Origin of the sequence: Paractinoplanes atraurantiacus, from assembly GCF_900215205.1 — a bacterium.
In the GTDB taxonomy this organism is placed as follows: Bacteria; Actinomycetota; Actinomycetes; order Mycobacteriales; family Micromonosporaceae; genus Actinoplanes; species Actinoplanes atraurantiacus.
This window is the reverse complement of record NZ_OBDY01000001.1, coordinates 128,181-243,523: the sequence shown is the minus strand read 5'-3', so window position 1 is coordinate 243,523 and position 115,343 is coordinate 128,181. Positions and strand designations below refer to the sequence as shown.

Sequence of the window (115,343 nt, the reverse complement as noted above, 5' to 3'; positions counted from 1 at the left end):
CCGCGAGCGCGTCCGCCGTGGATCGCACATCGTGCACACGGACGCCCCAGGCCCCGGCGGCGACCGCCAGCAGGGACGTGGCCAGCGTGGCCGCCTCACGCTCCTCGACCGGGCGGGGCGTGCCGTCCGGCCCGGCCAGCAGGCGCCCGAGATAGGTCTTGCGGCTGGCCGCGAACAGGACCGGGTAGCCGAGGCCGATGAGGACGTCGAGGTGGGCGCTGAGGGCCCAGTTGTGCTCGGCCTTCTTGGCGAAGCCGAGACCGGGGTCGAGAATGATCTGTCCGGGCGCGACGCCGGCCGCGAGCGCCTCGTCCACCCGCTGGAGCAACTCGTCGCGCACCTCGGCCACCACATCGGTGTAGGTGGCCAATTCATTCATGTGCCGCGAGTGGCCGCGCCAGTGCATCAGAATGAGAGGACAGCCGGCCTCGGCGGCCACCCGGGTCATCGCCGGGTCGGCGAGCCCGCCCGAGACGTCGTTGATCACGGCGGCGCCGGCCTCCAGCGCCGCCTCGGCCACGGCCGCCCGCGTGGTGTCGATGCTGATCAGCACCCCGGCCGCGGCCAGCTCCTTGATCACCGGGACCACCCGCGCGATCTCGGTCGGCGCGTCCACCCGCTCCGCGCCCGGGCGTGTCGACTCGCCGCCGATGTCCACGATGTCCGCGCCGGCGTTCCGGAGATCCAACCCGTGCGCAACTGCGAACTCCTCGTCCGTGTATTTCCCACCGTCCGAGAACGAGTCCGGCGTGACGTTGAGGACCCCCATCACGACCGGGTGATCCACATTCATCAGGCGGTGGCCCGCGACCTGCGATTCCGTCGGCTGAGTCGTCACAGGACGAGGGTACGGCGGGCGGTCTTGTCGCACGTGCGTACGATGGACCGTGACTCATTTTCACGCACGCCATCACCTTGCGTAACGTTTGAGACGCTTGTAGCCAAGAAGTGCGAGCCGTACTCTTCGGAACTGGGCATCATTGAAGGAACCGGAGAGAGCAGACGAGCATGGCACTGCCCGAACGGCTCATTCGACGCGCAGGGTCGTCCAGAGCCAGCGATGGTGCACGATATGGGCGTTGCCGTGAGGCTTCACAACTGCAGCGTGCCCGAAACCCCCTAGCCGGGCACGGGGAGGTTTACCGATGATCGCCACTGAGCTCGCCACGCAGGCCGCGGCCTTGCTCCATCAGGCCACACTCGCCGCGCCCGAACCCAAGGGCATCGACACCAATGGCGTCGTCAAGTTCTTCGCCAGCAACATCGCGCCGATCCTGCTCGCGGTGCTCGGCGTGATCTTCATTGGACGCGCCAGCCGGGGCGAGATCTCCAAGGTGCTGACCAGCTCGGCGATCGCCATCGTGGGCCTGGCCTTCATCGCCGGCGCGGCCACCCTGTTCTTCGTCGGCGACTTCCTCATCGATCTGATCTTCAGCTGAGATGCGGCTTCGCACCGACGACGACATCTACCGGGCGCGGCTGCTCTACCTCGGCCCCCCGGGATACACCCTGCCCGTCCACCTGCCCTACGCCCAGTACGGCATGTTCGTGGCGCTGGTGCCCTTGTTCATGCTCCTGCACTACCTGATGACCTTCAAGTTCGACGCGTTCCCCGCCTGGGAGATCGCGCTGGCGATGGTCACGACGTCGTACGTGTTCCGGCACGTCGACCCCGACCGTCCCGCCCGGGTCGTCATCCGCACCGCGCTCACCGACTGGCGCCGCACCCGCGAGCCGGCCGACGAGCGGCGCGATCCGCGTCTTGTCGCCACTCGCATCCGGGTTCGGGAGGAGTTGGTATGACCAGTTCCATCGCGCTCTTCCACGGAGTCGGCGCATGACCGGACCGATTCCGCCCGGGCATCCCCGCGCGGCAGCCCAGCGGCCGGGCATGCAGAGTAACGGTGTGCGTTCGGACCACTACGCTTCGCCAGATTCCCCGGACGAGGGGGTGGAAGACCTCGTCGCCGCGCCGGGCCACGGCGGGGTGGGCGTCTTCCAGCCGCCTCAGCCCGTACGGCCGCGGAGCTCCGCCGTCGACACCACGCTCGACATCGACTCGCCGTTCCTCGACCTGTTCGGCGGGGTGGGCGCGCCGGCTCCCGCCCAGAGCACTCCGGCGAGTGAATCCCGCACGATTCCCGACGACGGCGCCGAGTTCGACTTCGGCTTCGACTTCGACGACCGGCCGGCGAACGGCTTCGGCCCGCCCCCGGTCACCGACCCGGAGCCACCGCAGGCCGCCGCGACCCCCGCGCCGCCGATCCCGTCGCGCCCGATCTCCTCACCGCCGACCTCGCAGCCGGTCTCGTCCCCGCCCGTCTCGTCGCGGCCGGTCTCGTCCCCGCCCGTCTCATCGCGGCCGGACTCCTCCGCGCCAGTCTCATCGCGGCCGGTCTCGTCGCCGCCTGAGTCGGCTCGGCCGGTTTCGTCGCCGCCTGAGTCGGCTCGGCCGGTCTCGTCACCGCCCGAATCGGCGCGGCCGGTCTCGTCACCGCCGATCTCGTCGCCTTCCGCTTCACGGCCAGTCTCCGCGCAGCCCGTCTCGTCGCAGCCGGACTCCACGCCTCCGGCCTTCCCCCCGTCGGCCTACTCGCCGCCCGACTCGCTGCCGTCGGCTCCCTCGCGGCCGGACTCCACGCCGTCGGCTTACTCGCCGACTGACTCCTCACGGTCGGCCTACCCGCAGGCTGAACCCTCGTCGTCGGCTTACTCGCCGGATGAGCCCTCGCGGTCGAGCTACTCGCCGACTGAATCCCCGCGGTCGGGCTACTCGCCGGCTGAGTCCTCGCCGGCGGCCTACCGGCAGACCGAAGCCTCGCGGTCGGCCTATCAGCCCGTGCCGGTCGAGCCTGGTGTCGTGCCGGTGGACGGTCCGCCCGTACCCGCGCCGCCGTCCGATTTCGATCAGGGTGAGGCCGGTGCCTGGGGTGTGCCGGAGCCGGTGTCGCCGTACAGCCGGGCGCCCGTCGGGCCGCAGGCCGACTTCTTCGAGTCGACCGGTGACCTGAGCGACGACGACTGGCCCGACTTCGACAACTGGCCGGCGTCGCCGCAGGTCGGCGCGGCCGCCCCGCCCGCCACCGAGCCGGTGCCGGCGCCGCCGGTGTCGACGCCACCGCTCTGGCAGACCGTCGGCAGCTCCGGTCTTCCGCCGGTGCGCGACCGCCGGAGCTCGGCGAACCCGGATGCACTCCCCGAGACGTACACCCAAGAAGCGCAAGAAGCCGCACTCCCCGTGCCCGCGCAGGAGAAAGCCCCCGCCAAGCGCAAGGAGAAGTCCCCGGCCAAGCGCAAGAAGGAGCCCAGGAACCTGCCCGTCCGGCAGGAGAAGAAGGCACGCCCGGCGCCGCTGCGGCCGCACAAGCTGAAGTTCAACGACCGTGACCCGGCCATGGAGCTGGAGATCAGCGAGATCGCCGGTCACCTGACCTTCACGCAGAGCACGGTCACCGCCTGGTACTCGCTGCCCGAGGTGCGGTGGGCCTTCCGGCCCGACGCCGAGCGCGAGGCGCTGCTCAGCGCCATCTCCGAGCAGTACGCGGGCCTGGCCGGGTTCCGCCTGCACCTGCGCCGCACCAACCGGCCCTTCCCGGCCGACGAGTGGGCCCGCACGGTCGACTCGTTCACCGCGAAACCGCTGCCCGACGTGCGCGGCGGCACCAGCTGGTCCGACCATCTCGTGGCGGCCCAGCGGCACCTGCTCTCGGTCAACCACGCCGAAGGGCAGACCTATCTGGGTGTGACCTTCGCGCGGCGCTCGCTGGGCGACACGTTCTCCGAGCGCATCCTGCGGATCTTCGGACGTGGCACGTCCGACAGCGAAAGGCGCAAGCTCGGTCGTACGGTCGAGCAGTTCGACGAAGTTCTCAATGCATTCGGCATGCGCGGGCGGCGGGTCACCCCGCAGGAGCTGGAATGGCTCCTGTTCCGCTCGGTCGCGCTGTGCATGTCGCCGCCCGGGCCGCTCTCGCCGGTCACCAACGGGCAGTGGGACACCGGCGACCTGCTCGCGCTGACCGAGCAGGTGGAGCGCTACCGCACGCCGTACGGCTCCACGGTGAAGCTGGTCAACCGCATGACCGGCGAAGAGCGGCACGTGGCCGTGCTCTCCGTCGGCCGGATGGAACCGCTGGAGATCCCCGAGAAGCACGAGCCGTGGCTGCACTTCCACGAGCGGCTGCCGTGGCCCATGGAGATCTCCTCGCGCATCGACATCCTCGGCTCCGGCAGCTCGTTCAAAAACCTCGAGCACCGGCTGCGCATGATCCGGTCGCAGCAGCTCGACTACGCCGAGCACGGCATCGACGCCCCGCCCGAGCTGGAGCGCCTGGCCAAGCGCGCGCTGGTGATCGGCGACGAGATGACCACCGGCCTGCCGGTCGAGTCGGCCCGCGCACACGGCTGGCACCGCATCGCCGTCGGCGGCGCCACCCGCGAGGAATGCCTGGAAAGGGCCCGGCGGCTCATCCAGCTCTACTCCCGCGAAATGCGGATCTCGCTGCAGCACCCGAAGAACCAGGACCAGCTGGCTCGTGAGTTCATCCCGGGCGAGCCGATCGCCAACACCGGCTACGTCCGGCGGATGCCGGTCAAACTGCTGGCGGCGGCCCTGCCACAGGCGGCGTCGACGGTCGGCGACCGGCGGGGCGACCTGATCGGGCGTACGGCCGGAACCTGCCGCCGGCCCGTCTTCCTCGACCTGCACTTCCCGATGGAGGTCAGGGAGCGCTCCGGCCTCGGCGTGTTCGTAGCCGAGCCCGGCGGTGGAAAGTCGACGCTGATGGGCGCGCTCGGCTATCTGAACGCCCGCCGCGGCGTGCAGGTCACCCTGCTCGACCCGTCCGGCCCGCTGGCCCGGCTGTGCCAGATGCCCGAGCTGCGGCCGTACTCGCGGGTGCTCAACCTGACCGGTTCTGAACAGGGCACGCTGGCGCCGTACGCGCTGATCCCGACGCCGGTCCGCTCCGAGTTCGCCACCGGGCCCGGAGGCGACCGCGAATACGAGATCGCGGTCTCCAACGCGCGGGCCGAACGCCGCATGCTGGTGCAGGACATCTGCTCGATGCTGGTGCCGCCGCAGGTGGCCAAGGAGGCGTCGACCGCGACCCTGCTGAGGCACGCGGTGCGCCAGGTGCCGGCCGAGGAGACATCCACGCTGGACGACGTGGTCCGCACCCTGCAAGGCCTGGACGACGACGAGGGCAAGGAACTGGCCAACCTGCTCCTGGACACGGCCGAGATGCCGCTGGCCCTGCTGTTCTTCGGCTCGCCGCCGCAGCACCTGCTGGGGGCGGACGCGGCGCTGACGGTCATCACGATGGCCGGGCTGCGCCTGCCCGACCTGAAGATCGAGCGCGAGTACTGGTCGGCGGAGGAGTCGCTGGCCCTGCCGATGCTGCACACGGCCCACCGCCTGGCGGTGCGGCGCTGCTACGGCGGGTCGATGTCGTCACGCAAGATGGTGGGACTGGACGAGGCGCACTTCATGGAGGGGTGGCGCTCCGGCCGCTCGTTCCTGGTGCGCCTGGCCCGTGACTCCCGGAAGTGGAACCTGGCGGCGCTGGTGGCGTCGCAGAACCCGCGCGACATCCTGGGGCTGGACGTGCAGAACCTGGTGTCGACAGTGTTCGTGGGGCGCATCGCGGAGGACCAGGAGATCGCGTCGGAGGCGCTGCGCCTGCTCCGGGTGCCGGTGCACGACGGGTACGAGGCGACGCTAGCCTCACTGTCGCAAGTGGACACTTCGTCGTCGACGAGGCTCGGTTTCCGCGAGTTCGTGATGCGCGACGTGGACGGGCGCGTGCAGAAGGTCCGGGTCGACGTTTCGTACGTCGAGGGGCTGCTGGAACACCTGGATACGACGCCGACGGCCGCGAAGGCGCCACCGACGGCCATTCCGATGTCGCCGTCCGACCTGGAGGCTTGAGATGGTGCGGCGGGGATTGGCGCTGCTGCTGACGATGTTCGTGGTCGTCGTGGCGTCGATCGTATGGGCGGTCGCCCCGCCGGCGGCGTCGGCCGCTCCGGCTGGGGTGCCTATGAAGGCGCCGGGCGGCGCTTGCAGCGTCGAGGAGTGGCAACAGGACATCCCCGGCTGCGTGAAGCGGCTGAACGAGGTGGGGTCTGCTCGTGCACAGTGCCTGAACCCACCCACTCCCAGTACTCCGGATTCCGGCCTTGCCGGGTGGTTCGCTGAGCGTCCCGAGTCGTCGACCAAACCCGGCCCGCAGGGCATCTACAGCCAATACGGCTACGCCGGATATAGCTATACGACTTACGACCTCGATAGCGGGTGTGCCTCAACACTCGTCGACCCCGACTACAAGTTCGAGACCACTATCGCCAACGGCGAATTCATGATTGCAACAGCGGTCATCGGCGCGTCGAACGCCTTGCGTGAAAGGGCTTGGGATCCGGCATCGCTGTGGGGATGGGCCGACCCGCTGGTCGATCAGGCGACCAAGGCCGTCTACGAGAAGGTCTTCAGCGTCTTCGGCGTCGTCACGCTGGCCGTGGTCGGCATCTATCTGATCTGGCGCTCTCGCCAGGCCGAAATGGGAGCAGCTACCACCACAGCGGGATGGGCCATCCTTGTGATGGTCGCCGTGACCGCTATCGCCTCTTGGCCGGTCAAGTCTGCCAATATCGCCGATCAAAGCCTCATCACGACACTCAGCGTTGTGCATGACGCAGTGGGGCCGCGCGCGCAGGACACCCCTGCCGGAAAGTGTGACGACCCGACCCCCGGCGCGTGCGATGACAACCGGCCACCCGCGGTGCGCGCCAGCGACACAGTCACCGAGACGATGCTGTACCGCAACTGGCTTCGAGGCATTCTTGGCTCAGCAGACAGCGAAACGGCCCAGAAATACGGCCGCGCGCTCTATGACGCTCGCTCGCTGACCTGGGACGAGGCGCAGAAGATCCGTGACAACCCGCAGACCCGCGAGGGCACGCTCAACGGCAAACGGGCTCAGTGGGAGAAGGTCGCCGAGCAGATCAAGCAAGAGGACCCGGAAGCTTACGAATATCTGCAGGGCGTCAACGGGATGGACCGCATCGGCGCCGGATTCATCGCAGTACTGGCGGCGGTCCTGTTCGCGATGTTCGACCTCACCGCGTCGCTTCTGGTTCTCTTGGGCTTCCTTGTCTTCCGCTGGGCGGTGATCGCGGCTCCCATCCTGGGCACCATCGGTCTCCTGCGTCCGGCGAGCGCGGGTATCAAGCGACTCGGTAATGCCGTCGTGGCGGCGGTGTTCAACATCCTCATCTTCGGCACGGGTGCGGCGATCTATCTCTTCGCCGTCGACATGATCATGAGTACGGTCAGTCTTCCGGGCTGGCTTCAAGTGGTCCTGGTCTGGCTCTGCGGCGTGGCGGGATGGCTGCTTCTCCGTCCCTACCGCCGGATCACGCAACTCGGCGGCCGCGACGGCGCGCGCACGATCGCCACAGGTTCCTGGACCCGGAACTTCTTCCGCGACATGCGGGAGGCGGCGAAGACCGAGTCCGCCGACGGCGACAATCGTCAGGTCGTCGGCAAGGACGGCCGCAACGTGTACGTCGATCAGACGAACCTTCGGCCCGAAGCCCGGCTGGAAGATCCGGCGCACGGCGCCGCGAGCCGTGGTGACCTGGCTCCGGTCACCGCTGGATCCTCCGGGAGGCGCAACGGCGGTCCGACCCGGCCGGACGGTACCGAGTCGGTCCGTGACACTGCTGAGGCACCGGCGCCGGAGGCGAGCGCCACCGGCAAGAAGGACAAGACCACCGCATCGCGATCCCGGTCGACGTCCACCTGGACGGAGCCGGAGGAGGCCGAACGGCCGGCGTCCTTCGCGATCTACCGGCCGGAGACCGGCACCACCGCGCCGGAGCCGGCGCCGCCGGCTACCCCGCGGGTGCGCACCGAGGCGAAGTGATCACATGCCCCGCTCCCTGGAACTCGGTCTGAACCGGATCTTCCGGTCGCGTTGGGGCGTCGCCATCGTTCTCGCGGTCATCGTCCTGGCGATCGTCGGGCTGGGTCGCTTGTTCGCCGGCGACGGCGACGACTCGCAACCGCCGTTGGGCGCCGGTTCGCCCGCGCCGGCGGTCAGCATCGACCCGTCCGAGGACGACAGCATCATCGACACGGCACCACCGCCGAAACCATCCACCAGTCCCGGCCGAGCCCAGCCCGAGGCCGTGGCCTACGCCTTCGCCTCGGCCTGGGCCGACCACCAGAACATCACCCCGAAGGCCTGGCGCGACAAGCTGCTGCCGAACGCCACCAAGAAGCTGGCGAACGAGCTCGCGGGTGTGGATCCGGCCGGCGTGCCGGCCGACCGCGTCCTCGGCCGGCCGAGCCTCGTGCCGGTCGGCGCCACCGTCGTGAACGCGGTCGTCACGATGGACTCCGGCAAGCTCAGCCTCCGCCTGATCTCGCCGAACGGCCAATGGCTCGTCGACGCTGTCGACTGGGAATCGGCGTGAGCGTTCCGCGACGCCGAAAGATCGTCCTTCTCGTCGCCCTGGTGGCGACGCTTGTTTTGCTGTGCTGCGGCGGCAGCGTCACCGCCCTGCTGGTCGGTGGCCTCACCGACGAGGGCAACAAACTGAACATGGCGATGGGCTGCGGTAAGGGCGGGCCGGTCGACCCCGACTCGAAGCTCCCCCGGGTGCGGCCTTACGGCGCCACGCAGATGCGCAACGCGGCAGTCATCATCAACGTCGGCGCTGACCTGAAGATGCCGCCGCGGGCCTGGGTCATCGCGATCGCCACGGCCATGCAGGAGTCGCGGCTCTCCAACCTCGGCAACCTCGGCGCGCGAAACGACCACGACTCGCTGGGCCTCTTCCAGCAGCGACCGAGCACCGGCTGGGGAACACCGGCCCAGGTCATGGACCCGGTCTACGCGGCCACGAAGTTCTACCAGAAGCTCAAGACCGTTCCCGGCTGGGAGACGATGGCGCTGACCGAGGCCGCCCAGAAGGTGCAGATCAGCGCGTATCCCGACGCCTACGCCAAGCACGAGCCGCTCGCCACCCAGATCGTGAACCAGTTGGCCGACGGCGCGGCGAACGCGGTGGGCGGCTCGGTCGCCATGGTGTGCGCCTCCGCCGGCCAGATCGCCGCCTCCGGCTGGACCCTGCCGGTCAGCGCGGTCGTCGGGTCAGGCTTCCGCAGCGCGTCGCGCCCGAACCACCAGGGCGTGGACCTGATCATCGGCCGGTACACGCCGATCGAGGCCGCAGCGAGCGGCATCGTCTCGAAGGTCAAGTGCGACGAAGACCACAGTGGACGCCAGACGTGCAACTCCGACGGCTATCCGGGTAAGGGCGGCTGTGGCTGGATGGTCGAGATTCAGCACGCGGGGAACGTCATGACGCGGTACTGCCACATGGTGCAGCGGCCGTTCGTCAAGGAGGGACAGGAAGTGACGGCGGGAGAGATCATCGGCCGCGTCGGCACGAGCGGCAACTCCTCCGGTCCTCACCTGCATTTCGAGGTGCACCTCAACAACGACCGGTCCAGCGCGGGCGCCATCGATCCCGTAGCGTTCATGCGATCGCAGGGAGCACCGCTGGGAGGTGCGGGATGATCGGCGGACCGATGCCCGATCCCTTTGCCGTCCCCGACGGCTCGCTGGAAGCGCCGCGGCCGATAGTGCCCACCCCAGCGGCGATGAGCGGGTCGTTGCGGGGCAAGCGCGTCCTGGTCGGACTGCCCGGCCACGGCTGGCGGGGCGACCTCCGGTCGGACGAGAAGGTCGTGCAGGGCAGCCGCACCTATGTGCCGGTCATGCAGGAAGGCGAGTGGTACCGGGCCGAGTCGGAGCAGACCGAGGTGTTCGCCCCGTTGATCCCGGTCGAGCGGGTCTGGATCGAGGATTACGGCATCAGCGGTCTGACGCCGGTCGCTACGGATGTGACGTCGAAGCTGGTGTCTCTCGACGAGCCGTCCCGGCGGAGCCCGGTCAAGGCCCTCGACTCGGCACGCCTCACGGGCCTACGGGTCGTCCGGATGCTCGACTCCGGCAACGAACAACGCGACCTCCGAGCCGTCACCGAGATGCACACGAACAACGACGGAGACATCTGCGTGCGAGTCGCTCCCGAGCTGGAGTGGTATCGCTGGGCGTGGAGCGGCCGCACGCCACGGACTCTCGAGGTACCAGTGCATATGCTCTGGCTGGAGTGAGGATCAGCCGCTCTTAGTGGCGCTACAGACTCGCCATCCATCAGCGTCCACCAGGCCGAACGACCAGGCTTCCTTCCGCCGGCTCACCGCGTTCCCGTTGGAGAACCCAGCGATGGTGAGATCTGCCGTGACCGACTTATGCGTTGCATCGCCGTCAGTCACGACCAAACTGCTCCAACTCGCGGACACCTTCACATCGAAGTTCTGTTCCCGGCTCACCATCTCCGCCCGAAGGCTCGAGATGGCGGCCAAGTCGGCGTTCGCCGTGCAGGTGTAAAGCGCGGCCTCGTTGTCGTCCCGGTTGATCAAGTAGGCGCGGAGGAAATTGTCGACGACTGCGTCTGGGGCCGCCCGGTCGATTTTGGTTTCCTCGTCGTAGAGGAGGACGGCGACTCCTACGCCTCCCAGGCACAACAGGGCGAGGATGCCCGCGGCCACCGCCAACCACAACCGCCGGCGGGGGTTTCGTGGGTTTCGGGGCTTCTCGGGAGCCGCCGGGGCCGCTCCCCCGTCCGGCTGCTGGGGCAGCTCGGGCGGTGGCATTGCTCCGGTCGCGGGCTCCTGCGGCTGCACACATACGACAGTAGTGCCTCCTCACTCGTATCCGCCCTCTCGGCTACCGAGTGGCACAAGCCTCGCGACTCGGGCAGCGACCGTGCACCGGGAACGCGATGGCCGGTCCGCTCTGGGATAAGTTTTATCCGCACACACAGGAGGTGAGAGCGGTGTCTGATCCGGCTTCGCGGGCCCGTCAGGCTGCCGCTCTGCACCGGCAGGCGGCCGCCGTCGCCGATGCCGCCACCGCCGTGCTCGATGGTGACGGCGTGGCCATGCCCGATCCGCTCGAGCAGCACCGGCTTGTCGAGGAGCTGCGGATCGCCGCCGCCGCCCTCGCGCCGGGCTGGCTCGGCGCGCCCCTCGAGGCCCAGTCGCTCAACACCCCCCTCGGCGGGGTCTACCCGCCCCAGTTCGTGCGTCTCGGTGCCGCTCAGCCGCTCGACGACGCCCAGTTTCCCGCCCTGGTGCCTCTTCTCGGCACCGGCCATCTGACGATCGACGCCACCGCCACCGACGCTCGGGTCTTCGGGCTTCTCCGGTCTCTGCTCGTGCGTCTTCTCGCCGCCGCCCCCGCCGGGTCTCTTCTCGTGCGGGCCGTCGACGGTGTCGGGGGCGGCGAGGTTTTCGCGCCCTTCGCCGCTCTGCGTGACGCGGGTCTGATGTCGCCTCCGGCCACCGACCGGCAGGGTTTGCGTGATGTGCTCGCCGAGGCCGAGAAATGGCTGCGCCCGGGCCGTGGTGTGGCCCCCCGGCGCAGCCGGCGTGACCGGATGATGCTGGTCGTCGTGGCCAGCCTGCCCGAGCTGACCGAGGGTGAGGAGCTGCGCCGCATCGCGGCTCTCGCCCAGCAGGGCCCCGATTCCGGCCTTCATCTCATTGTCGCCGGGTGGCCGCCGCCTCCGCTCACCGCCGAGACCACGCAGGCGCCCTTACCCCGTACTACAATGGTCTCGGTCCGTAATCCTTATGCCGTCATCGGTGATCCGCCCGGCGCCACCTACGGGTCGATTCCCAGCGTGTCGTGGCTGAACGCCCCGGTCTTCCTCGACGAGGACCCGCCGGCCCATCTGGTCGAGGCCGTCTGCCGTGAGCTGGCCGCCCATTCGGCCGCCGCCTCGCGCGTGACCTTGTCCGATCTGTTGCCCGAGCCGGGTGATCAGCTGTGGGCGGGTGACGCCGCCGAGGGGTTGAGCACCGTGGTCGGCCACGACGGGGAGACCCCGCTGGTGCTGCGGTTCAACGACCTCACTCCGCACTGGATGGTCGGCGGCCGTTCCGGCGCCGGCAAGACCGCCTTCCTGGTCAACGTTCTTTACGGGCTCGGCGCCCGGTACAGCCCGGCCGAGCTTTCGCTCTACCTGCTCGACTTCAAGGAGGGCGTCACCTTCGCCGAGTTCGTGCCGACCCGGCGCGACCGCACCTGGCTGCCGCATGCCCGGGCCGTCGGTGTCGAGGCCGACCGGGAGTACGGCCTGGCCGTGCTCCGCGAGCTCGACGCCGAGATGACGCGGCGGTCGGCGGCCTTGGAGGAGGCCGGCGTGTCCCGTTTCGCCGAGCTGAGGCTGGGCCGCATCCTCTGTGTCATCGACGAGTTCCCGGTGCTTCTCGCCGGCGCCGATCCGGTGGCGACCGAGGCCGCCGCCCTTCTCGACTCGCTGACCCGCCGGGGCCGTTCCTGCGGCATCCACCTGATCCTGGCCAGCCAGAGCGTGCAGGTCCACGGCCCGCGCGACTTCTTCGGCCAGTTCCCGGTGCGCATCGCGTTGCCGGGCGGCGGCGACGTTCTGGAGCCGGCTAATGATTCCGCGGCGGGCCTGCCGCTGGGCACCGCCGTGGTCAACACGGCCGGTGGTCTGGGCGGCCCGAGGGGCGCGACCCGGGGTCACGAGCGGGTGGTCCGCTTCCCCGACCCGCACGCCGACGAGGAGCTGCTCAGCGACCTGCGGCACAAGCTGTGGGGCGCCCGCGACCCCGAGGCGCAGCCGCCTCGTGTCTTCGCCGGCTACGCGTCTCAGCATCTCGCCGACGACCCCACCTACCGGGCCGCCCTGGCCGGTCGCGCGCTGCGGCCCGCCGCCCTGGTCGGCCGGGCGCTCGACGTCAATCTGTCCACTGCCGCGTTCCCGTTCGACGCTTCGCCGGGGCGCCATCTGGCCGTCTTCGGCACGCAGGCGGCCGGTTCCGAGGTGCTCGACGCGGCCGCCCGCAGTGTGGCGGCCTGTCACCAACCCCGTACCACCAGGTTTGTCATCGCCTCGCTGGTCGCCGAGGGTGACCGGCTCGCCGAGGCCCTGGCCGCCGAGATCGGCCATCGGCAGGAGGTCGTGCGGGTGGACGCGGCCGGCTTGGCCGCCGAGCTCGACCCCAGCCGGCCCGGCTACCGCGTGGTCTTCGGCATGGACGCGACGCCGCACAACGGTCTGCCCGGCCTGCGGGGTCTGCTGCGCGACGGTCCCGGCCAGGGCGCGCATCTGTTGTCCTGGTGGCGTGATCCGCGCCGGCTGGCCGAGGAGGCCGACGAGATCGCCGGTCTGCTCTTCCTGAACGTTCCCGCGGCCGAGGTGGCGGCGATGGTGGGGCGCCCGCTGGAGTGGCAGCCGCGCCCCAACCGGGCTCTGCTGCACGACCGCCACGCCGACCGGACGGTGACGCTGGTGCCCTTCCTCGAACCGGACGGGGACGAGTCGTGACCGATCAGCAGACCAACGCGATTCCGGCCCAGTCGTCTCCGCCGGCGCCGGGCCCGTGGGCCGACTATCTGGCCGCCGCGCAACGTCTCGACGCGGTCCGGCGGGCGGCCAGCTCGGCTTCGGGCGAGCATCAGGCCGCGGCTTCGGCCGCGAGTCAAGAGCTTTCGGTGGTACGCACGCAGCTCGCTCACCAGCAGGCGCGTCTGGGCGGGGAGCTCGGCGTCCCCCTGACCGAGCTCCAGCCGACCCAGGCCGACCTCGACGTGGCCGCCCAGGCCGTGGCCGGCGGGCCGGCCGCTGCCCTGGCCGCCCTGCAGCAGGCCCGGCGGACGGCGGACACCGCCGAGGCGCTGCTGTCCGGCCCGGCGCCGAGCCGGCCGTGGCGCCCGTGGGCGCGCAACCTGCTGGTGTACGGGCCGTTCGCGGTGGTGGTGCTGATCGTGCAGATCGCGCTGTACCTGGTGGCTCCGCCGGGTTCGGTGTCGAACCTCGCGCTGCTGTGTGGCCTGAGCATGCCGCTGGTGGCGTTCGGGCTGGGCTGGGCGACGATCGGCTTCGTGTGGGGCGGCGGGTCGGAGAGCGTCGACCGCACCCCCATCGTCGGCGCGATCGCCTGCCTGACCCCGGTGCTGCTGACCTGCATGGGCGTCGGCCTGGCGTCGTTCTTCAACTGAACCAGCCCGGCACGTCGACCGGGAAGGTCGGGCCGGACACGACCGTACGCAGCGACGACTCGATCAGCTCGACGCGGTCCGCGCCCAGCTCGGTCACCCAGCGGGCGCGCAGATCGTCGAAGATCTCGGCTGACTGGGCCAGCGAGTCGATGCCGCGCGGGGTGAGCCGGAGGAGTTTGCGCCGGGCGTCGGCCGGGTCGTCGACCCGTTCCACGTAGCCGAGGGCTTCCAGCCGGTCGACGGTCTTGCCCGCGGCCTGTTTGGAGACTCCGAGGCGGCGCCCGACCTCGCTGGCCGAGGCGCCCCGCACCCCGATCGCCTGCATCGCGAAGCCGTAGGCGGGCCGCACGTCGGGGTGCCCGCGCCGGGCGAGCTCGGCGTGCAGGTCGTCGATGAGCGTGCGGAAGCCGGCGAACAGCAGCAGCGGCAGCTCGTAGCCTTCAGCCATTGGCAAACTCGACAACCTGGTTTACTGTTTCGACAACCACGTTGTCGATTCTACCGGAGTCATGATGTTCGCTCAGCACACCCTCGAATCCGCTCCGGCCGCGTCCCGGCCCTTGATGGAGTCCATTCCAGGCCCACTGCCGCCCGTGGTGGGGCGGCTCGCCGAGTCGCCCGAGATGCTCGGCGGATTCCTGCACGCCAGCCACCTCTTCGAGGCGAGCACGCTCGACCCGCTCGCGCGGGAGGTGGTGGTCATGACCATCGCGGCGCGCAACGACTGCGGGATCTGCCTCGCGATGCACACCGGCCGCCTGCGGAAGCTGGGCGCCGGATCGGAGCTCATCACCGCGTTGCGGGAGCAGCGCGCCCTGGCCGACCCGCGGCTGGAGGCGCTGCGGGCCTTCACGCTGGAGGTGCTGGCCACGGCCGGCGACACCCCGGTCGACGATTTCCTGGCCGCCGGCTACACGCGGCGCAACGCGCTCGAGGTGGTGCTGGGCATCGGGACGTACACGATGTCGACCCTGGCCAACCGGATGGTCGGCGCGCGTTGATCAGCGCGCGTTGATCAGGGCCATGGCCTCGGCCCGGATCTTGGCGTCGGTCTGGAAGGCCCCGCGGACGGCCGAGGTGACCGTGCGGGCGCCGACCTTGCGGATGCCGCGCATCTCCATGCACAGGTGCTCGCACTCGAGGACGACTATCGCGCCGCGGGCGTCGAGCTTGCTCATCAGGAGATCGGCTATCTGCGACGTGAGGCGCTCCTGCACCTGCGGGCGCCGGGCGTAGACCTCGACCAGGCGGGCCAGCTTGGAGAGGCCGGTGATCCGGCCGTGCGTGCCGGGAACGTAGCCGATGTGCGCCACGCCCTTGAAGGGGAGCAGGTGGTGCTCGCACATGCTCATCACTTCGATGTCGCGGACGAGAACCAGCTCTTCGTGGTCGGCCTCGAAGGTGGTCTTCAGAACCTGGGCCGGGTCGACGCGCAGGCCGGCGAAGAGCTCGGCGTAGGCGCGGGCGACCCGGGCCGGGGTGCGTTCCAGCCCGTCACGGTCCGGGTCCTCACCGATCGCGATGAGGATCTCCCGGACCGCCTTCTCGATCCGCCCGAGGTCGACGGACTGCTCGACCGGGGTACCGGTGAGCTTTCCGTCGACCAGGCGGGCGGCGAGATAGTCGAGGGCGTCGTCGTCGCTGATCAGTTGCTGCCTTCCGGGGCGCTGCCGTTCGGGTTGGAGCCGATGGCAGCCTGGCCGTCCGCCACGGCCTGAGCCTTGAGCTTCTCGCGCTCGGCCGGGGTGAGCACCGGGGGCGCCTCGGACGGCATGCGCTTGCCGAAGCCGTTGAACGGCGACATCGGCGGGCGCTTGACGACCCGGGCACAGATCCGGTCCATGTCCTCGCGGGTGATGGTCTCCTTCTCCATCAGCTCGAGGACCATGCTGTCGAGCACGTCGCGGTACTCGACCAGGATCTCCCACGCCTCGTCGTGCGCCAGCTCGATGAGCGCGCGCACCTCGGCGTCGATGTCGGCCGCGACCGAATCGGAGTAGTCCCGCTCGTGGCCCATGTTGCGGCCCATGAACGGCTCGTCGCCGCTCGTGCCGTACTTGACCGCGCCGAGCTTGGAGCTCATGCCGTACTGCGTGACCATGGCCCGGGCCAGACCGGACGCCTTCTCGATGTCGTTGCCGGCGCCGGTGGTGGGCTCGTGGAAGACGAGCTCCTCGGCGGCCCGGCCACCCAGCGCGTAGGCCAGGGTGTCGATCATCTCGGCACGGGTCTGCGTGTACTTGTCCTCGGTCGGCAGCACCAGCGTGTGGCCCAGCGAACGGCCGCGCGGAAGGATCGTCACCTTGTGCACCGGGGCGGAGTGCGGCAGCGCGTACGCCACCAGCGCGTGTCCACCCTCGTGGTAGGCGGTGATCTTCTTCTCGTTGTCGCTCATCGCCCGGGTGCGCCGCTCGGGGCCGGCGATGACCCGGTCGATCGACTCCTCGAGGAACTCGTTGGAGATCGCCCGCTTCTCGTTACGGGCGGTCAGCAGCGCGGCCTCGTTGATGACGTTGGCCAGGTCGGCGCCCGAGAAGCCGGGCGTGCGGCGGGCCACCGAGTCGAGGTCGACGTCGGGCGTGAACGGCTTGCCCTTGGCGTGCACGCGGAGGATCTGCTTGCGGCCCTCCATGTCCGGGTTGTCGACCGCGATCTGCCGGTCGAAACGGCCGGGGCGCAGCAGCGCCGGGTCGAGGATGTCGGGCCGGTTGGTGGCCGCGATCAGGATGACCCCGCCCTTGGTGTCGAAGCCGTCCATCTCGACGAGCAGCTGGTTGAGCGTCTGCTCGCGCTCGTCGTGACCGCCGCCCATGCCGGCGCCGCGGTGACGGCCGACGGCGTCGATCTCGTCGACGAAGACGATCGCCGGCGCGTTGGACTTGGCCTGCTCGAACAGGTCGCGGACACGGCTGGCGCCGACACCGACGAACATCTCGACGAAGTCGGAGCCGGAGATGGAGTAGAACGGCACACCGGCCTCGCCGGCGACCGCGCGGGCCAGCAGCGTCTTACCGGTTCCGGGCGGGCCGAACAGCAGCACACCCTTCGGGATCTTGGCGCCGAGAGCCTGGTACTTCGCCGGGTTCTGCAGGAAGTCCTTGATCTCGTGGAGCTCCTGGACCGCTTCCTCGGCGCCGGCGACGTCGGCGAACGTGGTCTTCGGCGTGTCCTTGGTGATCATCTTCGCCTTGGACTTGCCGAAGTTGAGCACCCGCGAGCCGCCACCCTGCATCTGCGACATGAACAGCAGCAGCAGGATCACCAGGATGGCGATCGGCAGCAGGTTGATCAGCAGGCTGAAGAGGATGTTGTCGCCCGAGACCGTGGCGTCGACGGTGCCGGTGATCCGGCCCGCCGTCTTGGCCTCGTTGACCTCGTTCCAGATGGTCTGCGTGACCTCGTACGGGTACTGGGTCTCGATCTTGTCAGTGGTCTTGCCGTCGAATCGCTCCGGCGAAGCGAGGTCGATCTGGAGCGTCTGCTCCTTGTCCTTCTGAACGACCTTCTTGATGCCGGGCTGATTGAGGCGCTCGAGCGCCACCGAGGTATCTACGCGCTGGTAGCTCGGACCACTGGTGAAGAACGAGCTCAGCGCAATCACGCCGATGATCACCAGAATGATCCAGACCACCGGGCGGCGGAAGAAACGCGTACGTTCCATACTGTTGTCGGGCGCCAAGCGCCCGGACCCTCCTGATCGGCGTCCTGGTCACCTCAACGGTGCCGCCCACCGGCGGCTGCCGGGAGCCTTACCCCGCCTGATGACGGTGAATCATCCCGGCCCTCCGGCGCTTGTGACACTGCGCCTTCGGTCACTCGACGGTACACCGTGGGTGCCGGTTGCGAACCCGTGAGCCCGCTGGCCCGACACCTCCCGGCCCTCGCCTGTTCAGCGAGGTTTCGGAGCAAAACCGCCCATAAAGACGGATTTCTGAGAAGACGCTGAGAAACGGTTCAGCTACGGGCGTAGACCTCGGGCCGCAGTACACCGACGTACGGCAACTCGCGGTAGCGCTCGGCGAAGTCCAGGCCGTAGCCGACCACGAACTCGTTCGGGATGTCGAAGCCCACGTACTTCACCGGGACCTGCACCTTGACCGCGTCCGGCTTGCGGAACAACGCGACCACCTCGACGCTCGCCGCCGAGCGCGACTGGAGGTATTTCATCAGCCACGACAGCGTCAGACCGGAGTCGACGATGTCCTCGACCACGACCACGTGCCGGCCGGTGATGTCCCGGTCGAGGTCCTTGAGGATGCGCACCACACCGGAGGTAGTGGTGCCCTGACCGTAGGAGGAGACCGCCATGAACTCCATCTCGGTGGAGGGCCCGTGGTGGCCGAGCGCCCGCGCGAAGTCGGCCATGAACATGACCGCGCCCTTGAGCACGCAGACGAGCAGGATGCCGCCCTCCGCGTCCGCGTGGTCCGCGGAGACCTGCTTCGCCAACTCGGCGATCTTTTCCCGGATCTGCTCCTCAGAGATGATCACGTGGTCGATGTCGGCGTCGTACCAGGAGCCATCAGCCATGGCACCAGCGTGCCGCATGAAGGTTGCCGCCCGCCGCACGGGGCGGCGATCAACTCGGACGGAACCGCTGGAAAACACCCAGTTCGGGTCGGTAGTACCGGCGAATCGGACATGGCGAGTGACGACTCTCACAGGAGGTCAGGGCACTCGAACGAGTGCTCCGTGGTCGCGAGCCACCTGAATGCCGCCGGGGAGGTGCACCGGCCCCTGACCCCGCCAGGCGACGACGAGCGCGTCGAGCGCCTCCACGTGCCGGTGCGAGAGCGCTCCGCCGGGCGCGCCGAGCCGCAGCGCCCAGGAGTGCAGCACCCGCTTGCGGATCGCCGGCATCAGCCCCGAGAGCGCCTCCACGACCATTTCGCCGGAAAAGTCCGCCGCGATCGCGTCCAGCGCCTCATTGTCCTGCCCGATTTGTCCAGCCGACCGGGCCAGACTGGCCACCACGGCCGGACCCAGAGCCTCGACCAGCGCGGGAAGCGCCGACCCCCGGACACGGGACCGGGCATACGCAGGATCCGAATTGTGTGGGTCCTCCCAGGGCACCAGCCCCAGGGCCGCACACGCCTTCCGCGTATCGGCCCGCGCCACATCCAGCAGCGGCCGCAGGAAGATCCCCTTCACGGCCGGCATCCCCGACAGCCCGCGCGGCCCGGCCCCCCGGGCCAGCGCCAGGAGAACAGTCTCGGCCTGGTCGTCGCGGGTGTGCCCGAGCAGCACCGCCACCGCACCATGCCGTCGCGCCGCCGCCGTCAGGGCCTCATACCGAGCCGTACGTGCCGCCGCCTCCGGCCCACCCGGTCGCCCCTCGACCGACACGGTGGCCACTTCCACCGGGACAAATCCGGATTTTTCAGCCCATAGAGCTACGTCGGTCGCCCGCTCGGCCGACCCCTGTTGCAACCCGTGATCGACGGTCACCAGCCCCACGGACGCGCCGACAAAACGAGCGGCGGCCGCCAAGGCCAGCGAATCCGCCCCACCCGAGCAGGCCACCAGGACCAGCCCGCCGGCCGGCAGGGCCCGCCGCACGGCGAGCCGCACCGCCGCCACCGAGGGCGCGATCCGCGCCACCTACCCCCCGATCGCCGGCTGCGAGCCGTGCACCCGGGTCACCCACGCGTCCGGGTCGCCCAGCTCGTCGAGCCGGGGCAGCGTGAGCGGCGAGTCGAAGATCTTGTTGAAGCCCTCCATGCCGACCCGCTCGACCACGCCGTGCACGAACTTGCGGCCCTCCGCGTACTGCCGCATCTTGACCTCGATGCCGAGCAGGCGGCGGATCGCCTTTTCCAACGGGTTGCCGCTCTCGCGGCGCCGGTTGAACTTGGCCCGGATCGACTCGACGCTCGGGATGACGTCGGGCCCGACACCGTCCATCACGAACTCGGCATGCCCCTCGAGCAGCGTCATCAGCGCGGTCAGCCGGTCGAGCACCGCTTTCTGCCCCGGTGTCTGCACGATGTCGAGCACCGACGAGCGCGACTCGGGGTCGCGCAGCGCGTCGGAGAGGGTGGCCACGCCGCGCCGCATGCGCTCGAGGATGTGCTCGGTGCTCTGCGAGGCGTCGACGAAGGCCTGCACCTCGCCCAGGAAGTAGCTGCGCATCCACGGCACGGCCGTGAACTGGGTGCGGTGGGTGACCTCGTGCAGGCAGACCCAGAGCCGGAAGTCGCGCGGGTCGGCGCCGAGCTTGCGCTCGACGTCGACGATGTTCGGCGCGTTCAGCAGCAGCTGGCCGGGGTTGCCGGAGAACACCTCGTACTGCCCCAGCACGCGACCGGACAGATAGGCCAGGATCGTGCCGGCCTGCACGCCGGTGACCCGCGAGCCGATCGCGTCGGCCAGCCCGCCCGGCTGTTTGTCGCCGGAGAGCCGGGTGACCAGCGGGATGATCACCTGTTTGAGGCCCTCGATGTTGGTCGCCGCCCAGTCCTTGCGGTCGACCACCCGTACCGGAGGAACCTCGACCTGCGAAGTCAGCCCCGTGTAGGCGGCCACGTGGCCGGCCGCCTCGTCGGTGAGCGCCCGTAGCTCGGAGACCACCGCCATCGCATCGTCGTAGGAGACCGCGGGCCCGGATTTCGACAGCGCGCCAGCGGTCGCGGCGGCCAGATCCCAATCAACGAACTGCGCCATGCACCCCACCGTACCCGCGGATTTCCAGCACAGACCTCAGGTGAAACCCCCCATCCGACCACCCCACCGCCGCCCTTGACCGGACTAAAGGCCTTCTGGCTAGCACCCACAAGTGACGAGACGTGCGGGCACCCGATCCAGCGCCGCCCGGGCCGTCACCGCGTTCCCCGACCCGCTGGCCATGATCGCGAAGACGAGCAGCCGCCCGTCCTGGGTGGTCACCACTCCGGCCATCGTGTTGACCCCGCTCAGCGTGCCCGTCTTGGCCCGTACGACTCCTTGGCCTATCTGATTGGTCTTCGGCGCCACGAAGCGCTTGGTCATGGTCCCCGACCAGCCCGCCACCGGCAGCCCTCCGAAGACGCTGCTCAACGCCGGCTGCTGACCGCTCGCCGCCAGTGACAACAGCGAGGTCAGCATGGTCGGGCTGATCCCGTTGTTCCGGGAGAGGCCGCTCGCGTCGTACAGATCGGCCTCCTCACCCGGAAGCCCCAGGTCGTCCATCTTCTTCACGATCGCGTCGGTGGCGCCGTCGAACGTCGCCGGCTGCCCCGCCGCGAGCGCCACCTGCCGGCCGAGCACGTCGGCCATGGTGTTGTCGCTCTGCTCCAGCATCCAGTCGGTGAGCTGCACCATCGGCGGCGACTGCACCACACCCAGCTGCTGCCCCGCCGCGGGCGCCTTGCCCCTCTTCACGGTCGACGCCGACACCCCGAGCTGCTTGGCGAACGCCTTGCCGGCCGCGATCGCCGGATCCGGATAGCGCGGATCCCCGCCGAACTCGTTGTGCACCGGCTTGATCCGCCCCGCGTTGGTCATCAGCGACTGGATCCGCGACACCTGCCCACCAGGAGAGATGTCGGAGGGATCCCATCCGGTAGCCGTCTCCGGCCCACTGAACAAAGACGTATCGATGGTCACCTTGGTCGGCTTGACCGCACCCAGCGCCTTCTTCACCTGAGCCGCCAGCTGATCGAGCCGGGCGGCCCCCGGGAACTGCCCCTTGGCCCCCACCGACAGCGACGGATCCCCACCACCGACCAGCACGACCTCACCCGGCGCACTCCCCGCCACGGCCCGGGTGCTCAACCGGAACGCCGGCCCCCGCGCCGACAGCACAGCCGCCGCCGTCAGCAGCTTCGTTGTAGAAGCCGGCGTGGTCATGGTGTCCGCGTTGCGCGCGTAGAGCACCTCATCCGAGGCCACATCCAGCACCCGCACGTGCACCTTGTTACCGAGCGCCGCCGACCCCACCAGCGGATCGAGCGCCTTCTTCACCCCCGCCGCGGTCAGCGCCGTACCCCCACCGTTGGCCGCCGCCAACACCGGCGTAGGCGCCGCTTCAGCCGTAGGCCCCGGCGTCGTGGGCGCCACCGTCGCTTCGGCCCCCAGCCATCCCTCGACCGGCCCAGGCCGAACAATCCCGACAAATCCCGCGGCTACGGCCAAAATTACAAAGACCGCCAAGACCCATTTTGTACGCGTCCTCCGACCACTACCGGGCTCTTCGAGGCGAGGTCCGTCGCTGGTCCCGGCCGTAGCGCCCGCTGCGGGCGGACGCGCGGGGTCACGCACAAAGGCCTTCGCACCGTCCCCACCCGCAGGCGGGTCGACCTCGCCAAGCTCCCCACCGGCAGCCACATGCGAGGCAAGGTCAACGGTCTCCCCACCCAAACGGGCGCCACCAGCATCGACGACCTGCGTGACGTCCGCCCCCTCCGACGCCGCCCCGCCGTAGACAGCACCTCCGGCCCCTTGCCCACCCTGCCCGCCGTAGACGGCACCCCCAGGCGCCTGCCCAGCAGCATCAGCGCCCGGCCGAGCCAGCCCACCTTGCCTCACCCCGTCGGCGGTCGACCGGGAGCCACCCGGCGCCTGCTCCCCTTGCCCGGCACCACCAGACGGGGTCGCGCCGTAAACGCCACCAGAAGTCTTTCCACCCTGGGCGACACTGTCCGAAGCCTGCCCGCCCCGAGCCACGCCACCCGGACGACCAGCCTCCAACGACCGGCCGGAACCCGCAGCCCCAGCCCCACCGCCCGAACCCGCCGGACCGAAACCGCCAGCACCGCCCGCTTGGACCGAACCTGCCGGCCCTGAGCCGCCCGGGCCGGCGCCGCCGGCTTGGCTCGCGCTGCCGTAGACGCCCGCTTCCGAAGGCCGCTGGGACGAGGCCTTTGCCGGTCCGCCGTAGACGCTGCCGGCCGGAGGCATTGCACCCTGACCAGCGCCGCCGGGTCCGTGATCACTTTCCGGCCGTACTGCGGCGCCGCGCTCGTCCGACGGCTGGCCCGAAGCGGCCCTTGATCCACCATTCGCAGGCGCAGGCCCGCCGTAGACAGCACCGGCGTTGGCGCCGGAGCCGCCTTCGGCCTGGCCTGCTCCGCCGCGCGCGGGTGAGGCGGCTTGCGGGCCGGATCCACCATCCGCACGAGCGGGACTGCCGTAGACCCCGCCGGCCGGCGAAGCACCGGAAGGCTGCGGCCCCTGACCGCCGCCCCCACGAGCGTCGTCCTGCGAGATCAGGTCGCCGAGAGCCTGAGCCGCACTACCAAAGACGCCGGCACCCGCCGACTGCCCGCCGCCTGCCGGGGCCGGCTCGCCGTAGAGATTCGACCGCGGACCGGATGGGATCTCCGGCCCGGCAGATGGCCGCTGATCGCCGGCCGATCCCGATCCGGCACTACCCGCCCGGTGCTCTGGGCCATCAGGCCGTCGCCCACCCTGCCCCTGCCCCGAACTGCCGTAGACGCCACCCGCAGGCCGCCCTGAAACGCCCGGGTCAGACGTCGGAGGCTGCCCCGAAGCTCCCTGGCCAGCGGAGGAAGGCTGCCCAAAAGCTCCTCGGGCAGAAGAGGAAGGCTGCCCAGCGACACCAGAGCCGGATGCAGAGGGCTGCCCAGCAACACCAAAGCTAGGTGCGGAGGGCTGTCCGGCAACACCACGGCCGGGCTCGGGAGACGGACCCACGACGCCGCGGTCGGGCGCTGAAGTCTTTTCAGCTGCGCCAGGACCGGTCCCCGGGGTCTGCTCGGCAGTGCCTTTTCCGGAACCGCCGCCATAGGTGACGCCGCGGGCGCTCTGGCCTTCGGCTGGTTGCGCCGGCCTTCCGTAGAAGCCGCCGGCCTGGGCTTCCGCCGGCATTTGTCCGCCGGTCTGCCCTTGCTCGCCCCGGCCTTGACCGTGGCCGGCATCGCCCGGCACGGGTGCACCCTGTGGGGGCGTGCTGGACGGACCACCCTGCTCGGGCGCACGGCCACCCGGCGATTCGGGCTGCCGGGCAGCGCTCTCTGGGCCGGAGCGACCAGCGGTGCCCGGCGGAGAAGATGCGTGCCCATACACATTTCCGGTTTGGGCCGGGGCCTGAGGTCCAGACGGCGTCGGCTTGCCCGGTGCCGTCGACCGAGCGTCTGGGGCTCGTTCGCCCTGCCCAGCCCGGTCGGCGTTCCCCGAACCGCCCGGCCGCTCGGACGGACCCTGGTCACCCGCGGTCGCCACCTGCTCGAACCAGCCACGATCCGCGTCAGCCGACGGCCTTCCCGGGCCGGCCCCACCCGGCTGCGGTCCAGCTAAAGAGCCGTCCGGCTGCCGACCCGCCAAGCCACCGGACCGCCCAGCCGCCGAGCCGCCAGGCTGACCGGGCTGAACCGGCTGACCGGGCTGAACCGGCTGACCAGGCATAGAGGCCACAGAACGGCCAGGCGCGGAGGACGACGAAGGGCCAGACGTGGCGCCCGCAGCAGGGCCAGGCGTGAAAGAGACCGAAGGACCAGGCGCGGAGCCCGCAGCAGGCGCAGACGAAGAAGAGGCCGAAGGGCCAGGCTCGGAGGACGACGAAGGACCAGGCGCGGAGCCCGCAGCAGGGCCAGGTGTGGAGGCCACCGAAGGGCCAAGGGCGGAGGACGGTGCGCCGATGGGTGGGGTGTCGGGCGTCTGGTCGGCGGCAGGAGCGGTGGGTGCGGGCTGGGGCTGGTCATGCGGGTGCACCTGTCGATCTTCCGACTCGGTGCTGGGTGCGTGGGGTTCTTGTCGTATATCCGGCGCGGGCTCCGCCCGTACTGGTGAATGGGTGTCGGAATTGGCGGTCTGGGGGGATAAATGGGGACTAAGTGAGACATTGGGACTGCCGTTATCGGCATTGTCCTTCGGAGTGGGCGAAGTGACGTTGCCGCCCTCCGTCGACGGGTTACCGTTTTTCTGGTCGTCATGCGACCCGGACACGCCGTCATGCCGGGGACCGTCGTGTGAGTCTTGCCTCCCCACGAGCCCCTCCTAGTACGCGGCGTCGGACTTAGGGGAGACTAGCGACATCCGGCACACCGTTGCGCGCGGATCCTGTCCGCCCGCCGGACCGGTCTTCTCTTCAGCGGGCGAACAAGGGAGCAGATAAATGGATTTCGACGTATTGGTTGAGATCCCCAAGGGCCAGCGCAACAAGTACGAGGTCGACCACAAGACGGGTCGCATCCGGCTGGACCGGACGCTCTTCACCGCGACGCAGTACCCGGCCGACTACGGCTTCATCGAGGGCACCCTGGGCCAGGACGGTGACCCCCTGGACGCGCTCGTGCTGGTGCAGGAGCCGACCTTCCCCGGCTGCCTGATCCGGGCCCGGGCGATCGGCATGTACCGCATGACCGACGAGAAGGGCCGCGACGACAAGGTCCTCTGCGTGCCGTTCGAGGACCCGCGTCAGGAGCACCTGCGCGACATCCACCACCTGGGCGAGTTCGACCGGATGGAGATCCAGCACTTCTTCACGGTCTACAAGGACCTGGAGCCCGGCAAGTCGGTCGAGGGCGCCACCTGGACCGGCCGTGTCGAGGCCGAGGAGGAGATCCTGGCCTCCTTCAAGCGGGCCGAGGCCGCCGAGGCCGAGGGCCACGAGCACTGAGAAGACCTGAGAGGAGCGGCCGCGTCGATCGACGCGGCCGCTTTTCACAGGCTGATGTTGCCGACCGCGTCGTACAGGCCCACCACCGCGCACGCCACGGGAATCACCGACACCACCACCAGGGTGTCCAGCAGATCCGCGGCGCGGCCCAGATAGGGCGAGGGCGGCTTGCGGGAGTACGTCGCCCCGGCCACCACCGTGATCAGGGCGAGCGCCAGCGCGGCCGCGGTCACCCCGAGCAGCATCGCCGGGCCGGCCCCGCGCAGCAGGTCGGCGCCGAGCGCACCCACGCCGGCCAGCCCGCCCACGACCAGCGGCACCCGCTGGCGCAGCGTCACGAACAGCCGAGAGCGCAGCAGTAGCGCCGCCGCCGACACCGCGATCAGGATTCGGGCCGAGAGCGTGCCGGCCACGGCCAGCACCCCGAACGCCGCCACCGCGAGCACCGCGTGCCCGAGCAGCATGCCCGCCAGCAGTTCCTCGGTGCGGGTCACGGCCGCGAAGACGGTCGCCCGGTCGGGGCGGTCCCGCGCCGTGTCGAGCGAGATCGCGCCGGTGAAGCCCTCGGACGCGTCGGTGCCGGTCGGCAGCGTGACCGGCGGCGTGGGCATCTTGCCGAAGCGGATCGCCAGCAGGGGCAGCGCGCCGATGCCGCAGACCAGCGCCGAGATCAGCACCGCGGCCGCGCCCGCGGCGTCGGTGACCATGGCGACCAGCGCGGTCAGCGCGCCGAACAGCCCGACCACCCCGCCCGCCGTGAACAGGCGCAGCGACGACGCCACACCCACACCGCCGAGCGCCGCGATCAGCAGCAGCGCCACCGAGCCGGCCAGCAGTTCGGAGCCGCCGAGCCAGGGCAGCAGCCCGAACACGCCGACCCGGTCGTCGGTGGCGACGAGGGCCGCGCCGCCCGCGAACGCGTACGGCATCGCATAGGCACCCAGTGCGGCGCCGGCGCGTGCGTCCCCGTACGCCCGGGAAGCAGTCACCCCGGCCAGCGCGAGGATCACCGCGAGCCCGAGCCCCACATAGGCCGCGCCCGGCCAGCCGGGACCGGCCGCCAGGACCGCGACCAGACCGACCGCCAGCAGCACCCCGGCCGCGACCAGCGTGGCGGTGCGGGTGGAGGCCGGCGTCCAGGAGCTGCCGCGGCGGCGGGCGCCCTCGGCGATCGCCTCGACCACGTCGTCGTATTCGAGCTCGGGCCACTCGTCGTGGGCCGGTACGAGATGGAGCACCTCGCCGTCGCGTACGCCCTGGGGGAAAAGACCTTGGGTGGTGGCCAGCGCGACCCCGTCGGTGCGCCGCAGCACCCACCCACCGTGTTTCTCGCCGTCGTCGGCGAGGCCCTCGCCGGCGTGGCGGAGCACCTCGGGCAGCAGTTCGGCGAGCGCCACGTGCTCGGGCAGCGCGACGTCGATGCGGCGCTGGGGAGCGCTGATGGTGACGCGAGCCAACCCGATACTCATGATCGTCGACTCCCGAAAAAGAGATGAATGCGCCAGCTAGCCGACTTTACCTACGATGGGCCACAACGGGGGCGTACACCAATGTGGACGAAAAGGACATAAAGCGGCATGAGTACGGTGGTGATCAAACGGTCGGCACGGCGTCCGGCGCCGGAGATACCGACCGGGGAGATCGCTGTCGAGCCGCCACCCGAGATCCCGCAACAGGCCGGCGGGCGCTGGCAGCAGGCCATGATGGCGCTGCCCATGCTCGGCGGCTCGGTCGCCATGGCGATGATGATGGGCCAGGGCCGCGGCGGCGCGTACTCCTATGTGATCGGTGGCCTGTTCGGCATCTCCTCGATCGCCATGCTGACCACCAGCTTCGGCGCCGGCGGCTCGCCCAAGAAGGCCGAGATGATGGCCGCCCGCCGCGAATACCTGCGCCACCTGGCCGGGCTGCGCCGGCGCGTCCGCGAGACCGCTGACATGCAGCGCAAAGGCCTGCTCTACCGCCATCCCGACCCCGGCCAGCTCTGGTCGACGGCCAACAGCCACCGGGTCTGGGAGCGGCGCACCAGCGATCCCGACTTCGGAGTCGTACGGCTCGCGGTCGGCCCCCAGACGCTGGCCACGCCCCTGATCCCGCCGGTCACCCGGCCGCTCGACGAGCTCGAGCCGATGACCGCGGGCGCGCTGCGGCGCTTCCTCGACGCGTACTCGGTGGTCCCCGATCTGCCGGTGGCGGCCTCCCTGCGCGGCTTCGCCCGGGTCTTCCTGCGCGGCGACAAGACGGTGCACGACCTGACCCGGGCCGTGATCTGCCAGCTCGCCACCTTCCACGCGCCCGACGACCTGATCGTCGCCGTCTGCGCCGGCCCCGAGCGCCGGGCCGAGTGGGAGTGGATCAAATGGCTCCCGCACAACCTGCACCCGTCGCGCACCGACGCGCTGGGCCACGTGCGGCTGGTCGCCAGCTCCGGGCCCGACCTGGAAAAGCTGCTCGAGGACGTGATCGGCAACCGGCCACGGTTCAACCCGATGGGCTCGAGCATCAGCAGCCCGCACGTGGTGATCGTCCTCGACGGCGCCGACCTGCGCGGCGCGACCCAGCTCGACGACGGCATCGACGGGGTGACCGTGCTCGACCTCGACGAGCAGCCGCCGCGCCTGCTCGACCGGTCGCTGCTGGTGCTCGAGGTCGCCCGCGCCGGCGGCCGGCGGCTGCTCAACACCTATTCGATGGAGCACGAGGCCGAGGTCGGCACGCCCGACCGGCTCAGCGTCGAGCAGGCCGAGGCGGTCGCCCGCCGGTTGTCACCGCTGCGGCTGGCCGCGATGTCGAAGTCGTCGGACACCCCGCTCGCGACCGAGATGGGCCTGGCCGACCTGCTCGGCATCGGCGATCCCGAGACGTTCAGCGTGGCCCGGGCCTGGATGCCGCGGCCCAACCGCGACAAGCTGCGGGTGCCGATCGGCGTGGGCGCGGACGGCAGCCCGATCGAGCTCGACCTCAAGGAGTCGGCTCAGGACGGCATGGGCCCGCACGGCCTGCTCATCGGCGCCACCGGATCCGGCAAGAGCGAATTGCTGCGTACGCTCGTGCTGGCCCTCGCCACCACACACTCCTCCGAGACGCTGAACTTCGTCCTGATCGACTTCAAGGGCGGCGCCACCTTCGCCTCACTCGACCGGCTGCCGCACACCGCCGCCGTGATCACCAACCTGGCCGACGAGCTGCCGCTGGTCGACCGCATGGTGGACGCGATCGACGGCGAGATGGTCCGGCGGCAGGAGGTGCTGCGCAAGGCCGGCAACTACGCCAGCCTGCGCGACTACGAGAAAGCCCGCGCCGGCGGGGCCGCGCTCCCGCCGCTGCCGTCGCTGCTGGTCATCTGCGACGAGTTCTCCGAGCTGCTCTCGGCCAAGCCCGACTTCATCGACCTGTTCGTCCAGATCGGACGGCTGGGCCGCTCGCTCGGCGTCCATCTGCTGCTGGCCAGCCAGCGGCTCGAGGAGGGACGGCTGCGCGGGCTCGACACCCATCTGTCCTATCGGGTGGGTCTGCGGACCTTCTCGGCGCTGGAGTCACGCGCGGTCCTCGGCGTCCCCGACGCGTACGAGCTGCCGCGTTCGCCCGGGCACGGCTATCTGAAGTTCGGCACGGAGCCTTTGCTGCGCTTCAAGGCGGCGTACGTCTCGGGGCCGTTGCGCAAAGCGGGCGCCCGCACCGCGCCGGGTGGCGCCGGTGCCGACCCGCAGGTGCTGGCGTACACGACCCGCTACATTCCGGCGCCGAAGCCGGTGAAGCCGGTCGAGCCGCAACCCGAGCTGACCCCGGCCGGCGAGAGCGTGCTCGACGTGATGGTCGACCGGCTCGGCGGCCAGGGCCCCCCGGCCCACCAGGTCTGGCTGCCGCCGCTCACCCAGTCGGTAGCGCTCGACGAGCTACTCGGCCCGGTCGTCGCCGACCCGGTCCGCGGCCTCGCGTTCGCCAACCCCGAGCTGCACGGCGCCCTGCAGGTGCCGATCGCGCTGGTCGACCGCCCGCGCGAGCAGGTGCGCGAGGTGATGTGGCTCCAGCTGTCGGGCGCGGCCGGTCACGTGGCCGTGGTCGGCTCGACGCTGAGCGGCAAGTCGACCGCGCTGCGCTCGATGATCTGCGGGCTGGCCCTGACACACACCCCGGCCGAGGTGCAGGTCTACTGCCTCGACTTCGGCGGCGGCTCGCTGGGCACGCTGCGCGATCTCCCGCACGTCGGCGGCGTGGCGGGCCGTCTCGACACGGTGGGCGTCCGGCGTACGGTCGGTGAGGTGTCCACTCTGCTCGCCGAGCGGGAGGCGCGCTTCGCGAGCCTGGGCATCGACTCGATGGCGTCGTACCGCCGCCGGCGGGCCAACCCGGCCAACCCGAGCGCCGACGACGACCCCTTCGGCGACGTCTTCCTGGTCGTCGACGGCTGGTCCACCGTACGCAAGGAGTTCGAAGAGCTCGATCCGGTCATCACCGACATCGCCACCCGCGGTCTCTCCTACGGCATCCACGTGGTCGCGGCGAGCTCGCGGTGGATGGACTTCCGGCCCGGCATCCGCGACCTGTTCGGCTCCCGGGTCGAGCTGCGGCTCGGCGACCCCAGCGACTCGTCGATCAACCGGCGGGCCGCGATGACCGTGCCCGAAAAGCCCGGCCGCGGCATCAAGGAGCACCCGACCGACAAGAACAAGGCGCTGCACCTTCTTACTGTGCGGCCTCAGCTGTCGACGATGGCCGACACGAGCGACCTGGTGAAGGAGATCGCCACCAACTGGCACGGGCCGAGCGCGCCGAAGGTGCGCCTGCTGCCGGCCCTCGTGCCGTACGCCGATCTCGGCGCCGAGAACGGCACCGGCCTGCGCATGCCGATCGGCCTGGCCGAGACCGACCTGCGGCCCGTCGAGATCGACTTCGCCTCCGACCCGCACTTCCTGCTCTTCGGCGACGCCGAGTGCGGCAAGTCGACCTTCCTGCGCACCCTGGCCACCACGATCACCCAGCGGCTCGCGCCTGAACAGGCCCGGATCATCCTGGTCGACTACCGGCGCAGCCTGATGGACCTGCCTGAGTCGGAACACCGCATCGGGTACGGCATCCAGGCGCCCAAGACCCTGGAGCTGATGCAGTCGGTGGCCGGATACATGGAACGCCGGCTGCCCGGTCCGGACGTGACCGCCCAGCAGCTGCGCGAGCGTTCCTGGTGGACCGGGCCCGAGCTGTTCGTGCTGGTCGACGACTACGACCTGGTGGTGGCCGGCCCGACCAACCCGCTCACGCCACTGCTCGAATATCTGCCGCAGGCCCGCGACATCGGCCTGCACCTGATCCTCACCCGGCGGGCCGGCGGCGCCAGCCGCTCGCTCTACGAGCCGGTGATCCAGCGGCTGCGCGAGCTGTCGGCGCCCGGCCTGGTGATGTCCGGCCCGTCCGATGAGGGCCCGCTGATCGGCCCGATCCGGCCGGCGCTGATGCCACCGGGGCGTGGGCGTTTGCTCACGCGGCGTGAGGGAGTGCGCCTGATCCAGCTGGCGCACCTGCCTCCGTACTGAGCCGACCCGGGAATTAACAGACTGACGGTGCGACTGACATCGACCGATCGCGACCAACGGGCGCGGTTTCGGAGTAATCTGCATCGACCGTCCGGACCGAGAATGGCGATGCGACCGTGAGCGTTGCGAGCAGGAAGTCATGGCGTGCACCCGTGCGTGCGCGCCGGCTGCTGGCCGCCGCCGTCGCCGGGGTCTTCGCGCTGGGCCTCCCGGCCACGCCCGCCCACGCCGAGCCGGCCCCGCTGCTCTCCGATTCGGTGCGCGACGACGAGTGGCACCTGGAGACGCTCGACGTCCCCGACGCGTGGACCTATGCCGACGGTTCCGGCGTCACCGTGGCCGTCATCGACTCCGGCGTCGACGCCACCCACCCCGACCTCCAGGGCCAGGTCCTGCCCGGCCACGACTTCGTCGACCCGCAGGGTGACGGCGACAGCGACCTGGTCGGTCACGGCACCACGGTCTCGGCCATCATCGCCGGCCGCAACGACGATCAGAACGGCGTCGTCGGCATTGCGCCCAAAGCCAAGATTCTTCCGGTACGGGTCCTGGACGAGCAGAACCGCTACGACGACGCCCTGATCGTCGCGCGCGGCGTGCGCTGGGCGGTCGACCACGGCGCTCGCGTCATCAACCTCTCGCTGGGCGGCAACGGCAGCAGCGCCGCCCTGGCCGCCGCCCTCGACTACGCGTTCGCCAAGGACGTCGTGGTGATCGCCTGCACGGGCAACACGAGCGCCTCGTCCGGCACCGACGTGTGGTACCCGGCGCGCGAGCCCGGCGTGCTGGCCGTGGCCGGCACCGAGCGTGATGGCACGTCGCTCTGGTCGGGTTCGATCACCGGCCGGGAAACGGTGGTCACCGCGCCCGCCACCCAGCTGGTCGGCGCCCGCGCCGGCGGCACGTACTGGAAGGTCCAGGGCACCAGCTTCGCCGCGCCGATGGTCTCGGCGACGGCCGCCCTGATCCGCTCGCGCTGGCCCGAGATGCCGGCCGGCGAGGTCATCAACCGCATCATCCGCACGGCGAAGGACCTGGGCGCTCCCGGCCGCGACGCCACCTTCGGCTACGGCATGGTCAACCCGGTGGCCGCCCTGACCGCCTCGCTGCCGGCCGTGCTCGACAACCCGCTCGACACCAACCCGTCGCCCGGCGTCGCCCGCTTCGGCAGCGCCCCGGTCCCCGGCCAGGCCCAGTCGGCCCCCGACGCCCTGACCCCGCTGACCCCGCGCGCCGACGGTCCCGAGTCCGGCGGCGGCGCCGCCCCGATCATCGCCACCCCGGTCTCGTCCCACCACAACTGGTGGGCCGCCGCGATCCTCTTCGTCGTCTCGGCGGTCGCCGCCCTGCTGACGATCCGCCGCTTCGCCGGCACAACCTGACACAGCGAACCCGTCCAGAAAGCAACGCCGCCACAGCTGAGCCGCTCACCGAGCGTCGCTTCGGCGTCGGGCATGGCCGATGACGAGACCATCAGCGCGTTGAGCGGGTCCAGCGCGCGTGCCCTAGGTCTAAAACTGCCGGACCTTGTTGACACTTTCGGGTCTCCTATCCATAGGAGATTTCGTGCCTCCATCGCTGGAACAGAAGCAGGAAGTCACCGGCAACGTCGCCCGGACCTGCCGCTACTACGGCATCAGCCGGCCGACCTTCTACAAATGGCAACGCCGCTACCAAGATGAGGGCCTCGCCGGCCTGCGAGACCGTTCGAGCGCGCCGCATCATTGCCCGAACGCCACCCACGCCGACATCGTGCACAAGATCGTCTACCTGCGGCAGAACTACCACTTCGGCCCAGTCAAGATTCAGATGTACCTGAAGCGGTACCACGACATCACGATCACCAGCTCCGCGATCTACAACATCCTGGTCCGCCTCGGCCTCAACCGGCTGCCCGCCTCCCAGCGCTACACCAGCCGCGAGAAACGCTGGAAGCGCTACGAAAAGCCACTTCCCGGCCACCGGCTCCAGGCCGACCTCAAGTTCATCGACTACGTCCCGCAACGCCTGCCGTTTCGCGTCGAGGTCATCCAGACCGACAACGGCACCGAGTTCCAAACCGAGTTCCACCGGCACGTGCTCGACAAAGGCATCGCGCACACCTACATCAAACCCGCATCCCGCACCTCAACGGCAAGGTGGAGCGCTCGCACCGCATCGACGCCGAAGAGTTCTACCGCATGCTGGACGGCGTCGTCATCGACGACAAGCTGCGTGAATGGGAGGATTACTACAACTACCACCGCCCGCACGGCGCCCTGGACGGTCAGACGCCCTACGAACGCCTTAAGCAGAAGACTCAGACCCAGGTGTAAACGATCTCCGGCAGTTGCACACCTAGGGAACCCGGCTGCGGTCAGGACCTCCAGCTTCCGCGCGGCGGCTCGCCCCCGATGAAGAGACGCTCGACGATGCCGTCGACCAGCGCTTCTTTCTCGGTACGCAGTGATACCGGGCCCGGCGGATCGCCGGGATCCGGCCAGTCTTCGACCGGCGGGGTCTGTTCTTTCGGCTCGGCTGGGACTGCCAGAGGTCGCCTGACCCGCCGCGGTAGGTCAGGCACAGTGGGCCGGGCGCAGTGGATCAGACGCAAATGGGTCAGGCGCAGTGGCTCAGGCGCGGTGGGTCAGGCGCAGTCGCCGGTCTTGACGCCTCGGGTGCGGCTGACGCCGGCTGAGGCGACCGGGGCGGCCTCGGCCGCGGTGAGGGCGAATCCCGTGTTCTTGTCGTCGGCCGCGGCCGCGAAGATCACGCCGACGACCTGGCCGCCGGGGTTGATCAGGGGGCCGCCGGAGTTGCCGCTGCGCACCAGCGAGCGGATCGTGTAGATCTCGCGGGTCACGTCGCGGGCCTCGTAGATGTCGGGGCCGGTGATGTCGCCGACGTCGCGCACCCGGGCCGACTGGGCGTCGTACGGGCCGTCCTGCGGATAGCCGAGGACGATCGCGCTGGCCCCGGTGGCCGCCTGCTTCTTGACGAACGGCATCACCGGCGCGCTCAGGCCCGGCACGTAGAGCACCGCCAGGTCGCGCTCGGGGTCGTAGACGACCACCGTCGCGTCCTCGCGCCGCCCGTTGACCTCGACCGTGACGTCGCGGGTGCCGGCCACCACGTGCGCGTTGGTCATGACGCGCTCGTTGGAGTAGACGAAACCGGAGCCCTCGATGCGCCGGGAGCAGCTCGGCGCCGTACCCAGAACCTTGATGACCGATCTTTTGCTCTTCTGCACGACGGCCGATTTCTTCAGCGCCGGGTCGGGCGCCGCCACCTCCCGGGCCTGCGTGCGGGCCAGGCCGCCGAAGACGTCGGGGAAGCCGTTGGTGTTCAGGGTCTCGCTCAGCGCCGAGGACAGGTCCTGCACCTGCTCGGGCATCAGGTCGTTGACGCCGCGCAGGATCGCGCTGTTGCGGACCTCCCGGTTGAGACCCTCGAACGGGGTGGTGCTCAGCGGCACCGCGATCAGCCAGGCCACGACCAGCACCGACAGCAGCGAGATGACCGCGCCGCCGGCGTCGTCGACCATCTGCAACGGCTTGTTGGTGATGGCCTGGCGCAGCCTTATCCCGACCCAGCCGGCCAGGGTCAGGCCGAGCACCGCCAGCGCGAAGATGACCACCAGGGAGACGACGAGGCGGGCCCAGTCGTCGGTGAACCGTTCGGCGATCAGCGGGCCCAGCTGGAGGCCGATCAGCATGCCGCTGAAGAAACCGCCGAGCGAGAGCGCGCCGATGACGAAACCCTGGCGGTAACCGCTGATCGCGAAGACCAGCATGAGCACGATCAGGAGTACATCGACCACGGGCACTCACTCAGGGTAGAGGCGCTGGGCCAGCACGGACTCACGGCAGAACCTCGTCCGGCCCGCCGGCCCGGGTGGCCGGCACCGGGGCCGCCGCGTCCGGCAGGTCGAGGAGAGCTCCCGGCTCCCACGGTTTCGTCCAGCCACCCATGTCGAGCAACGTCGAGATCACCCCTGCCGTGAAGCCCCAGACCAGCATCCCCCTGACCTGGAAGGCCGGGCCGACCCAGCCGCTGGGATGCCGCACCCGGATACGGTTCGCGGGGTCGACCAGTTCACCGATGGGCAACCTCGCCACATGGGCGACCTCGGCCGGCTGGCGCGGGCAGACCGGGTGGGGGTGGCGCCACCAGGCCAGGACCGGGGTCACCACGAAGCCGCTGACCGGGATGTAGAGCTCGGGCAGCTCGCCCAGCACCTCGGCCGTGGACGGGTCGAGCCCGACCTCCTCGTTGGCCTCGCGCAGCGCGGTGGCCGCGGCGTCGGCGTCCTCGGGGTCGGTGCCGCCGCCGGGGAAGGCGACCTGCCCGGCGTGGTTGCGCATGGTGGCGGCCCGCTGGAGGACCAGCAGGTCGGGCCCGTCGGGTCCCTCGCCGAACAGGACCAGGACCGCGCTGGGCCGGCCGACTCCGGCGGGCGCGCGCAGGGGCGTGAAGTCTTCGGTGCGGGCGTCGGCGACGCGGGAGAGCAGCGGGTCGAACCAGGACGGGAGATCGGCGGGGATCACAGGGCCACCTTCACGTCGAACAGCTTGTCGACCTGCTCGGCCAGGGTTTCAGCGTCCAGGGGAAGGATGTGCATGGTCGACTTGCCGTCGGCGTCAAGAAAGACGGTGACCGGCAGGTTGATGCGCTCCAGCTTGTGCACCAGTTCCTGGTCGGCGTCGAACAGGGTCGGCATCGTGACGCCCTTGCCGGAGGCGAAGTCGGCCCCGTCGGAGCGGCTGTCACCGGTGTCGACACCGATCACCGTCACCTTCCCCGAGTCGGACAGCTTCTGCATGACCGGCAGCTCGGCCCGGCAGGGACCGCACCAGGACGCCCACATGTTGATCACCGCGGGGCCCTTCAAGGAGCGCAGCGATACCGGCGAGTCCCCGGTGAAGCAGGGCAGGCTCAGGTCGGGCAGATCGTTGGGGGACGCCGCGCCGGTCAGTTGGGAGCAGTCATCGAAAGGGGAGGCCACATCGTCGCCGCCGCAGGCGGCGGTGACGGCCAGCAGCAGCACGATCAGCGGCGCCGCCAGCAGGCGCGGGAGCCTCACGGCACGTCCGGGGCGGTCACCGCGGCCGCCGGCACGAGGTCGGGGTCGACGCCGGCCGCGACCGCCAGCTCCCGGGCGCGCGGGCCTTTGAGCAGTTTGGCCGCGGGCGCGGCCTCGGTCGGCCCGGTGCCGTAGGACGGGCACATGGTGGCCAGGGTGCAGGCGCCGCAGGCCGGCTTGCGGGAGTGGCAGACGCGGCGGCCGTGGAAGATCACCCGGTGCGACAGCATGGTCCAGTCGCGTTTCTCGATCAGGTCGGCCACCTGAAACTCGATCTTGACCGGGTCTTCTTCCTGCACCCAGCCGAAGCGGTTGGTCAGCCGCCGGAAGTGGGTGTCGACGGTGATGCCGGGGACCCCGAAGGCGTTGCCCAGGATCACGTTCGCCGTCTTGCGCCCGATGCCGGGCAGCGACACGAGGTCATCGAGCTTGTTGGGCAGCACGCCGTCGTAGCGCTCGACGAGCGCGTTGCCCAGCTTGATCAGCGAGTCGGTCTTGGCCCGGAAGAAACCGGTCGGGCGCAGCGTCTCCTCGAGCCGGGCCCGGTCGGCCGACGCGTAGTCGGCCGGCGTCCGGTACTGCGCGAACAGCCCGGGCGTCACCTGGTTGACCCGCACGTCGGTGGTCTGCGCGGACAGGACGGTCGCGACCGCGAGCTCGAGCGGGTTGGTGAAGTCGAGCTCGCAGTGCGCGTCGGGGTGTGTCTCGGCGAGGACCCGGGCCATCTTGCGCGCCCGCCTCTTGCGCCCGATGGGCGTCTCCCCCGCGAACCGCTTGACCGACCGCACCACCAGATCCACCGCTAAAGAGTACGTCGCCCGTCACCCCGCGGGCTTGATCGTGCCGTCCTCGCCGATGCTCGCCGCCGTCGCGCCGAAGTCGGCCTTGCTGAGCTGGGCGACCATCTTGCGGCTCTGCTCGTTCGCGGTGTCCCGGGTCGGCAGGCCGTTGCTGTTCATGTACGAGGAGAACAGCTTCCCACCCGCGTAGGAGCCGTCCTTGCCAAGCGTCACCTGCAGGATCGCGCCGTACTTGAGCACGCCGGTCCGGCTCAGCGTCTTGCCGCCGCCGGCGAAGTTGCCCAGGCTGTAGGCGATCAGCTTGCCCTTGTAGAACTCCATACCCCGCAGCACGTGCGGCCCGTGGGCGATGATGACGTCGGCCCCGGCGTCGATCATGGCGTGGCTGAACTTGATCGGGTCGCCCCGGCTCTCGCCGAAGAAGATCTCGGTGCCCGGCTTGACGTGCGTCTTCTCGGCGCCCTCGGCGCCCAGGTGGGCCTGCACGACGACCAGGTCGGCCTCGCCCTTGGCCTTCTCGACGAGCGCCGCCGCCCCCTCGACGTCGTTCAGGTTGTTCAGGCCCGTGTACGGCGCGAAGCCGACGACAGCGACCTTGACGCCCTTGACGTCGACGACGGTGATCTCCTCGGAGTTGCCGGTCGCCTTGATGCCGGCCTCGTCGAGGGCGGCCCTCGTGTTGGCCGCGCCCTTGGCGCCGAAGTCCTTGGCGTGGTTGTTCGCCGTGTTGACGAGGTCGAAGCCGGCGTCCTTGAGGTGCTGGACGTACGACGGCGGCGAGCGGAACGCGAAGCAGTTGCCCGAGCCGGGCCCGCACTTGGACGTGCCGGTGTCCTCGGTCAGTGGCTGCTCGAGGTTGCCCATGACCAGATCGGAGGCGAGGCTCGCCTTCACCGAGTCGAAGAAGCCCTCGCCGTTGTTCGGCGGCATCTTGCTCGGGGCGTTGCTCATCATGATGTCGCCGGTCGCGGAGAGTGTGATGGTGTCTTCCGCCACGACCTGACCCGACTCGGTGGTGGGCGCCGGCTTGCCTGAGGCGGGCGCCGCGACGGCTCCGGGCTGCTGCCATTTCGAGTCGGCGGAACCGTCGTCGCGATTCGCGAATGCGACACTTCCGGCAGCTATACCGGCCAGCGCCGCCAGGACAATCGTGATTGTCAGGACAGGGCGGCCGAAAAGACCCTGCCTTCGATGCGGGGGGTGGGAATTCATCGACCGCGACGATACCTTCGGGTTGCTACGCGGACGACCCGTCGAATGGCTCGTCGTCGCCCACCTGAAGCGACGAAATGCACAGCCCGTCACGGTCGGAACGGTTACCCTGCGGTATTCAGATCGAGGGGTGCCCGCCCGATTCCCGCCCGCGTGCGCCTAGACTGATCGAGCGCAGGCGTTGCGCGTGTTCGGAGGTGCGCAGATGGATGAGGTACTGGCGCGCAGCGGAATCTTCCAGGGTGTTGACCCGGAGGCGGCCGAGGCGCTCGCCAAGGAGATGGACACGGTCGAAGTCCGTAAGGGCGACGTCCTGTTCAACGAGGGCGAGGCCGGTGACAGCCTGTACATCGTGCTGTCCGGCAAGATCAAACTGGGACGCCGTGCCGCGGACGGCCGGCAGAACCTGGTTTCGATCATGGGCCCCTCCGACATGGTCGGCGAGCTGTCCCTGTTCGACCCCGGTCCCCGCACGGCCACCGCGACCGCGGTGACCGATGCCCGGCTGGCCCGGCTCAAGAAGACGTCGCTCCGCCCGTGGCTCAACAACCGCCCGGAGATCGCCGAGCAGCTCCTGCGGGTGCTGGCCCGTCGTCTGCGGCGCACGAACGACGCGCTGGCCGACCTGATCTTCACGGACGTGCCCGGCCGCGTGGCGAAAAACCTGCTCCAGATGGCCGGTCGTTTCGGCACCCGCGACGGCGGTGTGCTGCGTGTCACCCACGACCTCACCCAGGAGGAGCTGGCCCAGCTGGTCGGCGCGTCCCGCGAGACGGTGAACAAGGCCCTGGCCGACTTCGCCTCCCGCGCCTGGCTGCGGCTCGACGGCAAGAGCGTCATCATTCTCGACCCCGAGCGTCTCGCTCGACGGGCTCGGGTCTAACAGCGGCGTGAACTTCGAGGGGCTGCCCATCGGGCAGCCCCTCAAACGCGTGCATAACCCCTGAAAAGGCTACAAAGCCGCGGCTTTCGCATCCGTGTCGCACCCGCTCGACCACTCGTTGTGGAGGTGGTCGAGAGGCACCGGCGGATACGAGAGGCGCGGCTTTGAACATGGCAGGGGTTCCATCGTGACCGTGCTGGACACTGCCCTCGACGCGCGCACCCCCGGCTACCTCGAGGGCTGCGGCACCGCCACGGACCGGCTGGCCCGGCTCGAGGCCGCGCTGGAGGAGGCCCGGGCCGGCGGCGGCGAACGGGCGGTCACCCGCCACCACGCGCGCGGCAAGCTGCTGCCCCGCGAGCGCATCGAGATGCTGCTCGACCAGGACGGCCCGTTCCTCGAGCTCTCGCCCGTGGCCGGCTGGGGCACCGAGTTCCCGGTCGGCGCCGGCGTGGTCACCGGCATCGGCGCGGTCGAGGGCGTCGAATGCATGATCATCGCCACCGATCCCACCGTCGACGGTGGACCGGTGAACCCGTACGCCGTCGAGAAGATCCGCCGGGCCGCGCGGATCGCCTCGTGCAATCGGCTGCCGCTGGTGAACCTCGTCGAGTCGGCCGCCGAGACCGCGCCCGGCGGCCCGCAGCCGCGCGGCGGCATCGCCCGTGACCTGAGCCGCCTGGCCGCCGACCGGGTGCCCGCGATCTGCGTGGTCTTCGGCCCGGCCGAGGGGATCGCCGCTTATCTGCCCGCACTCTCCGATTACACGATCACGGTCAAGCCGCAGCCGGCCCGGGCCACCAAGGACGTCGCCGATCAGCTGGCCGAGGACGAGCGGGACGGGCTGCGCCTGGCCCGGCAGTGCGTGCGCCGGCTCAACTGGCGCAAGCGCGGCCCGCGCCCGCGCAGCTTCCCGCCGATCGAGCCCAAGTACGACGCCGAGGACCTGCTCGCCCTCACCACCCTCTACGACCCCCGGGAACTGCTCGCCCGCATCCTGGACGGCAGCGACTTCGACGAGTTCAAGCCCGCGGTCGGCACCGCCCTGCTGGCCGGCTGGGGCGAGCTGCACGGCTACCCGGTCGGCGTGCTGGCCGCCTCGGGCGCGCCGCACACCCCGGCCGAGACCCAGAAGGCCGTGCACTTCATCCAGCTCGCCAACGCCACCGACACGTCGCTGCTGCTGATTCAGCACGACGAGACCGCCGAGTCGTTCGGCCCGGGCGAGATCGACGCGCTCGCGCACTCCACAGTGCCGCTGTTCGCCCTCAACAGCGGCCGCACCGGTGACCCCCGCTTCGCGTTCAGCTGGCCGGCCGACGGCCCGGTGGCGAACGGCGACGACGACGGCACCATCGACCCCCGCGACACGCGTACCGTCCTCGGACTCTGCCTCTCCGCCGCGCACAGCGCGGCCGTCGAGGGCGCCGGGCACATCGGCGTGTTCCGACCCGGAAAGGTAGACCAGTGATCCGACGTCTTCTGGTGGCCGACCGTGGTGAGATCGCCCGCCGGGTGTTCGCCACCTGCCGCCTCGTCGGCATCGAGACGGTCGCCGTCTACTCCGACGCCGATTCCGACGCGCCGCACGTCGGGGAGGCGGACTACGCCGTACGCCTCGATGGCGGCACGCCCCGGTCGTCGTACCTGCGCGGCGATCTGATCATCACCGCCGCCCAGCGCTCGGGGGCGAACGCCATCCACCCCGGCAACGGCGAGCTGGCCGAGGATCCCGACTTCGCCTCGGCCGTGGCCGACGCCGGCATGATCTGGGTCGGCGCGCCGGCCAAGACGCTCGGCATCCTGCGCAGCAAGACCGAGACGAAGGCGCTGGTGGCCGAGGCCCGGGTGCCGGTCCTGCCGAGCTACACCGACCCGGCCCAGGTGCCCGGCTTCCCGGTGCTGATCAAGCCGGACACCGGCAACGGCGGCACCGGCCTGCGCGTGGTGCGCGACGCGACCACGCTGGCCGAGGCGATCGCCTCGACCCGCCGCGAGGTGGGCAGCGAGGTCTACTGCGAGCCGTACGTCGAGGACGTGCGCCACATCGAGGTGCCGATCCTGGCCGACGAGCACGGCGCGGTGGTGCCGTTCGGCGAGCGCGAGTGCTCGATCCAGCGCCGCTACCAGAAGATCGTCGAGGAGACGCCGTCGCCGGCCGTCGACCCGGGGCTGCGCGAGGAGCTGTGCCGGGCCGCGATCGTCGCCGTGCGCGCCCTAGGCTACGTCGGCGCGGGCGCGGTCGAGTTCCTGCTCGACGCGCGCGGCGACTTCTGGTTCATGGAGCTCACCCCGACGTTGCAGGCCGACCACGCGGTCACCGAGTGCGTCTCCGGCTACGACCTGGTCCGCCTCCAACTGCTGGTCTCCGAGGGCGGCAGCCTGCCGATGCCGGGCCCGCCGCCGATCCGCGGGCACGCCATCGAGGTGCGCGTGTGCGCCGAGGACCCGGCGTACGCCTGGCTCCCGGCCACCGGCACGCTGCACCGCTTCGCCGTGCCGGACGTGGCGAGCCGGTTCCGCCCGCTGCCCGCGCCCGGCCTGCGGCTGGACGCCGGCGTCGAGGACGGCTCGGTGATCGCCGCCCACCAGGACTCGACGCTGGCCAAGCTGGTGGCCTGGGCGCCGACCCGGCAGGAGGCGGCGCGGATGCTGGCCTCCGCGCTGACCCGCTCGCAGATCCACGGCGTGGCCACCAACCGCGATCTTCTGGTACGGGCTCTGCGGCACCACGCCTTCCGCACGGGCGACGTGGACACCGGCTTCCTCGACCGGCGCCCGGAGGTGTTCGCCCCGCTCCTGTCGGCGGTCGACGCCGTACGGCTGTCGTGCCTGGCCTCGGCCCTGGCCGGAGCCGCGGCCCGCCGCGCCGAGGCCGCCGTCCTCGCGGCCGTGCCGTCCGGATGGCGCAACGTGCCCTCGGGCTCGCAGACGGCCGTCTACGACGGACCGGCCGGCCCGGTCGAGGTCGGCTACCGGATGAACCGGCACGGCGAGCTGGCCGGCTGGTGGGTGCGCACGGTGGACCCGGAGGAACTCGACCTGGCCGGGCTGGGCCAGGCCCCGGTGGTCGCCGACTATCCGGAGACCGTGGTCGTGCGGGCCGGCGACGAGCAGGTCGTGCTCGACGTCAATGGCATCCGGCTGACCTTCAACGTGCACCGGGTGGGCGAGGTCTCGTACGTGGACAGCCCGGAGGGCTCGGTGGCGCTGCGGGAGCTGTCGCGCTTCCCGCTCCCGGCGCCCGACGCGGTGGAGGGCTCGCTGATCGCCCCGCTGCCCGGCGCCGTCCGCCGGGTGCTGGTCGTGCCCGGTCAGCGGGTGCGCGCCGGGGAGCTGCTGCTCACCCTGGAGGCGATGAAGCTGGAGCATCCGGTGCACGCGCCCAGCGCCGGGGTGGTGGCGTCGCTGCCGGTGCACCCGGGCACCGAGGTGGACACCGGCGAGCTGTTAGCGGTCCTCGCTCCCGAGTAGGCCGAACAGCCACTTGCGCTTGGTCTGCTTGACGGTGCGCACGGTCGGCGTCTCGTCGCCGTGCGAATATCGCGGCGGCGGGATGTGCTGCGACGGGCCGTCGAGCTGCACGGCGGTGAGCAGGTCGCGCAGCTGCCGTGCGGTCGGCCGCGAGTTGGGGTCGTTGGCCATGCCGTAGCGCAGCACCTGGGTGAGCTGGGGCGGCACGCCGGGCAGGTCGGGGATGGGCTGGTGGAACAGGTCCATCAGGGTGATCAGGCTGGGGCTGCGGTCGCCGTCCCAGCGCGGCGGGCGACCGCGCATCACCGCGTAGAGGGTGGCGCAGAGCGCGTAGACGTCGACCGCGTCGGACGGGTCGTCGTGCCGGAACATCTCGGGCGGCGCGTAGGCCGGGGTGAGCACCTCGAGGGTGACCGACGAGTCGCGCATCTCGCCCAGCACGGCCAGGCCGAAGTCGGCCAGCACGGCCGAGTTGAACTCGGAGTAGAGGATGTTGGCCGGCTTCACGTCGCGGTGCAGCACGCCGTTGGCGTGCGAGTGGATCAGCGCGTCCGAGATCTTGATGCCGAGGTCGCGGGCCTCCTCGGCGTCGAGCGGGGCCCGGCGCATCCGGTCCAGGTACGACCCGTCGCACAGCTCCATGATCAGGTAGGGGTGCTGGTCGACGGTGACGCCGACGTCGAAGAGGTCGACCACGTGCGGATGGGACGACATCTTGCCCGCGGCGCGCGCCTCGCGGAGGAAGCGGGCCTGGTCGCGGTCGCTCTCGAGGCGGCGATTTTCCACCTTGATGGCGACCTCACGGCCGACCGAGTCCTGCATCGCCCGATAGACGGTCGCGTATCCCCCACGGGCCATGACCGACAATCCGGACATGCCGGGCACGTACGGGACCGGCAGTGCTCCGCGAGGTGTCTCGGTCATGAGTCTGAAAATATCCCAGAGGGCCCGGAGATCATCCGGGCACGTCGGACGCGTACGCGACAGTTTCCGGCGGAGGCGGCTCCGAGCCCGCCGACGTGAGCGCGTCCCGCAGATCCTCGGCCGCGCAGCGCTCACTCGTCTGCTCGGTCGAGGACGCCAGCCGGACCGCTTCCTCGGCCGCCTCCCGCGCCTCGTCGTAGCGCTGGGCCGCGGCCAGCACCCGGGCGTGCACCATCGCGGCCAGCACGCCGCTGCGCACGTCCTCGGCCGGCACCTCGCGGGCCCGGCCGATCCACGTCATCGCCGTCTCGACACGGCCGTCGGTCAGCAGCGCCCCCGCGTACGAGGCCAGGGCGTGCCGCCGCGAGAAGAGCAGCGACGGCGTGCCGGTGTCGGTGGCGATCGGCGCCAGCAGGCCGATCGCGGTCGCCGCGTCACCCGCCCGCAGCCGCGCCTCGGCCAGCAGCACCCGCGGGCCGACCTGGGCCGGCGCCAGCGGGTTGTGCGGCTCGACCGCGGTCATCACCCGGCGCGCGTCGGCCTCGGCCTGCGCCAGGTCGCCGCGGTGGATGGCCACGAAGCCGCGCAGCGTGCCGGCCATGCCGAGCAGCAGCGGGTGACCGGTCTTGTCGGCGTACCCGAGCGCGTCGGTCAACAGGTCGAAGGCGTGGTCGAACTCGCCGAGCCCGCGGGCGATCGCACCCCGTACGACCAGGGCCAGACCCCGGCCCCAGTCGTCGGCCACCGCGTTGAAGTCCCGATAGGCCCGGCGGGCCTCGCCGTCGGCCTCGGCCAGTTCGCCGAGCTCAGCCGCCGCGTACGCCTCCACGGCCCGCAGCGTGCCCACCGCCCAGCCCTCGCCGACCCGGTCGCCGAACGGCAGGAAGACCCGGGCCAGCCGCCGCGACTCCTGCAGGCGCCCGGCCAGCAGCCGGGCGAACGCCGTGGTGCCGCGCAGCCAGGACCGGCCCACCGGGTCGCCCAGCTCGGCGAAGAGCCGCGCCGCCCGGCCGAGCACGGCGTCCGTACCGGCGAAGTCACCTCGGGTCGTGGTCACCCAGGCCAGGTTCTGCAGGGCCCAGGCCTGGCCGTGCCGGTCGCCGGCGGCCAGCGTGACCTGGTAGGCCGCGGCGAACCGGCTGCTGGCCTGGCTGAGCCGCCCGGCCAGGAAGTCGGCCATGCCGAGCCGGCGCATCGCGTTCGCCCGCTCCGGCAGCAGCTCGGCCTCGGTGGCGACCTCGAGCGCCTCCTGCCAGACCGCCACCGCCTTGTTCGTGTCGCCCAGCGCCTCGTGGGCGCGGCCGACCACGAGCAGCGCCTCGGCCTTGCTGACCGGCTCGTCCCCGGCGCTCACGGCGATCTTCTCGCCGTACTCCAGCGCCTCCTCGGCCCGGCCCAGCCGCAGCAGGGCCCGGGCGTAGACGAGCTGGTCGGGCAGGGGCAGCACGCCGTCGGGCTCGAGGTGGGCGGCGCGCTCCGCGTACTCGATCGAGGCGCCGGGCTCGATGTTGGCCAGCGCCCGCCGGGCCATCCGGCCCAGCGCGGCCACACCCAGCGGCGCCACGTCACGCACGGCCGCGTCGGGCCGCAGGCGCACCGCGTCGGCCAGGTCGACCGCGCACTCGGCGTGGGTGGCCACGAACGCGTCCCGCTCGTTGTCGTTCAGGCTGAGCCGGCTCGCGCTGTCGTAGCCGAGCCGGTCGATCGCCTCGGGCGCCGCCCAGTTGGCCAGATAAGCGTGCCGGTCGGCCAGGTCGGCCTTGCCGATGCCGGAGTAGGCGGCCTCGCGCATCAGCGGGGTCGTGAAGGCGTAGCCGCCGCGGACCCGGTGCAGCATGCGGCGCTGGAGCAGCTCGTCGACCGAGCGCTCGAGCTCGACCGCGGCCACCGCGCCGGGCCGGGCGTCGCTGGCCGCCCGGCGCTCGCGCAGCGCCTCGACCACACCCGAGGGCACGGTGTCGCCGACGACGGCCGCGTCGCGCAGCACCGACCGCGGCTCCGGCGGCAGCGCGTCGATGCGGGCCGCCAGCACCGCGGCCAGGTCGCGGGAGAGCAGCTGCCGGCCGAGCGAGCCGTCGGCCAGCATCCATTTGCCGGCCGCATTGGCCCCGACGGCCGGGGTGAGCGCGCCCCGCTCCATCAGCAGCGTGACCATCTCGGCCAGATAGAACGGGTTGCCCTGTGCCGTGGCGAGCAGCCGGTCGGTGTCGGGCTGCGGCAGCTTGCCGCCGTTGAGATAGGAGGTGAGCAGCCGGGACGCGTCCGCGCCGCGCAGCGGCGGCAGCGTGTGCACCTCGGCGTCGGCCAGCCGGGTCAGCGCGCCGGCCGTGCGCACCAGCTCGGGCCGGCCGAGCAGCAGCACCACCACCGGGCCGTCGAGCAGCGACAGGGTGCGCCCGAGCGCGTCCACGGTCGACGCCGTGGCGTCGTGCAGGTCGTCGACGATGACCACCAGCGGGGTCTCGGCGGCCAGGGCGGAGAGCAGCTCGGCGACCGCGGTCGAGATCGCGTCGGCGTCGAGCCGCTTGGTGGGCTGCCAGTCGGCGCTGGCCGCGGGCCCGACCGGGTTGGCCGGCGCCTCGCCGTAGCCGAGCAGGGCCAGCAGCCGGTCGATGTCGAGCCGGACCGGATCTCCGTCGCGGCCCAGCCGGTTGGCCAGCTTGCGCAGGCGCTCCTCGACGACCGTGCGGCCGACCGTGGAGACCACGTCCTTGGGCAGGCCGACCGACTTGCGCACCAGGTCGGCCAGGGGCGCGAACCGGCGGCGCTCGCCGAACGCGCGGCACCGCACCCGCAGCACCCGGGCCCCGGCGTGCGCCGCGTACCGCCCGTTGCCGACGTCGTAGCCGGCCGCGAGCCGCTTGACCTCGCCCGCGAAGCGGGACTTGCCGATGCCGGCCTCGGCCGTCATCACCATGACCCGCGGCGTGCCGGCGTCGATCGCCTCGGCCAGCCGGCCGGCCACCCGGCCGAGCTCGGTCTCGCGGCCGACGAACGGCGCCTCGTCGCCCAGGCCCGAGCGGGTGCCGGGCGCGTCGTGCAGGCCGAGCAGCTCGAACGCGGGCACCGGCTCGCGCTTGCCCTTGAGCCGCAGCGGGCGCAGCTGCCGCCAGGAGGCGATGTGCCGGGTGCCGCCGCTGGTCCGTGAGCCGGCGTAGACGGCGCCGACCGCGGCCGCGTCGGCCAGCCGGGCCGCCGTGTTCACGGTGTCGCCGATGACGGTGTATTCGATGCCGGCCTGCATGCCGGCGACCACCTCGCCGGTGTTGAGGCCGACCCGCAGGCCGAGGGGGGCGCCACCACCGCGCTCGTCGTCCAGCACCCGCCGGACGGCCCGCTGCATGCTCAACGCGGCGCGCACCGCGCGCTCGGCGTCGTCCTCGTGCGCCACCGGGGCGCCGAAGACCGCCATGATGCCGTCGCCGGTGAGCTTGTCGACGTGGCCGCCGAACGTCTTCACCGCGCCGGCCAGGGCGGCCAGCACCCGGTCGGTGACCGCGCCGACCCGTTCCGGGTCGAGGTCCTCCGACCAGGAGGTGAAGTCGGACAGGTCGCCGAAGAGCACGGTCACGATGCGCCGCTCGGCCGCGGGCAGGGTCGCCGCGGCCGGCAGAGCGGCGCCGCAGTTGTGGCAGAAGCGGGCGCCTGGAACGGCGACGGTTCCACACACAGGACAGGTCACAGCCGATCCAACCCGCCTGCGAGTGTTCCTGATTCCCGGTTTTTGTGATTGAGGTAATCGAGTTGGGCCGCGGCCGACCAGACCGCCGCGAACCGGACGGCCGGATCGATGTCGGGATAGACCAGGTCGACCACCTGCTCGGGCGTCTCGGCGTCGGCTCGCATCGCCGCCGTGACCTGCGCCAACCGCTCCTCGCGGTGGGACAGGTATTCCCGGGCGATCAGCGCCACGTCGTCCCGCGCCGGCCCGTGACCGGGCAACATCAGGAATTTCTCGTACGAGCTGAGGCGTCGGAGACTCGACAGATATCTACCGAGGTCACCGTCGGGGTGCGCCACCACTGTCGTGCCGCGGCCCAGGATCGTGTCGCCGGTGAAGACCGCCTCGCCGTTGACCACGAAGCTGACCGAGTCGGCCGTGTGGCCCGGCGTGGCCAGCACCTCGACGTCGAGGCCGTCGACGGCCAGCCGCCCGTCGCTGATCATCGGCTCGGCCGGTATCGCGTGGACCGGGTCGGCCGCCAGCACCGGTGTCCCGCCGAGCATCTCGGACAGCCGGGCCGCACCCTCGACATGGTCATGGTGACCGTGAGTAATCAGAATCGCCTGAAACGGACCGTGACCGGCGATGCGGGACAGGTGTCCCTCGTCCAGCGGGCCGGGGTCGATCACGATGCCGCGGGTCTCGCCGGGCGCGCGCAGCACCCACGTGTTCGTGCCGTCCAGCGTCATCGGGCCCGGGTTGGGCGCGCGTAACAGCGTCACCCACCCCGGCAGGCCGTTCGGCGCAGCACCCCCCATGCGCGAAATCCTACGTCGCGCATGGGGTGAACGGAGAGGACCGGATGTGCGATCTCAGTGCCCGCTCAGGTTACGGATAGCAACCAGAAAGGCTGAGAGATCACGTTTTGTTAGCCGGTAGTGCTACTCGGCCAACTCGACGATGACCTCGACCTCGACCGGCGCGTTCAGCGGCAGCTCGGACACGCCGACCGCGCTGCGGGCGTGCCGGCCCTGCTCGCCGAAGACGTCACCGAACAGGTTCGAGGCCCCGTTGATGACACCCGGCTGACCAGTGAAACCGGGCGCCGACGCGACGAAGCCGGTCACCTTCACGACCTTGCCGACCCGGCCCAGGCCGACGAGCGACTCGATCGCGGCGAGGGCGTTCAGCGCGCAGAGCCGGGCCAGCTCGGTGCCCTGCTCGGCCGTGACCTCGGCGCCGACCTTCCCCTCGTACGGCAGCTTGCCCTCGACCAGCGGAAGCTGCCCGGAGACGTAGACGTAGTTGCCCGTTTGCACCGCCGGGACGTAGGACGCCAGCGGCGGCACGACCGTCGGCAGGGTCAAACCCAACTCGGCGAGCTTGGCGTACGCGTCCACGCCGCCCTCGCCGGCGATCGGCAGCGTCACGACTTCTCCCGTTTCATGTAGGCCACCAACTGGTCCGGGTTGGGCCCCGGAACGACCTGAACCAGTTCCCAGCCGTCCTCGCCCCAGTTGTCGAGGATCTGCTTGGTCGCGTGGACCAGCAGAGGCACGGTCACGTACTCCCACTTCGGCATGGCTGCCACTCCCCTGATCGTCGGTACCGCGCCCAGCTTAGGGCCCACGATCGTGCCGTTTTGACTAGGCTGAGCAAGCCGGACACGTCACATCACGGAGGGCGACATGACGCACCCGCAGGGCGGTCAGCCGGGGCACCCCGAGCCGTCGCCGGTGCCCACGCCCGACCCCGAGCCGCCGCAGCCCATTCCGCCGGACGAGCCGATTCCGACGCCCGAGCCGCCACACCTCTCTTCTTCCTCTGACTTCATCGACGCGGCTCCCGGCCCCGCCGAGCCGGAGTGGCCGCCGCCCGGCGCCTACGCCGGTGAGGCCGCCTCCCACGAGCAGACCCAGGTCATCCCGGCCGCCGCCGGCTGGCAGGCGCCGCCGCCGACCTCGCCGTGGCACGCCCAGCACGAGGCGCCCGGCGAGTGGCAGACCACCCCGCCCGAGCATCTCGCCTATCAGCACTCCGTGCTGCCCGCCGCGCCACCCGAGCCCATCTGGGCCGGCCCGCCGCAGCAGCCGAGGTCGCGCAAGGGCGCTCTGTGGGTCTCGGTCGCCCTGGCCGGCACGCTGTTGCTCTGCGGCGGCGGCGCCGTCTCGGCGTATTTTCTGCTCCGCGACGCCGACAACCCGGGCTCACCCGACGCGGCGACCGCTGTCGACCGCTTCCTGACCGCCGTCTACAGCCAGCAGGACGCGGCCGCCGCCGACGACCTGGTCTGCCGCGAGGCCCGCGACAAGCAGAAGATCGCCGAGCGGGTCGACGACATCAAGGCGTACGCCGCCGGTTATCAGGAGCCGGTGTTCCGCTGGGCCGAGCCCACCGTGTCCGGCGACGGCGACGACCGCGCCACGGTTGCGGTGCAGGTCACCATGTCGACCGCCGACGAGAAGACCGCCGCCCAGGACCTGCGGTTCACCGTGATCCGCAAGACCGGCTGGCTGGTCTGCGAGGTCACCGGCTGACAGGCCCCCGTTACCGTTGACAGCATGGGCGAGCGAGTGAGCAGGTGGCCGGCGCGGCTGCACGTGGTGACCGGCAAGGGCGGCACGGGCAAGACCAGCGTGGCCGCGGCCCTGGCCCTGGGCCTGGCCGCGGGCGGCAAGCGCACGCTGCTGGTCGAGGTCGAGGGCCGGCAGGGCATCGCCCAGCTCTTCGAGACCGAGCCGCTGCCGTACAAGGAGCTGCGGATCGCCAAGGTCGCGGGCGGCGGCGAGGTGCGTGCGCTGGCCGTCGATCCCGAGGAGGCCCTCCTCGAATATCTCGACATGTTCTACCACCTGGGCGCGGCCGGGCGGGCGCTGCGCAAGGTGGGCGCCATCGACTTCGCCACCACCATCGCCCCGGGCCTGCGTGACGTCCTGCTCACCGGCAAGGTGAAAGAGGCCACCACCCGGTCCCAGGACGGCAAGCGGGCGTACGACGCCGTGGTCCTCGACGCCCCGCCGACCGGCCGCATCGGCCGCTTCCTCAACGTCACCGCCGAGACGGCCAAGCTGGCCAAGGTCGGCCCGATCAAGACCCAGAGCGACAGCGTGGCCGCCCTGCTGCGCTCGCCCATCTCCTCGGTGCACGTCGTGACGCTGCTCGAGGAGATGCCGGTGCAGGAGACGCTCGACGCGGTCGCCGAGCTCAAGGCCCTGCGCATCCCGGTCGGCCGGATCATCCTCAACGCCACCCGCCCCGCCCTGGTGACCGCCGGGCGGGTGACCAAGGCCGAGCTCAAGCGCGGCCTGGCCGAGGCCGGGCTGCCCACCGACGCGGCCACCGTGACCGGCCTGGCCACCGAGGTGAAGGACTACCTCACCCGCCAGGAGCTGGAGGAGACGCTGCGGGCCGAGCTCACCGAGACCGGGCTGCCCCTGGTCGAGCTGCCCCTGCTGCCGCGCGGCGTCGATCAGGCCGGGCTCGACGAGCTGGCCGCGGCCCTGATGCGCGCGTGATGGGGGCCGGGACACAGTCGCCGTCCGCGGGATCAAGTACGGACTACTCTGGAGTAGTGGGTGAGGTGCTGGACGTCGACGGTCTGCTCGCCGATCCGGCCATCCGGATCGTGGTCTGCTGCGGCGCCGGCGGGGTGGGCAAGACGACCACCGCGGCCGCCATCGGCCTGCGGGCGGCCGAGGTGCACGGCCGCCGCACCGTCGTGCTCACCATCGACCCGGCCCGGCGGCTGGCCCAGTCGATGGGCCTCAGCGAGCTCGACAACACGCCCCGCCAGGTCAAGGGCATCGACGGCGAGAACGGCGGCGAGCTGCACGCCATGATGCTCGACATGAAGCGCACCTTCGACGAGGTGGTGCAGCAGCACACCACGCCGCAGCGCGCCGCGGAGATCTTCGCAAACCCGTTCTACCAGGCCATGAGCTCGACCTTCGCCGGCACGCAGGAATACATGGCGATGGAGAAACTGGGCCAGCTGCGGTCGGCCGACGAGTGGGACCTCATCGTGGTCGACACCCCGCCGTCACGCTCGGCCCTCGACTTCCTCGACGCTCCGGCCCGGCTCTCCCGGTTCCTCGACGGCCGCATGCTGCGCATGTTGCTGGCGCCGGCCCGCTCCGGCGGCCGCAGCATGTTCAGCCTGGTCACCGCGTCTTTCGGGCTTTTCTCCCGTACGGTGCAGAAGGTCCTGGGCGCCCAGTTGCTCACTGATCTGTCGGGCTTCGTGGCCGCGCTCGACTCGATGTTCGGCGGCTTCCGGCAGCGCGCCGACGAGACGTACCGCATCCTGCAAGATCCGCAGACCGCGTTCCTGCTGGTCGCGGCCCCGGAGCGGGACGCCGTGCGCGAGGCGGCGTACTTCGCCGAGCGCCTGGTGGCCGAGCGGATGCCGCTGGCCGGGCTGGTGCTCAACCGGATGCACCGTTCCGAGGTGACCGGCCTGCCGGCCGAGGAGAGCGAGGCCGCCGCCGACGAGCTCGACGCCGCCGGCGAGAACCAGCTGACCGCCGGCGCCCTGCGGATCCACGCCAACCTCGTCCGCCAGACCGAGCGTGAGCAGCGCGTGGCCGCCACCTTCACCGACGCTTTCCCGGCCGTTCCGGCGGTGTCGGTCACGGCGCAGCCCGCCGACGTTCATGACGTCGACGGGCTGCGGACGATCGGCGCGCTTCTCGCCTAGCTGGTTTTCCCTGCTAGCGGGTCGGGACCAGCACCTTGTCGGCGCCCTTGTCCTTCATCGCGGCCTCGAACATCTTGCGCCAGCTCGCCACGTGCGGGTGGCGGCGCAGCAGCGCCCGCCTCTCCCGTTCGGTCATTCCTCCCCAGACGCCGAACTCGATCCGGTTGTCCAGGGCATCGGCGAGGCATTCGTAGCGAACCGGGCAGCTGCGGCAGATCCTCTTCGCCACGTTCTGCTCGGCGCCCTGCACGAAAAGCGCGTCAGGGTCGCCACTCTGACACGCGGCCATGCTGGGCCAGTCGCTGATCATCCCCATCTGTAAACGTCCCCCCTAGCGTTACCCCCCTGACGTCCGCGGGGCGTGTGTCCCCCTGAGCCACGCGGACGTCGTGCGATTAGCTCGCCGGACCATCATGCTCTGTAGTTGGGCGATTACGCAACGTTGTCCCTCAAATACGTACAGCCCGGCGCTTCCGGGCAAAGGCCGCGAAGCCTACTTCACAAATGCCCACGAAAGATCCCCCGTTAGGGCAGACTGATTCTCGGCGATCCGTGACTCTCTCGACGTGTGGTCACGTGCGCTCCTCGCGTACCCTGCTTCGGGTGACCTCCTGGATGCGCAGACGCGATCACAACATCTTCGCCAATGCGACCTCGTTGCTGATCTGCGGTTTACTCGCCGGCGTCGTCGTCGCGGCCGCGGCCTTCCCGGCCGCCGCCATGTCCGGACTGGCCGCCAAGGCCGGCGGCGAGACGTTCGCGCAACTGCCCAGCGAGATCAAAGACTTCAGCTCCCCGCAGATCACCCGCATCTACGCCCGCGACGGGCGGACGCAGATCTCGCAGTTCTACGACGAGTTCCGCAGCGATGTCCCGATCAAGGACATCTCGAAGTTCATGCGCGACGCGATCGTGGCCGCCGAGGACCGGGAGTTCTACAACCACAACGGCGTCGACCTCAAGGGCGTCGCCCGCGCGTTCGTCAACAACAGCGGCAAGTCCGAGTCCAAGCAGGGCGCGTCGACCATCACGATGCAGTACGTGCGCCTCTCGCTGGCCTACTCGGCGACCAACCCGCAGGAGGTCGTCGACGCCACCAAGGACACGCCGAAGCGCAAGGTCAACGAGATGAAGTACGCGCTGCAGGTGGAGAAGGAGCTGTCGAAAGACCAGATCCTCGAGCGCTACCTCAACATCGCGCCCTTCGGCAACCAGGCGTACGGCGTCTACGCGGCCAGCCAGGTCTACTTCAACAAGAAGCCCAAGGACCTGACGATCGGCCAGGCGGCCATGCTGGCCGGCATGGTCAAGGCGCCGACCAGCTTCAACCCGACGAGTGCCGAGGGCTACCCGCAGATCCGCGACCGCCGGAACGACTACATCATCCCCGGCATGGTCGAGGCGGGCTCGATCACCCAGGCCCAGGCCGACAAGGCGGTCAAGGAAGCCATCCCGCGCAAGGTCAGGCCGATCAGCAACGGCTGCGTCTCGGTCGCCAACAACAACTGGGGCTTCTTCTGCGACTACTTCTACCGGTGGTGGATGAGCCAGGAGTCGTTCGGAGCGACGACGTACGACCGTGAGCGCCGGCTGAAGAGCGGCGGCTACCGCATCGTCACGACGATGGACGTCAAGGGCACGGCGGACGCCCGCAAGCGCATCTCCGAGCACATCTCGCTCAACAACAAGAACGCTCTGCTGATCTCCGGCATCGAGCCCGGCAACGGCAAGGTCCGCGTCCTGTCGGCCAACCGGCGCTACAAGCTCGACGACCCGTCCAAGCCGCAGAACCCGCTGTCCTCGGACAAGAAGAAGGCGAAGAAGGGCGTACGGGCGACGTACCCGAACACGACCAACCCGCTGCTCTCCGGCGGTGGCGACATCAGCGGCTACCAGGCCGGCTCGGTGTTCAAGATGTTCACGATGGTCGCGGCGCTGGAAAAGGGCTACCCGCTGGCGTACCCGATCAAGGCGGAGAAACGCTACAAGTCGGGCTACATCATCGACTCGGGCAACGACTCGGCCTGCCCCGGCACCCACTTCTGGTGCCCGAGCAACTCCGGTGGCGGCGGCGAGGGCGTCTACAACATGTGGACCGCCTTCGGTAAGTCCATCAACACGTACTTCGTGCCGCTGGAGGAGAGGGTCGGCGCCGAGAACGTGGTCGCCGTGGCCAAGCGGTTCGGCGTGCAGTTCCGGGTCAAGCAGGACGCCGACTTCGCCAACAACGCGGTCTCGGCCAACCAGTGGGGCGCCTTCACCCTGGGTGTGTCGGCGTCGACGCCGCTCGACATGGCCAACGCCTTCGCCGTCCTGCCCGGCGACGGCATGCACTGCGAGCCCACCCCGATCGAGCAGATCACCACGCAGTCCGGCGAGAAACTCGACATCGGCAAGCCGCGCTGCATCCGGGCGACCAGCCCCGACGTCGCCCGGGCCACGCTCGACGCGACCCGCTGCCCGGTCGGCGACTCGGCCCAGCTGGGCAACTGCAACGGCGCCACGGCCCGCGCGGTGAAGTCGACGGTGAAGCACCCGGTCTTCGGCAAGACCGGAACGACCGACAGCGACAAGACGGCGGCCCTGATCGCCGGCACGACGAAGCTGGTCGTGGCGGGCTATCTGGTCAACCCCGACTGGCCCCAGCACACCGACCGGATGAGCCACGACGTGGTCAACCCGGCCGTCTACGAAACGCTGGCCGACTACATGAAGGGCAAGCCGAAGGAGCAGTTCAAGGTCCCCGGCAGCAAGAAGATCGCCGAGGGTGACCAGCGCTCCATCCCCCGCGTCACCTGCCAGTCCATCGACGACGCCAAGGACGAGATCGAGTCGGCCGGCTTCGACGCGGTGGTCGGCAACGACGTCGAGTCCGACTGCCCCAAGGGCACGGCGGCCGGCACCGACCCCGGCGGCCGCACCATCAAGGGCGGCGTTGTCGTCATCGAGGTGAGCAAGGGCAAGGCCGCACAGACCCCTCCGAGCGGCGCCCCGCCGGGCGGCAACAACCCGAAGCCGCCACCGGGCCGCCGCTGACGCCCCACTGAACGGGCGGGACTTCCTCCGGGACGTCCCGCCCGTATCTTTTTGCGCATGCCCCGCGTCCTGGTCACCGGAATGTCCGGCACCGGCAAGTCGACGGCCCTGACCCTGCTGGCCGCCCGCGGCCACCACACCGTCGACACCGACACCGACGAGTGGAGCGAATGGTCCGGCGACGACTGGATCTGGCGCTCCGGCCGCATCACGGAGCTGCTGACCACCACACCCGACGTCTTCGTGGCCGGCTGCAAGTCCAACCAGGGCCGCTTCTACCCACTGTTCGACCACATCGTCCTGCTGAGCGCCCCCGCCGCCGTCCTGCTGGCCCGCGTGGAGACGAGAACAACCAACCCGTACGGTAAAACGCCCGCCGACCGAGCCGAGATCCTCACCAACCTCGCCACTGTCGAGCCCTTGCTCCGAGCCACCGCCACGGCCGAGATCGACGCCACCCAGCCGGCCGCCGAAGTGGCCCGCCGCCTGGAGGCCCTGACCACCATGCGGTGATCAGCCCTTCGCCCGGGCACACCGTCAATCGCGGCGACGGGCGAGCGCCGGCCGGTGCACTCTGATCCAGGCCTCGATGTCGGCGATCCGCCACACCCGCCCCCGAACGAGCTCGTCGTAGGGCTTAGGCCAGTCCGGCCGCAGCGCCAACTGATCCACCCGCTGACGATTGACCCCACCCAGCCGAACCCGGATCTCGGCCACGCCCATCAGATGCCTAGTCATGAAGCCACTTTACAAACGACTACTATAAAAGTCATCGCCGCACGTGTGTCAATCCCGCGTAAGTGGGTCTCGTGGCCGCGACTACATCGAGTGCCACCACCGACCACCCGCCGCACCTCACAGACGCGGTCGAGACCTCACTGGCGGAAAACGAACGCCGAGAGACGATCAACGACGCGGGATCAGACGGTCTGCCGCAACGTAGCCCACTGCGCAGAGAGTGCCCACAGCCATGATCGCGCAGAGCCTGGCCGTATTGTCCGTGCTTTCGATTGCGCTGCGCGCCGTCTTACTCAGCTCCACCACGGCTGCTGAACTCAAGGCACTGGCCACCCGTCAGACTCCCCTCTCGCTGCCCGCGAAGTCTATCGAGCAACGCCGAGGGAAGGCCTTTGCCACCGCAGCGGGCCAGGCAGCGCATGGGATCCTGCCCCTGTCCGGGTGAGACCCAAAGGAACCGCTTGACGGCTCACTCGCGCGTTCACGACCGGCAGCTGCAACAGGTGCGGCGTGCGGTTGACGACCTGGTCGGAGCCGTGTCTCGGTCTGCGGGGTTCGCAGGTGAACGTCCTCGACAGGCTGCTGCCCGCGCTGTGAGCGCGCCACGGCCCGGAATCTTCCCTGAGATGGTGTCCGAAATGAATCAGGCCCGGTAACCGTTTCCGGTTACCGGGCCTGCAACTACTTGGTCGGGGTGGCCGGATTTGAACCGACGGCCTCTTCGTCCCGAACGAAGCGCGCTACCAAGCTGCGCCACACCCCGAGCTGCCAGGAAATACTATCCGACGCCTCGCCGGACGCGAAATCGGTATCCCCTGAAGCGTAAAACCGCAGGTCAGCGCGGTATGAGAGTGAGCAGTGAGGCCTCGGGGCGGCAGGCGAAGCGGATCGGGGCGGTCGGGTGGGTGCCCAGGCCGGCCGAAACGTGGAGCCAGGCGTCGGAGCCGGGCCAGCGGTGCAGGCCCTTCGCCATCGAGGTGGGCAGGTCGCAGTTGGTGGTGAGCGCGCCGTAGAACGGGACGCACACCTGACCGCCGTGCGTGTGCCCGGCCAGCAGCAGCTCGAAGCCGTCGGCGGCCATGGCGTCCAGGACGCGCGAGGCGGGGGTGTGGGTGACGCCCAGGTGCAGATCGGCGCCGGTGGAGATCGGGCCGGCCACGGACGGGTAGTCGTCGCGGTCGACGTGCGGGTCGTCGACGCCGGCCAGCTCGATCGAGCGGCCGCCCGCCTTCTGGACCGTACGGGCGTTGTTGAGGTCGGCCCAGCCCGCGTCGACCAGGGCCGCCCGCAGGTCCTCGGTGGGCAGGTCGACGCCCTGGACGTATTCGCGCTCCGGCATCAGATATTCGAGCGGGTTCTTCCACCGGGGGCCGCGGTAGTCGTTGGAGCCGAAGACGAACGCGCCCGGCACCTCCAGCAGCGGGTCGAGCGCTCGCAGCACACCGGGAACAGCGGCGGGGTCCGCCATGTTGTCGCCGGTGACGATCACCAAGTCGGGGTCGGTGCCGCCCAGCGCGGCCACCCACGCCTGCTTGCGTCGCTGGTCGGGCATCATGTGCAGGTCCGAGAGGTGCAGGATCCGCAGCGGCTCGGCGTCCGGTTCGAGCACCGGCACGTCGAAGCGCCGCAGCGTGAACAGGTTGCGTTCGACCAGCGAGGCATAGGCGAAGGTCGCGGCGCCCGCGGCGGCCACCCCCGCGCCCAGGGCGATAAAGGAGCGCTTACGCATGACCGAAAGAGTAGTTTCTCCGTCCATGGGAACGCTGAAGGACCGCCTGAACGATGACCTGCACGCCGCGATGAAGGGCCGCGACGAGCTGACCACCTCCACGCTGCGCATGGCGCTGGCCGCCGTCCGCAACGCCGAGGTCGCCGGCACCGAGGCCCGATCCCTCACCGACGACGAGGTCCTCGCGGTCCTGACCCGGGAGACCAAGAAGCGCCGCGAGGCGGCCACCGCGTTCGCTGACGCGGGCCGGGCCGAGCAGGCGTCCAAGGAGCGTTCCGAGGGTGAGGTGCTGGAGCGCTACCTGCCGAAACAGCTCACCGACGACGAGATCGCGAGCCTGGTCCGCGACGCCTTGGCGGCCGGCGGCTTCAGCGGTAAGGCCCAGATGGGCCCGGCGATGAAGGCCGCGCAGGCCGCCGTCGCGGGCCGGGCCGAGGGCGGCCGGGTCGCGGCGGAGGTCCGGCGTCAGCTGGGCTAGACCCATTGAGGTGTACGCATGGAGGGGCCCCACCACGGGGCCCCTTCCGTGTTTCCCGGCGTGCCCTTGGTCACTTCGAGGTTGGCACGGACCCGGGCATGACATCTGCGGTAGTCGTTTGTAAAGTGGCTCCATGACTAGGCACTTGATGGGGATAGCGGAGATACGGGCCCGGATGGGCGGCATCACCCGCCAGCGCGTCTATCAGCTGGCTCTCCGCCCGGACTGGCCGAAGCCCTACGACGAGCTCGTCCAGGGCCGGGTCTGGCGCATCGCCGACATCGAGGCCTGGATAACGGCGAACCGTCCAGCGTTGGCCGGACCTCGGGCCGGCCGCGGGGATTGACGGCCCCATCCGAGCGGGCGTTTCACCAGGGCGTGCAGGAGCCGGCCTCGAGTCGGTGCCTCGGCCACGCTGCTGCCTGAGCGAGGTCAGGGTCACGTGGGCCGACGGCGCGATGGAGATCCCTACGATCGGGACGACCATCGCGGTCGGTGACTGAAGCGGGCGGTGGCGGGTCTCAAGTCGGCGCGTGAGGAGCCGATCGGTTCCGGGTAACGCCGACACCCGGGAGACGAAGTCGATGACCTGCTCCAACTGTGGCTCGACGGCCATTCAGCCGAACGGCTACTGCGCCACCTGCGGCCGGCCCGCTGCCGCACCACAGGCGGGGTGGGCCGCGCCCGACCCGACCGCGGGATACAACTACGGGCCGCCGGTCGGCCAGTACGCGCCGGGAGGAGACTCGCCGCCCTACACGCCGCCCGCTGCGGACCCGCCGCCATACGCGCCACCAGCCGCTGACCTACCGCCGCCATACGCGCCGCCCGCCGCTGATCCTCCGCCGCCATACGCGCCGCCCGGCGCTAGCCTGCCGCCGCCGTACGCGCCGTCTGGCGGTGCGCTGCCGCCGCCTGGCGGTGACTGCCGCCGCCGCCTGGCGGTGCACTGCCGCCGCCGCCTGGCGGTGCGCTGCCGCCGCCGGTTGCCGGGCCGCCGATGGGGGCGCCGCCGCCGGGGGCTCCGTATGCGCCGGCGGGGCACCAGCCGGGTGGAGCGCCGTATGTCAATGCCGCTCAGCCGCCCTACGGAATGCCGCAGAACGGGCCCTATGGGGCTCCGCCGCCTTACAACCCCTATCCGCCCATGCCGCCCAAGGCGGCCGGCAACAACTTCAGCATTGCCGCGTTCGTGCTGGCAGGGGTCGGGTTTCTTCTCATTCCGCTGCTAGGCGTTCTTGGGGTGGTCTTCGGCGCGGTGGCTCTGCGGCGCGGGGAGCGGCTCGGCAAGCTGGGCCTCATCATCGCCGTCGTGGGCACTGTGCTCGGTTTTGTGGCCAGCGCCGTCGTCCGTCTTCTTTGAACGGGTAACCCCGTTAGAGCGCGAGCTGCGGCCGGACCGGCACCGCGGTGACCGCCGGGCCCACGCTGCGGCCCGGCAGTTGCTGCTGGGGGACCGCGTAGGGGCCGAGCATCGACTCGATGGCGGGTGCGATGGCCGGGCGGTCGTTGAGCTGGATGAGCCGGGCGGCGCGGGCCAGCGAACCGGTCTCGCCGTCGCGGAAGCCCTCGCGGTAGCCCTTCTCGTAGCGCTCGCCGCGGCCGAGGGCTCGGCCGAGGGCGAAGCACGTGGAGCCGGCCAGGGCGAGCAGGAAGAGCAGCGCGAAGGGTGTCACCGTTATTTTCCTTCCGGGGCTTATGTACTAATTAGCCGAAAAGTACCCCTCAAGGATCCCGCATGCGGTAGAGCGGTGATCAAGTACGCCAACGGGTGAAGATCAACCCAGTACGGCGATCGATGCGCGCAGCAGTTTGGCCGGCACCTCGGCCGCGTCAGTCGGGCGGCACAGGTGGTAACCCTGTCCATATCCGCAGCCCAGGCGCCTCAGGGCGGCGAGCTGGGCGGCGTTCTCGATGCCCTCGGCCACCACCCGCAGGCCCAGGATCTGCGCAAGTTCCACGATCGTGCGCACCAGGGCCAGATCCTCGCCGGTGAGTTCGGCCCGCGCGATGAAGGCCCGGTCGATCTTGAGTTCGTCGACCGGGAGCTCGCGCAGGTAGGCCAGCGACGAATACCCCGTACCGAAATCGTCGATGGAAAGCTGCACCCCCAGCCCGCGCAACTGATGCAGGGCCGCCTTGCCCAGGTCGGGCTCGCTCATCAGCACCGACTCGGTCAGCTCCAGAGTCACCGCGCTCGACGGCAGGCCGGCGATGGCCAGCGCCTTCATCACGTTGTCGGCGAAGCGCGGATGGACCAGCTGATGGCCCGACACGTTGACGTTGAGCCCCAGGTCGGGGAAGTCGCGCCGCCAGCGGGCGACCTGCACCGCGCTCGTCTCCAGGGCCCACTGGCCGATGTCGATGATCAGCCCGAACTCCTCGGCGATCGGGATGAAGTCGACCGGCGAGACGAACCCGCGGGTCGGGCTGTACCAGCGGATCAGCGCCTCGGCGCCGACCGGCTTGCCGTCCGCGAGCCGGATCAGCGGCTGATATTGCAGGCGGAACTCGCCGTCGCGCAGCGCCCGCTGGAGGTCGCCGCGCAGGCTGAGGTGATCGAGCGCCTCGGCGTGCATGTACGGCTGGTAGGCCAGCACCCGGCCCGGTCCGTCCTTCTTCGCCCGGTACATCGCCACGTCCGCGTTGTGCAGCAGCTCCTCCGGCTTCAGGGCCGCCTCGCGGGAGACCGCGACCCCGACGCTGGCCCCGATGAAGATCTCGCGGCCGGCCACCCGGAACGGCTCCTTGACCGCGGCCACGATCCGCTCGCCGATCAGCGTCGCCGTCTCCACCGGCGAGTCGTGCAGCAGCGCCGCGAACTCGTCGCCGCCGAGCCGGGCGATCGTGTCGCTCGCCCGCACGCAGCCGCGCAGCCGGCGGGCCACCAGCGCGAGCAGCTGGTCGCCGGCCTCGTGGCCAAGGCTGTCGTTCACCGCCTTGAACCGGTCCAGGTCGACGAAGAGCACGCTGGTCGGGTCCTCCTCGGTCGCCCGCGAGGCCAGCACCCGGTGGAGGATGGTCAGGAACAGCGCCCGGTTGGGCAGGCCGGTGACCGGGTCGTGGTGGGCCTCGCGGACCGCCTCGACCGTGCGGGCGTCGGTCAGGGCCAGGCTCACCTGCTGGGCGAACGCGGCCAGCTGGTCGCGCCGCTCGGTGTTCTCGTCGGTCACCCCGCAGAGCAGGGCCACCAGGCAGCCGGCCATCTCGCCGGTGACCCGCACCGGGGCGGCGATCATCTGGCCGCGCGCGTCGGCCCGGACGAGAGCCGATCCTCCCGCCATGGCCGCCCGGGCCAGGCCCTCCGGCGGTGTCACGCCGCCACCCGAGGTCGAGGCGATCGTGAGCCGGCGCTCCTGGCCGCCCTCGGCCAGCAGCAACGTCACCGTGGCCCCGCCCAGCAGATCGGCCGCGCCGCCGGTCACCGCGTCCAGGATCTCCGGGAGCGGCCGCCGGGCCGAGATCCCCCGCTGGATCGTCAGCAGCGTCTCCACGAGCCGCTGACGGGTCTGCGCGGAGGTCGCCTGTCGCTCCTTCTCGGCGCGCAGGTGCCGTTCCGCGGCCAGCACCCGGATGCTGCGCAGCGCCAGGCCCAGCACCTGGCCCATGCCCTGCAGCATCTGCCGCTCCTCGGGCGCGAACGGCTCGGCCAGCCGGGCCACCACGAGCGCCTCGCCGGCCTGGTCGCCCAGCGGGTTCGCGACCGCGTGCAGCTCACCCACGTTCGGCACGACGAGCATCGGCTGACCGGCGGCGACCTCCAGGACGCCCGCTTCCGGCACAACCCTTCCGAAGCCGTACGCACCGTGCACGCCACCCTCGCGCACGACGGCGCCCACCTCGGCGTCGACCATCTCGGCGGCCCGCTCGACCGCGTTCGCGATGGCCGACGTCTCGTCCTCGGCCGCGTTGACCGCGGTGAAGTATTCGGTGAGCTGATGCGTCGACCAGGCCAGCATGGCTCAGGCCAGGGCGAGGGTGACGAGGGTCAGATGGTGCATGCCGAGCGCACCGCGCACCCGCGCGATCTCGCCGAGCGTGTAGAGGCCGGCGTACGGGGCGTCGCCCAGGGCCGCGTGCATCGCCCGCATCTCGGCGTCGAGCCCGCCCTCGATCAGCCCGGCCCGGCGGCCGCCGCAGTCGAAGGCGATCACGCCGAGCGGCGGCAGCGGCTCGAGCTGGGCCACCGCCTCGGCGCAGGACTGGGTGGTGCCGTCCAGCAGCGCCTGCCGGTCGCCCTCCATCAGCCAGACCAGCGCGCCCTGCGGCACGTCGGCCGTGCCCCACACCGAGCGTTCGGCGTCGTCCCCGGCGTGGATCACCCGGATGTCCTCGCCGCTGCGCCGGGAGAGCCCGAGCGGCTGCAACTGCCGTCCCCGGTCGAAGAACTCCTCGGCCGAGCCGTCGAAGTCGTTGCGCCGAAGCAGCACGTCCAGCGCCGGCTCCCCGTCGAGCTGGTAGATGTGCGGGCCGTGGCTCCTGGTGACGACCATGGGCGGTTCGGTGCGCCGCCAGCCGTGGGCGACGCCGACGCCGATCGGGCCGTCGGAGCCGAGCCCGAGACCGATGACGGCCCCGCTCAGCACCTCGTCGCCGTAGAACTGGAAGGTCTGCTTGAACTGCCGGTCGTCGGCCGAGAACCCGCCGACCAGCGGAACCGTGGCCCCGAGGGCCGAGTAGGCGCCCCGGACGATCTCGTGCGGGCGCCCGGAGAGGCCCTCGCAGAGCAGGATCAGGGCCTGATGCTCGTCCTGCAGGTGGTGGGCGGCCTCGGCCGCCGCGGCGCCGGCCGCCCGCGGGTCGGACGGGTTGATCGGTGCGACCTTCACGCGCACGGTGAAGCCGTCGCCGCCGAGGGCCGCGACCGACACGCCGCCGTCGGTCACCCCGGCGCTGCCCAGCTCGCCCATCGTGGTGCAGCCGACGATCTCGGCCGCCGGCCCGGCCTCGGCCCGCACGGCGGCCAGCAGGGCCGGCAGATCGTGGCTCGCGGAGGCGAAGACGAAGACCGCCTTGGCCGTACGCCCGCCCACAGCCGCGTGGGCCGCCTCGGCGCCCGCCTTGGCGGAGTCGGGGGCGCCACTCTGGCCCACGCCGAACCAACGGTGCGGGTTGATCTGCATGATCCTCTGATCGGCACCATTTGTCGGTTGCTGAGTGGTTGCTTGTGGGGTGCTGTCGTCCGCCCCCGGCGGGCCTGACAGGCTAGTCCCTTGTGAGTGACTCTGACCTTGCGCGGCAGGTCCGCGCCGTGAGCCGGCTGACCGGTGAGTTCGTCCTGCGCTCGGGCCGGACCGCGACCGAGTACTTCGACAAGTACCAGTTCGAGGCCGACCCGGTGCTGCTCGACAAGCTGGCCGAGCAGATGGCCGTGCTGATCCCCGAGGGCACCGAGGTGCTGGCCGGTCTCGAGATGGGCGGCATCGCCGTGGTGACCGCGGTGGCCCGGCACGCCGGCCTGCCCACGGCCTTCGTTCGCAAGCAGGCCAAGCAGTACGGCACGGCGCGGCTGGCCGAGGGCGCGGAGGTGGCCGGCCGGCGGGTGCTGGTGGTCGAGGACGTGGTGACCTCGGGCGGCCAGGTCGTCATCTCGACGAACGAGCTGCGCAAACTGGGCGCGCACGTCGACCACGCGCTGTGCGTGATCGACCGGCAGGAGGGCGGCTCCGAGGCGCTGGCGGCCGACGGCATCACGCTGCGCGCGCTGCTGACCCGGGCCGACCTGGAAGCCGCCGCCTAGATCGATCGGTGCCGCCGGGTTACTTGGAGAGCTCGGCGGCCAGCATCTCGGCGATCTGCACGGTGTTGAGGGCGGCGCCCTTGCGCATGTTGTCGCCGGTGACGAAGAGGTCGAGCGCCCGCGGGTCGTCCATGGCCCGCCGGATGCGGCCCACCCAGGACGGGTCGGTGCCGACCGCGTCGATCGGCATCGGGAACTCGCCCGCCTCGGGGTCGTCGACCAGGATCACCCCGGGCGCGTTGCGCAGCGCCTGGCGGGCGCCCTCGGCGTCGACCTCGGAGCCGAAGACGGCGTGCACCGCGATCGAGTGGCCGGTCACCACCGGGACGCGCACGCAGGTGGCCGACACCTTCAGCGCCGGCAGCTCCAGGATCTTGCGGGACTCGTTGCGCAGCTTGAGCTCCTCGGACGACCAGCCGAGCGCCTCGAACGCGCCCGACCAGGGCACCACGTTCAGCGCCAGCGGCGCCGAGAACGGCCCGAGATCGTCGCCCACGGCCTGGCGCACGTTGCCCGGCCGGGAGCCGAGCAGCCGGTCGCCGGCGACCTTGCTGAGCTGGTCGTGCAGGGTGTCCACGCCGAACTGACCGGCGCCCGAGGCCGCCTGATAAGAGGCCAGGACGAGCTCGCGCAGGCCGTACTCGCGGTGCAGCGGGGCGATCGCCATGATCATCGCCATCACCGTGCAGTTGGCGTTCGACACGATGTTGCGCGGGCGGTGGCGCAGCGCCTCGGGGTTGACCTCGGGCACCACCAGCGGGACGTCGGGCTCCATGCGGAACGCGGCCGAGTTGTCGACCACGGTCACGCCGCGGGCCGCGACGATCGGCGCCCACTCGAGCGACACGTCGTCGGGCACGTCGAACATCGCGACGTCGACGCCGTCGAACACCTCAGGGGTGAGCTCGGCGACCGTGAGCTGATCCCCGCGACAGCTCAGCTGCTTGCCGGCCGACCGCGCCGAGGCGATCAGCCGGATCTCACCCCAGACGTTGCGCCGGGAGGAGAGCAGCTCGAGCATGACCGTACCGACGGAGCCGGTGGCTCCGACGACGGCGAGCGTGGGCTGCGCCATGGCAGGCGTCTTACCGGCCGGTGCCCGCGTAGACCACCGCCTGCTCGCCGCCGCCCAGTTCGAACTGGTCGTGCACGGCGCGGACCGCGGTGTCGAGGTCGCTGTCACGGCAGACCACGGAGACCCTGATCTCCGACGTGGAGATCATCTCGATGTTGACGCCGGCCTCGCCGATGCAGGCGAAGAAGGAGGCCGCGACCCCCGGGTGCGAGCGCATGCCGGCGCCGATCAGCGAGACCTTGCCCACGTGGTCGTCGAAGAGAAGGCTCTTGAACTTGACCTTCGCCTTGATCTTGTCGAGGGCGGCCATCGCGGTCGTGCCGTCGGCCTTGGGCAGCGTGAACGAGATGTCGGTGCGCCCGGTGCCCTCGGTCGACACGTTCTGCACGATCATGTCGATGTTGATCTCGGCCTCGGCCACCGTGTTGAAGATGTGGCCGGCCGCGCCGGGCTCGTCCGGCACCCCCACGATCGTGATCTTGGCTTCACTCCGGTCGTGTGCGACGCCGGTGATGAGCGCTTGTTCCACGGAAGGGTCCTCCATCGATCCGGTGACCATGGTGCCGGGCTTGTGGGAATACGACGAGCGTACGTGGACGGGCACCTTGAAACGGCGCGCGTACTCCACGCATCGCAACATCAGCACTTTCGCCCCGCCCGCGGCGAGCTCGAGCATCTCCTCGTACGTGATCTGCTTGATGTGCTGTGCGTCCGGGACGATCCGGGGGTCGGCCGTGAAGACGCCGTCCACGTCGGTGTAGATCTCGCACACGTCAGCGTGCAGGGCGGCGGCGAGCGCCACCGCCGTCGTGTCGGAACCGCCGCGGCCGAGCGTGGTGATGTCCTTGGTGTCCTGCGAGACGCCCTGGAAGCCGGCCACGATCGCGATCGCGCCCTCGTCGAGCGCGCTGCGCAGACGGCCGGGCGTCACGTCGATGATCCGGGCCTTGCCGTGCGTCGAGGTGGTCAGCACGCCGGCCTGCGATCCCGTGTAGGACCGGGCCTCGTAGCCGAGGTTGTGGATGGCCATCGCCAGCAGCGCCATCGAGATGCGCTCGCCCGAGGTGAGCAGCATGTCGAGCTCGCGGCCGGGCGGCAGCGGGCTCACCTGGTTGGCGAGGTCCATCAGCTCGTCGGTGGTGTCACCCATCGCGGAGACCACGACGACGACGTCGTCACCGGCCTTGCGGGCGGCGACGATCCGCTCGGCGACCCGCTTGATCCGCTCGGCGGTCGCGACGGACGAGCCCCCGTATTTCTGCACCACCAGTGCCACGGCGATCCAATCCTTGGCGTACGAACAATCGCCACCACAGTAGCCGTGAGCGGCTCGGCCGCCGACAGGCGATCCCAGAATCCGGCGGGGCGCGGCCGGGGACACGCACGACACGCCGACGTGCGGACGAAGCGATACGGCCGTTGGAGGCGAGAATGTCTCGGTGCGCCCTCGCTTGATGCCTCTGTCCGCCGCCGTCCTGCTCATGACGGCCGTCGGCGCGTGCAGTGACGCCGCGGGCGGCACCACCACACCCACACCGTCGGCCTCGGCGCCGCCCGCGGCCACCGGCACCCCGGACGCCCGGGCCGCGCTGGCCGGACGGGCCGCCGCGGCCATGGACAAGGCGTACGCGGCGCTCTACACCCTGGACCAGGGCGGCGGAAAGGTCCGCAACGTCGTCGCCACGGTCGGCGCCGACGGCACGTGGAAGGTGGACGTCGGCGGCGGGGCGCTGGGCGGCACGGCCGACGTGTCGCTCGTCTCGATCTCCACCGGCGTCTATCAGTGCACCATCTCCTCGGCCACCAACCCGATCACACCGACCTGCGTCAAGCTCGCCGACGCGGGCAAGCGGGTGCCCAAGGAGTACGACCTCGAGGTGCAGCGGCTCTTCCGGCAGTGGCTGAGCGTCTTCACCGACCGCCAGGCGGCGATCGCGGTGACCGAGGTGCAGCCGCTGGCCGGCGCCAAGGGCGACTGCTTCTCGGTCGACTCGACCGCCGCGTCGCTGGCCGACCCGGTCGACATCGGCATCTACTGCTACTCCACCGACGGTGTGCTGACCGCGGCCCGGGTCGGATTCGGCGTGCTCAAGGTGGTCAGCGAGTCGACCGGGCCGGCGACCGTGCAGCTGCCCGGCGCCGTGGTGGCCGGGCCGCCGATGAGCCTCGACGCGCCGCCGCCGGTGACGCAGCCGGTCACGCCGCCCTCGCTCGCGCCGTCGGCGTGACTTCCCACGATCCGGGCGTCTTGCTGGCCACCCCGATGACGAGCGCGTAACGTCGCTACCGACATGTGGCAGGCGTTCCTTCTTCTTCGCTGCCGCGACGAGGCCCCATCCCAGGCCGGCACCTCGTCGCGGAGTTGACGCGCGCCGCCTTCCTCGCCTCGCCCTCTTAGGAGCAGTTCCACATGTCCGAGTCCAGCCCCTTCGCGTCGCAGCGTGCCAGCAAGATGCCGTTCGAGCGCTACGTGCCGTACGAGAAGCAATTCGCCGTTGATCTGAACGACCGGCAGTGGCCGGCCCAGCACGTCGCGGCCGCCCCGCGCTGGTGTGCCGTCGATCTGCGCGACGGCAACCAGGCCCTGATCGACCCGATGTCGCCCGAGCGCAAGCGGCGGATGTTCATGCTGCTGGTCCAGATGGGCTACAAGGAGATCGAGGTCGGCTTCCCGGCCGCCAGCCAGACCGACTACGACTTCGTCCGCCAGCTCATCGAGCAGGACCTGATCCCCGACGACGTCACCATCCAGGTGCTGGTGCAGTGCCGTGAGCACCTGATCGACCGCACGTTCGAGTCGATCCGCGGCGCCAAGCGCGCGATCGTGCACTTCTACAACTCGACGTCCACTCTGCAGCGCCGGGTCGTCTTCGGCCTGGACAAGGACGGCATCACCGACATCGCCACCACCGGCGCGCGGCTGTGCCAGAAGTACGCCGAGATCCACACCCCGGACACCGAGATCTTCTACGAGTACTCGCCGGAGTCCTACACGGGCACCGAGCTGGAGTACGCGCTGGAGATCTGCTCGGCCGTGATCGACGTGATCGACCCCACGCCGGACCGTCCGCTGATCATCAACCTGCCGGCCACTGTCGAGATGGCCACCCCGAACGTCTACGCCGACTCGATCGAGTGGATGCACCGCAACCTGCCCCGGCGCGAGTCGGTCGTGCTGTCGCTGCACCCGCACAACGACCGCGGCACCGCGGTCGCCGCGGCCGAGCTGGGCCTGCTGGCCGGTGCCGACCGCATCGAGGGCTGCCTGTTCGGCAACGGCGAGCGCACCGGCAACGTCGACCTGGTCACGCTGGGCCTCAACCTGTTCTCGCAGGGCATCGACCCGATGATCAATTTCTCCGACATCGACGAGATCAAGCGCGCCGTCGAGTACTGCAACCAGCTGCCCGTGCACGAGCGCCACCCGTACGTGGGCGACCTGGTCTACACCGCCTTCTCCGGCTCGCACCAGGACGCGATCAAGAAGGGCTTCGCGGCCCTGCAGGCCGACGCCGACGCGGCCGGCGTCGACATCGACAAGTTCACCTGGGGCGTGCCCTACCTGCCGGTCGATCCCAAGGATCTGGGCCGCAGCTACGAGGCGGTCATCCGGGTCAACTCGCAGTCCGGCAAGGGCGGCGTGGCGTACATCATGAAGGAAGAGCACAAGCTCGACATGCCGCGGCGGCTGCAGATCGAGTTCTCCGGCGTGGTGCAGCACCACACCGACGAGGAGGGCGGCGAGGTCAGCGCGCAGGAGATGTGGGACATCTTCGCGACCGAATACCTGGTCGAGCACCAGCTCGGCTCCGCCTTCAAGGTCGTCGACTTCCGCACGTCGACCGTGGACGGCAAGGTCGAGGTCGACGTCGAGGTCTTCCACCGCGGGCAGCGGCGGCCGCTGGTCGGCGTCGGCAACGGCCCGATCGACGCCTTCGTGCAGGCGATCGAGCCGCTGGGCATCAAGGCCCGCGTCCTCGACTATCAGGAGCACGCGCTGACCTCCGGCGGCGACGCCCAGGCCGCGGCGTACGTCGAGGTCGAGGTCGGCGACCGCACGGTGTGGGGCGTCGGCATCGACGAGAACATCGTGAGCGCGTCCATCAAGGCCGTGAACAGCGCGATCAACCGCGCCCGCTGATCGTCACCGCGGCGCCTCCTCCCATCGGGTGATCTTGCCCGAGCGGAGGGGGCGCCGCGCTCTTACGCTGGGGTCTGTGTCCCCTCGCATCCCGCTGGCTCTCGCCGCCGCCCTGCTCGCCCTGACCGCCTGCGAGCCCGTCTCCGTCCCGCCCTCCTCGCCCGGCACCCCGACGTCCAAGCCGGGATCCGGGTCCGCCAAGGACGCCTCGGCTCAGCTCGGCAAGCTGACTGTCGCCAAGGCCGGCTCGATGGCCGGCTACAAGCGGGAGCAGTTCCCGCACTGGCGCGACACCGGGTCGAACTGCGACGTGCGCGACTCGGTGCTCAAGCGCGACGGCAAGAACGTCAAGTTCTCCGGCTGCAACGTCGTCGCCGGCACCTGGATCAGCTTCTACGACGGCCAGGTCCTCAACTCACCGACCAAGGTCGACATCGACCACATGGTGCCGCTGGCCAACGCCTGGCGGTCCGGCGCCTCCAAGTGGACGACCGCCAAGCGCGGCGACTTCGCCAACGACCTGGACGACCCGCAGCTGATCGCGGTCTCGGCCAGCTCGAACCGCTCGAAGGGCGACCAGGACCCGTCGACCTGGAAACCGTCCGAAACCAGCAGTTGGTGCGAATATGCGAAAGACTGGATCGCCGTGAAGTCCAAGTGGAAGCTCACGGTCACCGAGAAGGAGAAGTCCGCGCTCGACGACATGTTGAGGAAGTGCTGATGACCGAGCCCAAGCCCGAGCCGACGCCCGAGGCCCCCGCGGCCGAGCCCACCGCCCCGGCCGCGCTCACCACCGACATCGTGGCCGGACAGGGTGGGGTGATGACCGACGAGGTCGGCGTCGTGACCGGCGACCTGACCCTGCGCACCGAGGTGACCGGCAACGACGCGGTCGTCCGCGTTCAGTACAAGGACGCCGACGAGTGGTACACGGTCACCGGCGCCAAGGCCACCCTCAAGGACCCAGCGGATGCCGAGGCGATCCACATCGTCGTATCGGGCATCCTAAATCGTCCGGAAGGTTGATCTTCAAGGACGGCACGGGGCAGCAGAACGGGTCCGTACCGTCCTATGCTCCTGGAGCCCCGCAACGAGGACGCTCCGAGGAGTTCCCTTGCCCCGTGTCTCCGCCTGGCCCACCCGGGCCGGTCTGACCCTGGCCGCCGTCGGCGCCATCGGCGTCGTGGCGACCCCCGCCAGCGCCGCGGTCAACGGTGTCGTCGCCGTGACCTCGTCCACCGTGATCGAATACTCGGCCGCCACCGGCCGCGCCAACAACGTCGTGCTGACCCGCTCGGGCACCACGATCACCGTCGACGACACCACCTCGGTCAAGGCCGGCTCGGGCTGCGCCGCGGTCGCCGGCGACAAGACCAAGGTGCGCTGCACGCCCAAGAACAAGAAGGCGCCGACGCTCGTACGGGTCCTGCTGCGCGACGGCAACGACTCGCTGATCAACAAGAGCGGTCTGGCGATGGCCGTGAACGGCGGCTCCGGCAACGATCGGATCACCGGCGGCCCGCGCGCCGACTACATCGACGGTGGCCTCGGCGCCGACGCCCTCTGGGGCGTGGGCGGCGGCGACCGCCTCCTCGGCGACTCCGGTAATGACGCCCTCTCCGGCGGCGACGGCAACGACACCCTCAGCGGCGGCGAGCAGAACGACCGGCTCCTCGGCGGCAACGGCATGGACCGCCTGTCGGGCGACGCCGGCAACGACCTCGAGAACGGTGGCGCCGGCGACGACGTCTTCGAGCAGATCGTCGAGGAGAGCCCCAAGGTGACCGACGCCGACCGGTTCCTCGGTGGCGCCGGCCGCGACGAGATGCTCTACATCGGCCGGTCCCGCGGCATCGTCGCCGACGCCGACGGCGCCACCGGCGACGACGGCTACCCCGGCGAACACGACTCCATCGGCGCCGACATCGAAGCCATCTGGGGTGGCAACGGCAACGACCGGCTGCTCGGCACCGGCCGCGCCGACTTCCTGTCCGGCATGTCGGGCAACGACACCCTCCTCGGCTACGGCGGCAACGACACCCTCTTCGGCGACACCGGTGCCGACCTCATCTCAGGAGGCGCGGGCGACGACTCGCTCTACGCCTCCGACGGCTCGAAGGACCGCGTGGACGGCGGCGCGAACGCCACCGCCACCGGTGACACATGTCAGCTCGACAAGCTCGACATCTCAGCGTCCTGCGAAAGGAAGCAGTAATGAAGATCGGCAAGAAGCCCGCGCGCGCCGCGGTCGTCACGGTCGGCGCCATCGGCGTCGCGGCCGTCGGCTGGCTCGCCATCCCGGCCGACGCGGCGACCGCCGCCGGCGTCGTCAAGGTCGTCAACGGCAGCCGCGTGCAGTACGTCGCCGCCACCGGCCGCACCAACCAGGTGATCGTCACCCGCTCCGGCAACACCATCACGGTCGACGACACCACCACCGCCATCAAGGCCGGCGCCGGCTGTGGCGCGGTCAAGGGCGACAAGACCAAGATCCGCTGCGCTCTCAAGGTCAAGCCGACCTACATCATCGCGAGCCTGCTCGACGGGAACGACAGCTTCCTGAACAAGACCGATCTCAGCTCGACGGTCGCGGGGGGCGCCGGGAACGACAAGATCTACGGTGGCCCGAAGGCCGACAGCCTCCAGGGCAACGACGGCGTCGACGCCATCTGGGGCCAGGACGGCAACGACACCATCGTCGGCGGCAACGGCAACGACGCCCTCTCGGGCGGCAACGGCGACGACATCCTCGACGGTGCCGCCGGCGCCGACCGCCTCTACGGCTCGAACGGCGACGACGTCCTGGGCGGCCAGGCCGGCAGCGACGTCGAGGACGGCGGCAACGGCGACGACATCTTCCTGCAGCTGCTGCAGTACGCCCCGGGCACCGACGCCGACAGCCTCATCGGCGGCGCCGGCGAGGACGCGGTCGACTACAGCATCGACTACCGCACCAAGGGCATCCGGGCCGACGCCGACGGCGTCAAGGGCGACGACGGTGCGGCCGGCGAGAAGGACAGCATCAGCTCCACGGTCGAGGCCATCCTCGGCGGCGCCGGCAACGACGTGCTGGTCGGCACGGCCCGCACGGACTTCCTGCTGGGTGGCCCGGGCAACGACGTGATCGGCGCCGGCGCCGGCAACGACTACCTGGCCGGCGAGCAGGGTGTCGACACCCTGAACGGCGCCGCGGGCACCGACTTCTGCTCACAGGACTACGACGGCGACAAGTTCATCAGCTGCGAGCAGATCTCCAGCGACCTGTCCGCCAAGGGCAACAAGAGCCGTGGCTCGTTCGACGCCGACGCGGTCCGCGCCAAGGAAGACGTGCTCGGCTGACGCTGAGGTTCTTTCGAGGAGGGCGGTCCCGGCTGGGATCGCCCTCCTTCCTCTCTTCCCCCACCTCGAGGTGCACATGCGTCGCTTCCCCCTGTCGGCCCGGCTGGTTCTGCCCGTGGCCGTCACCATCACCGCCGGCGCCGTGGCGGCGCCGGCCCAGGCTGCCACCATCGCCGGCACCGTCTCCGTCGAGCGCTCGACCATCGTGGCCTACGTCGCCGAGCTCGGGACGGCCCGGCACAACGTCAGCATCACCCGCTCAGGCCGCACGGTGACGGTCGACGACTCCGTACCGCTCAAGGCCGGTAAGGGCTGTGTCGCCGTCAGCGGCGACCGCACCAAGGCCCGCTGCACTCTCAATCCGACCTGGCTCCGCGTGGTCCTGGGCGGATACAACGACGTCCTGGTCAACCGGACCGACCTGTCGATGACCGCCAACGGCGGGGCCGGCAACGACCGGATCACCGGCGGCCCCAAGCGCGACATCCTCACCGGCAACCTCGGGGCGGACGCGATCTGGGGCTTGGGCGGCAACGACACCATCGAGGACGTCTACGGCGGCAACGCGCTGTCCGGCGGCGACGGCGACGACACGATCATGGGCGGCTGGGGCAACGACCGGCTGTACGGCGGCAACGGCGACGACGAGCTCAACGGCTTCCTCGGCAACGACATCGAGGACGGCGGCCCCGGCGCCGACCACTTCTCCCAGAACGACGACCCGGTGCGCTCCGACGCGGACGCCTTCGTCGGCGGCCCCGGGCTGGACTACGTCTCGTACCGCTTCCGCACCAAGCCGGTGACGGCCGACGCCGACGCCGTTCGCGGCGACGACGGTGTGCCGGGCGAGCACGACACGATCGGCACCTCGGTCGAGGCCATCGAGGGCGGCCACGGCAACGACCGCCTGATCGGCACCTCGCGGTCCGACTATCTCTACGGCTTGGAAGGAAACGACGTCATCAACGGCTACGCCGGCAACGACTTCCTGTTCGGCGGCGCCGGCCGCGACTCCGTCAACGGCGGCGTCGGCACCGACCAGTGCGAGCGCGGCGGCGACACCGTCGTGGGTTGTGAGGCGTCGTGAAGCTGAACAGGCGTATCGCAGCCGTCCTTTTCGGCGGCTCGGCGGTGGTCGCGGCCGCGGCAGTCGCGCTGCCGGCCGACGCCGCGACCAAGGGAACGGTCTACGTCGCCGACAAGTCGGTGGTGGCGATGGTCGACAAGTCGGGCCGGGCCCACAACGTGTCGATCACCCGCTCCGGCCGCACGATCACCGTCGACGACGTCGTCGGGATCACGCCCGGCGCCGGCTGCGCCAAGGTCGACGGCACGAAGGTGCGCTGCGCCCTCAAGGTCAACCCGACCCGGATCCGGGTCCAGCTCGGCCTGAAGAACGACACCCTGGTCAACCGGACCGACGTCGGCATCACGGTGTACAGCGGCGCGGGCGCCGATCGGATCACCGGCGGCTCGCGGGCCGACTACCTCGACGGCGGAGCCGGAAACGACGCCCTGTGGGGCCTGGGCGGGAACGACACCCTCGAGGGCCGCGACGGCAACGACGCGATCTCCGGTGGCGACGGCGACGACTGGGCCTACGGGGAGAACGGAAACGACAAGCTGTACGGCGGCAACGGCGGCGACGTCCTGAACGACGGGGCCGGTGCCGACCGTGTGTACGGCGGCAACGGCCGGGACATGCTCTTCGCCTCGCTCGGCAACGACATCTACGACGCCGGCGCCGACAACGACGAGATCCGCCACAGCGACGACACGCCGGGCGCGGACGCGGACGCTTTCATCGGAGGCGCCGGATTCGACTTCGTGAGCTACGAGATCTTCAGCAAGCCGATCGTCGCCGACGCCGACGCCGTCCGCGGTGACGACGGCCGGGCCGGCGAGCACGACACGATCGGCACCTCGGTCGAGGGGATCATCGGCGGCTCCGGAAACGACCGGCTGATCGGCACCCCTCGGGCGGACCAGCTCGCCGGCGGCCCGGGCAACGACGTGATCGCTGGGAGCGGCGGTGACGACCTCCTCGCCGGCGGTGCGGGCCGCGACTATCTCAACGGAGCCGCGGGCAACGACGAGCTCTACGGTGACGAGCCGGACACCAGCGCGGGGGTCGCCGCCGACACCCTGCTCGGCGGGCCGGGCCGCGACACCGTCAACTACGACGGGTACACCAAGCCGCTCTTCATCGACCTGGACGGCGCCGCCGACGACGGCCAGGCCGGGGAGCGCGACAACGTCGGCACCGACGTGGAGAACGTCTACGGGGGCAGCGGCAACGACCGGATCACCGGCAATGCGGCCGCCAACCTCATCAACGCGGGCGGCGGCAACAACGTCGTGCGGGGAGGGGCCGGCAACGACGATCTCGACGCCGCCGACGGTCTGAACTACTTCTACGGCGACGCCGGCGACGACCTGATAAACACCCAGGACTACGACAAGGACGACCACGTCAACGCGGGTGATGGAGCGGGCGACCACTGCACCGCGGATCTCGGTGACGCGATCGGCAGCAGCTGCGAGAAGGTCGACCGCTAGGCTCGACGAGAAAGGGCCGCTCCCTCGCGGGAGCGGCCCTTTCTGCGTACGGGAAAATCAAGCGGGAGCAGCCGCCGGACGGCGACCAGCGACGGCCTCGTCCTCGACCACCGGGAAGTGGCAGGCGGTCTGGTGGCTGGCCGGGTCGTCGAGCCGCACGACCAGCGGCGGCTCCTCCGTGGCGCAGATGTCCTGCGCCTTCCAGCAACGGGTCCGGAAACGGCAACCCGACGGCGGGTTGATCGGGCTCGGCACGTCGCCGGTCAGCAGCACGCGGTCGCGCTGGGCGCGGTCGCGCCGGACCGGGTCGGGCACCGGAACCGCCGACATCAGGGCCACGGTGTACGGGTGACGCGGGTTCTTGTAGAGCTCGTCCCGCTCCGCCACCTCGACGACCTTGCCCAGGTACATCACCGCGACGCGGTCCGAGATGTGGCGCACCACGGACAGGTCGTGCGCGATGAAGACGTACGTCAGGTCGAATTCGCGCTGAAGGTCGTCCAGCAGGTTGACCACCTGGGCCTGGATCGACACGTCGAGGGCCGAGACCGGCTCGTCCGCGATGATCAGCTTGGGGCGCAGGGCGAGCGCCCGGGCGATGCCGATGCGCTGGCGCTGACCGCCGGAGAACTCGTGCGGGTACCGGTTGTAGTGCTCCGGGTTGAGGCCGACGAGCTCCAGCAGCTCCTGCACGGCCTTCTTGAGGCCCTGCGGGGTCGGGATGTTCTGGATCTGCAGCGGCGCCGAGACGATCGAGCCGACCGTGTGCCGCGGGTTCAGCGACGAGTACGGGTCCTGGAAGATCATCTGCACGTCGCGGCGCAGCGGGCGCAGCTGCGTGACCGACTTGTGGCTGATGTCCTCACCCTCGAAGGTGATCGTGCCGGCGGTCGGTTCCAGGATGCGGGTGAAGAGCCGTCCCGTGGTCGACTTGCCGCAGCCGGACTCGCCGACCAGGCCCAGCGTCTCGCCGGACTTCACCTCGATGTCGATGCCGTCGACCGCTCGCACGGCGCCGACCTGGCGCTTGAACAGACCCTTCGTGATCGGGAAGTGCTTCTCCAGCCCCTTCACCTCGAGCAGGTTCTCGCTCATCTAAATCACTCCATGCTCAGAGATTGGGTAGCACTTCCTGCTGGAAGATCTTGGTGCGCTCTTCCGCCGGCAGGTGACAGGCGACCTTGTGGATGTCGCCGCGGAGCTCCGGTGTCTCGGTGAAGGACCGGTCGCCGTTGCGTCCCGCGTACGGGCAGCGCGGGTTGAAGGCGCAGCCCTGCGGCAGGTTGATCAGGCTGGGCGGGGTGCCCTTGACCGGGTTGAGCCGGTCGCGGACCTCACGGTCGAGGCGGGGCATGGACCCGAGCAGACCCCAGGTGTACGGGTGCTGAGGCTGCTGGAAGACGTCGACCGCCGGGCCCTTCTCGATCACCTTGCCGCCGTACATGACGAGGACCTCGTCGGCGAGCTCGGCCACCACGCCGAGGTCGTGGGTGATCATGATGACCGCGGAGCCGAACTCCTCCTGCAGGTCGCGGATCAGGTCGAGGATCTGCGCCTGCACGGTCACGTCGAGCGCGGTCGTCGGCTCGTCGGCGATCAGCAGGGCCGGGTCGTTGACCAGCGCCATCGCGATCATCGCGCGCTGCCGCATGCCGCCCGAGAACTGGTGGGCGTAGTCGTTGAAGCGCCGCTCCGGCTGCGGGATGCCGACCCGGGCCAGCATGTCGATCGCCCGCTCGCGGGCGACCTTCTTGTTCACGCCGGGGTGGTGCACCCGGTAGGCCTCGACGATCTGCGACCCGACCGTGAAGTACGGGTGCATCGCGCTCAGCGGGTCCTGGAAGATCATCGCCATCTTGCCGCCGCGCAGCTTGCGGACCTGCTCATCGGAGGCGGTGACGAGTTCCTCGTCGTCGAGCCAGATCTCGCCGGAGACCTTCGCGTTGCTGCGGGTGCGGTGCAGGCCGAGCACGGCCAGCGAGGTCACGCTCTTGCCGGAGCCGGACTCGCCCACGATGCCGAGGGTCTGTCCCTTCTCCAGGCTGAACGTCGAGCCGGTGACCGCCTGCACGATGCCGTCGTCGGTCTCGAACCGGACGTTGAGATCTTTGATCTCGAGGAACGGGCGGGCGTTGGTGGCGCCGATGGACACGTGACTCTCCCTCAGGCCAGCCGGACGCGCGGGTCGATCCAGCCGTAGACCAGGTCCACGATCAGGTTCGCGAAGACGATGAAGAACGCGGCGATCAACGTTACACCCAGGATGATCGGCAGGTCGTTCTGGCGAATGGCCTGCAGAGCCTGGTAGCCGAGGCCGCGGAGGTTGAAGACCGTCTCGGTCAGGACGGCGCCGCCGAGCAGCGCGCCGAGGTCGAGGCCGAAGACGGTGACGATCGGGGTCAGACCCGACCGCAGGGCGTGCTTGCCGATGACGACCCGCTCGGTCAAACCCTTGGCCCGGGCCGTACGCACGTAGTCCTCACCCAGGGTCTCCAACATGTTGGCCCTGGTGAGTCGCGCGTAGGTCGCCGCGAACAGGAAGGCAAGCGTGACCCACGGCAGGATCAGGTTGACGAACCAGTCGGCCGGATTCTCCAGGAACGGCACGTACTGACCCTGAGGGAGCCAGCCCAGCCAGTAGACGAAGATCGCCGTCGAGAGCAGGCCGGTGAAGTAGACCGGTAGCGATACGCCCGCTAACGCGGTGGTCATCGCCGCCCGGTCGATGAACGTGCCTCTTCGAAGCGCGGAGATCACGCCGAAGGAGATGCCCATGACGAGCCAGAGGACCGCCGCGCCGAGAGCCAGCGACAGGGTGACCGGGATGTCCTCCAGCAGCAGCGGGGTGACTTCCTGGTCGGTCGCGAACGAGTATCCGAAGCAGGGCGCCGGGCAGTGGGTGACGTCCGGTCCGTTGGCGTAGTCCCGGCCGGCCACGAGGCCCTTGAGGAACTTGCCGTACTGCACATAGATGGGGTCGTCGAACCCCATCTTCTGCCGGATGCCCTCGATCGCCGCCGGGTCCGACTGCTTACCGATATAGAGCAGCGCCGGGTCACTACCGGTGGCCTTCGGAATCGCGAAGAAGATGCCGAAGGTGACCGCGGTCACCACGAGCAGCGTGATGATCGCGTTGATCACGCGACGAACGATGTATGCCAGCACGACATTCGGCCGAGGAGCGGGTGGGCACCGGAGTCCTCGCGGAAACCGATGCCCACCCGCCGGGGGCGGCCTTCACCAACCCTTCGAATTACCCGTTGTTACTGGGGTGGAGCAACGTCACTTACTTGCCGTCGCTGGTGCCGAGGGCCTGGAAGTCGAGCATGCCGAAGGCCTCGTGAACGTAGGCGTTGGTCAGCCGCGGGTTGCGGTAGTTCAGCGCCTTGTCGACCACGAACGGCAGCACGTACGCGCCCTCCATGATCTTCTGGTTGATCTGGCTGTAGATGGCGGCGGCCTTGTCCGGGTCGGTCTCGGCGGCGGCGTCGTCGAACAGCTTGTCGATCGCCGGGTCCTTGATCTCGGAACGGTTGAAGTTACCGTTCTTCGTGATGAACCGGCTGTCGGCGAGCGGCTGCATGTAGCCGGCGCCCGTCGGGTAGTCCGCGCCCCAACCAGTGATGATGATGCCGTAACCGCGCTTCTTCACGATCTCCGGCGAGCCGCCGATCGAGGAGTCCTGCGCACCGTCGTACTGGTCGATCTTGGCGGTGATGCCGACCGTCTTGAGCGCGGCCTGCAGCGCCTCGGCGGTCTTGACCTCGGCGGCCCGGTTGTTACGGGCGGCGATGGTCACGTTGAAGCCGTTCGGCTGACCACAGGCGGCGAGGGCCTCCTTGGCCTTGTCGACCTGCGGCTTGCCCTGCTTGCGGTTGTACGGGTCGTAGTTCGCGTCCGAGCCGGCGATGTTCGGCGGCAGGATGCTGGTGCCGATGTCGCCACCGGCGAACTCGCCACCGCGAGCGGTCTGGATCGACGTCGGGTCGGCCGCGTAGATGACGGCCTTGCGGCAGTCGGGGTTGTTCAGCGGGGCGACCTGGGTCATGTCCGCGAAGCGCAGGAAGCCGGTGTTCGGGGCGTCCGCGTTCTTCTTCAGGTTCGGGTCGGTCAGCAGCTTGGTACGGGCCGCCGCCTGGACACCGGTCTGGCCGACGTCGAGGTCCGCGGTGCCCGAGAGCAGGCGGCTGTCGAGGTCATCGGCGTTCGTGGTGATCGTCAGGTTGATCGCGTCCGGCAGAGCCTTGCGGATCGGGTCGGTCGCCTGGTCCCAGTTGGGGTTGCGGACCCAGGAGACGCTCTTGCCCGGCTTGATCTCCTTGAACATGTACGGGCCGGAAGCCGCCGGCTTCGCGCCGTACTGCGCGCCGGTGTCCCGCTTCTGCGGCACCGGGCCCGAGCCCGGCATGGCCAGCAGGTAGAGGAAGTCCGAGTACGGCTTCTCGAGCTTGAACTCGATCGTCTGGTCGTCCGGCGTGGTGACCGACTTCAGACCCAGCTTGTTGGGGTCGGTGTCCTTGTACGGGCCGGGGTACTTCTGGCCCTGGTCGAGGACGTTCGGCAGGTAGTACGGGCCGCCGGAGATCACGTCGGTCGCCCAGACGCGCTCGATGCCGTACTTGACGTCCTTCGACGTGATCGGGGCGCCGTCGTCCCACTTCAGGCCGCTGCGCAGCTTGAAGGTGTAGGTCAGCTTGTCGGCGCTGATCGTCGGCTCGGCCTCGGCCAGGTCGGGCTGGAGCTTCAGGCCGTCCTTGCCCGGGGCGGCCGCGTAGTCGACCAGCTTGCGGGTGTAGAGGCGGTTGAGGTTCCAGACGAACGCGTAGTAGCCACGCGCCGGGTCCCAGCTGTCGGCGTCCTGCGACGACCACAGGTTGAGCGTGCCGCCCTTTTTGGTGTTCGCGTTGACCACGCTGGTGGTGGCCGCGTTGAACTCCGTCTTGCCGTCCGAGCTGCTGCTGCTATTGCTGTCCGAGCCGCCACCGCACGCGGCGGTGGTCAGCCCGAGCGCGAGGGCGACGCCTGACGCCGCCAGCGCCCTTGTCTTGCGTGCCACCTGATCTCCTACCTTCTCGAATGCGAACCCGGCCGGTCCGCGGTGGTACTTCGTCCGGAGGGCTCAGCGAGCCTTCGGGTCGAGTGCGTCGCGCAGGCCGTCACCGAACAGGTTGAAGGCGAGCACGGTGATGAAGATGACGGATCCGGGGATGATCATGTACATCGGGTCGGCCTGGTAGAACTGGGTCGCATCCGACAACATGCCACCCCAGGAGGGGTTGGGCGCCGGGATACCGACACCGAGGAAGCTCAGCGCGGCCTCGGTGAGGATGTTGGTGGGGATGATCAGCGTCGTGTAGACGAGGATCGGCGCGGCCAGGTTGGGCAGCAGCTCGCGGAAGAGGATGCGGCCCGAGCGGGCGCCCAGGCTGCGGGACGCCTCGACGAACTCGCGCTCACGCAACGAGAGCGTCTGGCCGCGCACGATCCGGCCGATGTACGGCCACCCGAAGAATCCGATGACGCCGATCAGAACGAGTACTCGGGACCATCGATCACCGAGGCCGAAGAACTCGTCAGGCAGAACGGAGAGCAGGGCGATCGCGAAGAGCAACTGCGGGAAGGCGAGCAGGAAGTCCATGATGCGGCTGATCACCGAGTCGACCCAGCCGCCCAGGAACCCGGCCGCCAGGCCGAAGAGGGTGCCCAGGAAGGTCGAGACGAAAGCGGAGAGGAACGCGACCGTGAGAGTGGTCTGCGCGCCGTAGATGATCCGGCTGAAGATGTCGCGGCCGGTCTGCGGCTCGACACCCAGCAGGTAGTCCCAGCTGATGCCACCGAGGTGGCCCAACGGCAGGCCGGTTCCGGTCGCCAGGTCGAGCTTCTCCTGGTGGTACTCGTCGATCGGGTGACCGACCAACTTGATCAGCAACGGGGCCAGGATCGCGACGACGATCAGGAAGATGACGATGCACGCGCCGGCGATCGCCACCTTGTCCTTCTTCAGGCGACGCCAGGCGATCTGCTTCAGCGATCGACCAGCGATCGCCTTCTCGCCCGGACGGTCGGCCGCGTCGGCGGCGGGCGGGGTCATTTCGTCGGTGACCGACGCCTCTGGGCCAAGCGACATCTAAGCGCCGGTCCTTCCCCGGCGGCCGGACGAGCATGAGTCCACGGCCACCCGGCACAGGGCCCGGCGAGGACCCGTGAGACCGGAGGACGATGGCCCACGCAGCGAACGGCAACCGATCGGTTATCGCATGCCTCGAGTGCCTACCCTCGTCGCCCGGGTCAGATCAGACTCCGGCCACGAAGGCACTCGACGGCGGGTGTGCCGCCATCGGATAGGAACACTCACCTAATGCGGTGCTTCAGGTCAAGTTCACTGACCGCACACGAATAGTTCCGTGTCCCCGTCGTGATGTGACCGTGACCTGCGGCGCCGACCAATCGGAAACTACCGTGTGGAAGGGCTAGAAGGAGCGAATCCGGACCAAAATGCTATCGCGCCGTGATCATACGATCACGTTATGTGTGGTCATACGGTTCTACGGCCCTCAAAAGCACGACCGAGAGTGATCTCGTCCGCATACTCCAGGTCACCACCAACCGGCAGACCACTTGCCAATCTTGTGACAGTGATCCCCATCGGCTTGACCATCAGTGCCAGATAGGTGGCCGTGGCCTCACCCTCGGTGTTCGGGTCTGTGGCGAGGATCAACTCCTTGACCTCGCCCGTGCCCAGCCGCATGAGCAGTTCGCGGATGCGCAGGTTGTCCGGCCCGATGCCCTCGAGCGGGTTGATGGCCCCGCCGAGCACGTGGTAGCGCCCCCGGAACTCGCCGGTCCGCTCGATGGCCACCACGTCTTTGGGCTCCTCGACGACGCAGAGGACCTCGTTGGTGCGGCGAGGGTCCCGGCAGACCCGGCACTGCTCGGCCTCGGCCACGTTGAAACAGGTCGTGCAGAAGCGCACCAGCTCCTTCACCTTGCGCAAGGCGGTGGAGAGCCGGTTGACGTCGGCCGGGTCGGCGGAGAGGACGTGGAAGGCGATCCGCTGGGCGCTTTTCGGGCCGACGCCCGGCAGCCGCCCCAGCTCGTCGATCAGGTCCTGGATGGCACCCTCGTACACGCGATCAGAACCCGGGCAGGCTCAGGCCACCGGTGGCCGGGCCCATCTTTTCCTCGGTGAGCTCCCGCTGCGCCTCGGCGGCGTTGTGCACGGCGGCGAGGATCAGATCCTCCAGCGTCTCCACGTCCTCCGGGTCGACGGCCTTGGGGTCGATCTTCACCGACTTGAACTCGCCCAGCCCCGTGATGACGACGGAGACCAGCCCACCGCCGGCCGTGCCGGTCAGCTCGGCCGCGGCCAGCTCGGCCTGCGCCTGAGCGACCTGCTGCTGCATCTTCTGCGCCTGCTTCATGATCTGCTGCATGTTCGGCTGTCCACCGGGGCGCATCGCACCGCTCCTCAAAGTCCCGTCGCACTACCTGTCAAAGCCCGACACCCGTCAATAACCGACGGCGGCGCCGGGTAACCGCCGCCCAGCGTAGCCGCCCCGTACCGAGGACCCCACGCGCCACAACGGTCTCAGCTCTCGCCGATCTTCTCGGCTCCCAGCGCCTCCTTGAGAAGGCGGAAAGCCATCTGCTCGCCGCTCTCCCGGGCGGTCTTCTCGTCGAGCACCTCGTCCAGCGGCTCGTCACCCGGGTCGAAGCCCTCGAAGTTGGGCGTGCCCGCACTCACCGCCTGCGGCGGCCCGTCGAACTCCGGGTCGTACGGGGCTTCCTCGGTAGGCGACCCGTCCGACCAGGCCTGCTTGACCGGCGCGGCCCGAGAGGCACCACCCCGGCCCGCCCCAGCCGCAGCGGCCCGAGCCGCGGCAAGCCCACTGCCGGCCCCACCAGCATTCCGACCCGCACGAGAGGCCGCAGCCGCCCCCGGCCCACCACCAGAGCCACCGGCACCGGCATCGGCCACGCCACGCCCCGACCCGCCATCGGCCACGGCCCGGTCGGCCCCAGCATCAGCCGCGGCCCGTCCGGCCCCAGCGTCAGCCACGCCCCGGCCGGCCCTCGCGGAGGGAGCCGACGCGGCAGCGGCCGCTGCCCGGGCAGCGCTAAGCCCACCACTGGCTTGTGTGGAAGCGCCGCCGCTCGGCCCACCGCCACCCGCTGCTGGCCCCGCGTCACGCGTATCGCCCGCCGACCACGTTTCCCCAGGAGCCGCGGCACCAGCCTCCACCGAGTGCGCCGAGGAGCTCGCTGAGCCCGGAACCACATCGGCCTGGCTCTTCACCGCCGGCCCGCCGGCCGCGAAGGCCGAACCCGCATCGACAGGACCCACGCTCGTGTCCACGGCGGCCGAACCGGCCGGTGCCGCCACCGAGCTCACGGCCACCGGAGCCGGATCCGCACGGTCAGCCGGGCTGCTGCTCCCCGTGGAGACGCCGATCGGGCTGACCTCAGGCCAGTCCTCGTCGTCATCGTCGACCGGAGCCGCCGCGGCCGAAGGAGAGGACGCCAGACCACCCGGCCTGACCGGCTCCGGCCAGTCGTCCCCGGCGGAAGCCCCAACCGGCACCGCACGGTCGCCACCGGAAAAAGCCCTGGCCGGCTCTCGTCGATCGCCGCCGGGGGAAGCCTCGACCGGCGCCGCCCGATCACCGGCGGAGGAAGCCCTCGCTGGCTCTGGCCGATCGCCGGCGGAGGAAGCCCTCGTCGGCTCTGGCCGATCGCCGGTGGAGGAAGTTCTGGCCGGCTCTGGCCAGTCGTCGTCGGATGAAGCGGGTGCGGGTGCCTCGCGGCGCCTGTTCTGGGGCTCGCGGGCGGCCGAGACGGGCTGGGTGGGCTGCGCGGCCCGCGGCGAGGCGGCAGCGGGACGCGAGGCCTGCTGGGCTTCGTTACGGGCCGGCGCCCGGCCACCTCGCGGCGCACCGCCCGTCGACGGGCCGGGCTGCACCGCGCCGCCCTCACCGGCGATCTCGCAGCGCACCTCCCACCGGCTGCCGAAGACCTCGTAGAGCGCGTTCGCGATCAGCGGCGCCCCCTGCGCGATCCGCTGCTGGAGAGACCCGGCCGCCACGGTGAGAAGAACGCTCTGCCCGTCGACCGACCGCACGGTGGCGTTGATCGCCGCCGCCCGGAGCACCTTGCCGCCCGGCTGCTTCTTCACCTCTTCGAGAATGTCGTGCCAGGCCTGCCGAATCTCCTCGGCCGTAGGCTGCCCCGGCCCGGCCGCCACGGCTTCGACCGCCGCCGCCCCCGGCTCCTCGGGCGCATCGGGCAACACCCCGGCCGGCTCCCCGTGGTGCTCAGCCCCATGGGCCGCCGCGCCCACCGAGTCGGCCCGAGCCGGAACCGGCTGCCCCTGAGCAGAGGCCGGCACGGAGGGCGCCGCCCCAGCCGCAGCCGGCCCAGCCGTCCCCGGCGCAGCTATCCCCGCCGCAGCCATCCCCGCCTGAACCGGAGCCGTTGCGGGCGCAGCCGTCGCGGGCGCAGCCGCAGCCGTTGCGGGCTCAATCGGAGGGGTCGCGGGCCGAGCCGCAGCCGTTGCCGGCCGAGCCGTAGTCGGCGCGGCCTGCGGCAACGTGGACCCGGGCCGGCCCACAGCCGCCCCAGACTCCGGCATATCCGGCTCGTCGTCCCACGGAGGCTCGTCGTCGTAGTGCTCCGCGTTCGCACCGCCGCCGTCGGCAACCTCGTTCCAATCCGGCTCGGCGGCCGCCGAGGAACCGGACAGCACCTGACCAGGCGCGGCCGAAGCAGACGCGGGCTGAGCTGACACCGGAGCGACCACGGCGGAAGCGGAAACCGCCGGCGCAGCGGAAACGGGAGAAGCCGTAGGCGCAGAGGACATGGAAGCAGCCGCAGGCGCGGTGGCTACGGGGGGAACGGCGGCCGCAGGGGTAGCCGGCACTGCTGGCGCCGGCGCCACCGGGGCCGCGGGCGCCGGGCGGCCGCCCGATGAGGTGGAACGGCGAGCTGCGGCCGCCTTCGCCGCGGCGCGGGCCGCCGACAACCCGCCGCCGGGGGCGGAAGCCGCGGGGGCTGCGCCGGCGTCCTGGTCCGGGGCGGGCGCGGCCGTCGGTAGGCTCGCTGGTGCTGTCGCGGGGGCGTCCTCGCCGCGTACGGCAAATGCGCCGCCCTGCGAAACCCGCTGCTCCATGCGCTCCAAACGCTGAAGCAGCGCGCCCGTCGAATCGTCGGCGCCGGGCAGCAGCATGCGGGCCGTGATCAGCTCGAGGAGGAGCCGGGGCGCTGTCGTGCCGCGCATCTCGACCAAGCCGTTGTGCACGATGTCGGCGCAGCGGGACAGTGTCGCCTGGCCCAGCCGGGCCGCCTGGGCGCTCATCGCCTCGAGCTGGTCGGACGGGCCGTCGATCAGGCCCTTGGACACCGCGTCGGGCACCTGCTGGAGCACGATCAGGTCGCGGAAGCGCTCGAGCAGGTCGGAGGCGAACCGGCGCGGGTCATGCCCCGCCTCGGCGACTCGGTCGATTGTCGAATAGGCCGCGGCGCCGTCGCCGGCCGCGATCGCGTCGCACATCTCGTCGAGCAGCGTGACGTCGGTGACGCCGAGCAGGGAGACCGCTCGCGAATAGGAGACGCCGTCGGGACCGGCGCCGGCGATCAGCTGGTCGAGCACGGACAGGGTGTCGCGCGCGCTGCCGCCGCCGGCCCGCACCACCAGCGGGAAGACCGCCGGCTCGACCGTGATGCCCTCGGCGTCGGTGAGCTGCTGGAGATAGGGCCGCAGCGTCGCCGGCGGGATCAGCCGGAACGGGTAGTGGTGGGTCCGGGAGCGGATCGTGCCGAGGACCTTTTCCGGCTCGGTGGTCGCGAAGATGAACTTCACGTACTCCGGCGGCTCCTCGACCAGCTTGAGCAGCGCGTTGAAGCCGGCCGACGAGACCATGTGGGCCTCGTCGATCACGTAGATCTTGTAGCGGCTGTTGGCCGGCGCGAAGAACGCCTTTTCCCTCAGCTCGCGGGCGTCGTCGACACCACCGTGGCTGGCCGCGTCGATCTCGATGACGTCGATCGACCCGGCGCCGTCGTTGGCGAGCGAACGGCACGACCCACAGACGCCGCACGGCTCGGGCGTGGGGCCCTGCTCACAGTTGAGCGAGCGGGCCAGGATGCGCGCGCTGGACGTCTTGCCACAGCCACGCGGCCCCGAGAACAGATAGGCGTGATGCAACCGCCCGCTGCGCAGGGCCTGCGACAGCGGCTCGGTGACGTGCTCCTGCCCGATGACTTCGGCGAACGTACGCGGCCGGTACTTGCGGTAAAGCGCGAGTGCCACTCCAGCCCCTCCTCAACGACCGCGCCATTGTCCGTCGGGGGTATGACAAGAACCAACTCTGTACCGCTGGGGTGGCCGGGGTCGCGCCCCGAAACGTAAAGGGCCCCCCGTGCACCCGTCAGAGCCCGCTTATCCTTGCTGCCTTCCGGCCCTGGGGAGGTTCACGAGATGCACGCCGCACGAGAGGCTTGCCGCTAGCGTACCCAACCCCGCCGGGCCGCGCGCCGGGGACCCGTGCGACGCCCCCGACGGGCATCTGTATTCTGGCGAACGGAGGATTCGCCTAGTGGCCTAGGGCGCACGCTTGGAAAGCGTGTTGGGGGAAACCCCTCACGAGTTCGAATCTCGTATCCTCCGCCAGGCAGCACGAAGGGGCTGGACTCATCAGAGTCCAGCCCCTTCGCCGTTGCCGGGCAAACTCAGAGCTGCGCGGCCGCGATGGCGTCGTCGACCTCGGGGAAGATGGCGAAGTAGCGGCTGAGGCCGACGGTCTCGAGCAGCTGGACGAGGAACGGGTTGGCGCCGGCGAAGCTGAGCCAGCCGCCGCGGGCCGAGATGACCTGTTTGCTGGTGATGAAGGCGCTCAACCCGACCGAGTCGCAGAACTTCAGGTCGGAGAGATCGACGACGATCTTGGGTACGGGACGCTCCAGCAGATCCGCGAGGATCCCGTGGAGCTGGCCGGCGGTATCCGCGTCGAGCTCGCCCTTGAGGTGGAGAACGGCGACGTCGCAACGGTGGTCGGTGACTGTGGCCTGCATGGGGATCGCTTTCTGGCGGTGATGGGCAACCCACGCTAGAAGCGATCAACTAATTGTCGTCGGACAAGCAGTGCGGGCGAACAAAGTATTCGAGCCGAGCCCCTCGGCAAAGGGACCCGGCTCGAATTCAAAAGATCGGCTGGCCGTGTGATGTCAAGCAGGGGCGGCACAGCCTCGGCTCCTGGCGCCTTACAGCTTGCGCCACTGCCAGCGTGGGCCACGCCACGCGTCGGCCAGGATCATGGCCGAAGCCCGACCCGGGCACTGCTGCACCTTCGACTTGCCGTCCGGGCCGCCCATCTGAGCTTCGACTTCCCAGAACTCGCCGTCGGTGCGCACGTAGACGTCTCGGCGGGCGAGCCGGACGTCACCATTCCACCAGTGATGCTCAACTCTCACGAGTCAAATCTAGGACAGTTCACAGGTATCGGCGCTGGGCAATCTTGTGAAACTTTCTCACCAGGTGGTTAAAAGCGCATTGTCTGATCCGGTAGTTTTCGGCTTAGTGACTTGCGCTACAGGCACCGTATTTGCGCCGTTCCCCCGTCATCACGGTGTGTCATCGCCACTGGTGGTGGCGGAGGCCCCTCAGGGCCGAAACGGCGTCGTTACGCGCACGATACCTGATCTTGGAAAAGCCTCCCGCGGGGGCCCTCACGCCGCGTACATGAAATTGATTCACCAGTACGCACCGTGACCGGCGCCGGGGAGCTCGGGACGCAAAAAACCCGGCGGCTCCGCAGGGGAGCCACCGGGTCAGTGGCGGTGGTGAAGGGATTTGAACCCTTGGAGGGCTTGCACCCTCACACGCTTTCGAGGCGTGCTCCTTAGGCCGCTCGGACACACCACCGGGAAGTACGTTACCCGACGCCGATCGAGGCCCGAAAGCGGGTTCCCCTTTGCCGAGCGGACCCCGCGCGACCTGGCATTATCCGAGGTATGAACGAGCGAGAAGAGACGCGCCGATGAGCGTGCACATCGGCGGGCAGCCGGGCGACATCGCCGAGCGGGTCCTGCTCCCCGGCGACCCGATGCGAGCGAAGTGGATCGCCGAGACGTTCCTGCAGGACGCCAAGTGCTACACCCAGGTCCGCGGCATGCTCGGCTTCACCGGCACCTATCAGGGCGTCCGCGTGTCCGTGCAGGGTTCCGGCATGGGCATGCCGTCGGCGTCGATCTACACCCACGAGCTGATCAACGAGTACGGGGTCAAGTCCGTCATCCGCATCGGCTCCTGCGGCGCCCTGGCGCCGGACCTCCAGCTGGGCGACGTGATCGCGGCGATCGGCTCGGCCACCGACTCCAACATGAACAGGTCCCGTTTCGACGGCCTCATCGACTACGCGCCGGTGGCCGATTTCGGCCTGCTGCGCACCGCGGTCGAGGTCGCCGAGCGCCAGGGGACCCCGATCCGCGTCGGCCCGATCCTGGCCGCCGACGCGTTCTACACCGACCGCCCGGACCTTTACGACGCGCTCGCCGACTACGGCGTCCTCGCCGTCGAGATGGAATCCGCCGCGATCTACACCATCGCCGCCCGTTACGGCGCCAAGGCCCTGACCATCCTCACCGTCAGCGATCACATCAAGACGGGCGCCAAGATGGACTCGGCCCAGCGCGAGCAGGGCTTCGGCGACATGGTCAAAATCGGTCTCGAGACCGCGATCACCGGCGTCGCCTGATCTGAGTGCCGCGGCATCGGGCGATGCCGCGGCTTTCAGCTGTACGTCTGATCGGCGCCCCGCCCGAAGAAGCCGCGCAGCAGTGCGGCGCACTCGTCCTCGAGCACCCCGGCGTAGACCTCGGGCCGGTGGTTGAGCCGGCGGTCACGCACCACGTCCCACAGCGAGCCGACCGCGCCCGTCTTCGGCTCCCAGGCTCCGAAGACCAGCGTGGACACCCGCGCCAGGACCAGCGCGCCGGCGCACATCGTGCACGGTTCCAGCGTCACCACCAGCGTGCAGCCGCTGAGCCGCCAGCTGCCCGTCCGCTCGGCCGCCCGGCGCAGGGCCAGGACTTCGGCGTGCGCGGTCGGGTCGCCGGTGGCCTCCCGCTCATTGGCGCCGGTGGCCAACTCCGTACCGTCGGCGTCGAAGATCACCGCACCGACCGGGATGTCATCGCCGGTGGTGGCCGCCACCTCGAGCGCGCGCCGCATCCACGACGCGTGCCGGGGGGAGATCGCCAGGCTCACGCCTCGCGCAGCTCTTCCATCTCGTCGCCGCAGCCGATCCGCTGGCAGAGCTCGGCGGTCACGTCGGACGGCAGCATGCCTTCCATGCCGCAGAGCGTGAGCAGCCGGTGCGAGCTGACGCCGAGGTCGTTGAGCAGATCAGCGTCACCGACCGGGTCGGCGTCGGGATCGGCGGCCGGCTTGTCGTCCTCGTCGTCGTCACCGGCGGCCAGGTCGTCGATCTCCAGTGCCGGCGGCGTGTCGATCTCGCCGAGGAGCACCGAGCCGATCCGCGACTCGTCCACGAACGCCGAGTCGGAGCCGAAGACCCGCAGGTCCTCACCCTCGTCGAGGCGCAGGACGGCGAGATATTGGTCGTCGCTCTCGACGAAGAGCAACGTCAGGTCGGCGTCCGGCTCCACATCACGCAGCGCGTCGACCACCTCGTCGATGTCGGCCAGACCGGTCAGGTCCAGCTCGGACGCCGTCCACCCGTTCTTGCCCCGAGCTACGGCGGCAGCGAATGTCGACAAGTTTCCCCCCACGCGACTTTTGTCTTCAGCGAGTGACGGTAGCGGGAAGAACGGCAGGTGCGGCGCGCCACGCCTTGCGGCGGCCGAAGTCGGGTCAAACGTCAGTTCACCAGGCGACGACGCATGGCGATGAGCTCCCGCAGACGCGCCCGGCGCAGCCTTTGCGGCTGGGTGCTCTCCCGGGCCGATTTCGCACTCGCGAGGGCTGCCAGCAACTCGAGACGACGGCGGCGCCGTTCGGGGTCGAGCCGGGGCGGTGAGGGGGCCATGAAGCCGAGATTCGCCGACCACAAACCGTTCGTCAAGGCCAAGTGCGCACCGCAACCACGAAGGCACATCCGGTCGCCGACAAGCCGGTCAAGATCGGACAAAATCAGCCCTCGCCGATGTAGCCAAGACCACACCACAAGCCTCGGCGGTCACCACAGGGGCCAGTCCTCGGTGGTGATCCAACGGCCACCGACGAAGGCCAGGGCGATCGACAGCCCAAGACCGGACGCGAGGGCCACCCCGACGGCGACGCCCCGGTCACCGAGATAGGTCAGGACTAAGGCGACGGCCCAGGCGCTGACCCCGGCCACGATCGTCCACCAGGCATAGCTAGCCAGGTCGCGGCCGAGCGTGCCGAAGAGCACCATCCACACCGCCGCCGCCCCGAGCCCGGCCAGCAGCGGCCCGGCGTTGACCGGATGCGGCTCACGGAAGGTGGGCCGGGACGGCCCCGGAAAGAGGCCAGACCCGCGAACATGGGCCTGCGGCCCAGCCGGCGGGCGTTCGACATGCGAGCCGGTCGGCTGGTGAGCGGGATATGGACCGGCCTGCGCGCCATAGGGAGCCGAGGCATAGGGCCCGGCCGCAGAAGCACCGAAGGGCCCGCCGGGCGGCGGCCCGGCATAGGCAGGCGAGGGCCCGACCGGCTGAAATGCGGCATGCGGCGCCCCGGATGACGACGCGGGATATGCCAGAGCCGCGTGCGGCGGACCCGAGGAAGGCGCGGGATACGGCGGACCCGCATGCGGCGGACCGGACGACGGCATGAGGTGAGGCCCGACGGGATGCGCCGGGTTCGGCGCGTCGGGCAGTGGCCCGGACGACGGCACAAAATCTGGCGCCACGGGGTGCGACGGCTCCGGCGGCAGGGCTGAGGGCTCGGACGCCGGGGCGGGGGGCTCGGACGGGCCTGAGGGATCAGGGGGCGTGGCGGGGTGCCGGGGGTCGTTCGGGTCGGTCACCGTTCACCTCCAGCGTGGGCGCATCGCCGCCGGAGGCGAGGGTGCGCCGTCCGGTGAATGCCAGCCTATCCACCCCGGGCGGGCCGAGCGGGTTATCCACAGGCGGCTCCGTCGTCCACAGGCTGGTCGGCAGGACTGGGGCACTTCTGCCAGGATGGCCCGGTGCCTTTGTTCCGTGCCCTCTCCGGTTTGACCGTCCTGGCCGTCTGCCTGGCCGGCTGCGGCAGCGTGACCGGCTCACCGCCGGCGACCGCGACCCCGCAGTTCATCGAGCCCGAGGTGACGGCCAGCGCGAGTGCCGCCGCCGCTGCCCCGACCGCTGCTGACCCGACCGCCGCTGCCCCGCCCACGCCGGCCGCGCCCAGTTCGGGGGCAGCCGCCACCAGCGCCGCACCGGCGACCACGGCCGCCGGGGCTCCCAAGACGGTGAAATACGTCTTTCCGGTCAAGGCGTCGAATGTCGACTACCACCCGACCCACTCGAAATATCCGGCGACCGACATCTTCGCCGACTGCGGTGAGCCGGTGGTCGCCACGACCAGCGGCGTCGTTCTGGAGATCAGTCTCAAGGATGTGTACGTCAAGGGGTCGCCGGACGGGCCCAACAACGGCGGCCTGTCGGTGTCGCTGCTCGGTGACGACGGCGTGCGCTATTACGGGTCGCACCTGAGCAAGGTCCAGAGCGGCATCACCAAGGGCGTCCGGGTCACCGCCGGCCAACTGCTCGGCAAGGTCGGCCACACCGGCAACGCCAACGGCGTCTGCCACCTGCACTACGGCATCTCGCCGCCGTGCGCCAAGGTCGGCGACTGGAAGGTCCGCCGCGGTGTCATCTGGCCGGCCACCTTCCTCGACTCCTGGCGCAAGAAGGGCCAGAAGAGCCCGGTCGCGACCGTCGCCGCCTGGAACCGCTCGCACAACTGCAAGGCGTGAAAGGCACGAGGCCGCACCCTCGCCCGAAGGATGCGGCCCCGTGTTGCCGGGAGAAAAGTCGGTGAACTAGCTGAACTGGGCGAAGCGCTTCTGCTGGCGACCCTCGACGGTGGTGAAGGCGCCGCCCATGGCGATCGTCTTCAGGCGGGGGTTGGCCGCCAGGGCCAGCACGCCCTCGACGCCGTTGGCGTCGGCCGTCCAGTCGAGCAGGTGGCCGTCGGCGGCGGACAGGGCGGCCAGCTTCACCCGGTTGTCGGCGCCGTCCACGCAGGTGCCCTGAGCTCCTGTCCGGGCCGTGCTGCAGGCCCGGTCGAAGTGGCCGCCGGCGTACACCGTGTCACCCAGCACCGTCACCGCCTGGGCGTCGCCGTCGAAGGTCGCCGACCAGCGCAGCGCCCCGGCCGGCGTGTACGAGCTGATCCGGCCGCCCTGGCCGCCGTGCGCTGAGTAGACCGTGTCGGTGGTGACCGCCAGGGCGTACGTGATGACCGGTGGTTTGGGCTTGAAGGTCGTGACCAGCGCGGCCGACGCCGGGTCGAGGGCGGCCAGCCGGTCGTAGCCGGGAACGCTGTTGACCCGGTGGAACTTGCCGCCGACGTACACCCGGCCGCCGCCCGCCGCGATCGTCTCCACCTGGTCGTCCGCCGTGGGCAGCCAGCGCTTGTCGAGGGCTCCGGTGCTCAGGTTGAAGGCGGCGAGCCGCCCGCGGGCCTGCCCGTCCACCGCGGTGATCGTTCCGCCCAGGTAGAGGCGGCCGTGCGCGGCGAACGCGGCCAGCGGCTTACCGCTGATCGTGTGCTTGAAGGTGCTGTGCAGGGCGCCGGTCGTCACGTCGAGCCGGGCCAGGCTGTCGCGTTTCACGCCGTCGATCGCGGCGAAGTCGCCCGCCACGTAGATCGACTGGCCGCTGACGACGAGGGCTTTCACCCGGCCGTCGGCGGTCGGCGACCACGGCAGCAGGGTTCCTTTGCGCGCGTCGATCGCGGCCAGGCGGCCCCGGGCGACCGGTTTGCCGTTGACGATCGCGGCCGTGAAGTCGCCGCCCACGTAGACGATGTTGCCGGAGTACGCGACGGCCAGGACCGTGCCATTGAAGCTGGGCATGGCGTCGGAGCCCTGAGCAAAGGCCGGCGCCGCCAGAAAGGCGAAAGCCGACGCCGCCAGAGACAGAAGGACGGCGGTGAAGACCGTCATGAGCGTTTTCCCCCGGTAAGTCACGGGATAACCGTATGGCGGCGATAACCGGCACAGGAGACGCAAAACGGACGAAACTCGTAGGGCCGAACGGATGATCAACGGGTTGTGCGAGGGTTCTGGGCGTGAACGTGACAGTCATAGGACTCGGGCTCATCGGCGGTTCGGTGCTCCGGGCGCTGGACGCCTCCGGCCACCAGGTGACCGGCTACGACGCCGATCCGGAGGCCCGGGAGGCGGCCACCGCCGAGGGCTTCATTACGACCGCGTCGGTCGCCGGGGCCGTCGAGGGCCGGGATCTCGTCGTTCTGGCCGTGCCGCTGCCCGTTCTCCCGGAGATCATCGACGGGCTGACGGACTTCCCCGGCCTGATCACCGACGTCACCTCGGTCAAGGGCCCCGTCCGCGACCTGGCCCGGCGCCTCCCCCGCTTCGTCGGCGGCCATCCCATGGCCGGCAAGGAGACCTCCGGCTTCGCCGCCTCCGAGGCCACCCTGTTCACCAACTGCTCCTGGGTGCTCTGCCTCGAGCCCGGCGAGACCTCCCTCGACGACTGGCGCACCCTCGCCACGCTCTACACCGAGCTCACCGCCCGCGTCATCCCGATCACCGCCGAGGAGCACGATCGGGCGGTCGCCCAGGTGAGCCACGTCCCGCATCTGTTCGCCACCGCCCTCGCCGGTCAGCTGCGTGACAATCCCCTGGCCGGGACGCTCGCCGCCGGCTCCTTCCGCGACGGCACCCGGGTCGCCGCCACGCGCGCCGAACTGATCGCCGCCATGTGTGGCGGCAACGCCTCCGCGGTCGGCGCCGAGCTGGATCGGCTGATTTCCGAGCTTCAGGGTGTACGGGGTCTGCTCGACGCCCCCGATCCGGTCGCGGCCCTCGTTCCGGCGCTCCGCCCCGCCGTCGACCTGCGCCGGGCCTGGCCCTCCGAGGCCGGCGGCGTGGTCGAGCTGCCCCTCGACGCCGGGCCGTTGCTCGAGCTCGGCCGCGCCGGCGGCTGGGTGGCCGCGGTCAATGACACGACAGTCGAGGCGATCCGGCCGGAATCTGACCGCAATTGCCCATAGGTTGCTCTCAACCCCGAGAGGAGCACGTCATGCCAGGTCAGGTCGGTGCCATCGAGAACGAGCAACAGGGCCTTCTCGCCTATCTCGCGCAGATGCGGTACGTGCTGCGGCTGACCGCGTACGGGCTCACCGGCGAGCAGCTGCGCGCGACACCCTCGGCCAGCCAGCTCAGCGTCGGCGGCCTCATCAAGCACTGCGCCTCCACCGAGGAGAACTGGATCAGCACGGTGCGCGGCGAGAAGCAGGAGCTTGATTATCAGGCGTACGCCGACAACTTCCGCCTTCGCGACGACGAGTCGATCGACGACGTCCTCGCCCGGTACGACCGGATCGCCGTACGGACGGAAAAGACCGTGACCGAGCTCGCCGACCTCGACCACCCGGTCCCGATCGACCACTCCGTGCCGTGGAACCCCAAGGACCTGACCCATTGGACGCTGCGCTGGGTGCTGCTGCACCTCATCCAGGAGACCGCGCGGCACACCGGCCACGCCGACATCATCCGTGAGTCGGTCGACGGCGCCACGGCCTATCCGCTGATGGCGGCGGCCGAGGGCTGGCCCGAGACCGACTGGCTCAAGCCGTGGCGGAAGGCCTGATCACCCGCTGATCGGTCACGATCGCGGTGACCAGGTCGTACGGGGTCACGTCGAACGCCGGGTTCACCGCCTCGGCCCACGGCGTGACCTCGGCCGATCCCCGGTCCTCGATCGGCACGTCGAGGCCGGTCGCGGTGTCCGGGTCGACCGTCGACTCGGGCGCGACCACCACGAACGGCAGGCCGGCGCGGCGGGCGCCGAGCGCGTGCGCGTAGGTGCCGACCTTGTTGATCACGTCGCCGTTGGCGCAGATCCGGTCGGCGCCGACGATCACCGCGTCGACCTCGCCCCGGGCCATCAGGAACGGGCCGGCCGAGTCGACCGCCACCCGGTGCTCGATGCCCCACTGCGACAGCTCCCACGAGGTGAGCCGGGCGCCCTGCAGCAGCGGCCGGGTCTCGCTGGCGACGACCCCGGCCAGGTGGCCGCGCTGGTGCAGCTCGTGCACCACGCCGAGCGCGGTGCCGAGGGTGACCGCGGCCAGCCCGCCGGTGTTGCAATGGGTCAGCAGCCGCGGCCGTGCGCCGCAGAGCTCGACGAGCAGGTCGGCGCCGCGGGCCGCCATGGCCGACGAGGCCGCGATCTCCTCGTCGCGCACGGCGCACGCCTCGGCCAGCACGGCGTCGAACGAGGGCAGCCGCCGCGCCGCCCGCCGCGCTCCGCGGGCCAGGTTCACCGCGGTCGGCCGGGCACCGGACACGCGCTCGACCGCGATCTCCAGCGCCGCCGGGTCGTCCGCGTGCACCTTGGCCGCCAGCGCCACCCCGAAGGCCCCGGCCACGCCGAGCGCCGGGGCACCCCGCACGGCCAGCGACTGAATGGCCGCGACCAGCTCACCGACCGTGTGCAGCCGGAGGATCCGCAGCTCACCCGGCAGCGCCGTCTGATCGATGATCTCGATGGCACCGTCAACCCAGTCGATCGTCCGCATGACGGCGATGCTAGCCAGCGGGCCGCGCGCCGGCGGTCCGGCCGGCGCCGATGGGCCGCCTCGACACGCCGGGCTCACCGGACGGCGGTCGCCCGTTCGCCCTGTCGCGGCCCGCGTGGCCGCCCGGACCGCCCTAAGCTGGGCGGCATGTCTTCCCGTGATCCGGTGGCCGACCTGCGGCGCATCGCCTTCCTGCTGGAGCGCGCGAACGAGGCGACCTATCGGGTGAAGGCGTTCCGCTCGGCCGCCGCGACCGTGGCCGCGCTGCCCGCCGACGAGCTGGCCGAGCGGGCCGCCGCCGGCACGCTGGCCAAGCTCTCCGGGGTCGGTGACGTCACCGCCCGCTGCATCGCCGAGTCGCTGGCCGGCGAGGAGCCGGTCTATCTGCGCCGGCTACAGACCACCGAGGGCACGGACCTGCAGGGCGCCGCCTTGAAGATGCGTGAGGCCCTGCGCGGCGACTGCCACTCACACTCGGACTGGTCCGACGGCGGCTCACCGATCGAGGAGATGGCGCTGGCCGCCGTCGAGCTGGGCCACGAATATCTGGTGCTGACCGACCACTCGCCCCGGCTGACCGTGGCCCGCGGCCTGCCGCCGGCCCGGCTGCGCCGCCAGCTCGACCACGTGGCCAAGCTCAACGACGCGCTGCCCGAGGGCTTCCGCATCCTCACCGGCATCGAGGTCGACATCCTCGACGACGGCTCGCTCGACCAGGAGGACGCGCTGCTGGCCCGGCTCGACGTGGTGGTCGGCTCGGTGCACAGCAAGCTGCGCGACGAGTCGCCCCGGATGACCCGGCGCATGGTCAAGGCGCTGGCCAACCCGCACCTGGACATCCTCGGCCACATGACCGGCCGCAAGGTGGCCGCGGCGGGCGGCGGCGACAAGGGGCACCGGGCCGGGCACACCCGGCCGCCCAGCACGTTCGACCTGGACAAGGTCATCGAGGCCTGCGTGGAGCACGGCAAAGCGATCGAGATCAATTCGAGACCGGATCGGCTCGATCCGCCGAAGCGCATGCTGACCGTGGCGGTCGAGGCCGGCTGCCTGTTCACCATCGACACCGACGCGCACGCGCCGGGCCAGCTCGACTGGCTGCGCTTCGGCTGCGAGCGGGCCGCGCTCTGCGGCGTACCGGAGGACCGGGTCGTGAACACCTGGGAGATGGAACGCCTCCTCGAGTGGACCGCGAGCCACGCCTAGAGTCCCGTAGGGTCGGCCCGTGGGACGAATTGATGACCTGGCCGACCGCTATGTCGACGAGTGGGCCGAGCTCACCCCGATCGGCGCCACCTACACCGGCATCGCCGGACACGACGGCAAGACCGACGATTTCTCGCCGGCGGGCTTCGAGGCTCAGACCGAGCTCGTACGGCGTACGTTGAACGACCTCGACGTGATCGAGCCGGAACACGAGTCCGAGCAGGTCGCCAAGGACGCCATGATGGAGCGGCTCGGTCTCGAGCTGGCGCAGGCCGACGCCGGGCAGACGGCGAGCGCGATCAGCGTGATCTCCAGCGGCATCCACGCCCTGCGCGGCGTCTTCGACGTGATGCCGACCGAGGGCGAGGAGGCGGTCGCCAACATCGCGACCCGGCTGGGCGACCTCCCCGCCGCTCTGGAGCAGTACAAGCGCACCCTGCTCGAGGAGGCGGACAAGGGCAACGTCAGCCCGCGGGCGCAGATGCTGGCCGTCGCCGAGCAGTGCGACGCCTGGACCGACCCCGACCGCGACGACTTCTACCACGGCCTGGCCGGCCGGCTCGAGGCCGGCGGCGCGCTCGCCGCCGAGCTGGTCCGTGGGGCCGACGCCGCCACCGCGGCCACCGCCGACTTCGCCGAGTTCCTGCGCCGCGACCTGGCGCCGCGGGGCCGCGACAAGGAGGCGGCCGGCCTGGAGCGCTACGAGCTGGCCTCGCAGTACTTCCTGGGCGCCAAGGTCGACCTTCAGGAGACGTACGAGTGGGGCTTCGCCGAGCTCTTCCGCATCGAGGAGGAGATGCGCCGGACGGCGGCCGCGATCGCCGGCTCCGGCGCCTCGATCGACGAGGCGGTGGCCCGGCTCGACGCCGACCCGGCCCGCAACATCGCCGGCAAGGAGGCGTTCCGCGACTGGATGCAGGCGCTGGCCGACAAGGCGATCACCGACCTGAACGGGACGCACTTCGACATCGAGCCGCCGGTCCGGCGCATCGAGTGCTGCCTGACCCCGACCAGCGACGGCGGCATCTACTACACCGGCCCGAGCGAGGACTTCTCCCGTCCCGGCCGCATGTGGTGGGCGGTGCCCGAGGGCGTCACCGAGTTCTCCACCTGGCGTGAGGTCACGACGGTCTACCACGAGGGTGTTCCCGGCCACCACCTCCAGGTGAGCCAGACGCTGCTGCGGGCGGACACGCTGAACCGCTGGCAGCGGCTGCTCTGCTGGTGCTCGGGGCACGGCGAGGGCTGGGCCCTGTACGCCGAGCGGCTGATGGACGACCTCGGCTACCTCGCCGACCCGGGCGACCGGCTGGGCATGCTCGACGCGCAGGCGCTGCGGGCCACCCGGGTGATCGTCGATATCGGCATGCACCTGGAGCTGGAGATCCCGCGGGACAACCCGTTCGGCTTCCACCCGGGCGAGCGGTGGACGCCGGAGCTCGGCTGGGACTTCCTGCGCGCGCACACGCGCATGGAGGAGAAGACGCTGCGCTTCGAGTGGAAGCGCTACCTCGGCTGGCCGGGGCAGGCACCCTCGTACAAGATCGGCGAAAGGATCTGGCTCCAGGCCCGCGAGGAGACCAGGCAGCGCAAGGGCGCGGATTTCGATTTGAAGACATTCCACCGCGACGCCCTGAACCTCGGTGGCCTGGGCCTGGACCCACTGCGCAAGGCACTTGCACGGCTTTGACCTGATTCGGGCTTTTCCTCAGCGGGCGTCTGGGGAAAAGCCCGTTTCTGCCGTATCCGCACCCCTACACAGCGCTACATCTAGGCGCAGCGCACTCGATCCACTACGCAGCGTTTAATCGACGCGGGTCTTATCGAGTATGCATTATGGATCTTGCGGCTTTTCGTACCGCCGGTCTGCCGTTACCATCGCCGCGGTAACTTTCCCTGCTTCCGGAACCGGTGTGGGCTGGGGCTTCATAACCCAGGTAACGGAAACTGAACGCTCGTTACAACTACAGCGGCCGGGCTCTGTATCCCCCGATCAGCCGAGAGAGATCTGTCCCTTGGAAAGGCGTTTCTTGAGGTTTTCTCGGATAGATTGGCCCGGATCCGTGCGCCCAACCGGCTACGGAAAGTAGCCGTCACAACGGCTCATCGCGTGTGCATGGCGGAGGACGAAAAGCAATGAACAGCCGGCGAACCCGTTTAGGCTCCGCGCTCGCGGTGATTTTGACTGTTTTGGTGCTTGTGCCGACTGCGGTGCTCTTTGGCCGGGTCTGGACGGACAACGCGGACCACCGCGACCAGACCGAGCTCGAGAAGAAGGGCGTTGAGTACATCACCGCCCTGTCTCCGCTGGTCAGCTCCCTGGCCGAGTCGGAGTCGACAGCCATCCAGGGCGTCGCCGAGCCGCCGGACTCGCTCAAGGCCGCCGTGGCCAAGGTCTCGGACGTGGACAACCGCCTGGGCGACGAGCTGAAGACCAAGGAGCGCTGGGCCGACCTCCAGCAGAAGATCGGCAAGCTCGCCGCGGTCAAGGGCGCGACCAGCGTCTACGCCGCCCACGTCGAGGTCACCGACCTGATCCTCGAGCTGTACGTGACCGTGCGCCGCAACGCCGAGCTCAACCGCGACCCGGACAGCGACATCTCCAACCTCCAGGAGGCCACCGCGGTCGACATGCCGACCACGGTCGTGCGGGTCAACCGCATGGGCGACCAGGCCAACCTGCTCCAGGCCGCCAAGGGCGCCGCCGCCGCCAACCTGAAGGTCCAGTTCGGCCAGGAGGTCCTGGCCGTGCAGGAGTCGGTCAACAAGCTCACCAACAACCTGCAGGCCGCGGTCGACAACACCAGCAGCCCGACGCTGAGCGGCAGCCTGGTCAGCTCGCTCGACTCGTTCCGCCGCGGCGTCGAGTCGATGACCCGTGGCGCCTCGCTCACCAACGTCAACGTCGCCACCATGTCGACCGCGCAGAGCACGCTGCAGACCGCGCTGAGCACCCTCTCCGGCATCACCCTCAAGGAGATGGATCGCCTGCTCGACGACCGGCTCGGCTCGCTGAACTACAAGCGCACCGAGGCCGTCATCATGGGTGTACTGGCCATCCTGCTGGTCCTCGGCGCCGTGGCCTGGCCGGTGGTCAGCCGCCGCCGCGAAGCCACCGGCGAGCCGGCCCCGGCCGCCGCTCGCCAGCCCGGTGAGTCGACCCGGGACGTCGCACTGAGCCAGCCCGGCGGCAACGCCGGCTACGGAACCAACCCGTACGGCCACATCCCGGCCTACGGCGAGCTCGACCCGACACAGCGGGAGCGGTCCGGTGCTCTTCGGTAAATTCCGCATCCTGGGCAAACTCGCCCTGCTGGTGCTCGTTCCCCTGCTCGGCGTCGTGGCGCTGAGCGTGCCGATCATCGTCAACCGTGTCGACGCGGCGACCGAGGCACAGTCCACGTCGGACACGGTCGAGCTGGCCGGCCGCGTCGGCACCGCCGTGCAGGAGCTCCAGGAGGAGCGCCTGCTCGCCGTCGGCTATCTGTTCAGCCTGGTCGACCAGCCCACCCTGGCCGTGCAGAGCGCGCGGGCCAAGGACGCGGTCGCCCGGGTCGACGACGACGTGACCGTCTCCAAGGAGCTCGCCCGGGCCCTGCGCAACGCCGCCAAGCTCGACAACACCCGGCAGAACGTGCTCAACCGGGCGATCACCCCCGACGTGGTGGTCACCGAGTTCACCACCTGGATCACCCCGATCATCAACGGCCTGGCCATCTCGTCGAACGCCGACCTGAAGACCGGTGTCGGCCGGCAGCTGTTCGCCCTCGAGCAGGCACTGCGCACCGACGACCTGATCAGCCAGGCGTCCGGATATCTCACCGCCGCGACGATCACCAAGAACAACGGCCTGGTCGGCCTGTTCTCCTCCACGCTGGTGCAGATCCAGCAGGTCATCGCCAACTCGCAGGCGTTCTTCACCGACACCCAGTACAAGCTCTACCTGGGTGCGCAGGACGCGTTCACCTCCCGCGTCGGCGCCGACTTCTTCCAGCTGGCCGCGACCGACCCCGGCAACGCGGTGGCGCTGCTGAACATCGGCACGCTGTTCCCCTCGCTGCGCTCGGTGCTCGTGCTCGGTGGCTTCGTGGAGAAGCGCGTGGCCGCCGACGTGCAGGCCATCGTGACGAGCAACCGCGACGCGGCCATCCGTGACGCCTTCCTCATCGGTGGCGGCTCGTTCCTGCTGCTGCTCCTGGTGGTCGGCCTGAGCCTGTTCATGGCCCGCGCGGTCGCCCGGCCGCTGCGCCGCCTCACCGTGTCGGCCGACCGGATCGCCCGCGCCGCCGAGGCCGAGCTCGAGAGGGTGGCCGACGACGAGTCCGAGTCCGTGCGCCCGATCCGGCTCGACCCGGTCGACGTCGAGGGACAGGACGAGATCGGCGACCTGGCCCGCGCGTTCGACCGGGTGCAGACCACCGCCGTACGGCTGGTGGAGCGCCAGGTCCTCGGCCGGCGCAACGTCGCGCAGATGTTCGCGCACGTCGGCCGCCGTACGCAGAACCTGGTCGGCCGCCAGCTGGCCCTGATCGACAACCTGGAACGCCGCGAGACCGACAGCGACCGCCTCGGCGAGCTGTACCGCCTCGACCACATGTCCAGCCGTCTGCGCCGGAACGCGTCCAGCCTCGTCGTGCTCTCCGGTGGCGCCGGCGCCAACGAGCACATGGCGCCGCTCCCGCTGGTCGACGTCGTCCGTCTCGCCCTCGGTGAGATCGAGGACTACACCCGCGTGGACGTCGATGTCCCCGAGGAGGTCGTGGTCGTGCCGGCCGTCCTGGCCGACCTGACCCTGCTCCTGGCCGAGCTGATGGAGAACGCGACCGCGTTCTCCCCGCCGCACACCCGGGTCGTGGTCAGCGCGACCGAGCTGCGCGGGGGCGCCCGTCTGTCGATCGTCGACAACGGCCTCGGCATGCCGCCCGAGCGGATGGCCGAGGAGAACGCCCGTCTGACCCGCCGCGAGCGGCTCGACCTGGCCCCCTCCGAGGTGCTGGGCCTGTTCGTGGTCGGCCGGCTCGCCCGCCGCCACGGCATCGAGGTGACCCTGACCGAGACACCCGGTGGCGGCGTCACCGCGTGGGTCGACCTCAACCCGTCCCACCTGATCGCCCGGGTGCCCAGCATGGTCGCCCCCGAGATGGCCCCGTTCCCGTCGGTCGCCGCGCCGTCGGCCCCGGCCGCGCCGCAGGGCTACCACACCGCCGAGTTCGCGCAGGTCATCGCCGGTTCGGCGGCCCGGGCCTCGGTGCCCGGCAGCCAGCAGCCGTTCGACGCGAACGTGCTGGAGCGGGCGACCCGGACCCTCGAGACCGGGCAGTCGTGGAACGCGTTCTCGCCGGCCCGGGTCGCCCCGGCCATCGAGGAGCCGGTCTACGAGGCCGAGCCGGTCTACTCGCCCGGCCCGGCCTACCAGCAGCCGATCGCCCAGCCGATCGCGCAGCCGGCCGTCGACCCGGCGTACGAGCTGAACGCACCGGTCGCCGGCCGCGTACCGGCGGCCATGCCGGAGCTGCCGGCCGCCGGCCCGTCCGCGTGGCACCAGCAGCCAACCCCGGCCCCGCAGCCGACGTGGACGACGCCGGCCGTGGAAGCCCCCCAGCCGACCTGGAGCACCCCGCCGGCCGTCGAGGCGGCGCCGGCGTGGAGCACCCCGGCCGTGGAGGCGCCCCCGGCGATGCCGGCGATCCCGGCCATCCCGGCTCAGCGCACCCCCGAGGAGGACTACCGCCACAACACCCCCACGGCCTACGAGGCGCCGCGGCAGCAGCCTCCCGCTCCCGGTAACGGCGCCCCGCTGCGCCGTCGCGTGCCGGGCAGCCAGCTTCCCGAAGAGCCCGCCGCGCCCAAGATGCCCTCCCGGTTGCCGTCCCAGGACGACGCGCTCGCCGCCCGTTCGGCGTTCGACGACTTCGAGGCGGGTGTGAGCCGCGCCCAGTTCGACGCGGCCGAGACACAGATGACCGCGCCGCCGTCGGCCGGCCATGCACCGCTCGCCCGGCGCGTACCGGGCGCCACCCTGCCGCGGGACGAACCCAACTACCCGCCGCCGGCAAGTCCGAGCCTGCCGCTGGATCCGGATCAGGCCCGGGCCCTGATGGAACAGTTCGAGTACGGCGTCGCACTCGCACTGAACGAAACTCAGCCACAACCCGAGGGACAACCGCGATGACTTCCCCCTACTCGACCGAAACCGGCCACGGCTATGCCCAGCCCCAGCTGAGCGCGGAGGCCAAGACCTTCAACTGGCTGCTGGACTCGTTCACGTCCGGCACAGCGGGCGTCATCGAGGCCATCGCGGTGTCGTCCGACGGTCTGCTGATGGCGATGTCCGCGATCAAGGACCGGCCGAACGCGGAGCGCCTGGCCGCTGTCGTCTCGGGCCTCACCAGCCTCGCCGGCGGCGCCGCGAGCTGGTACCGGCTGGGCTCGCTCAACCGCGTCATCATCGACATGGCCGAGGGCTACCTGCTGGTCACCGCGATCAGCGCCGGCTCGGTGCTGGGGGTCATCGCCGACCGGTCCGCGAACCTCGGCACCCTGGCGTACGAGATGACGCTGTTCGCGACGAGGGCCGGCGGCGCGCTCAGCCCGCGCCTGATCGCCGAGTTGAAGAACGCCGTTCAGCAATGACCTATCCGGACCCCGACGACCCGGCACACCCGGCTCGGCCGAGTGTCCGGCCCTTCCTGCAGTCCGGTCCGCAGTCGGCCGGTGGCTACCGACCCGCCCCGCGCGAAGAGGTGCCTCCGGCCACTGACCCGACCGCGACCCTGCGCCCGTTCGTCATCACGTCCGGGCGCACCGACGGCGCCGATCCCGAGATCGGGATCGAAACCCAGGTGACCGTCAATCCGGCCGCGAACCGCGTGCGTCTCTCACCCGAGATGCGCGCCATCGTGGGACTGTGTGCCGAGCCCGTCTCCGTGGCGGAGATCTCGGCACGGTTGCGCCTGCACCTCGGCGTCACCCGCATCCTCGTCGGCGACCTGCGCGCCGCCGGCCAACTGGACGTGCACGTGCTCGACAACGACACCCCTGACCCTGAGACCATCATGCGAGTGATCCGTGGACTACGAGCAATCACCTAACCGCGCCTACGGCGCGGCCGCCGTGGGCAACGAGGGACGGCCGAAGAAGGCGCCGGTCCCGGTCAAGATCATCGTTGCCGGTGGCTTCGGCGTGGGCAAGACGACGACCGTCGGCGCCATCTCGGAGATCTCTCCGCTGACCACCGAGGCCGAGATGACCTCGGCGTCGGTCGGCATCGACAATCCGGGCCAGGCGTCGCTGAAGACCACGACGACCATCGCGATGGACTTCGGCGTGCTCACCATCGACCAGACGCTGAAGCTCTACATCTTCGGCACGCCGGGCCAGTCGCGCTTCGCGTTCATGTGGGACGACCTGATCAAGGGTGCGCTGGGCGCGCTCGTGGTGGTCGACACCAACCGGATCGACGACTGCTATCCGGCGGTCGACTACTTCGAGAAGGCCGGACTGCCGTTCGTCGTCGGCGTCAACACCTTCAACGGGCAAATGCAGTACAGCCTGGACGAAGTGCGCTGGGCCCTGGCCGTGCGCGAGGACGTTCCGGTCCTGGCGTATGACGCGCGCTTCAAAGCTTCCGTACGCGACGCCCTCCTGGTCGTCCTGGATCAAGCCCTCGACAAGGCCATTCGTCAAAAGGCGACGTAGGGTGTGCGGCGGGTCGCTCAGATCGAGGTTCCCAAATCGGCCTCGCAGCGGGCACAGTGGAAGGCGACCCGCTACGGAAGGACGATCAGGTGCGAGGCGGACTGGACGACGCGCTCGACAAGCTGGCGCGCCGTGATGAGTTGCGCCGCCGGGCGGCCGGGGAAGCCACGGGCACCCCAGCGGCCGTGACGGAGCTGGTCGAGGCGGTCGCGGGCGTCATCGGGCGCCACCCCGAGCTGGGCGTCAGCGTCGGCGTCGAGGGCGCCGGCGAGCCTCTGCTGCTGCATTTCTACGTCGCCGGCGGCCAGGTGCAGGTCAACGCGGAGAACGCGGCGGCCCTGCAGCCCGCCGACGTGGACGCGCCGCGGCACGCCGACGTCGACATCGAGATCGGTGAGCCGGTCGAGCGGCCCTGGTCGGCCGCGCCGGCCTCGCCACCCCCGGCCTCGCCTCCCCCGGCGAGCTACGACGATCAGGAGCGGTACGGCTACACGCCGCCGCCGCAGCCGGCCTATTACGACGAGTCCGACACGGCCGAGCGGCAGTACGGCAACTTCGACCAGCCGCCGGCGCCCGAGCAGCGCTCTCCGGTTCACGACGTGGGCGAGTCCTCGCGTGACCTCGGTGCCCGCCTGCGTGACCTCGGCATGGCCTCCTCCTCGCGCGAGGAATATCCGCCGCACCCGTTCGCCGCGACCCCGCCGCCGCAGGTGCCGGAGCAGTCGCAGGAGGCGACCCGCCGGATCACTCCGACGCCGCTGCCCAAACCGGTGCCGCTGCAGGTCGAGCGTCCCGAGGAGACCGAGATGGCGGCGCGCCGACTGGCCGCGATGTTGCGCGATGATCCCACTCTTCTGGAGCAGCAGTAGCGCAGAGTAATGTCGCCATCGCGACGAGCCCTCTTCCGAAAGTGACCGATTTGAGCGCTATCGGCGACGTCTGACATGTCTGGGTTCGGCCGTTCGGCCACTTTGATCCGGCACTCAGGGTGACGGCCTTGCCTCACGCTGCGTAACTGCATAGCGTTCGACGCGGCCCTCCCCCAGCCTGCCCCGGAGAAGAGTTCGATGTCGTCGCTGCCCGAAGTGCACCTGGTCGCCGGAACACCGGCCGAGGCGTTCCGGCTCGCGCCGGTCGTGCTCGCCATGCGCGAGCAGGGCCGGCTCACCCCGGTGCTGCTGACCACCGGCTCCGACACATCGGCGGTCGACGCGGCGCTGGGGCGCTTCCACCTCACGCCGAAGATCACCTTGCCCGCCGCGGGCACCCCGACCGAGACGATCCGCCGGTTCGACGAGCTCTGGGCCGGCCGCACGCCGGACGCGGTCGTGGTCCGCGACGATCTGCCGGCCGCGCTGGCGGCGTTCTGGCGGCGGATCCCGATCATGCAGCTCGACGCCGGACGGCGCGACGGCGACCTGGTCACGGCCTCGGCCCGGGAGACACAGCGGCGACTGCTGGCCCAGGTCGCCACCGTGCACCTCGCGGCCACCCCCTTGGCGGCGATGAACCTGCTCGACGAGCGGGTCGTCGCCGGCGACCTGCTGCTGACCGGCGGCACGGCCGCCGACGCCGCCGCCCGGTTGCTGCGGCGCCGCCCGCACCAGCGGCTGGTCGTGCTGGGCGTGCCGCCGGAGCGTGCCCAGGCGATCGGCCCGGCCCTGCGCTACCTGGCCACCCGCCACCCCGACCTCGAGGTCGTCGGCCCCGATCAGGTCCGGACGCCGGCCGAGGCGTACGTCGTGGTGACCGACGACGGCGACCTGCTCGAGGAATCACTCGCCTTCGGGACGCCGGTCCTGGCCATCGCCGAGGGCACGGAGTACTCCGAGGCGCTGCACGCGGGCAGCGTGCGGCTCGTGGCGGCCGATCCGGCCACCGTCACCAGCGCGGTGGCCGAACTGCTCGACAGCCGGGTCCGCCGCGACGCGATGGCGGCCGGTGGCAACCCGTACGGCGACGGACTGGCCGCCAAGCGCGTGGCCCAGGCGACCGCCGCCCTGCTCGGCCACGGTCAGTTCCCCGATCCGATGCCCGCCCGTCCGGTGGCGGGAGTGGCCCGATGAGGGAGAGCGCGATGGACGTCGTCACCTTCTGGACGAAGTCGTGGACGAGCGACGACCGGGTCGCGACGCGGCAGCTGCTCGCGCCCGACGCCGAGATCGAATGGAACCTCGACGCGCCGGTCGACGAGGAGGAGCTGGTGCGGACGCTGCACAAGATCGCCGTCTTCGCCGACACCGTCACCGTGGTCGAGCAGGCCCGGGCCGACGACGGCGCGGCGCTGCTCTACGACCTGGTGGCGCCGTTCGGCACGGTACGGATGGTGGAGTTCCTCGGCATCGAGGGCAACCGGATCACCGAGGTCCGCCAGGTGTACGACGTGACCGCCACCGATCGCTTCTTCCCCGGTCTCTACGAGCAGTAGACCGCCGTTACCCTTTGCACCATGGCAGATCGACTACGGGCCGACGCGCAGCGTAACCGCGCTGCTCTGCTCGCCGCCGCCCGTGAGGTCTTCGGCGAGCAGGGTCTTGACGCCTCGCTCGACGAGATCGCCCGGCGTGCGGGTGTCGGCAATGCCACCCTCTACCGCCGCTTCCCGACCCGGCGCGACCTGATCGCGGCGGTCTTCGCCGGCCAGATGACCGGTTATGTCGAGCTGGCCGACGCCGCGCTGGCCGACCCCGACCCATGGCAGGGCTTCGTCGGATATCTGGGGCGCCTCTTCGAGATCCAGGCGACCGATCGCGGCCTCTCGGAGATCCTGGTGACCAGCAGCTTCGACGACGATGAGCGGCTGTCCACGTTGAAGGCGACCGCGCAGCGCGGCGCGGCCGAGGTGATCCGGCGGGCCCAGGAGACGGGCCGGTTGCGGGCCGATTTCAGCCGGCGCGACATCAGCCTGCTCATGCGGGCGAACGCCGGGGTGCTGCGCAGCTCGAGTGATCCGGCGGTGTGGCGACGGCATCTGTCACTGGTCATCGACGGTCTGTCATTTAAGGATCTTTAAGGCGTTCAGCAAGGTCATTTAACGCGCAGCGGACGAGACTCGACTTCCGTCGTCACCCCCTGCGATCGGAGTCACCCCATGCAACGCAGTCGTCTGCGCCTGGCCATCTATGCCTCGGCGGCCGTCCTCGCCGTGGCCGGCGGCGTCGGCGCGGCGGTCGCGGCCACCAACCCGGCCGGCACCACCGCCGCGACGGGCGGCCTCACCGCCACGTTCAGCAAGGACAGCGACTGGGGCACCGGCTACCAGGCCCGCTACACGATCAAGAACGGCACGGGCGCCGCCGTGAACGGCTGGCAGCTCGCGTTCGGCCTGCCGTCGAGCGCCAAGCTGGGCAGCTTCTGGGACGCCACGATCACCACCTCGGCCGGGGTGTCCACGGCGAAGAACCCGGGTTACGCGCCGACGATCGCGGCCGGCGCGACCGCGCAGTTCGGCTTCATCGTGACCGGCAGCGGCGCCCCGACGAGCTGCACCATCAACGGAGCGGCGTGCGGCGGCGGCACAGCTCCGACGACCGTTCCCACGAAGTCGCCGACCACCGCACCCACCACCGCACCGACAAAGCCGCCGACCACCGCGCCGACGACGGCCCCTCCCGTCCCGACCGCACCCACCGCGACCGCGCCGCCCGCCACGACCGCACCTCCCGCTACAACCACCCCTCCCGTCGGAAATAACGGGAATGTGCGTTTCGCGCCGTACGTTGACATGGGTCTGCTCTCCAACGGAAGCACCACGCTGGCGCAACTAGGGACGAGCGGCAACACCAAGTCGTTCAGCCTGGCCTTCGTCACCAGCGCCGGCTGCAAGGCGAGCTGGTTCAACGCCTTCGACCCGCGGGCCAAGCAGTTCGCCGACCAGATCGCCGCGGTCCGCGCGGCCGGCGGCGACGTCAAGGTCTCGTTCGGCGGCGCCACCGGCATCGAGCTCGCCCAGGCCTGCACCAGCGTCACCGCGCTCCAGGCGGAGTACCAGGCCGTCGTCAGCGCGTACAACCTCAAATACATCGACCTCGACATCGAGGGCGCCGCGGTGGCCGACCCGACCACGATCGCCCGCCGCTCGACCGCGCTCGCCGCTCTGCAGAAGGCCAACTCTGGCCTGAAGATCTCGCTGACCCTGCCGGTGCTGCCGGAGGGCCTGACCGCGGACGGACTCAACGTGGTCCGCTCGGCCAAGAACGCCGGCGTCGACCTCGACCTGGTCAACATCATGGCGATGGACTACGGCCGGGCCGGTCAGGACTACGGCGACCTGGCCATCCAAGCCGTGAAGTCCACCAAGGACCAGATCAAGTCGATCTACGGCAACGGCGACGCGGCCGCGTTCAAGATGGTCGGCGTCACCCCGATGATCGGCGTCAACGACGACAACGGCGTCTTCGGCCTGGCCGACGCCCGTGACCTGGTCGCCTTCGCCAACACCAACCACATCGGATTCGTCTCGATGTGGGAGACCAACCGCGACAAGAACGCCTGCAACGGCGCCCTCTTCCAGTGCACCAACGTGGCGCAGTCGCCGTTCGACTTCAGCAAGATCTTCGCCGGCTTCACCGGCTGACAACCTTTCCCATCCCCAAAGGCGTGACTCCGGGCCCCCACCCGGAGTCACGCTTTTTGCCGCTCAGGCGAAGCCGCGTCCCGCTTCGGCCAGGGCCTCGGACGCCAGCTCCCAGAGGCTGGTGCCCGGGGGCCGATCGAGCCAGATGTGCAACGCCACCCGCAGGGCCGCGAGGAAAGCCGCCGAGGTCATCTTCACCCGTACGCCCGCGGGGTCGTCGCCCAGGCGCACGGCGATCTCGGCCGAGAGCTCGCGCTCGAGCGCCGCGAAGGTCTGCACCTGCGCTCCCACCAGCGACGCCTGTGTGCGCACGAGCCGGCTGCGCGCCACCCACTGCGGGTCGACGTCGCCCATCTCGCGGTAGAACTGCTCCGCCGCCGCGGTGAGCGCGGCCCACGCCGGCTCGTCCGCCGGGCGCGCCCGCACAAGCGCGATCATCGAGTGGATGCGCTGGTAGTCGCCGTACAGCAAGGCTTCTTCCTTGCTGCTGAAGTAGTTCGAGAAGGTGCGGCGGGAGACGCCGGCCTCGTCGGCGATCGCCTCGACCGTGATCCGGTCGGCGCCGTGCTCTATCGCCAGCCGCATCGCCGCGTCGTGGAGGGCCTGACGGGTCGCGGCCTTCTTGCGTTCGCGCAGTCCGGGCTCGGCCGTGGTGCTCATGACATGAGAGTACCGGCGTGTGACTCGCTTCTCAATGAGAAAACTTGCGCACTGGGCAGGTCCAGCGGATAGTTGTATGTGGCAATCAAATCCGTGGGGAGGCCGGCCGTGAACGATGACGCTCTGCTGGCGCAGATGCAGGAATTGCTCAGCGCCGTCCGCGTGTTCAAGAGCAGGCTGGCGCCGTACAACGCGGCCGTGCCGGCCGGCACGCTCGGACCCCTCGTGATGATCGCCACCGGCCGCGGCACTCACGTGAAGTCGCTGGCCGCCGAGTGTGCCCTCGATCCCTCGACGGTCAGCCGCTCCGTTGCAGCGCTGGTCAAGGCCGGTCTCGTCGAGCGAGCGGCCGACCCGGCCGACGGCCGGGCCGCGGTTCTCGCCGTCACCGAGCATGGCCGGCAGGTCCTCGACGAGGTCATGACCCACCACCATCGGCAGCTTGCCGATGCCCTGCGCGACTGGACACCCGAGGAGCGACGCGCCCTCTCGACGATGCTTCAGCGCTTCACCGACGATCTGATGGAGGCTGCGCGATGAGCACCCCAAGCATCACCGGCGCCCGACCGGGTGCCATGTCACACCGCCAGATCATGGAGGCCCTCTCCGGCCTCCTGCTGGTGCTCTTCGTCGCGATGGCCAGCTCGACCATCGTCTCGACCGCGCTGCCGACGATCATCGGCGCGCTCGACGGGTCACAGACCCAGTACACGTGGGTGGTCACCGCCACCCTGCTGACCGCCACCGCCTCCACACCGATCTGGGGCAAGCTGGCCGACCTGTACAGCAAGAAGTTGCTTGTGCAGATCAGCATCGTCGTCTTCGTGCTCGGCTCGATCATCGCCGGCTTCGCGCAGACCGCCCCGCAGCTCATCGCCGCCCGCGCGTTCCAGGGTCTCGGCATGGGCGGCGTCCAGGCGCTGGTCCAGGTCGCGATCGCCGCGATGATCCCGCCGCGGGAGCGCGGCCGCTACAACGGCTACCTCGGTGGCGTCATGGCCCTGGCCACGGTCGGCGGCCCGCTGCTCGGCGGTCTGATCGTCGACAGCAGCCTCGGATGGCGCTGGTGCTTCTTCATCGGTGCCCCGATCGCCGTGGTCGCCCTGGTCGTCCTCCAGAAGACCCTGAACCTCGAGGTCATCCGCCGGGCCAACGTCAAGATCGACTACCTGGGGGCCACCCTGATCGCGGCCGGTGTCAGCGTCCTGCTGATCTGGGTCTCGTTCGTCGACAGCTCGTTCGCCTGGATCTCGTGGGAGAGCGCCGTGATGGTCGGTGGCGCCCTGATCCTGCTGGCCGCCGCCGTCTGGACCGAGAAGCGGGTCGCCGAGCCCGTGGTCCCGCTCGACATCGTGGCCAAGCGCAACACCGCCCTGGCCATCCTGGCCAGCCTCTCGGTCGGCATGGCCATGTTCGGCGGCGCCGTCTTCCTCGGCCAGTACTTCCAGATCGGCCGCGGCTACAGCCCGACCGAGGCCGGCCTGCTGACCATCCCGATGATGGGCGGCATCCTGATCTCGTCGACCATCTCGGGCCGCCTCATCACCAAGTACGGCAAGATCAAGCCGTACATCCTGGCCGGCACCATCGTTCTGGTCGCGGGCTTCGCCGGGCTCTCGTTCCTCGACCACGACACCCCGCTCTGGTACGTCGGCGCCTCGATGTTCCTGGTCGGCGCGGGCGTCGGCATGTCGATGCAGAACCTGGTCCTGACCGTGCAGAACACGGTGGCGCTCAAGGACATCGGCGCGGCCAGCTCGACGGTCGCCTTCTTCCGCTCGCTCGGCGGCACGATCGGCGTCTCGGTCCTCGGCGCGGTCCTGGCCCGCCGGGTCACCGACACGATCACCACCGACCTGGCCAACGCCGGCGTCTCGGGTGGCAGCTCCTCGGGCGGCAGCGTGAGCACGCTGAACCTGTCGGCCCTGCCGGACGCGGTGCAGCACATCGTCCGGGCCGCGTACGGCGACGCCACCGGCCACATCTTCCTCATCTCGGCGGCGGTCGCGGTGGTCGGTGTGGTGGCCGCGGCCTTCCTCAAGCCGATCGCGCTGCGGACGACGGTCGACGTCGACGCTCCCGCTCCCGCTTCGCCCGCGAAGGAAGAGGCGCTCGCCCGCTGATCTCCCCTTCCCGCGATGCGGCACCCCGCAGGGTGCCGCATCGCTGTGTATCCGGCTCGTTACAGACGTGGCGACAATCGTCACGTCCGTAGACATGGAACTCAGGGCTAACGCAGAGCTAACCTTCGAAAGCGGAGCGCTGATCATCCTCATTCTTGGGCCCGCGCTGCCGATCAATGGTGCCGGAGCTGAGGGAGGTGGCAGGTTGGACGCCGAGAGTCTCTCCGCCGCCCTGCTCGAGCTCGAAGACGAGATCAACTGGGACGCGGAGGCGATGCTCGACCGCGCCGTCCGCCTCGAGCGGCAGGCGCGCCTGCTCGGCAACGAGCTGCTCGCCACCCGGGCCCGGCTCAGCCAGGCCAACCTGCGGATGCGGGCCGGCGACGTCGCGGGCGCGGCCCAGCGCATCTGGAAGGTGCACCAGTGGGCGGTCGACAACGGCGCCCGCCAGCTCACCGCACGCACCCACCTCGTCTGGTCGAACATCCACCGCCACCTCGGCGACCCGGCCCAGTGCCTGGAGCACGCCGTGCTCAGCGTCGAGCTGCTCGACGAGACCGCCACCGACCACATGCGCGTCTGGCACCGGGTCAAGCTGGCCGACGCCCTGGCCTTCAGCCACTCCATCGACGCCGCCCGCTATCGCTTCGAGCAGGCCGAGAGGCTGGCCATCGAGTACGGGCGGCAGGACCTGCGCCTCGCGGTCCTCAACAACTTCGCGTACGCGGAGTACGCCGCCGGCAACCACGAGCAGGCCGAGCGGGTCGCGCAGCGCCTCCAGCGGCACGCAGCCGAGCACGGCTTCGAGCTCGACGCGTCGCTGCTCGACACCATCGGCCTCATCGAGATCGGGCGCGGGCGCTACGCCGAGGCGGAACACACGCTCGAGGTCTGCATCGAGCGCCACCTGGCCGGCCGCGAGGACGACGCCGACGCGCTGCCCGAATATCTGCTCACCCTCACCCGGGCCCAGCGCGGCCTGGGTGCGTACGACCGGGCCCAGGCCAGCCTGGACGCCTGCCGCAGCCTGTGTGTGGAGCGTGAGCTGGCCGACGTGCTGGTGCGGGTGCATCAGGAGCAGGCCGAGCTGCACGCGGCCCGGGGTGAGTTCGCCCGGGCGTACGAAGTCCACAAGCTCTTCTTCACGGCCTTCACCAACCTGCATTCGCGGCAGCGGGAGGCGCAGGCCCGCACCCGGCAGGCCCTGTTCGAGACGGCCGAGGCCCGCCAGGAGGCCGAAAGATTCCGCGAGCAGGCCCGCCGCGATCCGCTGACCGGGCTGCGCAACCGCCGCTACCTCGACGAGCAGCTGCCCGGCCTGATCGACACCGACCCCGGCCTGGTCGTCGCGATCATCGACCTCGACCACTTCAAGCGGATCAACGACCAGCTCTCGCACGACGTCGGCGACCAGGTGCTCGTCCAGGTGGCCAAGCTGCTGGAGACGGAGCTGGCCGCCGTCTCGAAGGAGGCGTTCGTGGCCCGGCTGGGCGGCGAGGAATTCGTGATGGTGATGCCGGGCCGCTCCGTGGCCCAGGCCGCCGCCGAGTTCGACGGCATCCGCCGCGCCGTTCGCCGCTACGACTGGGGCACGCTCACCCGCGGCCTGCCGGTCACGATCAGCATCGGCGTCGCCGGCCTCGCCGAGACCGACAGTGACAACCTGCTGTCCCTGGCCGACCGCAACCTGTACGCGGCCAAGCACGCCGGCCGCGACCGCGTCGTCCACCGCGGCGCCCGCGCGGCAGCGGCCTGAGCTGGGACTGAACTTGATCAATTAGGACGGCTACGCTGTACTCCGCACTGGCGGACGTAGGAGGCGGTCGTGGAGAACGAAGTCGCACCCCCGGGTGTGAACATCAACGTGCCGCACTCCGCCCGCATCTACGACTACTGGCTGGGCGGCAAGGACAACTTCGCGGTCGACCGGGCCGTCGGCGAAGCCATGATCAAGGCGATCCCCGGCATGCGCTACATGGCCGCCGAAAATCGCAAGTTCGTCCACCGCGCGGCCCGCAACCTGGTCGAGAAGGAAGGCATCCGCCAGTTCCTCGACATCGGCACGGGCATTCCGACCCGGCCCAACCTGCACGAGGTGGCCCAGCGGATCGAGCCCACGGCCCGCGTGGTCTATGTGGACAACGACCCCATCGTCCTGGTGCACGCCCGCGCCCTGATGATCAGCACGGAGCAGGGCCGCAGCGAGTACATCTCGGCCGACATCCGCGACCCCGCCTCCCTGCTCAAAGATCCGGTCCTGCTCGAGACGCTCGACTTCAGCCAGCCGATCGGCCTCACCCTGATCGCCATCCTGATGCTGATCGCCGACCAGGACGACCCGTGGGCCGGCGTGGCGGCCCTGCGCGACGCGATGCCGTCAGGCAGCTGCCTGGCCATCACCCACCCGACGGCCGACTTCGCGCCCGAGGAGGTCGGCGAGGCGGTCGCCGCCGCCACAAGCGCCGGCATGACCTTGGTCGCCCGCACCAGAGAGGCCGTCGAGCGCCTGTTCGGCGACTGGGAGCTGCTGGAGCCCGGCCTGGTGCCCGTCTCCAGCTGGCGCCCCGACGAGCAGGTCGACAACCCGAAGGCCGCCTACTACTGGGCCGGCGTAGCCCGCAAGCCGTAAGCCAGGCCACCGCTCGCCTCTCGCCCCGCCCCGCCTTGGCGCCGCACCGGCTGCCCGCCCCGCGCCGCGCGCGCCCTTCCACGCACCGCCTTCGCCGACCCGTCCCACCGCAGCGCCACGCTGCCTGCCTACCCCGCGCCCCGCCCCTGTCCCCGCGCCCGCCTTCCCCTGACCCACCCTCGGGCCGCACCGCCTGCCAGCCACACGCCCGCCTTCGCGCGACGCCACCTGCCTGCCTTACGCCCCGCCTTCGCGCCCCGCCGCCTGCATGCCTTACGCCCCGCCTTCGCGCCACACCGCCTGCCTTACGCCCCGTCTTGGCGCCGCGCCCGCCTTCCCCCAGCCCCGCCCCAATGGGCGCCGCGCCACCTGCCGACCCCACGCCCCGCGCACCCACCTTCCCCCCGGGCCCGCGCCCGCCTCGAGCCGGCCAGCGTGAAGGAGCCCGAGGCCGGACTGCGCGAAGCGCGGGCGAAGACCGCCGGGCACGGCGAGCGGCTCTTCGAGAATGACCGCAGCGGTCGCCACGATCTCCTCGGCCTTGATCAATGGCTCTGAACCCAATGTCTCTGCCCTGGAAAAGCCCGCACCGTGCAGTGCGGGGCTCAGGGTCTGGTCGGTCAGTAGCGCCGGGCTCGCGCCTTACGCGCTGGGATCGAGGCCCCCGCTCAGGTTGCCGGGCGAGGTGACCGGGGGCGGTGTCCTTCTGGAGCACCTTGGCGTGAGCCTCCAATTCCTCCTTCGAGCCGCGCCTGCCACACGCCGCGCCGCGCCCGCTTGGTGCCGCACTGCAAGCCGCTCACCGCCCGAGCCGCCCGCGAGCCGCCCGAGCCGCGCGCAAGCCGCCCGAGCCGCGGGCAAGCCTCCCGAGCCGCGCGCAAGCCACCCGAGCCGCCTGAGCCGCCCGAGCCGCGCCCGAGCCACCCGAGCCGCGCCCGAGCCACCCGAGCCGCCCGAGCCGCGCCCGAGCC

General features: G+C 70.5%; 99 protein-coding genes, 3 tRNA genes, 1 other RNA gene and 3 pseudogenes (1 of these 106 only partly in view). 57 read left to right on the top strand and 49 right to left on the bottom strand.

All coding sequences use genetic code 11. From position 1 onward, the window contains the following. A protein-coding gene (gene folP, locus CRP55_RS01065; protein WP_097318659.1) for a dihydropteroate synthase crosses the window boundary here: on the bottom strand, positions 1-793 show its 5' portion. 44 nt of this gene lie to the left of the window's left edge; the window shows 793 of its 837 coding nt (coding positions 1-793); the start codon lies at positions 791-793; the stop codon falls past the left edge of the window. Between the two features lie 352 nt (positions 794-1,145). Here folP and CRP55_RS01060 point away from each other — a divergent pair, with 352 nt between their 5' ends. Further along, a complete protein-coding gene (locus tag CRP55_RS01060) occupies positions 1,146-1,439 on the top strand; it encodes a hypothetical protein (RefSeq protein ID WP_097317555.1) in 294 nt (97 codons plus the stop codon). A 1-nt stretch (position 1,440) separates the two neighbouring features. Further along, positions 1,441-1,803 carry a hypothetical protein gene (locus CRP55_RS01055; protein ID WP_097317554.1) on the top strand — a complete coding sequence of 121 codons (363 nt, stop codon included), beginning with the start codon at positions 1,441-1,443 and terminating at the stop codon, positions 1,801-1,803. 204 nt (positions 1,804-2,007) lie between these two features. Here CRP55_RS01055 and CRP55_RS52715 read toward each other — a convergent pair whose 3' ends face one another. Next, the gene (locus tag CRP55_RS52715; protein WP_179854952.1) at positions 2,008-2,565 is read right to left on the bottom strand and encodes a hypothetical protein; all 558 of its coding nucleotides are present in this window, start codon (positions 2,563-2,565) and stop codon (positions 2,008-2,010) included. A 778-nt stretch (positions 2,566-3,343) separates the two neighbouring features. Between CRP55_RS52715 and CRP55_RS01050 the strand changes: the two are divergent. From CRP55_RS01050 to CRP55_RS01030, 5 genes and pseudogenes are all read left to right on the top strand, one after another. Continuing rightward, a pseudogene (locus tag CRP55_RS01050) lies at positions 3,344-5,929 on the top strand (ATP-binding protein); the annotation flags it as partial. Between the two features lies 1 nt (position 5,930). Continuing rightward, positions 5,931-7,925, top strand: coding sequence for a hypothetical protein (locus tag CRP55_RS01045; protein WP_097317553.1), 1,995 nt, complete (start codon positions 5,931-5,933; stop codon positions 7,923-7,925). A 4-nt stretch (positions 7,926-7,929) separates the two neighbouring features. Beyond that, positions 7,930-8,478, top strand: coding sequence for a hypothetical protein (locus tag CRP55_RS01040; RefSeq protein ID WP_097317552.1), 549 nt, complete (start codon positions 7,930-7,932; stop codon positions 8,476-8,478). Then, on the top strand, positions 8,442-9,587 hold the full coding sequence (locus CRP55_RS01035) for a M23 family metallopeptidase (protein WP_179854970.1): 1,146 nt from the start codon (positions 8,442-8,444) through the stop codon (positions 9,585-9,587). The genes CRP55_RS01040 and CRP55_RS01035 overlap by 37 nt, the downstream gene beginning before the upstream one ends. Continuing rightward, positions 9,587-10,186 carry a hypothetical protein gene (locus tag CRP55_RS01030; protein ID WP_097318657.1) on the top strand — a complete coding sequence of 200 codons (600 nt, stop codon included), beginning with the start codon at positions 9,587-9,589 and terminating at the stop codon, positions 10,184-10,186. The genes CRP55_RS01035 and CRP55_RS01030 overlap by 1 nt, the downstream gene beginning before the upstream one ends. Before the next feature lie 3 nt (positions 10,187-10,189). On the opposite strand, the gene CRP55_RS01025 is transcribed toward CRP55_RS01030, so the two are convergent. Next, complete coding sequence (locus CRP55_RS01025) at positions 10,190-10,624, bottom strand: Rv0361 family membrane protein (protein WP_097318656.1); 435 nt, start codon at positions 10,622-10,624, stop codon at positions 10,190-10,192. 278 nt (positions 10,625-10,902) lie between these two features. Here CRP55_RS01025 and CRP55_RS01020 point away from each other — a divergent pair, with 278 nt between their 5' ends. Together CRP55_RS01020 and CRP55_RS01015 are read left to right on the top strand one after the other, a co-directional pair. Continuing rightward, positions 10,903-13,434 (top strand): FtsK/SpoIIIE domain-containing protein, encoded by a 2,532-nt coding sequence (locus CRP55_RS01020; RefSeq protein ID WP_245922722.1) that lies wholly within the window; start codon positions 10,903-10,905, stop codon positions 13,432-13,434. Next, on the top strand, positions 13,431-14,108 hold the full coding sequence (locus tag CRP55_RS01015; protein WP_097317549.1) for a hypothetical protein: 678 nt from the start codon (positions 13,431-13,433) through the stop codon (positions 14,106-14,108). The genes CRP55_RS01020 and CRP55_RS01015 overlap by 4 nt, the downstream gene beginning before the upstream one ends. Here the strand turns inward: CRP55_RS01015 and CRP55_RS01010 are convergent. Further along, positions 14,101-14,556 carry a MarR family winged helix-turn-helix transcriptional regulator gene (locus tag CRP55_RS01010; protein WP_097317548.1) on the bottom strand — a complete coding sequence of 152 codons (456 nt, stop codon included), beginning with the start codon at positions 14,554-14,556 and terminating at the stop codon, positions 14,101-14,103. The two genes, CRP55_RS01015 and CRP55_RS01010, sit on opposite strands and share 8 nt — an antisense overlap. Before the next feature lie 64 nt (positions 14,557-14,620). On the opposite strand from CRP55_RS01010, the gene CRP55_RS01005 reads away from it, so the two are divergent. Further along, the gene (locus CRP55_RS01005) at positions 14,621-15,109 is read left to right on the top strand and encodes a carboxymuconolactone decarboxylase family protein (RefSeq protein WP_097318655.1); all 489 of its coding nucleotides are present in this window, start codon (positions 14,621-14,623) and stop codon (positions 15,107-15,109) included. On the opposite strand, the gene folE is transcribed toward CRP55_RS01005, so the two are convergent. The 6 genes from folE to dacB all read right to left on the bottom strand — a co-directional run bounded on the left by folE (position 15,110) and on the right by dacB (position 22,097). Then, complete coding sequence (folE, locus tag CRP55_RS01000) at positions 15,110-15,757, bottom strand: GTP cyclohydrolase I FolE (protein ID WP_097318654.1); 648 nt, start codon at positions 15,755-15,757, stop codon at positions 15,110-15,112. It lies immediately after the preceding gene. Then, positions 15,754-17,769: an ATP-dependent zinc metalloprotease FtsH gene (gene ftsH, locus CRP55_RS00995; RefSeq protein ID WP_097317547.1), complete on the bottom strand. Its 2,016-nt coding sequence runs from the start codon at positions 17,767-17,769 to the stop codon at positions 15,754-15,756. Before ftsH ends, folE begins: the two co-directional genes overlap by 4 nt. 293 nt (positions 17,770-18,062) lie before the next feature. Continuing rightward, complete coding sequence (gene hpt / locus CRP55_RS00990) at positions 18,063-18,638, bottom strand: hypoxanthine phosphoribosyltransferase (RefSeq protein ID WP_097317546.1); 576 nt, start codon at positions 18,636-18,638, stop codon at positions 18,063-18,065. Positions 18,639-18,776: 138 nt separating this feature from the next. Continuing rightward, a complete protein-coding gene (gene tilS, locus CRP55_RS00985; protein WP_179854969.1) occupies positions 18,777-19,709 on the bottom strand; it encodes a tRNA lysidine(34) synthetase TilS in 933 nt (310 codons plus the stop codon). Then, positions 19,710-20,771 (bottom strand): zinc-dependent metalloprotease, encoded by a 1,062-nt coding sequence (locus tag CRP55_RS00980; protein WP_097317545.1) that lies wholly within the window; start codon positions 20,769-20,771, stop codon positions 19,710-19,712. A gap of 99 nt (positions 20,772-20,870) precedes the next feature. Continuing rightward, a complete protein-coding gene (gene dacB, locus CRP55_RS54290; protein WP_245922721.1) occupies positions 20,871-22,097 on the bottom strand; it encodes a D-alanyl-D-alanine carboxypeptidase/D-alanyl-D-alanine endopeptidase in 1,227 nt (408 codons plus the stop codon). 3,064 nt (positions 22,098-25,161) lie between these two features. On the opposite strand from dacB, the gene CRP55_RS00970 reads away from it, so the two are divergent. Continuing rightward, complete coding sequence (locus CRP55_RS00970; RefSeq protein WP_097317543.1) at positions 25,162-25,665, top strand: inorganic diphosphatase; 504 nt, start codon at positions 25,162-25,164, stop codon at positions 25,663-25,665. A gap of 44 nt (positions 25,666-25,709) precedes the next feature. Here the strand turns inward: CRP55_RS00970 and eccD are convergent, their stop codons facing one another. Then, a complete protein-coding gene (eccD, locus tag CRP55_RS00965; RefSeq protein WP_097317542.1) occupies positions 25,710-27,134 on the bottom strand; it encodes a type VII secretion integral membrane protein EccD in 1,425 nt (474 codons plus the stop codon). 108 nt (positions 27,135-27,242) lie between these two features. On the opposite strand from eccD, the gene eccCa reads away from it, so the two are divergent. The 3 genes and pseudogenes from eccCa to CRP55_RS56425 all read left to right on the top strand — a co-directional run bounded on the left by eccCa (position 27,243) and on the right by CRP55_RS56425 (position 33,511). Then, the gene (eccCa, locus tag CRP55_RS00960; protein ID WP_097317541.1) at positions 27,243-31,196 is read left to right on the top strand and encodes a type VII secretion protein EccCa; all 3,954 of its coding nucleotides are present in this window, start codon (positions 27,243-27,245) and stop codon (positions 31,194-31,196) included. Positions 31,197-31,348: 152 nt separating this feature from the next. Then, complete coding sequence (mycP, locus tag CRP55_RS00955) at positions 31,349-32,578, top strand: type VII secretion-associated serine protease mycosin (RefSeq protein ID WP_097317540.1); 1,230 nt, start codon at positions 31,349-31,351, stop codon at positions 32,576-32,578. Between the two features lie 172 nt (positions 32,579-32,750). Beyond that, a pseudogene (locus CRP55_RS56425) lies at positions 32,751-33,511 on the top strand (helix-turn-helix domain-containing protein). A gap of 311 nt (positions 33,512-33,822) precedes the next feature. Here the strand turns inward: CRP55_RS56425 and CRP55_RS00945 are convergent. The 5 genes from CRP55_RS00945 to CRP55_RS00925 are packed head-to-tail and all read right to left on the bottom strand — an operon-like array spanning position 33,823 to position 38,270. Then, on the bottom strand, positions 33,823-35,001 hold the full coding sequence (locus CRP55_RS00945; protein ID WP_097317539.1) for a MarP family serine protease: 1,179 nt from the start codon (positions 34,999-35,001) through the stop codon (positions 33,823-33,825). 34 nt (positions 35,002-35,035) lie between these two features. Continuing rightward, entirely contained in the window at positions 35,036-35,722 is a 687-nt protein-coding gene (locus tag CRP55_RS00940) for an NUDIX hydrolase (RefSeq protein ID WP_438865743.1), read from the bottom strand. Next, positions 35,719-36,258: a TlpA family protein disulfide reductase gene (locus tag CRP55_RS00935; protein ID WP_097317538.1), complete on the bottom strand. Its 540-nt coding sequence runs from the start codon at positions 36,256-36,258 to the stop codon at positions 35,719-35,721. The genes CRP55_RS00940 and CRP55_RS00935 overlap by 4 nt, the downstream gene beginning before the upstream one ends. Continuing rightward, on the bottom strand, positions 36,255-37,052 hold the full coding sequence (gene nth / locus CRP55_RS00930) for an endonuclease III (protein WP_179855024.1): 798 nt from the start codon (positions 37,050-37,052) through the stop codon (positions 36,255-36,257). Before nth ends, CRP55_RS00935 begins: the two co-directional genes overlap by 4 nt. A 27-nt stretch (positions 37,053-37,079) precedes the next feature. Continuing rightward, positions 37,080-38,270, bottom strand: a complete 1,191-nt coding sequence (locus CRP55_RS00925; protein ID WP_097317537.1) for a CapA family protein — start codon at positions 38,268-38,270, stop codon at positions 37,080-37,082. A 205-nt stretch (positions 38,271-38,475) separates the two neighbouring features. On the opposite strand from CRP55_RS00925, the gene CRP55_RS00920 reads away from it, so the two are divergent. The 3 genes from CRP55_RS00920 (at position 38,476) to CRP55_RS00910 (ending at position 42,627) form a co-directional block, all read left to right on the top strand. Beyond that, complete coding sequence (locus CRP55_RS00920; protein ID WP_020515203.1) at positions 38,476-39,153, top strand: Crp/Fnr family transcriptional regulator; 678 nt, start codon at positions 38,476-38,478, stop codon at positions 39,151-39,153. Positions 39,154-39,340: 187 nt separating this feature from the next. After that, the gene (locus CRP55_RS00915; RefSeq protein ID WP_097317536.1) at positions 39,341-40,624 is read left to right on the top strand and encodes a carboxyl transferase domain-containing protein; all 1,284 of its coding nucleotides are present in this window, start codon (positions 39,341-39,343) and stop codon (positions 40,622-40,624) included. After that, positions 40,621-42,627 carry an ATP-binding protein gene (locus CRP55_RS00910; protein WP_097317535.1) on the top strand — a complete coding sequence of 669 codons (2,007 nt, stop codon included), beginning with the start codon at positions 40,621-40,623 and terminating at the stop codon, positions 42,625-42,627. The genes CRP55_RS00915 and CRP55_RS00910 overlap by 4 nt, the downstream gene beginning before the upstream one ends. Here the strand turns inward: CRP55_RS00910 and CRP55_RS00905 are convergent. The 5 genes from CRP55_RS00905 to sp36 all read right to left on the bottom strand — a co-directional run bounded on the left by CRP55_RS00905 (position 42,604) and on the right by sp36 (position 48,797). Further along, on the bottom strand, positions 42,604-43,551 hold the full coding sequence (locus CRP55_RS00905) for a serine/threonine-protein kinase (RefSeq protein WP_097317534.1): 948 nt from the start codon (positions 43,549-43,551) through the stop codon (positions 42,604-42,606). The two genes, CRP55_RS00910 and CRP55_RS00905, sit on opposite strands and share 24 nt — an antisense overlap. 31 nt (positions 43,552-43,582) lie before the next feature. Next, entirely contained in the window at positions 43,583-47,233 is a 3,651-nt protein-coding gene (locus CRP55_RS00900) for an adenylate/guanylate cyclase domain-containing protein (protein ID WP_097317533.1), read from the bottom strand. Next, positions 47,230-48,033 carry an MBL fold metallo-hydrolase gene (locus tag CRP55_RS00895; protein ID WP_097317532.1) on the bottom strand — a complete coding sequence of 268 codons (804 nt, stop codon included), beginning with the start codon at positions 48,031-48,033 and terminating at the stop codon, positions 47,230-47,232. Before CRP55_RS00895 ends, CRP55_RS00900 begins: the two co-directional genes overlap by 4 nt. Before the next feature lie 123 nt (positions 48,034-48,156). Continuing rightward, positions 48,157-48,645 carry a RidA family protein gene (locus tag CRP55_RS00890; RefSeq protein ID WP_179854967.1) on the bottom strand — a complete coding sequence of 163 codons (489 nt, stop codon included), beginning with the start codon at positions 48,643-48,645 and terminating at the stop codon, positions 48,157-48,159. After that, positions 48,642-48,797, bottom strand: coding sequence for a Sp36 family protein (gene sp36 / locus CRP55_RS00885; RefSeq protein WP_097317531.1), 156 nt, complete (start codon positions 48,795-48,797; stop codon positions 48,642-48,644). The genes CRP55_RS00890 and sp36 overlap by 4 nt, the downstream gene beginning before the upstream one ends. Before the next feature lie 106 nt (positions 48,798-48,903). Between sp36 and CRP55_RS00880 the strand changes: the two genes are divergently transcribed. Genes CRP55_RS00880 through bagB form a run of 3 tightly spaced genes read left to right on the top strand, consistent with a single transcriptional unit; the run spans position 48,904 to position 51,911 of the window. After that, the gene (locus CRP55_RS00880) at positions 48,904-49,752 is read left to right on the top strand and encodes an Rv0361 family membrane protein (protein ID WP_179854966.1); all 849 of its coding nucleotides are present in this window, start codon (positions 48,904-48,906) and stop codon (positions 49,750-49,752) included. Between the two features lie 24 nt (positions 49,753-49,776). Beyond that, positions 49,777-50,730 carry an ATPase BagA gene (gene bagA / locus CRP55_RS00875; protein WP_097317530.1) on the top strand — a complete coding sequence of 318 codons (954 nt, stop codon included), beginning with the start codon at positions 49,777-49,779 and terminating at the stop codon, positions 50,728-50,730. Between the two features lie 56 nt (positions 50,731-50,786). Beyond that, complete coding sequence (gene bagB, locus CRP55_RS00870; protein WP_097317529.1) at positions 50,787-51,911, top strand: ArsA family ATPase; 1,125 nt, start codon at positions 50,787-50,789, stop codon at positions 51,909-51,911. Between the two features lie 13 nt (positions 51,912-51,924). On the opposite strand, the gene CRP55_RS00865 is transcribed toward bagB, so the two are convergent. Beyond that, entirely contained in the window at positions 51,925-52,227 is a 303-nt protein-coding gene (locus CRP55_RS00865; protein WP_097317528.1) for a WhiB family transcriptional regulator, read from the bottom strand. A gap of 299 nt (positions 52,228-52,526) precedes the next feature. Here CRP55_RS00865 and CRP55_RS00860 point away from each other — a divergent pair, with 299 nt between their 5' ends. Together CRP55_RS00860 and CRP55_RS00855 are read left to right on the top strand one after the other, a co-directional pair. Further along, complete coding sequence (locus CRP55_RS00860; RefSeq protein ID WP_097318649.1) at positions 52,527-54,947, top strand: transglycosylase domain-containing protein; 2,421 nt, start codon at positions 52,527-52,529, stop codon at positions 54,945-54,947. 57 nt (positions 54,948-55,004) lie between these two features. Continuing rightward, positions 55,005-55,460, top strand: coding sequence for an AAA family ATPase (locus tag CRP55_RS00855; protein WP_097317527.1), 456 nt, complete (start codon positions 55,005-55,007; stop codon positions 55,458-55,460). A gap of 24 nt (positions 55,461-55,484) precedes the next feature. On the opposite strand, the gene CRP55_RS00850 is transcribed toward CRP55_RS00855, so the two are convergent. Then, the gene (locus tag CRP55_RS00850) at positions 55,485-55,685 is read right to left on the bottom strand and encodes a DNA-binding protein (RefSeq protein WP_245922719.1); all 201 of its coding nucleotides are present in this window, start codon (positions 55,683-55,685) and stop codon (positions 55,485-55,487) included. 232 nt (positions 55,686-55,917) lie between these two features. On the opposite strand from CRP55_RS00850, the gene CRP55_RS00845 reads away from it, so the two are divergent. Beyond that, positions 55,918-56,130, top strand: coding sequence for a hypothetical protein (locus CRP55_RS00845; protein WP_097317525.1), 213 nt, complete (start codon positions 55,918-55,920; stop codon positions 56,128-56,130). Between the two features lie 241 nt (positions 56,131-56,371). On the opposite strand, the gene CRP55_RS00840 is transcribed toward CRP55_RS00845, so the two are convergent. Then, positions 56,372-56,448: transfer RNA gene (locus CRP55_RS00840), tRNA-Pro, on the bottom strand. 72 nt (positions 56,449-56,520) lie between these two features. Continuing rightward, positions 56,521-57,414 (bottom strand): metallophosphoesterase, encoded by an 894-nt coding sequence (locus tag CRP55_RS00835; protein WP_097317524.1) that lies wholly within the window; start codon positions 57,412-57,414, stop codon positions 56,521-56,523. A gap of 25 nt (positions 57,415-57,439) precedes the next feature. Here CRP55_RS00835 and CRP55_RS00830 point away from each other — a divergent pair, with 25 nt between their 5' ends. The 3 genes from CRP55_RS00830 to CRP55_RS00815 all read left to right on the top strand — a co-directional run bounded on the left by CRP55_RS00830 (position 57,440) and on the right by CRP55_RS00815 (position 59,255). Beyond that, the gene (locus CRP55_RS00830) at positions 57,440-57,892 is read left to right on the top strand and encodes a GatB/YqeY domain-containing protein (RefSeq protein ID WP_097317523.1); all 453 of its coding nucleotides are present in this window, start codon (positions 57,440-57,442) and stop codon (positions 57,890-57,892) included. A 133-nt stretch (positions 57,893-58,025) separates the two neighbouring features. Further along, on the top strand, positions 58,026-58,238 hold the full coding sequence (locus CRP55_RS00825; RefSeq protein ID WP_179854965.1) for a DNA-binding protein: 213 nt from the start codon (positions 58,026-58,028) through the stop codon (positions 58,236-58,238). An 801-nt stretch (positions 58,239-59,039) separates the two neighbouring features. Then, a complete protein-coding gene (locus CRP55_RS00815) occupies positions 59,040-59,255 on the top strand; it encodes a hypothetical protein (RefSeq protein WP_097317521.1) in 216 nt (71 codons plus the stop codon). Positions 59,256-59,268: 13 nt separating this feature from the next. Here CRP55_RS00815 and CRP55_RS00810 read toward each other — a convergent pair whose 3' ends face one another. The 3 genes from CRP55_RS00810 to CRP55_RS00800 form a co-directional block, all read right to left on the bottom strand. Then, positions 59,269-59,568, bottom strand: a complete 300-nt coding sequence (locus tag CRP55_RS00810) for a hypothetical protein (protein WP_097317520.1) — start codon at positions 59,566-59,568, stop codon at positions 59,269-59,271. 102 nt (positions 59,569-59,670) lie between these two features. Beyond that, the gene (locus CRP55_RS00805; protein ID WP_097317519.1) at positions 59,671-61,851 is read right to left on the bottom strand and encodes a putative bifunctional diguanylate cyclase/phosphodiesterase; all 2,181 of its coding nucleotides are present in this window, start codon (positions 61,849-61,851) and stop codon (positions 59,671-59,673) included. A gap of 3 nt (positions 61,852-61,854) precedes the next feature. Beyond that, positions 61,855-63,015: an FIST signal transduction protein gene (locus tag CRP55_RS00800; RefSeq protein WP_097317518.1), complete on the bottom strand. Its 1,161-nt coding sequence runs from the start codon at positions 63,013-63,015 to the stop codon at positions 61,855-61,857. Between the two features lie 92 nt (positions 63,016-63,107). Between CRP55_RS00800 and pyrE the strand changes: the two genes are divergently transcribed. Next, positions 63,108-63,632 (top strand): orotate phosphoribosyltransferase, encoded by a 525-nt coding sequence (gene pyrE / locus CRP55_RS00795; RefSeq protein ID WP_097317517.1) that lies wholly within the window; start codon positions 63,108-63,110, stop codon positions 63,630-63,632. A 19-nt stretch (positions 63,633-63,651) separates the two neighbouring features. Here the strand turns inward: pyrE and CRP55_RS00790 are convergent, their stop codons facing one another. Together CRP55_RS00790 and CRP55_RS00785 are read right to left on the bottom strand one after the other, a co-directional pair. After that, complete coding sequence (locus CRP55_RS00790; RefSeq protein WP_097317516.1) at positions 63,652-64,707, bottom strand: aspartate-semialdehyde dehydrogenase; 1,056 nt, start codon at positions 64,705-64,707, stop codon at positions 63,652-63,654. Positions 64,708-64,717: 10 nt separating this feature from the next. Next, positions 64,718-65,983, bottom strand: a complete 1,266-nt coding sequence (locus CRP55_RS00785; RefSeq protein WP_097317515.1) for an aspartate kinase — start codon at positions 65,981-65,983, stop codon at positions 64,718-64,720. Between the two features lie 163 nt (positions 65,984-66,146). Between CRP55_RS00785 and CRP55_RS00780 the strand changes: the two genes are divergently transcribed. From CRP55_RS00780 to CRP55_RS00745, 8 genes are all read left to right on the top strand, one after another. Beyond that, on the top strand, positions 66,147-66,935 hold the full coding sequence (locus CRP55_RS00780; protein WP_245922718.1) for a hypothetical protein: 789 nt from the start codon (positions 66,147-66,149) through the stop codon (positions 66,933-66,935). 182 nt (positions 66,936-67,117) lie between these two features. Beyond that, on the top strand, positions 67,118-68,848 hold the full coding sequence (gene leuA / locus CRP55_RS00775; RefSeq protein WP_097317513.1) for a 2-isopropylmalate synthase: 1,731 nt from the start codon (positions 67,118-67,120) through the stop codon (positions 68,846-68,848). A gap of 76 nt (positions 68,849-68,924) precedes the next feature. Next, positions 68,925-69,569 (top strand): HNH endonuclease family protein, encoded by a 645-nt coding sequence (locus CRP55_RS00770; RefSeq protein ID WP_245922717.1) that lies wholly within the window; start codon positions 68,925-68,927, stop codon positions 69,567-69,569. After that, positions 69,569-69,874 (top strand): hypothetical protein, encoded by a 306-nt coding sequence (locus CRP55_RS54285; protein ID WP_438865742.1) that lies wholly within the window; start codon positions 69,569-69,571, stop codon positions 69,872-69,874. Before CRP55_RS00770 ends, CRP55_RS54285 begins: the two co-directional genes overlap by 1 nt. 88 nt (positions 69,875-69,962) lie before the next feature. After that, positions 69,963-71,063, top strand: coding sequence for a calcium-binding protein (locus tag CRP55_RS00760; protein WP_097317512.1), 1,101 nt, complete (start codon positions 69,963-69,965; stop codon positions 71,061-71,063). Then, positions 71,063-72,187 carry a calcium-binding protein gene (locus tag CRP55_RS51910; protein ID WP_097317511.1) on the top strand — a complete coding sequence of 375 codons (1,125 nt, stop codon included), beginning with the start codon at positions 71,063-71,065 and terminating at the stop codon, positions 72,185-72,187. The genes CRP55_RS00760 and CRP55_RS51910 overlap by 1 nt, the downstream gene beginning before the upstream one ends. A 76-nt stretch (positions 72,188-72,263) precedes the next feature. Further along, complete coding sequence (locus tag CRP55_RS00750) at positions 72,264-73,274, top strand: calcium-binding protein (RefSeq protein WP_097317510.1); 1,011 nt, start codon at positions 72,264-72,266, stop codon at positions 73,272-73,274. Next, positions 73,271-74,746 carry a calcium-binding protein gene (locus tag CRP55_RS00745; RefSeq protein ID WP_097317509.1) on the top strand — a complete coding sequence of 492 codons (1,476 nt, stop codon included), beginning with the start codon at positions 73,271-73,273 and terminating at the stop codon, positions 74,744-74,746. The genes CRP55_RS00750 and CRP55_RS00745 overlap by 4 nt, the downstream gene beginning before the upstream one ends. 57 nt (positions 74,747-74,803) lie before the next feature. Here the strand turns inward: CRP55_RS00745 and CRP55_RS00740 are convergent, their stop codons facing one another. From CRP55_RS00740 to ffs, 9 genes are all read right to left on the bottom strand, one after another. Further along, positions 74,804-75,841, bottom strand: a complete 1,038-nt coding sequence (locus tag CRP55_RS00740; protein WP_097317508.1) for an ABC transporter ATP-binding protein — start codon at positions 75,839-75,841, stop codon at positions 74,804-74,806. 16 nt (positions 75,842-75,857) lie between these two features. After that, positions 75,858-76,898: an ABC transporter ATP-binding protein gene (locus CRP55_RS00735; protein ID WP_097317507.1), complete on the bottom strand. Its 1,041-nt coding sequence runs from the start codon at positions 76,896-76,898 to the stop codon at positions 75,858-75,860. A gap of 11 nt (positions 76,899-76,909) precedes the next feature. After that, positions 76,910-77,911, bottom strand: a complete 1,002-nt coding sequence (locus tag CRP55_RS00730; RefSeq protein ID WP_097317506.1) for an ABC transporter permease — start codon at positions 77,909-77,911, stop codon at positions 76,910-76,912. Positions 77,912-78,032: 121 nt separating this feature from the next. Then, complete coding sequence (locus CRP55_RS00725; RefSeq protein WP_097317505.1) at positions 78,033-79,802, bottom strand: ABC transporter substrate-binding protein; 1,770 nt, start codon at positions 79,800-79,802, stop codon at positions 78,033-78,035. Between the two features lie 63 nt (positions 79,803-79,865). Then, positions 79,866-80,873, bottom strand: a complete 1,008-nt coding sequence (locus tag CRP55_RS00720; RefSeq protein ID WP_097317504.1) for an ABC transporter permease — start codon at positions 80,871-80,873, stop codon at positions 79,866-79,868. 408 nt (positions 80,874-81,281) lie between these two features. Continuing rightward, on the bottom strand, positions 81,282-81,875 hold the full coding sequence (gene recR, locus CRP55_RS00715) for a recombination mediator RecR (RefSeq protein WP_097317503.1): 594 nt from the start codon (positions 81,873-81,875) through the stop codon (positions 81,282-81,284). A 4-nt stretch (positions 81,876-81,879) separates the two neighbouring features. Beyond that, entirely contained in the window at positions 81,880-82,179 is a 300-nt protein-coding gene (locus CRP55_RS00710; RefSeq protein WP_218854085.1) for a YbaB/EbfC family nucleoid-associated protein, read from the bottom strand. A gap of 155 nt (positions 82,180-82,334) precedes the next feature. After that, positions 82,335-86,051, bottom strand: coding sequence for a DNA polymerase III subunit gamma and tau (locus CRP55_RS54280; protein WP_097317501.1), 3,717 nt, complete (start codon positions 86,049-86,051; stop codon positions 82,335-82,337). A 96-nt stretch (positions 86,052-86,147) separates the two neighbouring features. Continuing rightward, an RNA gene (ffs, locus tag CRP55_RS00700) (signal recognition particle sRNA small type) lies at positions 86,148-86,242 on the bottom strand. Between the two features lie 81 nt (positions 86,243-86,323). Here ffs and CRP55_RS00695 point away from each other — a divergent pair. Beyond that, a tRNA-Ser gene (locus CRP55_RS00695) sits at positions 86,324-86,411 on the top strand. 59 nt (positions 86,412-86,470) lie between these two features. On the opposite strand, the gene CRP55_RS00690 is transcribed toward CRP55_RS00695, so the two are convergent. The 3 genes from CRP55_RS00690 to CRP55_RS00680 form a co-directional block, all read right to left on the bottom strand. After that, a complete protein-coding gene (locus CRP55_RS00690) occupies positions 86,471-86,812 on the bottom strand; it encodes an STAS domain-containing protein (protein WP_097317500.1) in 342 nt (113 codons plus the stop codon). 189 nt (positions 86,813-87,001) lie between these two features. Continuing rightward, positions 87,002-87,211 (bottom strand): hypothetical protein, encoded by a 210-nt coding sequence (locus tag CRP55_RS00685; RefSeq protein ID WP_097317499.1) that lies wholly within the window; start codon positions 87,209-87,211, stop codon positions 87,002-87,004. A 361-nt stretch (positions 87,212-87,572) separates the two neighbouring features. Continuing rightward, a tRNA-Ser gene (locus tag CRP55_RS00680) sits at positions 87,573-87,662 on the bottom strand. A gap of 115 nt (positions 87,663-87,777) precedes the next feature. Between CRP55_RS00680 and deoD the strand changes: the two genes are divergently transcribed. Further along, positions 87,778-88,494, top strand: coding sequence for a purine-nucleoside phosphorylase (deoD, locus tag CRP55_RS00675; protein ID WP_097317498.1), 717 nt, complete (start codon positions 87,778-87,780; stop codon positions 88,492-88,494). Positions 88,495-88,529: 35 nt separating this feature from the next. On the opposite strand, the gene CRP55_RS00670 is transcribed toward deoD, so the two are convergent. From CRP55_RS00670 to CRP55_RS00655, 4 genes and pseudogenes are all read right to left on the bottom strand, one after another. Then, a complete protein-coding gene (locus CRP55_RS00670; RefSeq protein WP_097318645.1) occupies positions 88,530-88,970 on the bottom strand; it encodes a nucleoside deaminase in 441 nt (146 codons plus the stop codon). 32 nt (positions 88,971-89,002) lie between these two features. Then, on the bottom strand, positions 89,003-89,518 hold the full coding sequence (locus CRP55_RS00665; RefSeq protein WP_097317497.1) for a tRNA adenosine deaminase-associated protein: 516 nt from the start codon (positions 89,516-89,518) through the stop codon (positions 89,003-89,005). Between the two features lie 101 nt (positions 89,519-89,619). Continuing rightward, entirely contained in the window at positions 89,620-89,787 is a 168-nt protein-coding gene (locus CRP55_RS52705) for a hypothetical protein (protein WP_179854964.1), read from the bottom strand. A 150-nt stretch (positions 89,788-89,937) separates the two neighbouring features. Next, positions 89,938-90,255 (bottom strand): annotated as a pseudogene (locus CRP55_RS00655) (hypothetical protein); the annotation flags it as partial. Positions 90,256-90,912: 657 nt separating this feature from the next. Here CRP55_RS00655 and CRP55_RS00650 point away from each other — a divergent pair. Then, complete coding sequence (locus CRP55_RS00650) at positions 90,913-91,683, top strand: M23 family metallopeptidase (RefSeq protein ID WP_245922715.1); 771 nt, start codon at positions 90,913-90,915, stop codon at positions 91,681-91,683. A 66-nt stretch (positions 91,684-91,749) separates the two neighbouring features. Here CRP55_RS00650 and CRP55_RS00645 read toward each other — a convergent pair whose 3' ends face one another. After that, positions 91,750-92,901 (bottom strand): outer membrane protein assembly factor BamB family protein, encoded by a 1,152-nt coding sequence (locus CRP55_RS00645; RefSeq protein WP_245922714.1) that lies wholly within the window; start codon positions 92,899-92,901, stop codon positions 91,750-91,752. 101 nt (positions 92,902-93,002) lie between these two features. Here CRP55_RS00645 and CRP55_RS00640 point away from each other — a divergent pair, with 101 nt between their 5' ends. Both CRP55_RS00640 and CRP55_RS00635 read left to right on the top strand, forming a co-directional pair. Beyond that, positions 93,003-93,950, top strand: coding sequence for a prephenate dehydrogenase (locus tag CRP55_RS00640; protein ID WP_097317493.1), 948 nt, complete (start codon positions 93,003-93,005; stop codon positions 93,948-93,950). 29 nt (positions 93,951-93,979) lie between these two features. Next, positions 93,980-94,549, top strand: coding sequence for a DinB family protein (locus CRP55_RS00635; protein WP_097317492.1), 570 nt, complete (start codon positions 93,980-93,982; stop codon positions 94,547-94,549). Here the strand turns inward: CRP55_RS00635 and mtnA are convergent. Continuing rightward, entirely contained in the window at positions 94,527-95,480 is a 954-nt protein-coding gene (mtnA, locus tag CRP55_RS00630) for an S-methyl-5-thioribose-1-phosphate isomerase (RefSeq protein ID WP_097317491.1), read from the bottom strand. The genes CRP55_RS00635 and mtnA overlap by 23 nt on opposite strands. Positions 95,481-95,627: 147 nt before the next feature. Between mtnA and CRP55_RS00625 the strand changes: the two genes are divergently transcribed. From CRP55_RS00625 to CRP55_RS00570, 12 genes are all read left to right on the top strand, one after another. Continuing rightward, a complete protein-coding gene (locus CRP55_RS00625) occupies positions 95,628-96,686 on the top strand; it encodes a PHP domain-containing protein (protein ID WP_097317490.1) in 1,059 nt (352 codons plus the stop codon). Between the two features lie 19 nt (positions 96,687-96,705). Then, positions 96,706-98,376 carry a DUF885 domain-containing protein gene (locus tag CRP55_RS00620; RefSeq protein ID WP_097317489.1) on the top strand — a complete coding sequence of 557 codons (1,671 nt, stop codon included), beginning with the start codon at positions 96,706-96,708 and terminating at the stop codon, positions 98,374-98,376. A gap of 503 nt (positions 98,377-98,879) precedes the next feature. Then, entirely contained in the window at positions 98,880-99,971 is a 1,092-nt protein-coding gene (locus CRP55_RS00615; RefSeq protein ID WP_245922713.1) for a hypothetical protein, read from the top strand. Further along, positions 99,958-102,858: a sensor histidine kinase gene (locus tag CRP55_RS00610; protein ID WP_097317487.1), complete on the top strand. Its 2,901-nt coding sequence runs from the start codon at positions 99,958-99,960 to the stop codon at positions 102,856-102,858. The genes CRP55_RS00615 and CRP55_RS00610 overlap by 14 nt, the downstream gene beginning before the upstream one ends. Beyond that, a complete protein-coding gene (locus tag CRP55_RS00605) occupies positions 102,855-103,319 on the top strand; it encodes a roadblock/LC7 domain-containing protein (protein ID WP_097317486.1) in 465 nt (154 codons plus the stop codon). The genes CRP55_RS00610 and CRP55_RS00605 overlap by 4 nt, the downstream gene beginning before the upstream one ends. Beyond that, entirely contained in the window at positions 103,316-103,777 is a 462-nt protein-coding gene (locus tag CRP55_RS00600; protein ID WP_097317485.1) for a DUF742 domain-containing protein, read from the top strand. Before CRP55_RS00605 ends, CRP55_RS00600 begins: the two co-directional genes overlap by 4 nt. Positions 103,778-103,799: 22 nt before the next feature. Further along, positions 103,800-104,384 carry a GTP-binding protein gene (locus CRP55_RS00595; protein ID WP_097318644.1) on the top strand — a complete coding sequence of 195 codons (585 nt, stop codon included), beginning with the start codon at positions 103,800-103,802 and terminating at the stop codon, positions 104,382-104,384. Between the two features lie 89 nt (positions 104,385-104,473). Beyond that, the gene (locus CRP55_RS00590; protein WP_143234356.1) at positions 104,474-105,253 is read left to right on the top strand and encodes a hypothetical protein; all 780 of its coding nucleotides are present in this window, start codon (positions 104,474-104,476) and stop codon (positions 105,251-105,253) included. A 198-nt stretch (positions 105,254-105,451) separates the two neighbouring features. Next, on the top strand, positions 105,452-106,450 hold the full coding sequence (locus CRP55_RS00585) for a UDP-N-acetylglucosamine 2-epimerase (protein ID WP_097317483.1): 999 nt from the start codon (positions 105,452-105,454) through the stop codon (positions 106,448-106,450). An 11-nt stretch (positions 106,451-106,461) separates the two neighbouring features. Beyond that, positions 106,462-106,812: a hypothetical protein gene (locus tag CRP55_RS00580; RefSeq protein WP_097317482.1), complete on the top strand. Its 351-nt coding sequence runs from the start codon at positions 106,462-106,464 to the stop codon at positions 106,810-106,812. A 21-nt stretch (positions 106,813-106,833) separates the two neighbouring features. Then, on the top strand, positions 106,834-107,397 hold the full coding sequence (locus CRP55_RS00575; RefSeq protein ID WP_097317481.1) for a TetR/AcrR family transcriptional regulator: 564 nt from the start codon (positions 106,834-106,836) through the stop codon (positions 107,395-107,397). 78 nt (positions 107,398-107,475) lie between these two features. Beyond that, positions 107,476-108,960: a cellulose binding domain-containing protein gene (locus CRP55_RS00570; protein ID WP_097317480.1), complete on the top strand. Its 1,485-nt coding sequence runs from the start codon at positions 107,476-107,478 to the stop codon at positions 108,958-108,960. Positions 108,961-109,023: 63 nt separating this feature from the next. On the opposite strand, the gene CRP55_RS00565 is transcribed toward CRP55_RS00570, so the two are convergent. Further along, the gene (locus CRP55_RS00565; protein WP_097317479.1) at positions 109,024-109,620 is read right to left on the bottom strand and encodes a TetR/AcrR family transcriptional regulator; all 597 of its coding nucleotides are present in this window, start codon (positions 109,618-109,620) and stop codon (positions 109,024-109,026) included. Between the two features lie 108 nt (positions 109,621-109,728). Between CRP55_RS00565 and CRP55_RS53820 the strand changes: the two genes are divergently transcribed. The 5 genes from CRP55_RS53820 (at position 109,729) to CRP55_RS55515 (ending at position 114,930) form a co-directional block, all read left to right on the top strand. Beyond that, positions 109,729-110,160: a MarR family winged helix-turn-helix transcriptional regulator gene (locus tag CRP55_RS53820; protein ID WP_143234354.1), complete on the top strand. Its 432-nt coding sequence runs from the start codon at positions 109,729-109,731 to the stop codon at positions 110,158-110,160. Beyond that, entirely contained in the window at positions 110,157-111,743 is a 1,587-nt protein-coding gene (locus CRP55_RS00555) for an MDR family MFS transporter (protein WP_097317478.1), read from the top strand. The genes CRP55_RS53820 and CRP55_RS00555 overlap by 4 nt, the downstream gene beginning before the upstream one ends. Positions 111,744-111,948: 205 nt before the next feature. Next, complete coding sequence (locus CRP55_RS00550; RefSeq protein ID WP_097317477.1) at positions 111,949-113,499, top strand: GGDEF domain-containing protein; 1,551 nt, start codon at positions 111,949-111,951, stop codon at positions 113,497-113,499. A 69-nt stretch (positions 113,500-113,568) separates the two neighbouring features. Next, entirely contained in the window at positions 113,569-114,372 is an 804-nt protein-coding gene (locus CRP55_RS00545; RefSeq protein WP_097317476.1) for an SAM-dependent methyltransferase, read from the top strand. A gap of 435 nt (positions 114,373-114,807) precedes the next feature. Continuing rightward, a complete protein-coding gene (locus tag CRP55_RS55515) occupies positions 114,808-114,930 on the top strand; it encodes a hypothetical protein (RefSeq protein ID WP_281260742.1) in 123 nt (40 codons plus the stop codon). Positions 114,931-115,343 lie beyond the last annotated feature (413 nt).

Coding starts and splice junctions, on each gene's coding strand:
- CRP55_RS00600 (WP_097317485.1), top strand. CDS start 103,316: ATGACCTATCCGGACCCCGACGACCCGGCACACCCGGCTCGGCCGAGT.
- sp36 (WP_097317531.1), bottom strand. CDS start 48,797: ATGCCGAAGTGGGAGTACGTGACCGTGCCTCTGCTGGTCCACGCGACC.
- CRP55_RS00580 (WP_097317482.1), top strand. CDS start 106,462: ATGGACGTCGTCACCTTCTGGACGAAGTCGTGGACGAGCGACGACCGG.
- CRP55_RS00710 (WP_218854085.1), bottom strand. CDS start 82,179: ATGCAGCAGATCATGAAGCAGGCGCAGAAGATGCAGCAGCAGGTCGCT.
- CRP55_RS00860 (WP_097318649.1), top strand. CDS start 52,527: ATGCGCAGACGCGATCACAACATCTTCGCCAATGCGACCTCGTTGCTG.
- CRP55_RS00690 (WP_097317500.1), bottom strand. CDS start 86,812: ATGCAGGCCACAGTCACCGACCACCGTTGCGACGTCGCCGTTCTCCAC.
- CRP55_RS00805 (WP_097317519.1), bottom strand. CDS start 61,851: ATGCTGGCCTGGTCGACGCATCAGCTCACCGAATACTTCACCGCGGTC.
- CRP55_RS01040 (WP_097317552.1), top strand. CDS start 7,930: ATGCCCCGCTCCCTGGAACTCGGTCTGAACCGGATCTTCCGGTCGCGT.
- CRP55_RS00585 (WP_097317483.1), top strand. CDS start 105,452: ATGTCGTCGCTGCCCGAAGTGCACCTGGTCGCCGGAACACCGGCCGAG.
- hpt (WP_097317546.1), bottom strand. CDS start 18,638: ATGGCTGATGGCTCCTGGTACGACGCCGACATCGACCACGTGATCATC.
- CRP55_RS00790 (WP_097317516.1), bottom strand. CDS start 64,707: ATGGCGCAGCCCACGCTCGCCGTCGTCGGAGCCACCGGCTCCGTCGGT.
- CRP55_RS00980 (WP_097317545.1), bottom strand. CDS start 20,771: ATGGCGCAGTTCGTTGATTGGGATCTGGCCGCCGCGACCGCTGGCGCG.
- leuA (WP_097317513.1), top strand. CDS start 67,118: ATGTCCGAGTCCAGCCCCTTCGCGTCGCAGCGTGCCAGCAAGATGCCG.
- CRP55_RS52705 (WP_179854964.1), bottom strand. CDS start 89,787: ATGGCCCCCTCACCGCCCCGGCTCGACCCCGAACGGCGCCGCCGTCGT.
- eccD (WP_097317542.1), bottom strand. CDS start 27,134: ATGAGTATCGGGTTGGCTCGCGTCACCATCAGCGCTCCCCAGCGCCGC.
- CRP55_RS00635 (WP_097317492.1), top strand. CDS start 93,980: ATGCCAGGTCAGGTCGGTGCCATCGAGAACGAGCAACAGGGCCTTCTC.
- ftsH (WP_097317547.1), bottom strand. CDS start 17,769: ATGGAACGTACGCGTTTCTTCCGCCGCCCGGTGGTCTGGATCATTCTG.
- CRP55_RS01045 (WP_097317553.1), top strand. CDS start 5,931: ATGGTGCGGCGGGGATTGGCGCTGCTGCTGACGATGTTCGTGGTCGTC.
- CRP55_RS00830 (WP_097317523.1), top strand. CDS start 57,440: ATGGGAACGCTGAAGGACCGCCTGAACGATGACCTGCACGCCGCGATG.
- CRP55_RS00970 (WP_097317543.1), top strand. CDS start 25,162: ATGGATTTCGACGTATTGGTTGAGATCCCCAAGGGCCAGCGCAACAAG.
- CRP55_RS00905 (WP_097317534.1), bottom strand. CDS start 43,551: ATGACCGAGACACCTCGCGGAGCACTGCCGGTCCCGTACGTGCCCGGC.
- CRP55_RS01060 (WP_097317555.1), top strand. CDS start 1,146: ATGATCGCCACTGAGCTCGCCACGCAGGCCGCGGCCTTGCTCCATCAG.
- CRP55_RS00865 (WP_097317528.1), bottom strand. CDS start 52,227: ATGGGGATGATCAGCGACTGGCCCAGCATGGCCGCGTGTCAGAGTGGC.
- CRP55_RS00625 (WP_097317490.1), top strand. CDS start 95,628: ATGTCTTCCCGTGATCCGGTGGCCGACCTGCGGCGCATCGCCTTCCTG.
- CRP55_RS54285 (WP_438865742.1), top strand. CDS start 69,569: ATGACCGAGCCCAAGCCCGAGCCGACGCCCGAGGCCCCCGCGGCCGAG.
- CRP55_RS00835 (WP_097317524.1), bottom strand. CDS start 57,414: ATGCGTAAGCGCTCCTTTATCGCCCTGGGCGCGGGGGTGGCCGCCGCG.
- mtnA (WP_097317491.1), bottom strand. CDS start 95,480: ATGCGGACGATCGACTGGGTTGACGGTGCCATCGAGATCATCGATCAG.
- bagA (WP_097317530.1), top strand. CDS start 49,777: ATGGGCGAGCGAGTGAGCAGGTGGCCGGCGCGGCTGCACGTGGTGACC.
- CRP55_RS00855 (WP_097317527.1), top strand. CDS start 55,005: ATGCCCCGCGTCCTGGTCACCGGAATGTCCGGCACCGGCAAGTCGACG.
- CRP55_RS00740 (WP_097317508.1), bottom strand. CDS start 75,841: ATGAGCGAGAACCTGCTCGAGGTGAAGGGGCTGGAGAAGCACTTCCCG.
- CRP55_RS00845 (WP_097317525.1), top strand. CDS start 55,918: ATGATCGCGCAGAGCCTGGCCGTATTGTCCGTGCTTTCGATTGCGCTG.
- CRP55_RS00850 (WP_245922719.1), bottom strand. CDS start 55,685: ATGACTAGGCATCTGATGGGCGTGGCCGAGATCCGGGTTCGGCTGGGT.
- CRP55_RS00720 (WP_097317504.1), bottom strand. CDS start 80,873: ATGTCGCTTGGCCCAGAGGCGTCGGTCACCGACGAAATGACCCCGCCC.
- CRP55_RS51910 (WP_097317511.1), top strand. CDS start 71,063: ATGAAGATCGGCAAGAAGCCCGCGCGCGCCGCGGTCGTCACGGTCGGC.
- CRP55_RS00815 (WP_097317521.1), top strand. CDS start 59,040: ATGCCGCCCAAGGCGGCCGGCAACAACTTCAGCATTGCCGCGTTCGTG.
- CRP55_RS00800 (WP_097317518.1), bottom strand. CDS start 63,015: ATGCAGATCAACCCGCACCGTTGGTTCGGCGTGGGCCAGAGTGGCGCC.
- CRP55_RS00925 (WP_097317537.1), bottom strand. CDS start 38,270: ATGAATTCCCACCCCCCGCATCGAAGGCAGGGTCTTTTCGGCCGCCCT.
- CRP55_RS01055 (WP_097317554.1), top strand. CDS start 1,441: ATGCGGCTTCGCACCGACGACGACATCTACCGGGCGCGGCTGCTCTAC.
- CRP55_RS00825 (WP_179854965.1), top strand. CDS start 58,026: ATGACTAGGCACTTGATGGGGATAGCGGAGATACGGGCCCGGATGGGC.
- CRP55_RS00575 (WP_097317481.1), top strand. CDS start 106,834: ATGGCAGATCGACTACGGGCCGACGCGCAGCGTAACCGCGCTGCTCTG.
- CRP55_RS00670 (WP_097318645.1), bottom strand. CDS start 88,970: ATGCGGCGCGCGCTCGAGGTGGCGGCCACCACCGGCGATGACATCCCG.
- CRP55_RS00605 (WP_097317486.1), top strand. CDS start 102,855: ATGACTTCCCCCTACTCGACCGAAACCGGCCACGGCTATGCCCAGCCC.
- CRP55_RS00920 (WP_020515203.1), top strand. CDS start 38,476: ATGGATGAGGTACTGGCGCGCAGCGGAATCTTCCAGGGTGTTGACCCG.
- deoD (WP_097317498.1), top strand. CDS start 87,778: ATGAGCGTGCACATCGGCGGGCAGCCGGGCGACATCGCCGAGCGGGTC.
- CRP55_RS01010 (WP_097317548.1), bottom strand. CDS start 14,556: ATGGCTGAAGGCTACGAGCTGCCGCTGCTGCTGTTCGCCGGCTTCCGC.
- CRP55_RS00565 (WP_097317479.1), bottom strand. CDS start 109,620: ATGAGCACCACGGCCGAGCCCGGACTGCGCGAACGCAAGAAGGCCGCG.
- CRP55_RS00555 (WP_097317478.1), top strand. CDS start 110,157: ATGAGCACCCCAAGCATCACCGGCGCCCGACCGGGTGCCATGTCACAC.
- CRP55_RS01035 (WP_179854970.1), top strand. CDS start 8,442: ATGGCTCGTCGACGCTGTCGACTGGGAATCGGCGTGAGCGTTCCGCGA.
- CRP55_RS00750 (WP_097317510.1), top strand. CDS start 72,264: ATGCGTCGCTTCCCCCTGTCGGCCCGGCTGGTTCTGCCCGTGGCCGTC.
- CRP55_RS00570 (WP_097317480.1), top strand. CDS start 107,476: ATGCAACGCAGTCGTCTGCGCCTGGCCATCTATGCCTCGGCGGCCGTC.
- eccCa (WP_097317541.1), top strand. CDS start 27,243: ATGAGTACGGTGGTGATCAAACGGTCGGCACGGCGTCCGGCGCCGGAG.
- CRP55_RS00895 (WP_097317532.1), bottom strand. CDS start 48,033: ATGGGGGGTGCTGCGCCGAACGGCCTGCCGGGGTGGGTGACGCTGTTA.
- CRP55_RS01005 (WP_097318655.1), top strand. CDS start 14,621: ATGTTCGCTCAGCACACCCTCGAATCCGCTCCGGCCGCGTCCCGGCCC.
- CRP55_RS00880 (WP_179854966.1), top strand. CDS start 48,904: ATGACGCACCCGCAGGGCGGTCAGCCGGGGCACCCCGAGCCGTCGCCG.